General features: G+C 65.0%; 113 protein-coding genes and 2 tRNA genes (1 of these 115 only partly in view). 64 read left to right on the top strand and 51 right to left on the bottom strand.

What is annotated here, in order from left to right; genetic code table 11:
* Window positions 1-280, top strand: the 3' end of a protein-coding gene (locus HZB49_RS02595; protein ID WP_291608919.1) for a PAS domain S-box protein. It extends 2402 nt beyond the left edge of the window; the window shows 280 of its 2682 coding nt (coding positions 2403-2682); its start codon lies off the left edge, out of view; its stop codon occupies window positions 278-280.
* A 12-nt stretch (window positions 281-292) separates the two neighbouring features.
* Here the strand turns inward: HZB49_RS02595 and HZB49_RS02590 are convergent, their stop codons facing one another.
* Window positions 293-643: a GrlR family regulatory protein gene (locus HZB49_RS02590; RefSeq protein WP_291608918.1), complete on the bottom strand. Its 351-nt coding sequence runs from the start codon at window positions 641-643 to the stop codon at window positions 293-295.
* A gap of 379 nt (window positions 644-1022) precedes the next feature.
* On the opposite strand from HZB49_RS02590, the gene HZB49_RS02585 reads away from it, so the two are divergent.
* Entirely contained in the window at window positions 1023-1403 is a 381-nt protein-coding gene (locus HZB49_RS02585; RefSeq protein ID WP_291608916.1) for a hypothetical protein, read from the top strand.
* A gap of 172 nt (window positions 1404-1575) precedes the next feature.
* On the opposite strand, the gene HZB49_RS02580 is transcribed toward HZB49_RS02585, so the two are convergent.
* Window positions 1576-1959: a VOC family protein gene (locus tag HZB49_RS02580; protein ID WP_291608914.1), complete on the bottom strand. Its 384-nt coding sequence runs from the start codon at window positions 1957-1959 to the stop codon at window positions 1576-1578.
* A gap of 248 nt (window positions 1960-2207) precedes the next feature.
* Here HZB49_RS02580 and HZB49_RS02575 point away from each other — a divergent pair, with 248 nt between their 5' ends.
* Window positions 2208-2738 carry a hypothetical protein gene (locus tag HZB49_RS02575; RefSeq protein ID WP_291608912.1) on the top strand — a complete coding sequence of 177 codons (531 nt, stop codon included), beginning with the start codon at window positions 2208-2210 and terminating at the stop codon, window positions 2736-2738.
* A gap of 199 nt (window positions 2739-2937) precedes the next feature.
* Entirely contained in the window at window positions 2938-3330 is a 393-nt protein-coding gene (locus HZB49_RS02570) for a hypothetical protein (protein WP_291608911.1), read from the top strand.
* Window positions 3331-3376: 46 nt separating this feature from the next.
* On the opposite strand, the gene HZB49_RS02565 is transcribed toward HZB49_RS02570, so the two are convergent.
* The 8 genes from HZB49_RS02565 to HZB49_RS02530 form a co-directional block, all read right to left on the bottom strand.
* Window positions 3377-3700 carry a KTSC domain-containing protein gene (locus HZB49_RS02565; protein ID WP_291608909.1) on the bottom strand — a complete coding sequence of 108 codons (324 nt, stop codon included), beginning with the start codon at window positions 3698-3700 and terminating at the stop codon, window positions 3377-3379.
* 58 nt (window positions 3701-3758) lie between these two features.
* On the bottom strand, window positions 3759-4163 hold the full coding sequence (locus HZB49_RS02560; RefSeq protein WP_291609098.1) for a tetratricopeptide repeat protein: 405 nt from the start codon (window positions 4161-4163) through the stop codon (window positions 3759-3761).
* A 764-nt stretch (window positions 4164-4927) separates the two neighbouring features.
* Window positions 4928-5455 carry a winged helix-turn-helix domain-containing protein gene (locus tag HZB49_RS02555; RefSeq protein WP_291608907.1) on the bottom strand — a complete coding sequence of 176 codons (528 nt, stop codon included), beginning with the start codon at window positions 5453-5455 and terminating at the stop codon, window positions 4928-4930.
* Window positions 5456-5698: 243 nt separating this feature from the next.
* The gene (locus tag HZB49_RS02550; protein ID WP_291609097.1) at window positions 5699-5917 is read right to left on the bottom strand and encodes a hypothetical protein; all 219 of its coding nucleotides are present in this window, start codon (window positions 5915-5917) and stop codon (window positions 5699-5701) included.
* Window positions 5918-6172: 255 nt separating this feature from the next.
* Window positions 6173-6868: an ankyrin repeat domain-containing protein gene (locus HZB49_RS02545; protein WP_291608904.1), complete on the bottom strand. Its 696-nt coding sequence runs from the start codon at window positions 6866-6868 to the stop codon at window positions 6173-6175.
* A gap of 480 nt (window positions 6869-7348) precedes the next feature.
* Window positions 7349-7717: a hypothetical protein gene (locus tag HZB49_RS02540; protein ID WP_291608903.1), complete on the bottom strand. Its 369-nt coding sequence runs from the start codon at window positions 7715-7717 to the stop codon at window positions 7349-7351.
* 184 nt (window positions 7718-7901) lie between these two features.
* A tRNA-Arg gene (locus tag HZB49_RS02535) sits at window positions 7902-7978 on the bottom strand.
* 62 nt (window positions 7979-8040) lie between these two features.
* Complete coding sequence (locus tag HZB49_RS02530) at window positions 8041-8298, bottom strand: hypothetical protein (protein ID WP_291608901.1); 258 nt, start codon at window positions 8296-8298, stop codon at window positions 8041-8043.
* Between the two features lie 231 nt (window positions 8299-8529).
* Between HZB49_RS02530 and HZB49_RS02525 the strand changes: the two genes are divergently transcribed.
* The gene (locus HZB49_RS02525; protein WP_291608899.1) at window positions 8530-8976 is read left to right on the top strand and encodes a hypothetical protein; all 447 of its coding nucleotides are present in this window, start codon (window positions 8530-8532) and stop codon (window positions 8974-8976) included.
* 131 nt (window positions 8977-9107) lie between these two features.
* Here HZB49_RS02525 and HZB49_RS02520 read toward each other — a convergent pair whose 3' ends face one another.
* On the bottom strand, window positions 9108-10235 hold the full coding sequence (locus tag HZB49_RS02520) for an S-(hydroxymethyl)glutathione dehydrogenase/class III alcohol dehydrogenase (protein ID WP_291608897.1): 1128 nt from the start codon (window positions 10233-10235) through the stop codon (window positions 9108-9110).
* A 102-nt stretch (window positions 10236-10337) separates the two neighbouring features.
* Here HZB49_RS02520 and HZB49_RS02515 point away from each other — a divergent pair, with 102 nt between their 5' ends.
* Window positions 10338-11210: a DMT family transporter gene (locus HZB49_RS02515; RefSeq protein ID WP_291608896.1), complete on the top strand. Its 873-nt coding sequence runs from the start codon at window positions 10338-10340 to the stop codon at window positions 11208-11210.
* 4 nt (window positions 11211-11214) lie between these two features.
* Here HZB49_RS02515 and HZB49_RS02510 read toward each other — a convergent pair whose 3' ends face one another.
* Window positions 11215-12654, bottom strand: a complete 1440-nt coding sequence (locus HZB49_RS02510) for a deoxyribodipyrimidine photo-lyase (RefSeq protein WP_291608893.1) — start codon at window positions 12652-12654, stop codon at window positions 11215-11217.
* Window positions 12655-12752: 98 nt separating this feature from the next.
* Here HZB49_RS02510 and HZB49_RS02505 point away from each other — a divergent pair, with 98 nt between their 5' ends.
* Window positions 12753-14489, top strand: a complete 1737-nt coding sequence (locus tag HZB49_RS02505; RefSeq protein WP_291608892.1) for a Cache 3/Cache 2 fusion domain-containing protein — start codon at window positions 12753-12755, stop codon at window positions 14487-14489.
* Between the two features lie 101 nt (window positions 14490-14590).
* Window positions 14591-14992, top strand: coding sequence for a DUF2177 family protein (locus tag HZB49_RS02500; protein ID WP_291608891.1), 402 nt, complete (start codon window positions 14591-14593; stop codon window positions 14990-14992).
* Between the two features lie 164 nt (window positions 14993-15156).
* Here HZB49_RS02500 and HZB49_RS02495 read toward each other — a convergent pair whose 3' ends face one another.
* On the bottom strand, window positions 15157-15816 hold the full coding sequence (locus HZB49_RS02495) for a peroxiredoxin (protein WP_291608890.1): 660 nt from the start codon (window positions 15814-15816) through the stop codon (window positions 15157-15159).
* A gap of 18 nt (window positions 15817-15834) precedes the next feature.
* Window positions 15835-16080 (bottom strand): hypothetical protein, encoded by a 246-nt coding sequence (locus HZB49_RS02490; RefSeq protein ID WP_291608888.1) that lies wholly within the window; start codon window positions 16078-16080, stop codon window positions 15835-15837.
* 97 nt (window positions 16081-16177) lie between these two features.
* Here HZB49_RS02490 and HZB49_RS02485 point away from each other — a divergent pair, with 97 nt between their 5' ends.
* The 11 genes from HZB49_RS02485 to HZB49_RS02435 all read left to right on the top strand — a co-directional run bounded on the left by HZB49_RS02485 (window position 16178) and on the right by HZB49_RS02435 (window position 28752).
* Complete coding sequence (locus HZB49_RS02485; protein ID WP_291608886.1) at window positions 16178-16750, top strand: hypothetical protein; 573 nt, start codon at window positions 16178-16180, stop codon at window positions 16748-16750.
* Window positions 16751-16847: 97 nt separating this feature from the next.
* Entirely contained in the window at window positions 16848-17150 is a 303-nt protein-coding gene (locus tag HZB49_RS02480) for a type II toxin-antitoxin system HigB family toxin (protein ID WP_291608885.1), read from the top strand.
* An 8-nt stretch (window positions 17151-17158) separates the two neighbouring features.
* On the top strand, window positions 17159-17530 hold the full coding sequence (locus HZB49_RS02475; RefSeq protein ID WP_291608884.1) for a helix-turn-helix domain-containing protein: 372 nt from the start codon (window positions 17159-17161) through the stop codon (window positions 17528-17530).
* Window positions 17531-18180: 650 nt separating this feature from the next.
* The gene (locus HZB49_RS02470; RefSeq protein ID WP_291608883.1) at window positions 18181-18645 is read left to right on the top strand and encodes a hypothetical protein; all 465 of its coding nucleotides are present in this window, start codon (window positions 18181-18183) and stop codon (window positions 18643-18645) included.
* A gap of 105 nt (window positions 18646-18750) precedes the next feature.
* Window positions 18751-19155 (top strand): FixH family protein, encoded by a 405-nt coding sequence (locus tag HZB49_RS02465; protein WP_291608882.1) that lies wholly within the window; start codon window positions 18751-18753, stop codon window positions 19153-19155.
* A complete protein-coding gene (locus HZB49_RS02460) occupies window positions 19152-20552 on the top strand; it encodes an efflux RND transporter periplasmic adaptor subunit (protein ID WP_291608881.1) in 1401 nt (466 codons plus the stop codon). The genes HZB49_RS02465 and HZB49_RS02460 overlap by 4 nt, the downstream gene beginning before the upstream one ends.
* Window positions 20549-23767 carry a CusA/CzcA family heavy metal efflux RND transporter gene (locus tag HZB49_RS02455; RefSeq protein WP_291608880.1) on the top strand — a complete coding sequence of 1073 codons (3219 nt, stop codon included), beginning with the start codon at window positions 20549-20551 and terminating at the stop codon, window positions 23765-23767. Before HZB49_RS02460 ends, HZB49_RS02455 begins: the two co-directional genes overlap by 4 nt.
* Window positions 23764-24219: a cupredoxin family protein gene (locus tag HZB49_RS02450; protein WP_291608878.1), complete on the top strand. Its 456-nt coding sequence runs from the start codon at window positions 23764-23766 to the stop codon at window positions 24217-24219. Before HZB49_RS02455 ends, HZB49_RS02450 begins: the two co-directional genes overlap by 4 nt.
* A 53-nt stretch (window positions 24220-24272) precedes the next feature.
* Complete coding sequence (locus HZB49_RS02445; RefSeq protein WP_291608877.1) at window positions 24273-25133, top strand: shikimate dehydrogenase; 861 nt, start codon at window positions 24273-24275, stop codon at window positions 25131-25133.
* A 475-nt stretch (window positions 25134-25608) separates the two neighbouring features.
* Complete coding sequence (locus tag HZB49_RS02440; protein ID WP_365856392.1) at window positions 25609-25968, top strand: septal ring lytic transglycosylase RlpA family protein; 360 nt, start codon at window positions 25609-25611, stop codon at window positions 25966-25968.
* Window positions 25969-26043: 75 nt separating this feature from the next.
* On the top strand, window positions 26044-28752 hold the full coding sequence (locus HZB49_RS02435; RefSeq protein ID WP_291608875.1) for an EAL domain-containing protein: 2709 nt from the start codon (window positions 26044-26046) through the stop codon (window positions 28750-28752).
* 13 nt (window positions 28753-28765) lie between these two features.
* On the opposite strand, the gene HZB49_RS02430 is transcribed toward HZB49_RS02435, so the two are convergent.
* On the bottom strand, window positions 28766-29467 hold the full coding sequence (locus HZB49_RS02430) for a thermonuclease family protein (RefSeq protein WP_291608874.1): 702 nt from the start codon (window positions 29465-29467) through the stop codon (window positions 28766-28768).
* A gap of 112 nt (window positions 29468-29579) precedes the next feature.
* Window positions 29580-30278: an ABC transporter permease gene (locus HZB49_RS02425; protein WP_291608873.1), complete on the bottom strand. Its 699-nt coding sequence runs from the start codon at window positions 30276-30278 to the stop codon at window positions 29580-29582.
* Window positions 30279-30452: 174 nt separating this feature from the next.
* Between HZB49_RS02425 and HZB49_RS02420 the strand changes: the two genes are divergently transcribed.
* From HZB49_RS02420 to HZB49_RS02395, 6 genes are all read left to right on the top strand, one after another.
* Window positions 30453-30662 carry a hypothetical protein gene (locus HZB49_RS02420; RefSeq protein WP_291608872.1) on the top strand — a complete coding sequence of 70 codons (210 nt, stop codon included), beginning with the start codon at window positions 30453-30455 and terminating at the stop codon, window positions 30660-30662.
* Between the two features lie 141 nt (window positions 30663-30803).
* The gene (locus HZB49_RS02415) at window positions 30804-32819 is read left to right on the top strand and encodes an acetyl/propionyl/methylcrotonyl-CoA carboxylase subunit alpha (protein ID WP_291608871.1); all 2016 of its coding nucleotides are present in this window, start codon (window positions 30804-30806) and stop codon (window positions 32817-32819) included.
* Between the two features lie 101 nt (window positions 32820-32920).
* The gene (locus HZB49_RS02410) at window positions 32921-33787 is read left to right on the top strand and encodes an isocitrate lyase/PEP mutase family protein (RefSeq protein ID WP_291608868.1); all 867 of its coding nucleotides are present in this window, start codon (window positions 32921-32923) and stop codon (window positions 33785-33787) included.
* Window positions 33784-34083 carry an acylphosphatase gene (locus HZB49_RS02405; protein ID WP_291608866.1) on the top strand — a complete coding sequence of 100 codons (300 nt, stop codon included), beginning with the start codon at window positions 33784-33786 and terminating at the stop codon, window positions 34081-34083. The genes HZB49_RS02410 and HZB49_RS02405 overlap by 4 nt, the downstream gene beginning before the upstream one ends.
* Before the next feature lie 24 nt (window positions 34084-34107).
* A complete protein-coding gene (locus HZB49_RS02400; RefSeq protein WP_291608864.1) occupies window positions 34108-34248 on the top strand; it encodes a hypothetical protein in 141 nt (46 codons plus the stop codon).
* Between the two features lie 174 nt (window positions 34249-34422).
* A complete protein-coding gene (locus HZB49_RS02395) occupies window positions 34423-35898 on the top strand; it encodes an outer membrane beta-barrel protein (RefSeq protein ID WP_291608862.1) in 1476 nt (491 codons plus the stop codon).
* 16 nt (window positions 35899-35914) lie between these two features.
* Here HZB49_RS02395 and HZB49_RS02390 read toward each other — a convergent pair whose 3' ends face one another.
* From HZB49_RS02390 to HZB49_RS02380, 3 genes are all read right to left on the bottom strand, one after another.
* On the bottom strand, window positions 35915-36730 hold the full coding sequence (locus HZB49_RS02390) for a methyltransferase domain-containing protein (RefSeq protein ID WP_291608860.1): 816 nt from the start codon (window positions 36728-36730) through the stop codon (window positions 35915-35917).
* Window positions 36731-36761: 31 nt separating this feature from the next.
* On the bottom strand, window positions 36762-38285 hold the full coding sequence (locus HZB49_RS02385) for a PAS domain-containing sensor histidine kinase (RefSeq protein WP_291608858.1): 1524 nt from the start codon (window positions 38283-38285) through the stop codon (window positions 36762-36764).
* A 93-nt stretch (window positions 38286-38378) separates the two neighbouring features.
* Window positions 38379-39227 (bottom strand): LysR substrate-binding domain-containing protein, encoded by an 849-nt coding sequence (locus tag HZB49_RS02380; RefSeq protein WP_291608856.1) that lies wholly within the window; start codon window positions 39225-39227, stop codon window positions 38379-38381.
* A 118-nt stretch (window positions 39228-39345) separates the two neighbouring features.
* Here HZB49_RS02380 and HZB49_RS02375 point away from each other — a divergent pair, with 118 nt between their 5' ends.
* Window positions 39346-39774, top strand: coding sequence for a 4-oxalocrotonate tautomerase family protein (locus tag HZB49_RS02375; RefSeq protein WP_291608854.1), 429 nt, complete (start codon window positions 39346-39348; stop codon window positions 39772-39774).
* 5 nt (window positions 39775-39779) lie between these two features.
* Here HZB49_RS02375 and lipB read toward each other — a convergent pair whose 3' ends face one another.
* Entirely contained in the window at window positions 39780-40508 is a 729-nt protein-coding gene (lipB, locus tag HZB49_RS02370; RefSeq protein ID WP_291608851.1) for a lipoyl(octanoyl) transferase LipB, read from the bottom strand.
* 77 nt (window positions 40509-40585) lie between these two features.
* Here lipB and HZB49_RS02365 point away from each other — a divergent pair, with 77 nt between their 5' ends.
* Window positions 40586-40828 (top strand): FliM/FliN family flagellar motor switch protein, encoded by a 243-nt coding sequence (locus HZB49_RS02365; RefSeq protein ID WP_291608849.1) that lies wholly within the window; start codon window positions 40586-40588, stop codon window positions 40826-40828.
* A gap of 123 nt (window positions 40829-40951) precedes the next feature.
* Window positions 40952-41036 (top strand) — tRNA-Leu (locus HZB49_RS02360).
* 109 nt (window positions 41037-41145) lie between these two features.
* Here HZB49_RS02360 and HZB49_RS02355 read toward each other — a convergent pair.
* Together HZB49_RS02355 and HZB49_RS02350 are read right to left on the bottom strand one after the other, a co-directional pair.
* Complete coding sequence (locus HZB49_RS02355) at window positions 41146-42342, bottom strand: hypothetical protein (RefSeq protein ID WP_291608847.1); 1197 nt, start codon at window positions 42340-42342, stop codon at window positions 41146-41148.
* Window positions 42343-42456: 114 nt separating this feature from the next.
* Window positions 42457-43404 carry a PIG-L family deacetylase gene (locus HZB49_RS02350; protein WP_291608845.1) on the bottom strand — a complete coding sequence of 316 codons (948 nt, stop codon included), beginning with the start codon at window positions 43402-43404 and terminating at the stop codon, window positions 42457-42459.
* A 185-nt stretch (window positions 43405-43589) separates the two neighbouring features.
* Here HZB49_RS02350 and HZB49_RS02345 point away from each other — a divergent pair, with 185 nt between their 5' ends.
* Both HZB49_RS02345 and HZB49_RS02340 read left to right on the top strand, forming a co-directional pair.
* On the top strand, window positions 43590-43964 hold the full coding sequence (locus HZB49_RS02345; protein ID WP_291608843.1) for a hypothetical protein: 375 nt from the start codon (window positions 43590-43592) through the stop codon (window positions 43962-43964).
* A gap of 96 nt (window positions 43965-44060) precedes the next feature.
* The gene (locus tag HZB49_RS02340) at window positions 44061-46025 is read left to right on the top strand and encodes a caspase family protein (protein ID WP_291608841.1); all 1965 of its coding nucleotides are present in this window, start codon (window positions 44061-44063) and stop codon (window positions 46023-46025) included.
* Between the two features lie 36 nt (window positions 46026-46061).
* Here the strand turns inward: HZB49_RS02340 and HZB49_RS02335 are convergent, their stop codons facing one another.
* Window positions 46062-47390, bottom strand: a complete 1329-nt coding sequence (locus tag HZB49_RS02335; RefSeq protein ID WP_291609096.1) for a polysaccharide deacetylase family protein — start codon at window positions 47388-47390, stop codon at window positions 46062-46064.
* A gap of 126 nt (window positions 47391-47516) precedes the next feature.
* Window positions 47517-48335 carry a polysaccharide deacetylase family protein gene (locus tag HZB49_RS02330; RefSeq protein WP_291608839.1) on the bottom strand — a complete coding sequence of 273 codons (819 nt, stop codon included), beginning with the start codon at window positions 48333-48335 and terminating at the stop codon, window positions 47517-47519.
* A gap of 82 nt (window positions 48336-48417) precedes the next feature.
* Here HZB49_RS02330 and mgtE point away from each other — a divergent pair, with 82 nt between their 5' ends.
* The 4 genes from mgtE to HZB49_RS02310 all read left to right on the top strand — a co-directional run bounded on the left by mgtE (window position 48418) and on the right by HZB49_RS02310 (window position 51983).
* The gene (mgtE, locus tag HZB49_RS02325) at window positions 48418-49839 is read left to right on the top strand and encodes a magnesium transporter (protein ID WP_291608837.1); all 1422 of its coding nucleotides are present in this window, start codon (window positions 48418-48420) and stop codon (window positions 49837-49839) included.
* A gap of 121 nt (window positions 49840-49960) precedes the next feature.
* The gene (locus tag HZB49_RS02320; protein WP_291608835.1) at window positions 49961-50266 is read left to right on the top strand and encodes a helix-turn-helix domain-containing protein; all 306 of its coding nucleotides are present in this window, start codon (window positions 49961-49963) and stop codon (window positions 50264-50266) included.
* A 52-nt stretch (window positions 50267-50318) separates the two neighbouring features.
* Entirely contained in the window at window positions 50319-51137 is an 819-nt protein-coding gene (locus tag HZB49_RS02315; protein ID WP_291608833.1) for an aldo/keto reductase, read from the top strand.
* 78 nt (window positions 51138-51215) lie between these two features.
* Window positions 51216-51983, top strand: a complete 768-nt coding sequence (locus tag HZB49_RS02310; protein ID WP_291608832.1) for a hypothetical protein — start codon at window positions 51216-51218, stop codon at window positions 51981-51983.
* Between the two features lie 105 nt (window positions 51984-52088).
* Here the strand turns inward: HZB49_RS02310 and HZB49_RS02305 are convergent, their stop codons facing one another.
* Window positions 52089-52772 carry a DUF599 domain-containing protein gene (locus tag HZB49_RS02305; RefSeq protein ID WP_291608831.1) on the bottom strand — a complete coding sequence of 228 codons (684 nt, stop codon included), beginning with the start codon at window positions 52770-52772 and terminating at the stop codon, window positions 52089-52091.
* A gap of 93 nt (window positions 52773-52865) precedes the next feature.
* Between HZB49_RS02305 and HZB49_RS02300 the strand changes: the two genes are divergently transcribed.
* From HZB49_RS02300 to HZB49_RS02285, 4 genes are all read left to right on the top strand, one after another.
* Window positions 52866-53519: a glutathione S-transferase family protein gene (locus HZB49_RS02300; RefSeq protein WP_291608830.1), complete on the top strand. Its 654-nt coding sequence runs from the start codon at window positions 52866-52868 to the stop codon at window positions 53517-53519.
* Window positions 53520-53829: 310 nt separating this feature from the next.
* Complete coding sequence (locus tag HZB49_RS02295) at window positions 53830-54033, top strand: hypothetical protein (protein ID WP_291608829.1); 204 nt, start codon at window positions 53830-53832, stop codon at window positions 54031-54033.
* A 150-nt stretch (window positions 54034-54183) separates the two neighbouring features.
* Window positions 54184-55191, top strand: a complete 1008-nt coding sequence (locus tag HZB49_RS02290) for a hypothetical protein (protein ID WP_291608828.1) — start codon at window positions 54184-54186, stop codon at window positions 55189-55191.
* 31 nt (window positions 55192-55222) lie between these two features.
* Window positions 55223-55663, top strand: a complete 441-nt coding sequence (locus tag HZB49_RS02285) for a DUF1489 domain-containing protein (protein ID WP_291608827.1) — start codon at window positions 55223-55225, stop codon at window positions 55661-55663.
* Window positions 55664-55669: 6 nt separating this feature from the next.
* Here the strand turns inward: HZB49_RS02285 and panC are convergent, their stop codons facing one another.
* The gene (gene panC, locus HZB49_RS02280; RefSeq protein WP_291608826.1) at window positions 55670-56521 is read right to left on the bottom strand and encodes a pantoate--beta-alanine ligase; all 852 of its coding nucleotides are present in this window, start codon (window positions 56519-56521) and stop codon (window positions 55670-55672) included.
* Window positions 56522-56791: 270 nt separating this feature from the next.
* Here panC and HZB49_RS02275 point away from each other — a divergent pair, with 270 nt between their 5' ends.
* The gene (locus HZB49_RS02275; RefSeq protein ID WP_291608825.1) at window positions 56792-57715 is read left to right on the top strand and encodes a division plane positioning ATPase MipZ; all 924 of its coding nucleotides are present in this window, start codon (window positions 56792-56794) and stop codon (window positions 57713-57715) included.
* Between the two features lie 43 nt (window positions 57716-57758).
* On the opposite strand, the gene HZB49_RS02270 is transcribed toward HZB49_RS02275, so the two are convergent.
* The gene (locus tag HZB49_RS02270; protein WP_291608824.1) at window positions 57759-58841 is read right to left on the bottom strand and encodes a zinc-binding alcohol dehydrogenase family protein; all 1083 of its coding nucleotides are present in this window, start codon (window positions 58839-58841) and stop codon (window positions 57759-57761) included.
* 112 nt (window positions 58842-58953) lie between these two features.
* Here HZB49_RS02270 and HZB49_RS02265 point away from each other — a divergent pair, with 112 nt between their 5' ends.
* The 4 genes from HZB49_RS02265 (at window position 58954) to HZB49_RS02250 (ending at window position 62517) form a co-directional block, all read left to right on the top strand.
* Window positions 58954-59733 (top strand): helix-turn-helix transcriptional regulator, encoded by a 780-nt coding sequence (locus HZB49_RS02265; protein ID WP_291608823.1) that lies wholly within the window; start codon window positions 58954-58956, stop codon window positions 59731-59733.
* Window positions 59734-60001: 268 nt separating this feature from the next.
* Window positions 60002-60886, top strand: coding sequence for an alpha/beta fold hydrolase (locus tag HZB49_RS02260; protein ID WP_291608822.1), 885 nt, complete (start codon window positions 60002-60004; stop codon window positions 60884-60886).
* Between the two features lie 103 nt (window positions 60887-60989).
* Window positions 60990-61733 carry a VWA domain-containing protein gene (locus HZB49_RS02255; protein ID WP_291608821.1) on the top strand — a complete coding sequence of 248 codons (744 nt, stop codon included), beginning with the start codon at window positions 60990-60992 and terminating at the stop codon, window positions 61731-61733.
* Between the two features lie 58 nt (window positions 61734-61791).
* Entirely contained in the window at window positions 61792-62517 is a 726-nt protein-coding gene (locus tag HZB49_RS02250; RefSeq protein ID WP_291608820.1) for a DnaJ domain-containing protein, read from the top strand.
* 225 nt (window positions 62518-62742) lie between these two features.
* Here the strand turns inward: HZB49_RS02250 and HZB49_RS02245 are convergent, their stop codons facing one another.
* Window positions 62743-64647, bottom strand: coding sequence for a serine hydrolase (locus tag HZB49_RS02245; RefSeq protein WP_291608819.1), 1905 nt, complete (start codon window positions 64645-64647; stop codon window positions 62743-62745).
* Between the two features lie 402 nt (window positions 64648-65049).
* On the opposite strand from HZB49_RS02245, the gene HZB49_RS02240 reads away from it, so the two are divergent.
* A complete protein-coding gene (locus HZB49_RS02240) occupies window positions 65050-65388 on the top strand; it encodes a phasin family protein (RefSeq protein ID WP_291609094.1) in 339 nt (112 codons plus the stop codon).
* 70 nt (window positions 65389-65458) lie between these two features.
* Here the strand turns inward: HZB49_RS02240 and HZB49_RS02235 are convergent, their stop codons facing one another.
* A complete protein-coding gene (locus HZB49_RS02235; protein WP_291608818.1) occupies window positions 65459-66805 on the bottom strand; it encodes a pilus assembly protein TadG-related protein in 1347 nt (448 codons plus the stop codon).
* A gap of 491 nt (window positions 66806-67296) precedes the next feature.
* Between HZB49_RS02235 and clpS the strand changes: the two genes are divergently transcribed.
* The 3 genes from clpS (at window position 67297) to HZB49_RS02220 (ending at window position 71517) form a co-directional block, all read left to right on the top strand.
* Window positions 67297-67626: an ATP-dependent Clp protease adapter ClpS gene (clpS, locus tag HZB49_RS02230; RefSeq protein WP_291608817.1), complete on the top strand. Its 330-nt coding sequence runs from the start codon at window positions 67297-67299 to the stop codon at window positions 67624-67626.
* A gap of 256 nt (window positions 67627-67882) precedes the next feature.
* A complete protein-coding gene (gene clpA / locus HZB49_RS02225) occupies window positions 67883-70306 on the top strand; it encodes an ATP-dependent Clp protease ATP-binding subunit ClpA (protein WP_291608816.1) in 2424 nt (807 codons plus the stop codon).
* Between the two features lie 242 nt (window positions 70307-70548).
* Complete coding sequence (locus HZB49_RS02220; protein ID WP_291608815.1) at window positions 70549-71517, top strand: ABC transporter substrate-binding protein; 969 nt, start codon at window positions 70549-70551, stop codon at window positions 71515-71517.
* A gap of 8 nt (window positions 71518-71525) precedes the next feature.
* Here HZB49_RS02220 and HZB49_RS02215 read toward each other — a convergent pair whose 3' ends face one another.
* Window positions 71526-71879 carry a PilZ domain-containing protein gene (locus HZB49_RS02215; RefSeq protein ID WP_291608814.1) on the bottom strand — a complete coding sequence of 118 codons (354 nt, stop codon included), beginning with the start codon at window positions 71877-71879 and terminating at the stop codon, window positions 71526-71528.
* Window positions 71880-72256: 377 nt separating this feature from the next.
* Between HZB49_RS02215 and HZB49_RS02210 the strand changes: the two genes are divergently transcribed.
* The 5 genes from HZB49_RS02210 to tsaA all read left to right on the top strand — a co-directional run bounded on the left by HZB49_RS02210 (window position 72257) and on the right by tsaA (window position 75820).
* Window positions 72257-73030, top strand: a complete 774-nt coding sequence (locus HZB49_RS02210; RefSeq protein WP_291609093.1) for a transglycosylase SLT domain-containing protein — start codon at window positions 72257-72259, stop codon at window positions 73028-73030.
* A 153-nt stretch (window positions 73031-73183) separates the two neighbouring features.
* A complete protein-coding gene (locus HZB49_RS02205) occupies window positions 73184-73921 on the top strand; it encodes an AzlC family ABC transporter permease (RefSeq protein ID WP_291608813.1) in 738 nt (245 codons plus the stop codon).
* Window positions 73918-74262, top strand: a complete 345-nt coding sequence (locus HZB49_RS02200) for an AzlD domain-containing protein (RefSeq protein WP_291608812.1) — start codon at window positions 73918-73920, stop codon at window positions 74260-74262. The genes HZB49_RS02205 and HZB49_RS02200 overlap by 4 nt, the downstream gene beginning before the upstream one ends.
* Window positions 74263-74352: 90 nt before the next feature.
* Window positions 74353-75324, top strand: a complete 972-nt coding sequence (locus HZB49_RS02195; protein ID WP_291608811.1) for a tripartite tricarboxylate transporter substrate binding protein — start codon at window positions 74353-74355, stop codon at window positions 75322-75324.
* Between the two features lie 4 nt (window positions 75325-75328).
* On the top strand, window positions 75329-75820 hold the full coding sequence (tsaA, locus tag HZB49_RS02190; RefSeq protein ID WP_291608810.1) for a tRNA (N6-threonylcarbamoyladenosine(37)-N6)-methyltransferase TrmO: 492 nt from the start codon (window positions 75329-75331) through the stop codon (window positions 75818-75820).
* 131 nt (window positions 75821-75951) lie between these two features.
* On the opposite strand, the gene HZB49_RS02185 is transcribed toward tsaA, so the two are convergent.
* Genes HZB49_RS02185 through HZB49_RS02170 form a run of 4 tightly spaced genes read right to left on the bottom strand, consistent with a single transcriptional unit; the run spans window position 75952 to window position 78899 of the window.
* A complete protein-coding gene (locus HZB49_RS02185; RefSeq protein WP_291608809.1) occupies window positions 75952-76374 on the bottom strand; it encodes an HIT family protein in 423 nt (140 codons plus the stop codon).
* Between the two features lie 49 nt (window positions 76375-76423).
* Window positions 76424-77620 (bottom strand): GNAT family N-acetyltransferase, encoded by a 1197-nt coding sequence (locus HZB49_RS02180; RefSeq protein ID WP_291608808.1) that lies wholly within the window; start codon window positions 77618-77620, stop codon window positions 76424-76426.
* Between the two features lie 54 nt (window positions 77621-77674).
* Window positions 77675-78427, bottom strand: coding sequence for a glycerophosphodiester phosphodiesterase (locus HZB49_RS02175; RefSeq protein WP_291608807.1), 753 nt, complete (start codon window positions 78425-78427; stop codon window positions 77675-77677).
* A gap of 4 nt (window positions 78428-78431) precedes the next feature.
* A complete protein-coding gene (locus HZB49_RS02170) occupies window positions 78432-78899 on the bottom strand; it encodes a RidA family protein (protein ID WP_291608805.1) in 468 nt (155 codons plus the stop codon).
* Window positions 78900-79146: 247 nt separating this feature from the next.
* Here HZB49_RS02170 and HZB49_RS02165 point away from each other — a divergent pair, with 247 nt between their 5' ends.
* Complete coding sequence (locus HZB49_RS02165; RefSeq protein ID WP_291608804.1) at window positions 79147-79974, top strand: cell envelope integrity EipB family protein; 828 nt, start codon at window positions 79147-79149, stop codon at window positions 79972-79974.
* A 114-nt stretch (window positions 79975-80088) separates the two neighbouring features.
* Here HZB49_RS02165 and HZB49_RS02160 read toward each other — a convergent pair whose 3' ends face one another.
* Both HZB49_RS02160 and HZB49_RS02155 read right to left on the bottom strand, forming a co-directional pair.
* Complete coding sequence (locus HZB49_RS02160) at window positions 80089-81387, bottom strand: DNA polymerase IV (RefSeq protein ID WP_291608803.1); 1299 nt, start codon at window positions 81385-81387, stop codon at window positions 80089-80091.
* Window positions 81384-81683 (bottom strand): DUF3572 domain-containing protein, encoded by a 300-nt coding sequence (locus HZB49_RS02155; protein ID WP_291608802.1) that lies wholly within the window; start codon window positions 81681-81683, stop codon window positions 81384-81386. Before HZB49_RS02155 ends, HZB49_RS02160 begins: the two co-directional genes overlap by 4 nt.
* Window positions 81684-81906: 223 nt before the next feature.
* Between HZB49_RS02155 and HZB49_RS02150 the strand changes: the two genes are divergently transcribed.
* The 3 genes from HZB49_RS02150 (at window position 81907) to HZB49_RS02140 (ending at window position 85196) form a co-directional block, all read left to right on the top strand.
* Window positions 81907-82272 (top strand): response regulator, encoded by a 366-nt coding sequence (locus HZB49_RS02150; protein ID WP_291608801.1) that lies wholly within the window; start codon window positions 81907-81909, stop codon window positions 82270-82272.
* Between the two features lie 12 nt (window positions 82273-82284).
* Entirely contained in the window at window positions 82285-83658 is a 1374-nt protein-coding gene (locus HZB49_RS02145) for a PleD family two-component system response regulator (protein ID WP_291608800.1), read from the top strand.
* Window positions 83659-83999: 341 nt separating this feature from the next.
* Window positions 84000-85196 carry an adenylate/guanylate cyclase domain-containing protein gene (locus HZB49_RS02140; RefSeq protein WP_291608799.1) on the top strand — a complete coding sequence of 399 codons (1197 nt, stop codon included), beginning with the start codon at window positions 84000-84002 and terminating at the stop codon, window positions 85194-85196.
* Between the two features lie 265 nt (window positions 85197-85461).
* On the opposite strand, the gene HZB49_RS02135 is transcribed toward HZB49_RS02140, so the two are convergent.
* Window positions 85462-86001 carry a TetR/AcrR family transcriptional regulator gene (locus HZB49_RS02135; RefSeq protein WP_291608798.1) on the bottom strand — a complete coding sequence of 180 codons (540 nt, stop codon included), beginning with the start codon at window positions 85999-86001 and terminating at the stop codon, window positions 85462-85464.
* Window positions 86002-86155: 154 nt separating this feature from the next.
* On the opposite strand from HZB49_RS02135, the gene HZB49_RS02130 reads away from it, so the two are divergent.
* Entirely contained in the window at window positions 86156-87388 is a 1233-nt protein-coding gene (locus HZB49_RS02130; protein WP_291608797.1) for an MFS transporter, read from the top strand.
* Window positions 87389-87443: 55 nt separating this feature from the next.
* Here HZB49_RS02130 and rpmG read toward each other — a convergent pair whose 3' ends face one another.
* Both rpmG and HZB49_RS02120 read right to left on the bottom strand, forming a co-directional pair.
* The gene (gene rpmG / locus HZB49_RS02125; protein WP_007603295.1) at window positions 87444-87611 is read right to left on the bottom strand and encodes a 50S ribosomal protein L33; all 168 of its coding nucleotides are present in this window, start codon (window positions 87609-87611) and stop codon (window positions 87444-87446) included.
* Window positions 87612-87798: 187 nt separating this feature from the next.
* A complete protein-coding gene (locus tag HZB49_RS02120; RefSeq protein ID WP_291608791.1) occupies window positions 87799-89124 on the bottom strand; it encodes an LLM class flavin-dependent oxidoreductase in 1326 nt (441 codons plus the stop codon).
* Between the two features lie 200 nt (window positions 89125-89324).
* On the opposite strand from HZB49_RS02120, the gene HZB49_RS02115 reads away from it, so the two are divergent.
* Window positions 89325-90062, top strand: a complete 738-nt coding sequence (locus HZB49_RS02115) for an SDR family oxidoreductase (RefSeq protein WP_291608790.1) — start codon at window positions 89325-89327, stop codon at window positions 90060-90062.
* A 3-nt stretch (window positions 90063-90065) separates the two neighbouring features.
* Here the strand turns inward: HZB49_RS02115 and HZB49_RS02110 are convergent, their stop codons facing one another.
* The 4 genes from HZB49_RS02110 to topA are packed head-to-tail and all read right to left on the bottom strand — an operon-like array spanning window position 90066 to window position 96381.
* Window positions 90066-90815, bottom strand: a complete 750-nt coding sequence (locus HZB49_RS02110; RefSeq protein WP_291608788.1) for an NUDIX hydrolase — start codon at window positions 90813-90815, stop codon at window positions 90066-90068.
* 36 nt (window positions 90816-90851) lie between these two features.
* Complete coding sequence (locus HZB49_RS02105; protein ID WP_291608787.1) at window positions 90852-91292, bottom strand: DUF983 domain-containing protein; 441 nt, start codon at window positions 91290-91292, stop codon at window positions 90852-90854.
* Window positions 91280-93628 (bottom strand): ribonuclease R, encoded by a 2349-nt coding sequence (gene rnr, locus HZB49_RS02100; RefSeq protein WP_291608786.1) that lies wholly within the window; start codon window positions 93626-93628, stop codon window positions 91280-91282. The genes HZB49_RS02105 and rnr overlap by 13 nt, the downstream gene beginning before the upstream one ends.
* Window positions 93625-96381, bottom strand: coding sequence for a type I DNA topoisomerase (topA, locus tag HZB49_RS02095; protein WP_291608785.1), 2757 nt, complete (start codon window positions 96379-96381; stop codon window positions 93625-93627). The genes rnr and topA overlap by 4 nt, the downstream gene beginning before the upstream one ends.
* Window positions 96382-96596: 215 nt before the next feature.
* Between topA and HZB49_RS02090 the strand changes: the two genes are divergently transcribed.
* The gene (locus HZB49_RS02090; protein WP_291608784.1) at window positions 96597-96827 is read left to right on the top strand and encodes a hypothetical protein; all 231 of its coding nucleotides are present in this window, start codon (window positions 96597-96599) and stop codon (window positions 96825-96827) included.
* Window positions 96828-97152: 325 nt separating this feature from the next.
* On the opposite strand, the gene dprA is transcribed toward HZB49_RS02090, so the two are convergent.
* Window positions 97153-98262 carry a DNA-processing protein DprA gene (dprA, locus tag HZB49_RS02085; protein ID WP_291608783.1) on the bottom strand — a complete coding sequence of 370 codons (1110 nt, stop codon included), beginning with the start codon at window positions 98260-98262 and terminating at the stop codon, window positions 97153-97155.
* 99 nt (window positions 98263-98361) lie between these two features.
* Here dprA and HZB49_RS02080 point away from each other — a divergent pair, with 99 nt between their 5' ends.
* Window positions 98362-99600: an amidase gene (locus tag HZB49_RS02080; protein ID WP_291608782.1), complete on the top strand. Its 1239-nt coding sequence runs from the start codon at window positions 98362-98364 to the stop codon at window positions 99598-99600.
* On the opposite strand, the gene plsY is transcribed toward HZB49_RS02080, so the two are convergent.
* From plsY to HZB49_RS02065, 3 genes are read right to left on the bottom strand one after another with little or no spacing between them, the layout of a single operon-like run.
* Window positions 99601-100194: a glycerol-3-phosphate 1-O-acyltransferase PlsY gene (gene plsY / locus HZB49_RS02075; protein WP_291608781.1), complete on the bottom strand. Its 594-nt coding sequence runs from the start codon at window positions 100192-100194 to the stop codon at window positions 99601-99603.
* 24 nt (window positions 100195-100218) lie between these two features.
* A complete protein-coding gene (locus HZB49_RS02070; protein ID WP_291608780.1) occupies window positions 100219-101520 on the bottom strand; it encodes a dihydroorotase in 1302 nt (433 codons plus the stop codon).
* Between the two features lie 4 nt (window positions 101521-101524).
* A complete protein-coding gene (locus HZB49_RS02065; protein ID WP_291608779.1) occupies window positions 101525-102478 on the bottom strand; it encodes an aspartate carbamoyltransferase catalytic subunit in 954 nt (317 codons plus the stop codon).
* A 160-nt stretch (window positions 102479-102638) separates the two neighbouring features.
* Here HZB49_RS02065 and HZB49_RS02060 point away from each other — a divergent pair, with 160 nt between their 5' ends.
* The 3 genes from HZB49_RS02060 (at window position 102639) to HZB49_RS02050 (ending at window position 105971) form a co-directional block, all read left to right on the top strand.
* Entirely contained in the window at window positions 102639-103394 is a 756-nt protein-coding gene (locus HZB49_RS02060) for a M15 family metallopeptidase (protein ID WP_291609092.1), read from the top strand.
* An 11-nt stretch (window positions 103395-103405) separates the two neighbouring features.
* On the top strand, window positions 103406-105049 hold the full coding sequence (locus HZB49_RS02055) for an acyl-CoA dehydrogenase family protein (protein WP_291608778.1): 1644 nt from the start codon (window positions 103406-103408) through the stop codon (window positions 105047-105049).
* 151 nt (window positions 105050-105200) lie between these two features.
* On the top strand, window positions 105201-105971 hold the full coding sequence (locus HZB49_RS02050; RefSeq protein ID WP_291608777.1) for a CPBP family intramembrane glutamic endopeptidase: 771 nt from the start codon (window positions 105201-105203) through the stop codon (window positions 105969-105971).
* Window positions 105972-105974: 3 nt separating this feature from the next.
* On the opposite strand, the gene HZB49_RS02045 is transcribed toward HZB49_RS02050, so the two are convergent.
* The 4 genes from HZB49_RS02045 to HZB49_RS02030 all read right to left on the bottom strand — a co-directional run bounded on the left by HZB49_RS02045 (window position 105975) and on the right by HZB49_RS02030 (window position 109481).
* Window positions 105975-106898: an AEC family transporter gene (locus tag HZB49_RS02045; protein WP_291608776.1), complete on the bottom strand. Its 924-nt coding sequence runs from the start codon at window positions 106896-106898 to the stop codon at window positions 105975-105977.
* A complete protein-coding gene (gene ruvX / locus HZB49_RS02040; RefSeq protein ID WP_291608775.1) occupies window positions 106898-107380 on the bottom strand; it encodes a Holliday junction resolvase RuvX in 483 nt (160 codons plus the stop codon). Before ruvX ends, HZB49_RS02045 begins: the two co-directional genes overlap by 1 nt.
* Before the next feature lie 90 nt (window positions 107381-107470).
* Window positions 107471-108406, bottom strand: coding sequence for a cyclase family protein (locus tag HZB49_RS02035; protein WP_291608774.1), 936 nt, complete (start codon window positions 108404-108406; stop codon window positions 107471-107473).
* 193 nt (window positions 108407-108599) lie between these two features.
* Window positions 108600-109481, bottom strand: a complete 882-nt coding sequence (locus HZB49_RS02030; protein WP_291608773.1) for a LysR family transcriptional regulator — start codon at window positions 109479-109481, stop codon at window positions 108600-108602.
* 102 nt (window positions 109482-109583) lie between these two features.
* Between HZB49_RS02030 and HZB49_RS02025 the strand changes: the two genes are divergently transcribed.
* Window positions 109584-110618 (top strand): nitronate monooxygenase, encoded by a 1035-nt coding sequence (locus tag HZB49_RS02025; protein ID WP_291608772.1) that lies wholly within the window; start codon window positions 109584-109586, stop codon window positions 110616-110618.
* Window positions 110619-110820: the final 202 nt, after the last annotated feature.

The raw sequence follows: 110820 nt of genomic DNA, 5'->3' as shown, positions 1-110820 counted from the left end.
GGTGGAGATCCAGGTGCGCGAATCCGGCAAGGACAATGTCGAGGTGCTGTTCTCCGACAACGGCATCGGCATGAGCATGGACGTGCGCCGCCGCGCCTTCGATCCCTTCTTCACGACGCGGCGCGATCAGGGCGGCACGGGGCTCGGCCTCCACATCGTCTACAGCATCGTGACGACGCGCCTCGGCGGCCGGCTCGATCTCGACTCCGAGCCCGGCGGCGGCACGCGCATCCAGATGATCCTGCCGCGCGTCGCACCGGTGGAGCTCGCGGCGGAATGAGGCGGCGAAGAGCTAATTGACGTCCGCGAGCTTGTGCAGCGTCGCGCCGAAAATCTGGCTGGCCTTGCCGACCAGAGCCGTTCCGTTCATCACGCCGCGCGTGTCGGTGAAGGTGCCGGAGACGCCGATGCCGACCGCGGCGGGGCCGCCGAACAACGGATTGTCGTTTTCGCGCGGGGTGGTGTGCCGCTGCACCAGGACTTCGCCCTTGAAGGTGTTGTCCCTCACCGTGTAGCTGCCGGTGTAAAACAAATAGGCATCGCCGCCGAGGATCTGTCCGTCGCGAAACAGAATCACTCCGCTGCCCTTGCCGACGCGCCCGTCAAGCAGGGTGACGTGGATCGAATACAGCCCGTTCTTCATAACGTCCCAAATCCCGGCCTCCATCGCCCAACGGCGGCCGGTTTCAATATTCGTATTTATGCCAAAGCACGGCAGGCGGCGCAACGCGGCAGATTTGCCTGCCGGCGACCGCATCTCCCGTAGTCTACCGGGCGGCGAATCGAGTTGGCCCGCGTTATGCATTGTCATTCTTGCACTGGGGTGAGCGCTCGTCCTGCCAAGTGGGTAGCGGTTCACGGTGGGGAAGTGCTCCAAAACGAAAGCCTTGTGCGCATTCGTATCGCAAAACCTGTGCCCACTTTGCGGAATGTGCGCGCGGCGGTGGAGCAAGAGAAAGGTGACAAACTGGATCGTTTCCGGCGGCGCTAGCGCGCGCCGATGCACTGACCATGAAACGGGGATGTCCGGCCGGCAGCTTGTCCGGCGTTGCAAGGTTCCGCTACGGGTGGCCGGCCTTGCACTGCTGCTCGGACTGGTCTCCCAATTCAGCCACGCGCGTGACGATGGCCGCTACGCCAACTCACCGCTGAAGCCGTGGTTCGACAGCCTCAAGTCCGGCAAGGGCCCATGTTGCTCCGATGCCGACGGCTACGCGGTTGCGGATCCCGACTGGGAAAGCAAGAGCGGACACTACCGCGTCAGGATCGAAGGCGAGTGGCACGACGTGCCTGAGGATGCGGTCATCACCGAGCCCAACCGCGCCGGCCGGACCATGGTTTGGCCGATCAAGGGGTGGGGCGGCCTGACGATACGGTGCTTCATGCCGGGGAGCATGACGTAGACAGGTTGAGTTCGACTCTAACCCCTCATCCAGAGGAGCGCGCATCAGCGCGCGTCTCGAAGGATGAAGGCCCGCCTGTGGCCTCATGGTTCTCCCGGCGATGCGGAGCATCGTCCGGAGACGGCGCCAAGGCGCCTCCTCACCATGAGGGTCAGCGATGCGGGACGCCGCATCACGCGTATTTCGTGTCGCGCTCGAGCAACTCGATCGAGATGCCCTGCGGGCCGCGCAGGAAGCAGATGCGCACGCCGGGGCGGATGGTGGTCGGCTCCTTCGTGAATTCGACGCCCTTGGCCTTGATCTCGGCCGCGACCGCGTCGATGTCCTTCACGGTGAGGCCGAAATGATCGAGCCCCTGATAGGGCGTCACCGGCGGGGCGTTGACGCCGTCGCCGTTCGTGACCGGCGCGATGAAGACATTGGCGCCGCCGAGCTTGACGTCGATGCGGCCGGGGCCGCGCACGATCTCACCACCGAGGATATCGCGCAGCCAGGCTGCGGTCGCCTCGGGGTCAGGGCTGCGCAAGTGAACGTGGTCCCAGGTCACAACAGGCATCGTGGTCTCCCTCGCAGTCCCGCGGATTGTTGGTCGTTGCAGTGCAAATCTAGCGGCCGGGTAGGGCCAGTGCCATCCTCCGCCGTCAGTGAGCGTCGCAATATTGCCGTGGCGGTATGCAACCAGACGGGCGTGGAAGCGTTGAGCAGGAGTGGCGGACCCGTAGCGGCTGTCCTTGAGAGCCGTGCGAAGAGAAACGCTACGGCTTTTTTGATGCGCCGGCTTCGGCCCGGCGGAAGGGGATGGCCATGACGAGGCGCGCTCGGTCGATTGCCGGTTTCGGGGCCGGCTTTGCGGCGGTCGTCATTGCCGGCAGCCTCGCCTGGGTGATGTGGCCCACGCTCAGCGACGCCGAGGACAAGCCAGCTTCCGAGCCGTCGGCCGCCGCCCGACCCGCCGAGGAGACCGCCAGGGTTACGCAGGCGGCAGCGCCGGCTCTCCCGGATCCAGCCCAGGCCGCCACGACCGCGGCGGTGCCGGAAGCATCGCCGCTCGACGGCCTGAAGATCTCTTCGCAATCTTGGCGGCGGGGCGGCCTTGGCTCGAAGGCGCTGATCACCTTCACGCTACGCAATGGCAACGACTACGCGGTCAAGGATATCGAGATCGCCTGTGCCTTTGCCCGGCGCGACGGCAGCCATCTGACCGACCGCAGGCGCGTGATCGGCCAGCCCGTGGAGATGAAGAGCCGCAAGACCTTCACCCGGCTTCACGTCGGCTTTGTCAACGTTAATGCCGATAAAGCTAAATGTGCGCTAGTCGCGGCAAGCCGCGTTTAACCCCGATTCCGCATTGCAGCGGGCAAGACCGGCCGTCACTCCCGAAAAAGTTACTACGCCCGATGAACCATGCAGGGGTGCCGGGAACTAATTGTCATACCGGCCGTTTTGGCGGGTGGGTCCGCGCAGTCCGCGGTTTTGAGCGGTGACGGAAATGATGCCCTTGGCACGATATTTTTTGTTTGTTGGCGGAGCTCTGATGGCCCTGCTGTTTGCATTCGATTTTTTCTCGCCCAAGGCAGCGGCCGATAGCGGCATGCAGAGCGCCGGCACGGTTGACAAGTCCACCCTGCGCATCAAGTCCGATCAGAAGTGGCCCGAGCGCGTCGTGTTCGACACGACGCAACCGACCGTCGCTCCGAGGGTCGCCCAGACCCAGACCGCGCCGGTCGTGCAGGCCGCGCTTCCCGGTCCGGAGGCGGCGCCCGAGATTACCCCGAAGGCCCGCGTGCGCGAGACCTTTGCCCAGTTTGCTCCCGTCGAGCCGAAGAAGGCCGACACCGCCGTGGTGAAGAAGCGCAAGATCGCCAAGGCCACCGGCCAGCCGATGCGTATCGCGCGTTACGGTGTGTTCGGCACCAGCACTTGGTAAGCCAAATTTCCGATTTTCGACCGAAGGCCGCACACGTGCGGCCTTTTCAGTTCTTGGGATCGCAGGCGAATGGTGTCGCCGGCGACGCGATGCGCTGCCGGAAGAACTGGCCCATCGATGGCGCGACGACGAAGGCTTGATAGGTCTCGGCGGGCAGGTGGCAATATTCCGAGTAGGCGCCGCCGGCGTTCACCAGCAGACGGCGCCGAGCCTCGTCGTAGCAGACGCGCTGCACCACCGTGCTGCGCGGCGTGTCGGTGCAGGCGAAGGGCGCAAGGTCGATCTCGCCGTGGCCGCGCAGATTGATCGTCTCGGTCGTGACCGGAGACGTGCAGAGCAGGGCAAGCAGGGCGGCGACGGCGCGGATCATGGTGCGGCTATTGTAGCCGCGCCCATCACAATCGCGCAGCGATTTCTGCGGGTTGCGCTCAGCGTTCCGGCAATCCGGCGGCGATGTTTGCCTGCAAGATCCGTTCGATACCGTTGACGAAGATCGGACTGGCGTTCTTGAACGGCGGCGGGGTGTTCTCGGCGGTAGAGCCGGGGCGCAATTCGAGCGCCTTCTTCATCGTCGCTTTCGCCTCTTCCGGCCGCGCTGACAATTGATAGGCCGCGGATACCAGCAGATAAGGCCGGCCCGATGCCGGTGTGATGGCGATCGAGCGCTGCAGCCAGGGCAGCGCATCCTCGAAACGCCCGAGCATCAGATTGGCCCATCCGGCGCCGAGCAGCCAGGTCCAGCGCGAAACCTCCGGCGTGTCGAAGCGGTGGGCCTGCTGGAACGTCGCCAGCGCATCCTCGAAACGCCCGAGGTTGAGCTGCGAGAGCCCCATGGCATACAGCACCGATCCGTTCCACGGATCGAATTTGAGCGCCCTCGCGCAGGTCACCAGCGCCTCGGCGAACTGGTTGATGGCGGTCTGGAAACGGCAGGCGGTCTGCAACACCGGAACGTATTCGGGTTTCGCCCGCAGCGCGCGATCGAGGCTCGCCGTAGCGCCGGCTTCGGCCGCCGCTGCGTCCTGCGGGCTGTACCAGACCATCTGGATGCCGCGCAGCTGCATCCCGGCGAGTGCAACGGCGAGATCGACGTTGTCCGGCTCGGCTGCGAGCGCCTTCTCGAGCATCGTCTGCGCCACCGCAAAGCGCTCGCGCGAGGTCTGTGTGATGGAGGCGGTAGCCTGTTCGATGGCCGCCTGTGTGCCGGCAGAGGTCGTTGCCGGCCGGTCATGGAGCAGGGCGTTGATGCGCAGCGCGAGTGCATGGCCCACGCCGGCAGCGAGGCGCGTTTGCTGAAGCTGCGGATCGGGTTCCCTGATATCGACCGCGATCGAGGCGATCGGCCGGACCTCTTGGTCGGCGGTTCTGACCAGGCGTGCCCGCAGGATCCAGGACTGTTCGCTCTTCTCCAGTTCGCTGCTGATCGTGAAGTCGGCTGTCACGGGCCGGGCGGATGCAGTCAGCGCCGCGGCATGGGACTCCGGTGGCGTCACGACGCGGATGTTGTTGATGCCGGCGAGGCCATCGGTGAGCTGGCTGGCCACGCCTCGCGCCATGGCGGCGGCCTGGCCGTCGCCGTCTGCGACGGCAATCGACATCACCGCGATCGTCGTCGTCGCGGGCCTGAACAGGCCGGGTGCGACGATCGGCGCTGCCGCCGCAAGGCCGACGATCGCGACGACGCCGGCGGCGCCGGCGAGCGCGGCAGGTCCGCTGAGACCGAAGAAGCGCCGCGGCGGTGTTTGGGCGGCGACGGCAGCGTCAGGCGGCGCCAAGCCGGCTGCACCCGAATTTTCGGCGCGCCCGGGTTCCCCGGTCGACATCGCCGTGACCTCGACATCGAACAGATAGCCCCGCCCGAGACCAGCTTCACCAAACGGCGCCGGTCGTCCCGCAGCGCCTGCCTGAGCTCGCGGATGCACTGGAAGAGGTTGTCCTCGCCGACATGGACGTTCGGCCAGACGGCTCGCATCAGCTCCTGCTTGCTCAGCACCCTGCCGGGATTGGCGACAAACAGCGCCAGCATGTCGAAGGTTTTCGCCCGCAGCTTGATGGGCTGGCCGTCGGGTCCGCGCAGCTCGGCCCGGATCTGGTCGAACTCAAAATCGGCGAAACGAACGATCATTCACGTGCAATTCCGAACGGCAGGCCACTGCAACCTGTGGCAGGTAGCGGACGCTCGGATATCAGAAAAATCCCGGAAAGTCCCCTTCCCGGCCTGGCCGGGCGGGGCATCCCTTGTGGGCGGTCGCGGCGTGGTCAGGACGCCGCTGGCAAGGACAATCCCCGGGCTGCTAGCGGCGGGCGCCCGCAAAGGGATGGGGAAAGCGTTGCGCCGGTCTTTCCGAGACGGGCGGAGCCGTGCGGACTAGTGCTTGGCAGCCAGGGCATCCAGGCACTGATTGAGATAGGCGGTGCGATCGCGCGGCAGGATTTTCGCCGTATCCGCCTTTTGCGCACACTCGCGCTGTCTCAATTGTTCGGCCCGCCGCTTCTCCGCGGCCTCCCGGTATTCGGGCGCAACCTTGGTCGGGTCCACCAGCGACTGCGCCCGGGCTGCGGGCGCGGCGAACAGCGAAATCACCATCAGGATAAGGATCGTTTTCAAATGAGCCTCCTGAAAAGGTCGATCCTAGACCCGCCCGAGATACCTTCAAACAACCGGGAGATGATTCTTAGCGCATTTGCCGGTTTCCGTTAGCGCCTTGAAGCCGGCCTTTACTGGCGCGCGATAGAGTGATGTCCATCCGCGCAATTTGAGCAACGCGGTGATACCTCTGGCCCCGCCGGACCCTCCAGGTCGGCGGGGCCTTTTTTTCGGCGGCTGACGCGGCAGCCGGCGCTAAAGCACGCCGCCCTTTGCGCGGATCAACTCGGCGAAATCCTGCCGGCCGAAATACTCCGCCCAGCCCAATGCCGTCGCCTCGAACTTGTCGTCGCGAATGTTCGGATCGGCGCCGCGCTCGATCAGCAGCCGGGCCGCGCCGTGCCGGTTGCGCAGCGCCGCAAGCGCCAAAGGCGTGGCTTTTTCGAACCCGCGTCCACCGAGCGCGCCGGTCAACTCCGGATCTTCATCGAGCCGCTCGGCAAGTTCTGCGACATCGCCGGACTGGGCGGCGCTCATGATGGCTTGCACCTTGTCCTGCCCGGCGTCCGGATAGAGGCGGCCGCCCTGGATACCCTGCGTCAGTAGCTCGATGGCGGCATGTCGCAGCTCCTTGGCAATCTGGTAGACCGTCCGCCCGTCGCGGTCCTGCGTCGCCGGGTCGAAGCCGGAGGCAAAGGCGCGGCGCACCGCCTCGACGTCGCCGTCGCGTGCGGCTTTGAAGACGCGCTCCCGCCCGTCGGTTGCGCCATTGGTTCCATCGACATGCGCTTTCAGCGCGCGCCAGCTCTTGAAGCCGCAATCGTTGGCAACGGCGAGCTGCGCGAGATGCAGCTTGGCGTCGGGCGCGCGAACGCGCAGTTCGGCGAGCCGTTTCTTCGCGGCTTTCTTCAACCAGTCAAGATCGGGATTCGCGGGCAATGCCTGCGGCATGGGACACCTTCTTTCCAGGCGCCCGGCGACCGCATCACGGGCAGAAAGAAGGGACGTCAGCATCGGTAGCTGAAAAGGCGGGTTGAACCCTTTACGCGGCCCGTAGGTCGCCTAGCCGACCTGGAATGAAGCTAGGGCCGGGGAAAGTGGGGTGTCAAGCTGCCAGCGGAGAGCTAACCCGTGCGCATTGCGTCCAGGGTATGGGCCGCAAACACGCCAATGCTCACCAGGGCCAGGAACGCTGCTACGATATCCATGACGCCACCTGCATTATTGGTTGTTGCCACCATAGGCGCCGTCTTGTTTCCGGAGTTTTTCGTCAGGTCCGGATAATTGTTTCGTGGGAACCCTCGACGCCGGGAACCTGGGCCCTGATGGACCTTCCGAAGGCACAAGCAACGACCCCGGCGAACCGGGGCCGACAAGGATTCGGGGGATGTGCCGTTTGGGAGGCCCGGGATCAGGTGAAAGGGCCGGCAATCACTCGGCCAGGAAGGACGTTTTCTTGGTCCCGTGGTCATAGCGCAACCTCAGCGCCGTGAACTTGCAGAGGTTGACGTTCCGCCAGAGGACAGCTTCGTCGTAGTTTGCCCAGATCACCTTGATATTCCAGACGCAGCCGTCGTCGTCATCGTCGAATTCGACGTATGCGCTCTGCTGGTTCTTCAAGGTGCCGTCGAGCTCGTTATCCCATTCTTCCAGTCCGTCGTCGGGGCCATTGAACCCCAGGAATTTAATTGCGTAGCCGGTTTCGTTGATGACGTTGATGTTGCGCGCGTCCGCGGCGAAGGAGGCCGTGGCGGCAAGACAAAGTCCCACGAAAATCAATGATGCAAGTATCCGCTTCATCTGCAATTCCCTTTCAAATCGTCCGGCGGGTGGAGCATCTGCCGTAACAGGGGGACTAACAAGTGAACTGGCTTACATCTCGCTGAAATAGTACCAGCCGGCACAACCCGTTCGGCACGGGGTTGTCACCCATGTTTTAGGTAGGGTCTGTTACCTATGTGTCCGGGTTGGACAAGATTGGAAATGGCGCGCTCGGAAGGATTCGAACCTCCGACCCTCGGAATCGAAATCCGATGCTCTATCCAGCTGAGCTACGAGCGCGTGTCCGGTCGATTAGCAGAACCGGCAAGCCTCTGCCAGAACAAGGCCCTGCCAGAACCGGCTCAGTAGCAGGGATACCGCCTGCCGTCCTGGCCGATATAGGCGGCGGCGCTCTGGCGGCATTTCACCGTGGCCGGGCCGTCGTAATAGGCGAAGGTGCCGGGCGCGGGGCCGGGGCCGTAATTGTGCAGGTAGCTGATCGGGTAGGGCAGCGGGTTGGCGCGGAAATAGCGGTGATGCTGGCGGGCCTCGGCGAGGCTCGGGGCGACGGCGACTGCCGCGAGCAGGCCGGCGGCGGCGAAAAGCTTCAATTTCCTCATCACGATACTCCGCTATCCCCAGGCAATCCGGGGGCTTTTGGGCCGGTCCGGACCCCCATCTTACGCAAATTGGGCCCGAAAGTGCGGAAAAATGGCCATAGGGACGATTTTTCCTCCGGTTTGGGATACTTAACGAATTCCCAACACAGTCCCGCCAGAGTCTTCGGGCTTGGTCCAGTTCTGGACTGGCAATTTCACGTCTCTCGAAGGCAGTTCCGGTACCTCGACCCTATGCGCATCACGCTTCTTGCCCTGATTGCCCTGTTCGGACTTGCCGCAGGCCCGGCGCGCGCCGACCTCCACATCACGCGCGACCACGGCGGCTATGTCGAGGAATACAAGTCCAAGTACAAGCGCATCCGCGACAAGGGCGAGCGCGTCATCATCGACGGCATCTGCAATTCCGCCTGCACGCTGGTGTTCGGCATCGTGCCGATGAACAAGATCTGCGTGACCCCGAAGGCGAGCCTCGGCTTCCACCTCGCCTATTACGACAAGGCCTTCACGTTCGGCATCAAGGTCACCAGCTCCGAGGGCACCTCGGACCTGATGTCCTATTACCCCGATACGGTGAAGGACTGGATCCGCCGCAATGGCGGGCTCACCACCGACATGAAGAAGATCAAGAACGGCGCCGATCTCTGGAAGATCGTCGATCCCTGTCCGGAAGAGTGGTGAGGCTGCGACCGTCATCGCCCGCGAAGGCGGGCGATCCAGTATTCCAGAGCAGTCAGTCATCTCAACGATAGGTCCCGGAGTACTGGATACCCCGCATGCGCGGGGTATGACGACCGATAGCGACGAAGCGACTAGAACGTCACCACGCCGCGAATCGACTCGCCGCGCTTCATCAGCTCGAACGCGTCGTTGATCTTCGCGAGCGGCATCACATGCGTGATCATCGGGTCGATCTGGATCTTGCCCTGCATGTACCAGTCGACGATCTTCGGCACGTCGGTGCGGCCGCGCGCGCCACCGAACGCGGTGCCCTTCCAGACGCGCCCGGTGACGAGCTGGAACGGCCGCGTTGAAATCTCCGCGCCCGCGGGCGCCACGCCGATGATGATCGACTGGCCCCAGCCGCGGTGGCAGGCTTCCAGCGCCTGCCGCATCACGGTGACGTTGCCGGTGCAGTCGAAGGTGTAGTCGGCGCCGCCGATCTGGTCGGCGCCCGCCTTGGTCATGTTGACGAGGTGAGGGACGAGGTCCTTGCCGACGTCTTTGGGGTTGACGAAGTGGGTCATGCCGAACCGCTCGCCCCATGCCTTGCGGTCGGGATTGATGTCTACGCCGATGATCATGTCGGCGCCGGCGAGCCGCAGGCCCTGGATCACGTTGAGCCCGATGCCGCCGAGCCCGAACACGATCGCTTTCGCGCCTTGTTCCACCTTGGCGGTGTTGATGACCGCGCCGATGCCCGTCGTGACGCCGCAGCCGATGTAGCAGACCTTGTCGAACGGCGCGTCCTCGCGGATTTTCGCGACTGCGATTTCCGGCAGCACCGTGAAATTCGCGAAGGTCGAGGTGCCCATGTAGTGATGAATCGGCTTGCCGCCGATCGAGAAGCGCGAGGTGCCGTCCGGCATCATGCCCTGGCCTTGTGTCGCGCGGATCGCGGTGCAGAGGTTGGTCTTGCGCGACAGGCACGACGGACACTGCCGGCATTCCGGCGTGTACAGCGGAATGACGTGATCGCCTTTCTTCACTGACGTCACGCCCTTGCCGACGTCGACGACGATGCCCGCGCCCTCATGGCCGAGGATCGCGGGAAACAGGCCTTCGGGATCGGCGCCGGAGAGGGTGAATTCGTCGGTGTGGCAGACGCCGGTCGCCTTGATCTCGACCATCACTTCGCCGTCGCGCGGTCCCTCGAGCTGGACGGTCGTGATCTCCAGCGGCTTGCCTGCGGCGGTGGCGACGGCGGCGCGTACGTCCATGACGATTCCTCTTGTCTCGTGTCGTTATGTGAAAGCGGGCGGGCGGCCCTTCGGCGATGGGTGTTGCCGGATAGCACAGGATTGGGCAGTAGTGCGCGCCAAATGACTTACGGCTTCGACAAATTCGCCGCTCGCGCGGCGCCGGCGATTTTCGTCGTGCTCTGGAGCACCGGCTTTGTCGGCACCAAATACGTCATCCACAATGCCGATCCGCTGACTTATCTCGCAATCCGCATGGCGGTCGTGGTGGTGCTGATGGCCATCATCTGCGCCATAGCCCGGCCGGCCTGGCCGAAGGGCCGCGAGATCGGCCACAGCATCATGGCCGGCATTCTCGTGCACGGCTTCTATCTGGGTGGAACGGCAGTGGCGATCTCGCTGTCGATCCCCGCGGGCCTTTCCGCGCTGATTCCCGGCCTGCAGCCGATCCTGACCTCGACCATCGCCAATCGCTGGCTGGGCGAGCGCGTCACGCCGCTGCAATGGGGCGGCTTGCTGCTCGGGCTCGCCGGTGTCGCGCTCATTCTGCACGACCGGCCGATGAGCGGGCAGGCGGGCTGGGGTTGGGTCGCGTCGGCGGTGTCGCTGGTCAGTATCACGCTCGGCACCCTCTACCAGCGCCGCTACTGCAACCGCATCGACTGGCGCAGCGGCAATCTCGTGCAGTACGTGGCGGTTGCCGTGTTCTTCACCATCGCGGCGTTCCTGTTCGAGAACCGCACCGTGCACTGGACCGCGGAGTTCGTCCTCGCGCTGGGCTGGCTTGCCGTGGTGCTCTCGATCGGATCGATCGGGTTGCTGTACTGGCTGATCCGGCATCAGGCTGCGACCTCGGTGGCGAGCCTGTTCTATCTGGTGCCGGCGGTGACCGCGCTGATGGCTTTCGTCCTGTTCGACGAACGGCTCGATGCGGTCGCGATAGCAGGCATGGTGGCCTGCGCCGCCGCCGTGTTCCTGGTCAATCGCCGCGCGTAAGCGATCAATCATTGCGGATGCTCGCATAGGCCTTCAGCGCGCGCTCGCGTCCCGCCTTGTGATCGATGATCGGATGCGGATAGCTCTTGCCGAGCTCCACACCGGCAGCCGCGAGCTCGAGCGGCGTCGCCTCCCACGGCTGATGGATCATCTTGTCCGGCAAGCGCGCCAGCTCCGGCACCCAGCGCCGCACATAGTTGCCGTCGGGATCGAATTTCTCGCCTTGCAGGATCGGATTGAAGACACGGAAGTACGGCGCGGCATCTGCACCGGAACCCGCAACCCACTGCCAGTTGGCAGGATTGCTGCCGGCATCGGCATCGACCAGCGTGTCCCAGAACCATTTTTCGCCGTCGCGCCAGTCGATCAGGAGATGTTTGACCAGGAACGAGGCGACCACCATGCGCACGCGGTTGTGCATCACGCCGGTGTGCCAGAGCTCGCGCATGCCGGCATCGACGATGGGGTAGCCGGTCTGGCCACGCTGCCAGGCGCGCAACGCCTTGTTGTCCCGCTTCCACGGAAACGCGTCGAAGGAGGATTGCAGATTGCGCCCGGCAAGATCGGGCACGTCGTAGAGCAGGTGCCGGCAGAATTCGCGCCAGCCGAGCTCGCTCAGGAACTTGTCGATGTCGGCGGCGCGGCGCGGGTGCTCGGCAGCGGCAAAACGCGCGGCGTGCCAGACCTGCCGCGGGCTGATCTCGCCGAAGCGCAGATGCGGCGAGAGCCGCGACGTGCCCTCGCGGTCGGGCCGGTCGCGCTCACTGGCATAGCCGGCGACGTCGTCGAGAAAGGCTCTCAGCCGCTGTTGCGCGGCCGCTTCGCCCGGCGTCCAGCTCTCGCGCAGGCCGCCGGCCCAGTCCGGGCGCGTCGGCTCGAGCTGCCAGCTTTCGAGCGCGTCGCTGGAGAGCCTGGGTCCAGCCACAAGTTTCTTCGGCGCCGGCAGCGGCGCGGGCGGATCGCCGAGCGCTTGCACCCGCCGCCAGAACGGCGTGAACACCCGCAAGCCGCGGTTCTCCTTGTTGCGGATGTTTTCCGGCGAGAGGAGGAGGTCGCCGGCGAAGCTCTGCGCGGCAACGCCGATTTCGCCAAGCGCGGCCTTGACCCGATCGACCGCTGCGCGATGCGGCGCCTGCGCGATGTCGTTCCAGTACACCGCAGCCGCATCGCTCTCTCTCGCGACCGCCGCGATCGCCTGGGCCGCCTCGCCCTTGCGGAGCACGAGCTGTGCGCCGGCCGATTGCAGGCTTTCCTGCAATGCGCGCAGCGATTGTGCCAGCCACCATCGCGCCGCGCCGCCAAGCGGGCGCGCCGCGCTCGCCTCGTCGAAAACGTACACGCAGACAACCGGTCCGCCAGCCTTCGCCGCGGCATGAAGGGCCGGATGATCGGAGAGACGCAGGTCGTCGCGAAGCCACACAACGATGGTTCGAGGGCTCGTCATGCGCGCAATGAATTCCTCAGTAGTTCCTGTGGGTTGTGTTCGTTAATGCAATTGTAAAGAAAAACCGTCAAATGTGACACGATTTCAGGCACTTCTGCATGGCTGACATGCGTTTGGGGAAAATCATGCCGTCGCTCAAGCTCAAGCTGGGTACCAAGGCCGTCATTTCCGCCATCCTCTTGATTGCAATGAATACCGGCCTCGTCATCGGCGCCGCCTGGTGGTCGCTGTCGTCGGAGTTCAACCAACGGGCATTCCGCGACATCGAGGTCAATCTGCGCACCCTGGCGCTGGCCTTTGCCGAGACCTTCCCCGAGGCCAAGATCGCCGTCAGCAACGGCGCCGTCACCAAGGCCGAGATGGCCAAGATGCCGGAGTTCAAGGACCACGCGATCGTCGACCGCGCGGTGTCCTACACCGGTGGCGTTGCCACGCTGTTCGTCTATGACGACGCCAGCAACCAGTTCATGCGCCGCTCGACCAATCTGAAGAAGGAGAACGGTGATCGCGCCGTCGGCACCCAGCTCGCGCCCGATCACCCCGGTCAGAGCGTTGTGCGCAAGGGCCAGGCCTACAAGGGCCCGGCAGTGCTGTTCGGAAAGTCGTTCATGACGGCCTATCATCCCATCATGAATGCGTCCGGAAAGGTGATCGGTCTGCTCTTCATCGGCATCCCCATGGCCGAGTTCGAGAGCATGCTGGCGCAGACGATGCAGACCATGGCGATCGCGGCCGGCATCGCGGCGCTGATCGTGATGCTGCTCACGATGCTGATCGTCCGCCGCATCACCAGGCCGCTGACCTCGGTGACCGCTTCGCTGACCGCGATCGCGGAAGGCAAGAGCGACGTCGCCATCGACTGCGAGAATCGCCACGACGAGATCGGCGAGATCGCCCGCACGGTGGCCGTGTTCAAGAGCAACGCCCAGGAGCGCCAGCGGATGCGCAACGAGCAGGCTGCTGCGGCTGCGGCCGCCGCCGAGCAGCGCAAGGCGGAACTGCGGCACTTCGTCGATGATTTCCAGACCGGTGTTGGCGGCATCCTCGACAAGGTGATGAATTCCTCCGGCGAGTTCGAGCGCATTGCCCGCCAGCTCACGGAAACCGCGCGCACCACCGCCGAACTCTCCGGCGAGTCGGCCAGCGCCTCGGAAACCGCTTCCGAGCACGTCCGCACCGCGGCCGCCGCCTCCGACGAGCTGTCGAGCTCGATCGCGGAGATCACCCGCCGCGTCCAGGAATCCAACGGCATCGCCGCTGAAGCCGTTCGCCAGGCCGAGGCCACCGACCAGCGCATCACCGAGCTGTCGCAGGCGGGCACGCGCATCGGCGACGTGGTGAAGCTGATCACCTCGATCGCCGAGCAGACCAACCTTCTCGCGCTCAACGCCACCATCGAGGCGGCGCGCGCGGGCGATGCCGGCCGCGGCTTTGCGGTCGTCGCCCAGGAGGTGAAGAGCCTTGCGGGGCAGACCGCCAAGGCGACCGAGGAGATCTCCAGCCAGATCGGCAACATGCAGATCGCGACCGAGGAGTCGGTCGCCGCCATCAAGGCGATCGGCCAGACCATCGAGCGCATCAGCGAAATCGCCAACTCGATCTCGGCGGCGGTGGAACAGCAGAGTGCGGCGACGGCGAACATCGCCCACAGCGTCCGCGCCGCCGCCACCGGCACCGCGTCGGTTGCGCTCAATGTCGGCAACGTCGCGCGCGGCGCCGGCGAGACCGGCGAGACCTCGGGCCGCATGTTCGAGGCGGCACAGGCGTTGTCCGGCGAGAGCCTGCATCTGAAGGCCGAGGTGGACAAGTTCCTCAGCGGCGTGCGGGCGGCGTAACGCAGGCCCGCCGTCCCCCGGCGGCTGAAACCGGGGACGATCTGCAGCGTAACTCCGGATGGACCTGAGGGCGCGCCCTTGCGGGCGCGCGGGAGGCTGCCGTGAACCGATATGCCGTGCTCTATCTGGCGACGCTGTTCGTCCTTGTTCCGCTCGACTTCCTGTTCCTCGGCATCGTCGCCAGGGATTTCTTCACCTCGCAGGTCGGCAACATGCTGGGCGAGCTGAAGCTGGTGCCGGCGGTGCTGTTCTATCTGCTCTACGTCGTCGGCGTCGTGATCTTCGTGTCCGGTTCGGCATCGGCGACCTGGCAGGACACGCTGCTGTTCGGCGCGCTGTTCGGTTTCTTCTGTTACGCGACCTTCGATCTCACCTCGCTGGCGCTGCTCAGGAACTGGAGCTGGGCGGTGGCCGTCGTAGACGTCAGCTGGGGGGCGGTGGTGACGGCGGTCTCATCGACCGCCGGGTTGTTGATTGCGAATTGGCTGGTGCCGAGGGGCTGACCGCCATTGCGAGCGAAGCGAAGCAATCTATAGTGCTGCGTCGGGAGAAATGGATTGCTTCCGCCTTCGCTCTCCGAGCTTCGGCGGACTCCCAGCCCGGCGTAGCTTGCGCAGCAAGCGTAGACGGGTCGTCGCTGTTCTCCTCGCAATGACGGCTGAGACCTTTATTTGGGCTGCGGCACGATGCGCAGGTAGGGCTTCGGCGCCTTCCAGCCCTGCGGATAGATCGTCTTGGCCTCGTCGTCGGACACCGAGCCGGCGATGATGACGTCCTCGCCCTGCTTCCAGTCGGCCGGCGTCGCAACGCGATGCTTGGCGGTCATCTGCAGCGAGTCGATGACGCGCAGGATTTCCTGGAAATTGCGGCCGGTCGTCATCGGGTAGACCAGCACCAGCTTGATCTTCTTGTCCGGCCCGATGATGAAGACGTTGCGCACGGTCTGGTTATCGGCCGGCGTGCGGGTGAGGGGATCGCCGGAAGTCGAGGCCGGCAGCATCTCGTACAGCTTCGAGACGTTGAAATCGGTGTCGCCGATCATCGGATAGTTCGGCGCCGCGCCTTGCGTCTCCTTGATGTCTTCGGACCATTTGGCGTGGCGATCGACCGCATCGACCGACAGGCCCATCAGCTTGACGCCGCGCTTGTCGAATTCCGGCTTCAGCTTGGCGAGCGTGCCGAGTTCGGTCGTGCAGACCGGCGTGAAATCCTTCGGATGCGAGAACAGCAAGGCCCAGCTGTTGCCAATCCAGTCATGGAACCTGATTTTTCCTTCGGTGGTCTGGGCTTCGAAGTCAGGGGCGGTGGCGCCAATCGGGAGGGGCATGATACGTCCTCATCTCATTCAAGTTACAGGGAAATTTTGTCCCGACGGAGTATAGGCTTGGCGGGGGTTTAAGTGAATGCCTTCAGGTAGAAGATGAAATCCTTCTCCGTCCGCGCTGGGTTCTAGCACCTTCTTTTCGCGCGCGCCCCTGCCGCGAAAAATCGTCGGACGAATTTGTGGCTCTGCCCCGTTTTCGCCTTTTATGACCTTCATCACGCCCGGCCCCAACCACGGCGTGGCAGAAAGCGACAAATCGGCAACCATCTAAAAATGTCGAAGCGCCGGTTTTGATTCGTTAACCGCCCGTTCACGTCCGGCATGGAAATGCTGGATCAGAACAAAGGAATTGAGAAGTCCCATTATGTCTGCCCCGAGTACCAAGGCCGCCGCGAATGGCGCACTTGAGCCGTCCTGCCGCAACACCGCCGCCCATGCCCTGACCGTCGTCCGCGACGGCGTGATCACCGGCGAAGGTCCCACCACCAAAGGCCGCATCCATTTCTCCCGCGCGCTCGATGCCGATGACGCCGCCTGGTGCGTGCGCATCCTCACCGCCGCCGCCGTCGAGCACGAGCCGGTGTGCCGCGCCGAAGTCGAGGCGTTGTTCGAAATTCACGACGCCGCGGCCGAACGCAGCGACGGCGGCCGTTTCGACGATCTCCTGACCAAGGCGGTCGCCCATCATGCCGCCGCCGAGGCGGGCTTGAAGGTGCCGCCGCGTACGGTGGCGCTCGCCGCGGATACCGCGATCGAGAGCTGGGCGCCGGCGCAGGCCATCAAGGCAAACACCGAAGCGCTGCAGTGGCTCGCCGGGCAAATGCGCGGCAAGCGCCGCAGCAACCGCACCCTGATGGCGATGGTGGCGAGCGTCATCGGCGCCGCCGCGGTGCCGCTGGCGCAACTGCCCAAGATGTTCGACATCGGGATGATGTGAGATCATCCGACCTTCAATCGTGTTTCGGACGGCGGGGCTATTTCCCCGCCGTTTGTTTTTATCTTGCATTGTTCCCGTATTGGGAACATATTGGGCTATGAGGATTATTTCTTGGCGCATGCTGGCTTCCTTTGCCGAGAAGCATCCCGAGACCAAGGTGCCGCTCGGTCGCTGGCGAACGTTGGTAAGGGCCGCCAAGTGGAAGTCGATGGAGGACGTTCGGCTTGCTGCGCCCAAGGCGAAGATTCTCAACGGCGAGCGCGCGAGATTTGAAGTTGCGGGCGGCAATTTCCGAATGATCGTCGCTTTCGACTTCTTGAGAGAGACGGCGTTCATCAAGTTCATCGGTACCCATGCCGAGTACGACAGGATTGACGCGTTGAAAGTTTCGCAGTTCTAGGTGACGCAATGGAAATTAGACCGATCAGGAACGATGAGGATCACGTCGCAGCCCTCCGCGAGATTGAAAGACTGTGGGGTGCTGCGCCTGAAACCGAGGACGGCGACAAGCTCGACATTCTCGTGACACTCGTCGAAAAGTACGAGGACCGCCGTTGGTCCGATGCCGACGATTCCGATCCGATCGATCTGCTCCATTACGCGATCGAAGAACTCGGACACTCGCAGGCTGAGCTCGCCGAATTGCTCGGCTCGCGATCGCGTGCATCCGAATTGCTGAATCGGCGGCGTCCTCTGACGGTCGAGATGATCTACAAGATAAGCGAGGCGTGGAAAATTCCGGCCGATCTGCTTGTAAGACCGAGTCGTGTGGCTGCGTAGTCACAAGAATCCGGCCTGATCTGTGGCAGGATTAGTGAACATTGACAATTGCGAGGAGCGAGCGACGACCCGTCCACGCTTGCTGCGCAAGCTACGCGAGGCCGCCCCGCGCAATGGCTTTGCGGCTTATGTCGCGCTCTCCCCGGGGAACGGCCTGTTTTGCCCCCGTTGCCCTGCCAGCACAGGCCGGCGGGGATAGACGCCAGGGTCGCGGCGCCAGGACCACACGATTTCGCCGTACGCTGCGAACGTTTCGTCGGGCGGCTTTATTTGGGCATGATCCTTATCGGAAAGCCGGATTCCACTTTTCCGGGATCATGCTGCCACCTGACGCCGCAGCGTCCATCGCAACCCGCGCCACGTTCCGTGACGATCGCGCGAAGCGTCCCCTCATGGTGGCGCGGGCTGGGGCGACCAATATCGTAAATCAGAATTCCGGTAAAGCGAAATATTTTCGATTGGGGGCTTGACGAGATTCCGTAAAACAGAACTAGTTTGAATTTACCGCATCGTTTCCCCGGCGAGGCCGCCCGGGAAAACCGCCGGAGCGCTGCTGGACGGCACGGCGGCGGGACGGGCTTTGCCCGGATTGACGTGGGTCAAACCGAAAAGTGGCCGTATGGTTTAAAAAGCCACGATAAATCGCCGTGATGCCAGCCGAATCCGCCATATTTGGCGCAATCGTGTTCCGGCTGCTGTTTGCGGTTTGCCGGCAGGCGTGGGAATATCGCTCCATGAATTCGAGGCGGCTTTTCAACTGGCTGATCGTGCTGACCGTGGCGGCGGGACTGTTGTCCGTGCCGTTTGCGGCGCCGGCGGTTGCCAAGTCGCATCACACCGCCGTCGGTGGCGAGATGCACGCGATGGACGGCGAGACGCACGCGATGCCTGACGGCATGCCGTGCTGCCCGGATGAGGGGAAGCCAGCGAAGGACTGCGACTCCTGTCCGCTGATGGCCCTGTGCTCCATGACGATCCCGGTGCCTGCGCCTTCGGGCGTTGCCATGTTCGCACCGGGCATGACCGCGCAGGCCGCCTTTGCCTTGCCCGACGATCTCCTGATCGACGGTCTTTCCGCCCGACCGCCCGACCATCCTCCTCGAACGATGATCTGACCGGCGTCCCGCCGCGCCGGATCGCCGACGCGCGCCGCTGATTGCGGCTGCGCCGTTTCGCATGCCGCGTTCCGCGGCAGGTCAGATCGTTCGAGGACAAGAAAAATGAAGACTTCCACATTCGTGCGCGCCGCCGCGGCGGCGCTGTTCGGCTTGGCCATTGCCGGGCCAAACATGGCTCTCGCCGACATCAAGGACTATGAGTTCAAGCTCGTGGAGCCGACCGTAAAAGTCGGCTACGACCGCGTGTTCACCGTTCGATTGCTGAACAAGAAGACCGGCAAGGTCGTACCTGGTGCCGTGATCTTCGCGACCCGTCTCGACATGGCACCTGACGCCATGGAGGAAATGGTGACCAAGGTCACGCCGGTGCCGGGCGGCGAGCCGGGCGATTACAGCTTCAAGGCTCGCTTCAGCATGGAGGGACGCTGGCAGCTTTCGCTCGGCGCCAAGGTGCAGGGCGAGACCGGCACGGTCGACAACAAGCTCATCATCACGGCACAGAAATGAGCCGCGCTGCGCTCATGGCCGCCGCCGCCGTCATCGTGGCGGCGGCTGCCGGCTCCGGCTGGTTCCTGATGCATCGGGGCCAGCCGCAGCTTGCGATGACGACGCCTGCGGCCGCCGCCGACACGGCGCCGGCGCCGCTCTATTACCGCGATCCCGACGGCAAGCCGCTCTATTCGTTGACGCCGAAGCAGACGCCTGACGGGCGCGACTATACCGCCGTGCCCGCCGGCGGCGACATCAGCTTCGATCTCGATTCAACGCCGGAGCCTGCGGCGTCGGCGCAGGGGCCGCGCAAGATCAGGTACTACCGCAATCCGATGGGATTGCCGGACACCTCGCCGGTGCCGAAGAAGGACTCCATGGGGATGGATTACATCCCCGTCTATGAGGGCGAGGATTCCGACGACGGCTCGGTCAAGCTTTCGCCGGGCAAGATCCAGCGCACCGGCGTGAAGTCGGAAGCTGCCTCGGCCCGCGTCATCCGCACAGTCATTCGTGCGCCCGGCACCATCCAGCTCGACGAGCGCCGCATCTCGGTGATCTCGATGCGCACCGAAAGCTTCATCCAGAGGGTCGCCAACGTCACCACCGGCTCGGCGGTGAAGAAGGGCCAGCCGTTGATGGAGACCTACAGCCCCGCGATCTCCTCGGCCGCCGCCGAATACATTGCCACTATCGGTTCGCCCGCGACGGCGCGGGTCGAGCAATATGGACGCGGCTCGCGCCAGCGGCTGAAGAACTTCGACGTGCCGGACACCGTCATCGCGGCCATGGAGAAGACCCAAACGGTGCCGCTGACTATCGAATGGACGGCGCCGCGCGACGGCATCGTGCTGGAGCGCAACGCGATCGATGGCATGCGGGCGCAGCCGGGCGACGTGCTGTTCCGCGTCGCCGACACTTCGGTGGTGTGGGCGGTGGCCGATGTCGCCGAGCGCGATCTCGGCCAGCTTTCGATCGGCCAGCCGGTCGCGGTGAAGGCGCGCGGCTTTCCCGGCCGCGAATTTGCCGGCTCGATCGCCGTGATCTATCCGCAGATCAACCGCGACACCCGCACGGCGCGCGTCCGCGTCGAGCTCGCCAATGCCGATCTGGTGCTGCTGCCCGACATGTATGTCGACGCCGAGATCAACGTGGGCAAGCCCGAGCCCGTGCTGGCGGTGCCGGAAAGCGCCGTGCTCGATACCGGCACGCGGCAGACGGTGCTGGTCGACAAGGGCAGCGGGCGTTTTGAGCCTCGGGAAGTGAAAGTCGGGCAGCGCGGCGACGGCTATGTCGAGGTGCGCGACGGCCTGGCCGACGGCGAACCGGTGGTGGTTGCCGCCAATTTCCTGATCGATGCCGAGAGCAATCTCAAGGCGGCGCTGAAGGGGCTTGCGACCGGAGGCCAGCCATGATCGCCCGTCTGATCGGCTGGTCGGCGCGCAACTTGCTGCTGGTGCTGTTCGGCACCGGCTTTGCGGCGGCCGCGGGCCTGTGGGCGCTGCTGCACCTTCCGCTCGATGCCATCCCCGATCTCAGCGATACGCAAGTCATCGTCTACACCGAATATTCCGGACAGGCGCCGCAGGTGATCGAGGACCAGGTCACCTATCCCCTGGCGACCGCGATGCTGACAGTGCCGAAATCGAAGGTGGTGCGCGGCTTCTCCTTTTTCGGCGCCTCCTTTGTCTACGTCATCTTCGAGGACGGCACCGACATCTACTGGGCGCGCTCGCGCGTGCTGGAATTCCTCAACGGCGCGGCCTCGCGGCTGCCGGCCGGCGTGACGCCGACGATCGGGCCGGACGCCACCGGCGTCGGCTGGGTCTATCAATACGCGGTCATCTCGAAGGAGCTGAATCTCGCAGACACCCGCACGATCCAGGACTGGAACCTGCGCTTTGCGCTGGCCAAGGCGGAAGGGGTGGCCGAAGTCGCCAGCGTCGGCGGCTTCGTCAAGCAGTACAACGTGATCCTCGATCCGCAGCGCATGCGCAGCCTCGGCATCACCATGCCGCGGATGCGCGAGGCGATCCGCGCCAGCAATGCCGATGTCGGCGGGCGCACGGTGGAGCTGTCGGAATTCGAATACGTGATCCGCGGCAAGGGCTACATCAGGGATATCAACGACCTCGGCAACGTCGTGCTGAAGGCCGAAAAGGGCACGCCGGTGCTGCTGCGCGACGTCGCGCGCGTCGAACTCGGTCCCGACGAGCGGCGCGGCATCACCGAGCTCGACGGAGAAGGCGAGGTGGCCAGCGGCATCGTGCTGCAGCGCTTCGGCGTCAACGCGCTCGACGTGATCGAGAACGTCAAGAAGCGCTTCAGGGAGATCGCCACCAGCCTGCCGAAATCGGTCGAGATCGTGCCGGTGTACGACCGTTCCGGCCTGATCTACGCCGCCATCGACACGCTCAAGCGCACGCTGCTGGAGGAAAGCCTCGTGGTGGCGCTGGTCTGCATCGTGTTCCTGCTGCATGTCAGGAGCGCGCTGGTCGCGATCCTGATGCTGCCGGTCGGCGTGCTGATGGCATTCGCGGCGATGAAGTTCTTCGGCATCGGCTCCAACATCATGAGCCTCGGCGGCATCGCGATCGCGATCGGCGCCATGGTCGATGCCGCGATCGTCATGATCGAGAACGCGCACAAGCATCTGGAGCGCGCCGAGTCCGGCAAACCGCGGCTCGACATCCTGATCGAGGCGGCGTCCGAAGTGGGGCCCGCGCTGTTCTTCAGCCTCTTGATCATCACCGTCTCCTTCATGCCGATCTTCACGCTGGAGGCGCAGGAGGGTCGGCTGTTCAGCCCGCTTGCCTTCACGAAAACCTTTGCGATGGCGGCCGCGGCGATGCTCTCGGTGACGCTGGTGCCGGCGCTGATGGTGATCTTCGTGCGCGGCAGAATCGTTCCCGAGCACAGGAATCCGATCAACCGCTTCCTGATCTGGATTTATCGCCCGGTGATCCATGGCGTGCTGCGTGCCAAGACGCTGGTGCTGTTGCTCGCGGTCGCCGTGCTCGCCGTGACGATCTGGCCGGCAAGCCGGCTCGGCACCGAGTTCATGCCCAACCTCAACGAGGGCACGCTGCTCTACATGCCGACCACGCTGCCCGGCATTTCCGTGACCAAGGCGGCCGAGCTGATGCAGATGCAAAACCGGATCATCCGCTCGTTTCCGGAAGTGGCCTCGGTCTACGGCAAGGCGGGGCGCGCCTCGACCGCGACCGATCCGGCGCCGACCGAAATGTTCGAGACGGTGATCAATCTCAAGCCGAAAGAGCAATGGCGAAAGGACCTGACTATCGACGGCCTGATCACGGAGATGGACAAGGCCTTGCAGTTCCCGGGCGTGTCCAACGCCTGGACCATGCCGATCAAGGCCCGCATCGACATGCTCTCGACCGGCATCCGCACGCCCGTGGGCGTCAAGGTGATCGGCACCGACCTGGTCGAGATCGACCGGCTGGCGAAGCAGATCGAGCAGGTGCTCAAGGCCGTGTCGGGCACGTCGTCGGCCTATGCCGAGCGCGGCATCGGCGGCTACTACCTGGAGATCACCCCCGACCGGCCCGCACTGGCACGCTACGGCATGATGATCCAGGACGTGCAGGACGCGATTGCCACCGCGCTCGGCGGCCAGACCGTGACGACCACGGTCGAAGGACGGCAGCGCTTCTCCGTCAACATGCGCTATCCCCGCGATCTCCGCGACAATCCGAAGGCGATCGCCGACGATATCCTGGTGCCGATGCCGGCCGGAGGCGCCGTCCCGCTCGGCGAGGTCGCAACCATCAAGCTGGCGCGCGGGCCGACCTCGATCCGCACCGAGAACGGGCAGCTTGCGACCTACATCTATGTCGACATCCGCGACCGCGACCTCGGCGGCTATGTCAGGGATGCGCAGCACGCGGTGCAGGCGAGCATCGAGTTTCCGGCCGGCTATTACGTGATCTGGAGCGGCCAGTACGAATATCTCGAGCGCGCCGCCGCGCGGCTCAAGATCGTCGTGCCGGTGACGCTGCTCATCATCTTCCTCTTGCTCTATCTCAATTTCCGCTCGGTCACGGAGACCATGATCGTGATGCTGTCGCTGCCGTTCGCGCTGGTCGGCGGCCTCTGGCTGATGTGGTGGCTGGGCTTCAACCTGTCGGTGGCGGTCGCCGTCGGCTTCATCGCGCTGGCCGGCGTTGCGGCCGAGACCGGCGTGGTGATGCTGATCTATCTCAACCACGCCTGGGAGGCGGTGGCGCGGCGCCGCGCCGCCGAGGGGCGGATGCCGACGAGGGAGGATCTCTACGACGCCATCATGGAGGGCGCGGTCGAGCGCGTGCGGCCGAAGATGATGACGGTGGTCGCGATCATGGCGGGCCTGCTGCCGATCATGTGGAGCTCGGGCACGGGGTCGGAGATCATGCAGCGCATTGCGGTGCCCATGATCGGCGGCATGGTGTCGTCGACGGCGCTGACGCTGATCGTCATTCCCGCGCTGTTCGGACTGGTGAGGGGGAGGGGACTGTCTCCCGCCGCGCCGTCGGTGCACGCGGGCGGCGGAGGCGCCGGCGAAGCCATCGCGCAGCCGGGCAGCAGCCGGATCGAAAATGAGATGAAATCAGAGGAGATGTCGCATTGAGAGTTTTTTCGACAGTCTTGGCGATCGCCGCGCTGGCGGCCGGCGCGTCCGCCAGCGCCCACGATCATGCCCGCCGCCAATCCTTCTCGGCGGGCGAACCCGGCGACCCCAGGAAGCCGGCGCGTACCATCGAGATCGTCATGAGCGAGATGGCCTACGAGCCCTGGTCGATCGAGGTGAAGCGCGGCGAGCAGATCCGCTTCATCATCCGCAATGCGGGCACGGAGGACCATGAATTCCTGCTGGCTACCACCAGGGAGAACCTGGCGCATGCGCAGATGATGAAGAAGCATCGCCACATGAGGCACGACGAGCCGAACGCCGTCACGCTGTCGCCGAAGAAATCGGCGGAGCTGCTCTGGAAGTTCACCAAGGCGGGGACGTTCGAATATTCCTGCTTGATTCCGGATCATCGCGAATACGGCATGACGGGCCGGGTGACGGTGAAGTAAGGCCCGCCATTCCGGGGATTGCGCCGGACCGCCCGGGCCGCTGTAATCCGGCGATGATTTCGAAGCCATCCATCCTCGTCGGCCTGATCGGGGCGGGCATCCAGTCCTCGCTGTCGCCGGCCATGCATGAGCGGGAGGGGGCGGCGCAGGGGCTTTCCTATGCCTACCGGCTGATCGATCTCGACGTGCTCGGCCTGACGTCGGCCGCGCTGCCCGATCTCCTAGCGTCTGCCGAGCGGCAGGGATTTGCCGGGCTGAACATCACCTTTCCCTGCAAGCAGGCGGTGATCGAATGGCTGGATGAGCTCAGTCCCGATGCGCGCGCAATCGGGGCCGTCAACACCGTGCTGTTCGCGAATGGCCGCCGCATCGGCCACAACACCGACTGGTCCGGCTTTGCGGAGAGCTTTCGGCGAGCATTGCCTGATGTCCGGCGCGAGCGGGTCGTGCTGCTCGGCGCCGGCGGTGCCGGTGCCGCGGTGGCGCATGCGCTGCTCTCGCTGCAGGCCCGGGAGCTTGCCATCGTCGATACCGATGCCGGGCGAGCCCGCGCGCTTGCGGATGCGCTATGCAGCCGCTTCGGCAGCGGGCGCGCGATTGCGATCGACGATGCGGCTGCGGCCATGCGGGGCGCCGACGGCGTGGTCAATGCGACGCCGGTCGGAATGGCGAAATTCCCGGGACTGCCGCTGCCGGCCGAACTGCTGTCGCCGGAACTCTTTGTGTCCGATATCGTCTACTTTCCCCTGGAAACGGAACTGCTCAGGGAAGCCAGGGCGCGCGGCTGCCGGACCATGCCGGGCGCAGGCATGGCGGTGTTTCAGGCGGTCGAGGCGTTCGGCCTGTTCAGCGGTCGGCCGGCCGACGCGGAACGCATGCGCGCGCATTTTGCGGAGCTGACGGGACGTTCTTGATCAGTGTGCAAACAGTTCCTGCTGCGGAACACCGTGATCTTACGGCCCCGGGAATTAACCCGTTGCGCGCTGCTATTTCCTAGGTTCGCAAAGATCACCTGAAGTTCGAAGGAAGCTGCCATGAGTCCGGCGCCGCGATGCATTGAATGCGGAACCGAAAGAGTATCGGTTGAGATCGAGTGGGCGACGCCGCACTACCAGATCAACACTTATGAATGTCCGGCCTGCAAGTCCATGCTGCGGCTGGTCGAGCCGCGTCCTGCGGATCCGACCTATCACTGAAGCGCAATGAGATGAATCATCATCGCGCTTTGGGTTCGTTCCGCGGAACTGTGGCGATCCGGGGGCCGGTGTTTCCCGGCGAATTCGTTCCGCACGGTGGCGTGCGGAATGCGAGCCATGCGCGTCCATCATTGCCGAAACCTGCACTGTTCCAGCCGCGTTTGCTGTCGGGGCCGATCGATGCAGGCGAGCAATGCGAACAGCGATCTATTGCGCGGCCCTGCTGCTCTTCAGCGGCGCAACCGCCATGGCCGAAACAGGCCTTGCGTCCTTCTATCCCGGCATCGGCAAGCGTGACGAGATGACCTGCGCCCACCGCAGCCATCCCTTCGGCAAACGGTTAAGGGTTTCTCACGGCAAGGTGTCGATCGAGTGCCGGGTCAACGACCGCGGCCCGTTCGTGCGCGGGCGGATCATCGACGTCTCCACCCCGGCGGCGCGGGCGCTGGGCATGATCGAGGCCGGGGTGGTCCCGGTACTGGTCGAACCGATCGAATCCGCGCCATCGGCCGCCAGGATCGAAATTACCGCCATGCCGACGGGTGCGCTTTAACGCCCCGATAACTGATTTTCCTAACGCCCTTTTTGGCTGTGTTCCCGTAAGAGGAACCCCAGTGGGGGCAAGGGAATGTCGAGTAGCTCACCGAACGGCGCCAACCCAGTGCGCCGGGTGCTTTCGAAAACGGGTTCGCTGATCCGAGGACGGCTGGGGGCCATCCAGTGGCTGATCCTGTGCGGCGCCGCGCTGGTGCTGGCGATCGGATTTGGCACCGCCAATCTGGCTCAGCAGTACCGCGAGCGCGCGATCAAGGTCGCCGAGCGCGACCTGACCAATACCGCGCTGCTGCTGTCGCGCCATTTCGACCAGCAGCTCTCCGATCTCCAGCACGTGCACCAGGACATCCTGACCTTTGTCCGCGCCGGCGGGCTCGATACGGCAGAGGCGTTCGAAAAGCAGATGTCGCTGCTCTCCACCCATGAGATGCTGCGTACCCGACTCGCCGCGCTCCCGCATGTCGGCGCGCTGAATGTGTTCAACAGGGAAGGCTGGCTGATCAATTCCTCGGAAAGGTGGCCGGTGCCGGATGTCCATATCAGGGACCGCCGCACCTACCGCGAATTCACCTCGGGGCGGGCGACGCCCGAGGTGATTGTCGAGCCCGTCATCAGCAGGGTGACGGGCGTGTGGACCACCGTGTTCCTGCGCAAGATCGTCGACAGCAAGGGAGACATCATCGGCTTCGCCAGCCGCGGCGTCGAACCCAGCCATTTCGAGAGCTTCGTCGCCTCGCTTGCGCTCGACACCGACACCATCATCTCGATGATCCATCGCGATGGCACCGTGATCGCGCGCTATCCGCAGAATCCCCAGGTGATCGGCCGCAACGTATCGAGCTTTCCGGCGTTCAAACGCGCGCTGGAGCTGGACGGCAACGTCTCCGGACGCTTCGTCAGCCAGATCGCGGCCGAGGACAAGGTCGGCGCGGTCCGTTCGCTCCACCATTTCCCGATCCTGATCGTCGCCACCACCAGGACCGAAACCGCGCTCGCCGACTGGCGGTCGCAGACCCGGCTGCAGTTCGCCGCCGCGGGGCTGGCGATCGTCGTCGTCATCGTCACCATCTTCCTGATCGTGCGGCAATTGCGGCGCCAGCACCGCGCGGCGCAGAAGCTGCTTTCGGAAAAGAGCCAGCACCTCGACACCGCCATCAACACCATGACGCAGGGCCTGCTGCTGTTCGATGCCCAGGCCCGGCTCGTGATCTGCAACCAGCGCTACATCGACATGTTCGCGCTGTCGCCCGATATCGTGAAGCCCGGCTGTCAGCTGCACGACCTGATCCGGCACCGCCAGCAGACCGGCTCGTTCGTCGGCGACGTCGACGCCTACTGCGCCAAGTTCCTCGATCCCAAGGGCGACGAGGCGCGGGACACCGTGATCAGCGTGCCGGACGGCCGCATCATTCATCTGATCTACAAGCGCGCGCCCGACGGCGGCTGGGCGACCACGCTGGAAGACATCACCGAACGCCGCCGCGTCGAGGCGCGGATCGAGCATCTGGCCCATTACGACGCGCTGACCAACCTGCCGAACCGCACGCTGTTCCAGCGCCACGCGGAAGGCCTGCTGATGGAGAGTGCGAGCGTCAACTTCGCGATCCTCTACATCGACATCGACGAGTTCAAGCGCATCAACGACTCGCTCGGCCATCTGATCGGCGACGAATTCCTGCGCGGCGTCTCCGCGCGCCTGCTCGACTCCATCAGCGCCGAGGATTTCGTGGCGCGGCTCGGTGGCGACGAGTTCGCCATCGTGCAGCACAATGTGAGTTCGGAAGAAGACGTCAACGCGCTGGTGCAGCGGATCTACACCGCCTTGCGCACGCCGTTCGATTGCCGCGGCCACAGCCTGGCGGCCGATGCATCGATCGGCATCGCGCTGGCGCCGCAGCACGGCGGCGACCTGCACGGCCTGTTGAAGAGCGCGGACCTCGCGATGTATGCCGCCAAGGCGGCCGGCCGCCGCACCCATCGCTTCTTCGAGCCGTCGATGGAGACGGAGGCCAACCAGCGCCGCGCGATGGAAATCGATCTTCGCGCCGCGATCGCCGAAGGCGGCTTCGAAATCCACTATCAGCCGCTGGTCGACCTCAAGACCAATGCGGTGACCGGCTGCGAAGCGCTGTTGCGCTGGCATCACCCGCGCCGCGGCATGGTTTCGCCGGCCGAATTCGTGCCGATCGCGGAAGAAACCGGCCTGATCGAGGAGATCGGCGACTGGGTGCTGCGCACCGCCTGCGCAGAAGCCGCCAACTGGCCGGACCACGTGCGCATTGCGGTCAACGTCTCGCCGATCCAGTTCCGCTCGCAGACGCTGTCGCTCAAGGTCGCTTCGGCGCTGGCAGAGACCGGGCTCGACCCGCGCCGGCTGGAGCTCGAGATCACCGAAGCGGTGCTGATCGCCGACGACGACGCGGCGCTGGTGGCGCTCGGTCAGTTGCGCGAGCTCGGCGTACGCATCGCGCTCGACGATTTCGGCACCGGCTATTCCTCGCTGAGCTATCTGCAGCGTTTCCCGTTCGACAAGATCAAGATCGACCGCAGCTTCGTCAAGGAGCTCGCCCGCGGCACCTCGATCATCAAGGCGGTGGTCTCAATCGCGGCCGACCGCAACATGGTGACGACGGCTGAAGGCGTCGAGACCGAGGAGCAGCGCGCCACCGTGCATGCGCTCGGCTGCACGCAGATGCAGGGCTATCTGTTCAGCCCGCCGCGCCCGGCCCACGAAGTCCGCGCCTTGATGATCTCGCACGCGGCGGTCGAAGACGCCGCGTGAGTTGATTGGAATTCTATTTGGCCTTGCCGCCGCAATTATAGGCCTTGCGGAAGCCGGCGGCCTGGGCGTCGTCTTCCGAACAGAACCATCGCTCGGAATTGGTCAAGCCCGGATAGGAGCGGCAGGCCTGCAGGTGATAGATGCCGACATTGCCGGTGACGCGGGCGCGCACGGCGTATTTGCCCTTGATGGCGCAGCCGGCCGGCATCACGGGATCGGCCGAGAACAGTACGGCACGGATCTGCTGGTCGCGGTCGGCGCGGCATGCGCCGCCGACAAGGGCGGCATCCTTCTTCCAGAGGCTGAAATCGGCGGGCGCGGCAAAGCAGCCTCTCCAGAGACCGCGACGGTCGTTCTTTGCCGCCAGCTCGTCGGCCTTGAATTTTCCCCTGGCGTCGGCCAGCGCCAATCCCTTCTGGACCATCAGTTGACCGAGGCCGACGGTCTCGCCCTCGACGATGCAAAGGCCGATGCGGTGTTTCTTGGTGGAGGGATCGGGTCCGAGATCGCCGCAGCGGACTTGCTTGCCGGCGACCAGCTTCGCCAGCTGGTCGCGCGCCTCGACGCCGCAGGCCCAGCTGTCGGCGTGCTCGTCGATGCACATCTGGTCGACCGCAGGGGCGTCGATGCCGTCGAGCCGGAACGTGTTGTTGGCGAGCTGCAGCGTGGCGCCGTCCTTCACCGTTGCCGTTGCGGCGAGGGAAGGCGATGTCATTGCACAGATCAAAGAGAGGGCGGAGGCGAGGAAGGACGTCCGAAATCGCATGAAAACACCATTCCCATTCACGCAAGAATTTCTAGCACAGGCACCTGCACGGCAAAGACGGCTATTTTCCAGCGACCCGGCCGACGAAGACCAGTGCGACGGTGGAAACCAGAATGCTCAGCGTCAGCAGGATCAGGCCGAGCCCCAGCGCCAGCGCCAGGTCGCCCTTGCTGGTTTCCAGCGCGATCGCCGTCGTCATGGTGCGGGTGAAGCCTGCAATATTGCCGCCGACGATGATGATGGCGCCGACTTCGGCGATGGCGCGGCCGAAGGCGGCGAGGAAGGCGGTCAGGATCGAGCCGTGTCCGAGCGAGAACATCAGCCCGATGCTGCGCAGGGTGGAGAGGCCGTCGATGCGCGCGAGGTCGGAATACTCCGCCCACAGCAGCGAGGCCGGCCGGTGCACCAGCGCCACCACGATCGGCATCGCCAGCACCGACTGCGCGATGATCATCGCGGTCGGCGTGAACAGGAGGCCGGCAGAGCCCAGCGGACCCGAGCGCGACAGCAGCAGGAAGACGCCGAGCCCGGCCACCACCGGCGGCAGGCCGAGGAAGGCGTTGGTCACCACGATCACCGCCTGTCGCCCGCGAAACCGCCGGACGGCGAGAAAGGCGCCGAACGGCGCGCCGATCACCAGCGCGATCAGGCTCGCCGTCAGGCTGACCCGCAGCGACAGCGCCACGATACCGGACAGTTCCGGATCGAGCCGCGCGATCAACGCGAAGGCCGAAACGACGGCTTGGGTGAAATCGCTCATGCCGGCCTTGTTGGTACCATCAGGAGGTATTCGGGAACTTTGTTCTGGTCAGGAGAACTACGGAGGCTGCCCTTTAGCATCTTGGGTGAGACGGGAAAAATCGCTGGGGACGATTGACGAAACCAGAACAAAAGAAGAACATTGTAATCCTCGCTTCGATCCCGGAACCGCCTGATGCCTTTCCATCCCCAGTCCGAGAACACCGACGAGGCGGGGTTGGAGGCGGCGGTGGACCAGGCAATCCAGGCCTGTGACGGCGACGTGCGCGCGACCATCCGCGCGCTGATCCTGGCCAACAACTATCTGGAAAACGAGGTCGCCGAATTGATGAAGGCGGTTTCGCATGCCTATGCGCGGGGGAGATTCCAGACCTATTCGGGCTGAGCCGCATCGGGCAGCGGATTGTGGGCGATTAGCGCTGGGCATTTCAAAGCGATAAGTACCACTAATACCGTTGCCTCTGCTTGGTTTTGCTGTACCACAGGCGGCGAGGAAACCCGCCAAAAAGCCAAGCCCGCAAAGAACATGTTCAAGAAAATTCTGATCGCAAACCGCGGCGAGATCGCCTGCCGGGTCATCAAGACCGCCCGCCGCATGGGGATCGCAACGGTCGCCGTCTATTCCGAGGCCGACCGCGATTCGCTGCATGTGGAGATGGCGGACGAGGCGGTGTTCATCGGCCCGCCGGCGGCCGCCGAGAGCTATCTCGTCATCGACAAGATCGTCGAGGCCTGCCGCAAGACCGGCGCACAGGCGGTGCACCCCGGTTATGGTTTCCTCAGCGAGCGCGAAGCCTTTCCGCGCGCACTGGAGAAGGCCGGCATCGTCTTCATCGGCCCCAATCCCGGCGCGATCGCCGCGATGGGCGACAAGATCGAATCCAAGAAGGCGGCGGCCAAGGCCAAGGTCTCGACCGTGCCGGGCCATCTCGGCGTCATCGAGGATGACAAGCAGGCGGTGAAGATCGCCGACGAGATCGGCTATCCCGTGATGATCAAGGCTTCCGCCGGCGGCGGCGGCAAGGGCATGCGCATCGCCCATTCCAGGGGCGAGGTCGCCGAAGGCTTCAATCTTGCGAAAGCCGAGGCGAAGTCCTCCTTCGGCGACGACCGCGTCTTCATCGAAAAATTCATCGTCGATCCCCGCCACATCGAAATCCAGGTGCTGGGCGACAAGCATGGCAACGTGATCTATCTCGGCGAGCGCGAATGCTCGATCCAGCGCCGCAACCAGAAGGTCATCGAGGAGGCGCCGTCGCCGCTGCTCGACGAGACCACGCGGCGCAAGATGGGCGAGCAGGCGGTCGCACTCGCCAAGGCCGTGAACTACGACTCCGCCGGCACCGTGGAATTCGTCGCCGGCCAGGACAAGAGTTTTTACTTCCTGGAGATGAACACGCGCCTTCAGGTCGAGCATCCCGTCACCGAGCTCGTCACCGGCATCGACCTCGTCGAGCAGATGATCCGCGCCGCCGCCGGCGAGAAGCTCAAGCTGTCGCAAAAGGACATCGCATTGACCGGCTGGGCGGTGGAATCCCGCGTCTATGCCGAGGATCCCTTCCGCAACTTCCTGCCGTCGATCGGACGGCTGGTGAAATATCGCCCGCCGGCGGAAGCCAGCCACGAAGGCATTACCGTCCGCAACGATACCGGCGTGCAGGAGGGCGGCGAGATTTCGATCCATTACGATCCGATGATCGCCAAGCTCGTCACCCATGCGCCGTCGCGCGCGGCCGCCATCGAGGCGCAGTCGAACGCACTCGATGCGTTCTATGTCGACGGCATCCGCCACAACATCCCGTTCCTGTCGGCGCTGATGCATCATCCGCGCTGGCGCGAGGGCCGGCTTTCGACCGGCTTCATTGCCGAAGAGTTTCCCAAGGGGTTTTCGGCGCATGCTCCGGAAGGTGAGGTCGCGCGCCGGCTCGCAGCGGTGGCGGCCGCCATCGATCATGTGCTCGGCGAGCGCAAGCGGCAGATTTCCGGCCAGATGAACGGCCGCATCGTGCAGCGCGAGCGCCGCCGCGCGGTCTGGCTCGACCGCGAGGAGATCGCCCTCGATGTCGCGCGCGAGGGCGAAGGCATCATGGTGCACTTCGTCGGAGCCGATGGCGGGCTCGTGAATCCCTATCTGCTGGAATCTCTCTGGAAGCCCGGCGATGCGGTTTGGCAGGGCAACATCAACGGACTGCCGGCGGCCGTGCAGGCACGCTTCGTTCCGAACGGGTTCCGCCTGGCGCATCGCGGCTTCGAGGTCTCGGCCTACGTCTTCACCGCGAGCGAGGCGACCGCGGCGCGGCTGATGCCGGTGGTGACCGCCGCCGACACCGGCAAGAAGCTGCTGTGTCCGATGCCGGGCCTCGTCGTGTCGATCGCCGTCAACGAGGGGCAGGAGGTCAAGGCCGGCGAGACGCTGGCCGTGGTCGAGGCCATGAAGATGCAGAACGTGCTGCGCGCCGAGCGCGATGGCACCGTGAAGAAGATCCATGCCGCGCCCGGCGCCACGCTCGCCGTCGACGCGCTGATTCTGGAGTTTGCTTAGACCGTCATTGCGAGGAGCGCAGCGACGAAGCAATCCACGCTTCCTTCGCCGCACGATGGATTGCTTCGCTTCGCTCGCAATGACGTGGATTGAGGAGAGCCATGGCCTTCCGTAAACGACGCGAAGCATTGCGCGCGATCCTGAAGGGAAGCGTGTGCGTGCGCCCCGGCTCGGTCTATGACGCGACCTCGATCCGCATCGCGCAGGATCTCGGTTTTCCGCTCGGCATGTTCGGCGGCTCGGTAGCCTCGCTCGCCGTCCTCGGCGATCCCGACATCACGCTCATCACGCTGACCGAGCTTTGCGAGCAGATGCGGCGGATGTCGCGCGCGGCGGAATTGCCGGTGCTGGTCGATGCCGACCACGGCTATGGCAATGCGCTCAATGTGCGCCGCACGGTGCAGGAGCTGGAGACGGCGGGCGCGGCCGGCCTCACCATTGAAGACACGCTGCTGCCGCAGGCGTTCGGGCAGGCGAAGACGGAGCTGATCTCGCTGGAGGAGGGCGTCGGCAAGATGAAGGCCGCGCTCGACGGCCGCAGCGATCCCTCGCTGGTCATCATGGGCCGCACCGGCGCAACCTCGGTCACCTCGCTCGACGATGCGGTTGCGCGGGCGAGGGCCTATGAGGCGGTCGACGTGGATGCGCTGTTCTTCACCGGCATCAAGTCGCGCGGTGAACTGGAAGCGATTTCTGCGGCAACGAGATTGCCGATCGTGCTCGGCGGCGCGCCGGAGGAGATGAGCGATCCGGCCTGGCTCGCCGGCCGGCGCGTGAGGATCGCGCTGCAGGGCCATGCGCCCTTTGCCGCCGCCACGCAGGCCGTCTACGAGACGCTCAAAGCGCTGCGTGAAGGCACTGCGCCCAGGAATCTGAAGGGGCTGGCGTCTTCCGACCTGACTGCGCAGGTCACGCGCGATGCCGCGATGAAGGCGCGCACCGCCGAATTCCTCGGGCCGAAGAAATGAGCCATGCGATCCTGCAGGTGACGATCCGCGGCCGGGTGCAGGGCATCGGCTACCGCGCCTGGCTCGATCATCAGGCGCGCCAGTGCAAGCTCGAAGGCTGGGTGCGCAACCGCGGGGACGGCAGCGTCGAAGCGCTGTTTGCCGGACCGCCGACGGTCGTCGCCGAAATGGTCGCTCTGTGCCGCCACGGCCCGCCGTCGGCGCGGGTCGACAGCGTGACCAGCGAGACGGCCGACGACGAGCAGCTCAAGCTGCGCTATGCGGGCGAGAGATTTTCGGTGTTGCCCACGATCTAGTTCAGGAAGGCAAGGATCATTCGCATGGAGCCATCGACTTCTAAACGAGACCGCCGTCCCATCCATCACTCGCCGATTTTCTGGATCGGCCTCGTGATGTGCCTTGCCGCGATTGCGATCTACCTGTGGTCCGACGACCTCTCCTGGCGGCCGGGACAGCGCTAGGCGATGGCTTCGCGCCGCCATCCGTTAACGAGTCGTAAATTGCCCGAGCGGCGCGCTTCAACCTGAAGCGGCGTTTGTGCAACACGCGACGGGAATGCGACGCTTATCCCAAAACTATTTGTGGCGAACGCTTGGCTGCCTCCTACGATTCAGCAGCTGATTCGTGGGGCAGGAATGATTCGACATACCGCTGCATCTCTCGCAGGCGCTGTGCTGTTGGCAGCGACGATGGCCGCGCCGGCCAAGGCGCAATCCTGGAACGGGGCCTATGGCGGCGTGAGCGCCGGCTACGGCACCGGCCATTCCGACCAGCGCGACAACGGGGTGGTGCTTCAGAATGTCGAGATCGTTGGTGACGGCCACTATGCCGTCAATGGCGGCTTCGCCGGCCTGACGCTGGGCTATAATTGGCAATCGGGTCCCCTCGTGTTCGGCATCGAGGGCGACTACTCCTTTGCCAACATTTACGGCAGTTCCTCGGTTTGCGGGGTGCCGGCGCTGTTTGCGCATCCCTGCAGCACGCAGCTGGATGCGTTCGGCACGCTGCGCGGCAGGGTTGGCTATGCCATGGGGGCCAATGGCTGGGTGCTGCCTTATCTGACCGGCGGCGCCGCGGTCGGCCATCTCAGGGGATATGACGGGCTGATCGGCGCCGAGGGCAGTGCCTTCCGCCCGGGCTGGACCGCAGGCGTCGGCATCGAGGCGAAGTTCGCGCCGCAATGGTCGGCGAAGCTCGAATATCTTCATGTCGATCTCGGTTCTGCGGCGATATTCGAGATCATCCCGGGTACGCCGGAAAGGGTCAGCTTCCGAGCCGACATGGTCCGCGCCGGCATCAACTACGCCTTTGCCGCGCCCGCGCCGCCGCCCGCCAGGATTTACACCAAGGCTCCCGCGGTCGCGGCGGTCGTGAGCTGGACCGGCTTCTATGTCGGCGCCGATCTCGGCGGCGTCGTGCAGGGCGGCAACGGGCAGTCGAATTTCTTCCAGGTCGATCCAAATCCGCTGTTCGCCAATCTCAGGCAAAACCAGCTCGCCAACGGCACGTCGTTCCTCGCCGCCGTCCACGCCGGCTACAACTGGCAATTCGCCAGGAACTTCGTCGCCGGCGTCGAAGCCGACGGGCAGTGGATGAAGCCGCGCTACGCGTTCTGCCGCCAGACCGACATGTTCAGCGTTCCCTGCTTCGACAATTCGTTCGGCTACAGCTATGTGAACAGCGAGACGCGATCGATGGCGACGGTGCGCGGTCGCCTCGGCGTCGCTTTCGACCGCTGGATGCTCTATGGCACCGGCGGCGCCGCCTTCACCACCGTGGACACGACCCTTGCCACCGACTGCCGGGTGGCCGGCTGCGCCAACAGCACCGGCGCCAACTTCACTGTCGCCAAGTTCTCCAACGCCGTGACCGGTTGGGTTGCGGGCGCCGGCGTGGAATGGATGCTGGCCAGCAACTGGCTGGTGCGTGGTGAATATCTGCATGCCGATTTCGGCACCGTGACCAACACGCTGCTGCTCAATCCCGCCACGCAATGCTTGCCCGCGGGCGCCTGCGGCCTGTCCTGGTCGCGCCAGGTGAAAGAGGACATCGTCCGCTTCGGCGTCAGCTACAAGTTCGGCGCGCCGTCGGTCGTGGCCGCGAAGTACTGACTCGCACCAAGGCGTCTTATTGCGGGGCGGTTGCCGAGACGACCAGCGCGCGGATGCGACCCTCGATGGCGCCCCCGCCGAAACGCTGCGCCAGCGCCTGTTCGGCCATGTCGGTGGCTGCCTCCAGCCCCGGCGCGCCGCGTGCCTCGATTTCGCTGCGCATCGGCGTTCCCTGGCAAAAGGCCACCGCCGGCTCGCGCGGCGACGGCGCGCGGCTGACGTGATCGACGGCTTCGACGGCGATGTCGGTGAAGCCGGCGCGTTGCAGGTCGCTGCGGATCAAGTCCCGGTCGTGATAGCCGTGTGGCGTGCGCGCCATGAAGCGCGGCGGGTCATGCGGGAAAACCTGCGCCAGCGCCTGCGAGACGGTGTCGGGGAATTCGTTCTCCTCGATACGGTCCCACACGTTGAAGAGCAGCCGGCCGCCCGGTGCGAGCACGCGGCGTGCTTCGGCATAACCCTTGACGCGATCGGGAAAGAACATCGCGCCGAACTGGCAGGCGACGACGTCGAAGCTTGCGTCGTCGAACGGCAGCGCCAGCGCGTCGGCCTGCCGCCATTCGATGCGCGGATCGGGCAGGGCGGCTTTCGCCACCGCCAGCATCGGTTCGTTGAGGTCGGTTGCGGTGATGGCGACGTCCGCGGGCAGTTGCGCGGCGCACGCCCGGGTGACGACCCCGGTGCCCGCCGCCGTCTCCAGCAGCCGCCGCGGGCCGACTTGCGCAATCCGCGCGGCGAGATCGCGCGCATAGGGCGCAAAGATCAGCGGCACCAGCAAGCGCTCATAGACTTGCGGGACCGAGCCGGTGAACGCCTTGTCGGTTGCGACCATGCTTCCTCCGTGCATCCTCTTCTGCGAAAGGCTACCGCGGCAGTTTTGCAATTGCCTGGCTGAGCTCGTGGATCTCGTAGGGCTTGCGCAGGATCGGGAACTCGCCGCGCACGTTGACGGCTGCGTCGCTGTAGCCGGTCGCGAGCAGGATCGGCAGTGCCGGACGGATTTGCCGCAAGCGATGCGCCAGTTCGAGGCCGTCCATCTTGCCCGGCATCACGATGTCGGAGAAGACGAGGTCGATGCCGTCGAGCTCGATCGCGCGCAACGCAGCCTCGGCATCCGCCACCCGCCGCACGGCATAGCCGAGTTGTTCGAGAAGGCTCGAACTGACGCTCGCGACATCGGGATTGTCCTCGACCAGCAGGACGGTGCCGCTGCCGCCGCTCTCGGCGGCCCGGGCGGCGGCGACCTGCGGTGCCTTGCTTTCGCGCGGCAGCAGGATGGTGATCGCGGTCCCCTTGCCGATCTCGCTCGCCACTTTCACCGTGCCGCCTGCCTGATGGGCAAAGCCGTGCACCTGCGACAGCCCGAGGCCGGTGCCCTTGCCAACGGGTTTGGTGGTGAAGAAGGGATCGAAGATCTTGTCGAGCACGTCGGGTGCGATGCCGACGCCGCTATCCTTCACGGTGACCGCGACATAGTCCTTTCCGTCCGTCTCCCCGTTGCCGGGGTGGGCATGCGCCGACACCGTGATGGTGCCGCCGCCCGGCATGGCATCGCGGGCGTTGATCACGAGGTTGACCAGCGCGGTCTCGAACTCGGCGACGTCGACGGTGACCGGCAGGACTGTCCCGGGAATCTCGAATTGCAGCGCCACCGAACGGCCGACGCCGGTATCGAGCACCTCGCGTATCGCGTTGATGCGCTCGCCGAGGTCGATGGTCTGCGGATTGACGCTCTGGCGGCGCGCGAAGGTCAGGAGCTGGCTGGTCAGAGCCGCGCCGCGCCGGGTCGCCGTTTCGATCGCCGCTACCGCACGCAGCTTCCTGGCGTCGTCGCCCGTGCCCTTCTTCAGGGTGTGAAGGCTGCCGCTGATGATCATCAGGAGGTTGTTGAAGTCGTGCGCGACGCCGCCGGTCAGTTGACCGAGCGCATCGAGCTTTTGCGACTCGGCGAGCTGCTTCTGCATCTGCTCGAGCTTGAGCTGGGCGTCGTGGCGTTCGGTGATGTCGCGGGTGATCTTGGCGAAGCCGACAAGCTGGCCGTCCTCGTAGATGGGGTCGATGACGACGCTGGCCCAGAAGAAGGTGCCGTCCTTGCGCACCCGCCAGCCGTCTTCCTCGTAACGGCCCTGTTCGCGCGCGATCTGCAGCGCGCGCTTCGGCTTGCCGCTGGCGCGGTCGGCCTCGGTATAGAAGCGGGAGAAATGCTGGCCGAGGATTTCCCGGGGCGTGTATCCCTTGATGCGCTGGCCGCCGATATTCCAGCTGGTGATCACGCCGGCGGGGTCGAGCATATAGAGGGCGTAGTCGGTCACCGCCTCGACCAGGAGGCGGAAATTGCGTTCGCTTTCAAAGAGATCGCGGTGTCTTTGCCTGTCTTTTCCGAACATCCAATTGCCCCGCCGTAACCGCCCTAAACGCGCGGGCCGGGTATTTTGTTCCGGCGTATCGGGACAATCCTGGCCCGTGGGGTCGACCAGCGGCTAGCCGGCTGCGCTGCGGAAGGTGGCTGAAACCGTGCGCAAGGCGGTGCGCCTGGCAGGATCGCTCACCCGCGAATACAGCATCACCCTCGAGGTCCCGAGCCGCGGCAGGCCGAGCGCGGGTCCCATGTCGATCAGGCCGGGCGGCGCGACCCGCCGCGCCAGCGGCGCCAGCGCAAGCCCGGCCAGCGCCGCGGCCGCGACCGCCGTGACGCCGCCGCCGACAAAGGCCTCGCTCCAGGCGATACCGGCCTTGTCGAGCGCGCGCAGCGCGATCGCGCGAACGCCGCAGGGCGGGGCGAGGGTCGCCAGCTTCAGCGGCTCGCCGCGGCGCCAGCCGAAGCGTGGCGCGGCGAACCAGCCGAATTCGTCCTCGGTGAGTTTTTCGCCGCCGCGCCGGCTGCCTTCCTGGCGCACGATGACGGCGTCGAGCTTCCCGGAGTCGTAGGCATCGAGGATTTCGCGCGAGAAACCGATCGTGACCGACAGCGCGAGCTGCGGCGCCACCGCGTTGAGCCGCTCCATCAGCGGGACGAGTTCGGGCCCCGAAGCATGATCGCTGATGCCGAGCGACAATTGCTGCGTGGCCGGCCGCTCCGGCGAAAGCGCGCGGTCATGCGCCTCGATCAGCGCGCGGGCCGGGGCAAGAAATGCAGTGCCGTCGGCGGTGAGCCGAACCGCGCGCGGCGAGCGCTCGACCAGACGCTTGCGCAAGGCGGCCTCCAGCCGCTGCAGCTTCATGCTGACGGCGGCCTGCGTGGTGCCGAGCACCTCGGCGGCGCGGGTGAAGCTCTCGAGTTCGGCCACCAGCAGGAAGGCCTGCACGGTCGGGATATCCAGCGCGGTCATCGTATCATCACTTATGCTTATCACTGATATGATCTAAGATAAGGTATCAAAATGATGGGTGGAGGTCTAGTTTCCCGGTTGCGCGGATAACCGCGCAGCCGTCTCAGGGAGACCCGTCATGCCGCTCATCACCGTCACCTATTCCACGCCGCGCGAGCGGCCGTCGCTGAAGTCAGAGATCGCCGCCGCCGTCTCCGACCTCACCGCAAGCATCCTGCACAAGGATCCGAAGGTTACCGCCGTCATCGTCAAGGCGGCCGACGCCGCGGACTGGTTCGCCGGCGGCAAGTCGCTCGCCGAGCAGAGGCTCGCGAGCTACTGGATCGACACCCATGTCAGCGAGGGCACCAACACCAAGGACGAGAAGGCGGCCTATCTCGCCGCGATGTTTTCGCGCATGGGCGAACTGCTCGGGCCGCTGCACGAGGAGACCTACCTGCACGTCGACGAAGTCAAGGGCGACGCCTACGGCTTCGGCGGCCTGACCCAGGAGCGCCGCTACATTGCCGGCAAGCTCGAGGTAGCGCCGCAGCGCGCCGCGGCGTGAGGTCGTTAGCCGGCGGCTTCCGGCAGCCGTGTCTCCACCGGCCCGAACACCTCGGCAAACGCCTGGCGGAGTGCGACGTCGACATCGGCCATGGTGACGGGATGGCCGAGATCGACCAGCGAGGTGACGCCGTAGCGCGGGTCCACCACGCCGCAGGGCACGATGGCGGAGAAGTGCGACAGGTCCGGCTCGACATTGATCGCGATGCCGTGGAAGGAAACCCAACGGCGCAGGCGGACGCCGATCGCGGCGATCTTGTCTTCATGGCCTTCGCCCTTGTCCGGGCGCTTGACCCAGACACCGACGCGGTCCTCGCGCCGTTCGCCGCGAACGTTGAAGTGGGCGAGGGTACGGATGATCCATTCTTCCAGCCCGGCCACATAGGCGCGCACGTCCGGACGGCGTCGCTTGAGGTCGAGCATCACATAGGCCACGCGCTGGCCCGGGCCGTGATAGGTGAGCTGGCCGCCGCGGCCGGTCGTGAACAGGGGAAAGCGGGGGTCGAGCAGATCCTCGTTCCGGCCGCTGGTGCCGGAGGTATAGAGCGGCGGGTGCTCCAGCAGCCAGACCAGCTCGCCGGCCTTGCCGGCGGCAATGTCCGCGGCGCGCGATTCCATCTCCGCCACCGCTTCCGGATAGGGCACGCGAGAATCGGATATCCGCCATTCGACCGCCGGTCCCCCGGGGGGGCCGGCAGACGTGGTCAAATCCAGGCTCTGGCGGTCATTAACCATTGGCTAACCATAACGTGGTCAGGTTCCCTTAGGGGCGGAATTCCGCGCAATTTAGTCAGGGTTCGGCGGGCTCAGAAGTGTCAACTCTCGATAAAGTCACCGTCGATCTCATGGTGGTGCTGGGCACCAGCACGATGCCCATCCACCAGGTCATGCGGCTGTCCCGCGGCGCCATCATCGAGCTCGACGCCACCGAGGCCGACGAGGTGAAAATCCTCGCCAACAACATGCCTGTGGCCAGCGGCGTGGTGCTGGTCGACCGCAACCGGATCGCCGTGGAAGTCAAGCGGATGCTGCCACGCTCGCCGGACAGCAGATAAGCCCGATCCAGCCCAAATCTCCACTGAATCAAGGCTCTCGCGGGCCTTGTACCCCCAATCCTGATTTGTTACATCCGCGCCGTTGATTTGGCCGGGCCGCGAGGCGGAAGGCCGGTCTCCCAAGCGCTCGTGGCGGAATTGGTAGACGCGCTGCCTTGAGGTGGCAGTGAGTAAAATCGTGGGGGTTCGAGTCCCTCCGAGCGCACCACATTGAAAACACTTGTGGGCTTGTCCTTCGGGCAACGCCGAGCATTTGCCCGGACCCCGGAATCGCACGGTCTCGTCTGTCAAATCGGAAGCCGCGGACGGGCCCCGGCTCAGACGCGCAGGAAAATCTTGCGGCCGTAGAGGAAGCGGGCCAGCAATATCGCGAATATCAGGCCCAGCATACGCACGACGAAAGTTCCCGTGCCCGGCGTCATCAGGCGATCGAGCAGGGCGGCAAAGTCTCCCCCGATGAAACGCGTCGCAAACAGCTCGAACGTCGACACGGTGTCGCCGGAAAAGCGCAACGCGAACTGGTCGGCCGTGACGTTGTTGATGAAGTAGAGCGTGATGGCGTTCGCGCCGAGCCAGATGAAGACCGCCGCCCAGCGCTGGTAACCCCAGACATCGATGATCTGATGCCAGACACCGAGCAGGATCAGGCTGTATCCGCCGGCGACGAGCACGAAGGACGAGGTCCAGATCACCTTGACGATGGGGAATTGCAGCCCCCAGAGATATCCGGCTGATGTCAGCGGAATGCCGCAAGCAATCAGCAGCAGGGATTTCTGCGTTCCCTGCAGCCGCGGGTCTGCCAGCAGCAGGCCGGCCAGGACGCCGAGCAGGCAGCTGGCGATCGCAGGCAACGTGCTCAGCAGCCCTTCCGGATCGCGGGTCAGGTCCCACTTCCATCCCGGCAGGTAATTCGCGTCGATCCAGTTGGCCAGATTGGCGTCCGACGCGAACGAGCCGGCGCCGACCCCCGGTACGGGCACGAATGTCATCATGGCCCAGTAGCCGGCCAGCAGCACCACCAATGCCACGACGATCCCGCGCGCACGGAAGTTCAGGAACAGAAGCGATGCGCAGAGATAGCAGAGCGCGATCCGCTGCAGCACACCGACCAGGCGGACATCGCCCCAGTGACGGCTGATGCCGCCGTAGAAGATCAGTCCCAGGCCGTACAGGATCAATGCGCGGCGGAACACCCGGGCATAGGCCTGCGCCTTTCCCTCCCGCTCGACCAGACGCGGCAGCGACAGCACGATCGCCACGCCCGCGACGAAGATGAACAGCGGGAAGATGAAATCGTAGAAGCGGAAGCCTTCCCAGGCGACGTGGGTCATCTGCGTGTTGAGGAAGCTGCCGGCAGCGCTCAGCACCGGCCCCTTGTCGTGAACCATCTCGTTGAACGACCAGATGGTGGCATCCGCGCCGAGGATCCAGAAAATGTTGAAGCCGCGCAGAGCGTCAACCGAGACGACACGCTGTGTTTGCGCCGCAACCGCCTGCGCTTCGAGCTGGCGCATTGAATTTCCCCGCGACCCCGCAGGAAATTATCTGACGGGAAATGCGGAGCGCGTGTTGACCTGCGTCAATCGGGGTGAGCCGCCTAAGCCCGCCAACAGGAGGTTGCCGGGCTGCTAGCGGGTCCTGCGGCGTGCTGCGATCTCGGTGGCGGGGAGGGAGCAGTTGCCGGGCTCCGCCTGCACGCGAAAATAATTGCGGCCGACATAGGACCTGTCGTAATGCCGCCAGGATGTCGGCTGACCCAGCGCCTGCACGCCGGCGAGCGTGACCGCAAAGACGGAACTCTCCATGTCGCGCTCGTGCAGGTCGAGATTTTCCGGCAGCTTGGAACTGGCATAGTTGACGTAGGAGACGAGGCGGACGCAGGGCAAGTCACGCGCCGCCGCGATCGCAGCCTTCGCCGTCATCAGATGATCGGAATGGTCGCCGGGATTGATCTGCGGATCGAGCTCGGCGACGTTGAGCTGCACCAATCGTGCCTGTCCGCGCTCGTAGTCGATGATCGCCCGCAGCGTTGCGGTCAAATCGTTCCAGCCGTGATAGGCGGTGCTGCCGTCGACCGCTGCCAGCGTGTCGTTGTCCCCGTCGGCAAGGCGCTTGAGCGACTGGAAACCCGTATGAGCATAGCCCGTGCCGAGCGGGCTGCCGTCGGGCACACGCAGGAAATAGCTGACGGTGTTGCGGTAGCCGACGCGGTAGATCGGGTGTCCGTTGAGCGACACGGTCGATGCCGTGCCTTTGTCCGGCACCGCTTCGGTATCCGCCATGAAACGCACCGCCTGCTCGGCGCCGTTGTCCCGCGCCAGATACAGTGGATGCTTGCGGTCACCCGTGCTGGTTCCGAGCCCGGCGTCCCCGGCGGTGATGTGGACGAACACGGTCCTGGCGGCGGCGCCGATGACGTCCTGGAAGGCCGACGGGTTCATGAACAGCTGCCAGTCATCCTGGTGGGCCGCGAAATAGAACGAGACCTTGTCGGGGCGTGCGGTCTCCGCAGCTGACGCAGGCGCGGCGCCGAGGAGCGCGGTGGCAAGGAGGGCACTTGCAGCTGTTCGAAACATCAGCATCCCCGTCGAGTGGCGTATCAAGAAGTGGTTATCAACGTTGGCGAATTCAACAAGCTCATCACGGGCAGGCTCACCTTCTTTGCGCGGTAGTCGGGTGCAGCTGTTGCAATTATGACACATACGTCACGTAAACACTTTACCCGCATAGGATACCGCCTCGCGTCCTCCGGAGCCCCTTCATGAAGTTCCTTGGCTACCTCTATCGTTTCCTTTCGAACTTCGTGTTTCTGGCGCTCGTCTATTACAGCCTGAACCTGATCGAGAAGTACCCGCAGCGCGTGATGCTCGCGGTGATGATCCTGATCTATGCCGGCATGCATTCGGCCTCGGCCCTGCGCTCGTTCTATTTCTTCCAGCGGATCGAGCGGCTCGAGGGCGAGGCGAGGCGGCTGGCTGCCATCGCCGCCGAAGGGCCCAATGCAACTGCCTCTCGCAAGCAGATCGTGGGCGACGTCGCCGATCTGCGCCACGCCGGCGAGATGAAGGCTTATATCGACTTGCTGTTCCTGGCGCTGGTGATCCTGCTCTGCATCGCCAAGATCGTCACGAACTGAGGTCTGCGCGCTCAATGTGACAAGCGTCACAGATTCAGCTTTCCGCGCGCGTCATTTTGCGATTAGCTTGCGAGATTGATCTTTGGGAGTCGCCGCATGCGGCGACGCGATTTGTATTGGAATATTTTGATGCGGGCGACGGGGGCCATCGTCCTGGCGATCTGTCTGAACTGGCTGTCGTGCCAGGCCGCGCTGGCCGAGAAGCGAGTCGCGCTGGTTATCGGCAACTCGGCGTATCAGGGCGTCAGCAAGCTCGCCAATCCCGCAAACGATGCCGCGGCAATCGCCACCATGATCAGGAACGCCGGGTTTGACCTTGTCGAATTCAAGCAGAATCTCAAGATCAACGAGATGCGACGGCAACTGCGCGATTTCTCGGATCGTGTCCGTGATGCCGATATCGTCATTGCGTATTTCGCCGGCCACGGCATCGAGATTGACGGCGTCAACTACCTGATCCCCGTCGACGCGGTATTGGAGCGCGACATCGATGCTCATGATGAGGCGGTCTCGCTCGATCGCATCCTCACCGTGATTGAACCGGCGCGGAAGCTGCGGCTCGTTATCCTCGATGCTTGCCGCGACAATCCCTTCAGCCGAGTTATGCGGCGGACGAACGCGTCGCGCGCGATCGATCGGGGGCTGGCCAAGGTCGAACCGACCAGTCCGAACACGTTGGTTGCGTTTGCGGCAAGGGCGGGGTCCACCGCGCTCGACGGCGACAGCGGCAACAGCCCGTTCACTGAGGCGCTGGTTCGTTACCTGCCAAAGCCCGGCCTGGACGTTCGTAAAGCGTTTGGCTTCGTTCGCGACGAGGTTCTGCGCGTCACCAATAACAAGCAAGAACCGTTCATATATGGTTCGCTCGGTGGTGAGGACGTGTCACTGGTGCCGTTGCCGCGTACGCCTGCGCCTGATGCGGATGCCAGGGTCCGGCGCGACTACGAACTCGCCGAGCGCGTGGGTACCCGCGAAGCCTGGGACTTATTCCTTTCGACCTATCCGGACGGCTTCTACGCCAAGCTCGCCATCGCCCAGCGCAACAAGCTCGCCGCGGAAGAAGCGCGGCTCCAGGCAGCGGAGAAAGCAGGACGCGCTGCCGAGGAACAACAGCGGCTCACGCACGAAGGCGCGCGTGCCGTCGAACAGAAGAAGGCGGCTGAACTAGCCAGAGCGGCGGAAGACGCCCGCGTTGCGGCCGAGAAGAGAAAGGCGATCGAAGACGCCAGGCTAGTCGAGGCCGAGCGGGTTCGGGCAGCTGCGCAAGCCCGAGCGGAGGCCGTAGCCAAAGCCGCTGCCGAGAGCGCGAAAAAACTCGAGGAGGCGCGGCAGGCCGCCAAGGCGGAGCAGGAGCGAACCGCTAGCGAGAAGGAAGCAAAGGCAGCCGATGCGGCGCGGGCAAAGGCCGCCGCAGAAGCCAAGCCTGTAGAAACCAAGGCCGCTGAAGCTGCGAAGGCGGACAAGCCGGTCGGTCAGCTCGCGTCGCTCAGCCCGCCTGACGCGCCGCGCGATGCAAAGTCCGACAAGCCTTCGCAAGCCGAATTGCCGCGGCTGCTGCAGGCCGAATTGAAGCGGGTCGGCTGCGTCACGGGCGCGGCTGGCGATGAATGGAACAGCGCGGCGCAGAAGGCGCTTGGATTGTTCAACAAGAACGCCAAGAAGAAGTTCGACGTTAAGGTTGCAAGCCTCGACGCGCTCGACAGCGCAAGAAGCAGAAGTGGCCGGGTGTGTCCGCTCGTCTGTGATCGCGGCTACCGGGCCGATGGTGACAAATGTACCAAAATCATCTGCCGCGCCGGTTACGAACTTGGCCGCGACGATGCCTGCGAGCGAATCGGGCAAAGGAAATCAACGAAGCCTGCCGTCTATCAAGGCGAACCGCCGGCGGAGACTAGGAATGTTCAACGAACTGAAAGACCATCCGCAACAAACAGAGAAGCGCTCTACGCGCAATGTCGGGCTAAACTCGATGCGGAAGTTCCACTCGTGTTCAGACAAAGATACACCATCCGACCTGACTTCAAGAAATTAGAGCATTGCGTCGCCAGCGCTGGAAGATAATGCCGTCTTGCGTCAGGAGGACGGACTTCGAATTCGTCAGAGATGTGGAGGCAGGAGGCTGGCCTGCTGATTGTGGCGGATGACGCGGCGGACATTCTTCCTGTCGGGCGCCACACGTTTGGACGCGGCGCGGCCGCTCTGAGTCACTGCCTGCGCCGGTTTCGCCGGCGGGGCCGCTGCCACCCGCCTGCCTCGCGGGCCAACCAGCTTCGCGGTACGCTTGCCGCCGCGCGCTGCGACCGGTGCAGGTTTCTCCTCCGTCACAGTCGCCACCCGCCGCTCCGCCGGGCGCGCTGAATTGATAGCCAGCATCGCGACGCGCACGCCTTCCTCGACCTCGAACACCGAAGACGCCGGCACGGGCAGGGCGCTGGTTGCGTCGCTTGAGGCAAGCTGCACCTGCCGCGGCCACGGCGCCTGCCGCGGCAGCGGAATGCCACGGCCGCGGGGCTGCGGCCGGTCGAGCAGCTTGGTGTCGTTCCAGTATGAATCGGTCAGCAGCGGCACGGGAAGCAACTCGTGTTGCGCGAACGCGAAGCCCGTGACCTTCGGCCAGCGCGATGTCGCGACCAGTTCGGAGGTCGGATGCAGCCGCCATGCTTGCGGATCGGTCGGCGCGGCCGGATTGTCCGGCGTCGCCGGCACCACATGGACGACGCGGTAGCCGCCGGCCTTCAGGTCATGCAGGATTTTCGGCAATGCCGCCACGGTGCGCGGCTGGATGTCGTGCAGCAGCAGGATGCCTTTGCCCTTGGCGGCGAGGCGCTGCATGGCGAGATCGTGGACGCGTTTCGATGAAACAGGCCGCCAGTCGTCGGCGGGGAAGTCCGCGCTCCAGATCTGCAGGCCCTTCGAGCGCGTGTATTCCTCGATTCCGTCATTGCGAGCGAGGCCGGGAATGCGGAAGAACGGCGACATCGCCGCGCCCTCTTCGCCGAGCGCCGCGGTGATTGACGCGATGCCGTCGTCGATCTCCGCCCTCGCGCGCTCGAGCGGCAGGCGGTGCATGTTCATGGGATGGCTTTGGCTGTGCGCGGCCACCGTATGTCCGGCGGCGAGCACCTTGCGCACGCCCTCCGGGTTGGCCTGGGCCTGACGCCCGACCAGGAAGAAGGTCGCCTTCACGCACTGCGCGGCCAGGATTTCGAGGATCTGGTAGGTGTATTTCGGCAGCGGGCCGTCGTCGAAGGTCAGCACCACTTCGCCGTCGTTGAGGGGCAGCGTCTCGCGATACTGCATGGAGCCGATCAGCGGATGCTCCTTGGCATCGACCACGAGCGTGCGGGAGGTTCCCAGCGTATCCGGACGGGGGCAATCGGCCGCGGCGGCCGGCAGCGCGGCTAGGCCGCTCGCCAATCCCAACATCACCACTGCGAAATGCGCTGTGAGGACGCCAACCCTTACATCACCGGCCATTGCACACCGCCCGCATTCCAATTCCCGTCAAAACACTTACAGGCGGCTTGATAAATGCCGCATTAATTATTGGAGTTATTCACGTTTTTCACTTTGCCGGCCCTCGGCCGCAGCCGCAGCCAGCGCCGCGGATACCACATGCACCACCCGGTAGCGATTGTCACGCAGATAGCGCAGGAAGTCGGGCAGCACGGCGGCCGTCTGCGCCTCCGGGTCGTGCAGCAGGATGATGCCTTTGCCCGCGGCCTTGAGGCGGTCGGTCAGCAATTTCAACTGTGCTTCCTGCGTCATGGGGATCCAGTCGTTGGCAATTACATCGGCGCCGAACACGACGATGCGGCGCTTCTCGAGAGCGTCGAGCGTTTGCTGGTTCATCTGAAAGCCGGGAAAGCGAAAAAACGGCGTCGAAGGGATCTTGGTCGAAACGCCGTGAAGGGCGTTCTCGACGGCCGCGATGCCCTTGTCGATTTCATCCGTGGCGTCTTCCAGCTTCAGTTGCCTGAGATTGTGGTGCGACCATGTGTGATGCCCGATGCTGTGCCCGGCGGCCGCTATCCGGCGCACCAGGTCCGGATGCTCGGACGCTGGCCTGCCGATCAGGAAGAAGGTGGCGCGCACGCATTGCTCGGCGAGCGCCGCCAAAATCCTGTCGTCCGTCGCTGGCGAGGGACCATCGTCGAATGTCAGGACGACTTCACGGTCCTGCAGAAAGTTCCTCGAGCCGACACGGGGCGTGGCGGCCGCATCGACGGCAATGATGCGCGACGTGCCGAGCGCGTCCTCGCGCGGGCATTCAGCGGCATGCGCGTGCAGACCCGGCGCAACCGACATCGCCAGCGCGAAGCCGGCCCAGGCGGTCAGTTCAAGCCATCGATACCGGTCCATATTTTTCATTGCGCTAGGTGTTGCCCATTGGGTAATGCCTGCAGCGACTCTGACGAGTTCAGCATTCCTGTCAAACCGGCGAGGGCGCGGCATGGCCGACGATACCGATGTTGCGCACCCCGGTGAGGCCTCGCTGCTCGACCGCCATCCGATGCGGGACGATGAGGGGCAGATCAGGCCGGAATTCGTCGAGGAGATGGCCCGCGCCATCCAGGCCGATGATGCCGCCTTCCTGCGCAGCATCGTCGGGGAACTGCACAAGGCTGACCTCGGCGATCTCGTCGCCGCGCTCGAGCCCGACGACCGCGTCAAGCTGGTCGAACTCACCGGCTCGGATTTCGACTTCTCTGCATTGAACGAGGTCGATGAGGGGGTCCGCGAGGACATCCTCGAAGAGCTCGAGCCGGAGGAGGTGGCCGAGGGCGTCCGCGAGCTCGAATCCGACGAGGCCGTCGAAATCCTGGAATCGCTCGACGAGGACGACCGCGAGGAGGTCCTCGAAAAGCTGCCGCCGTCCGAACGCGACGTCATCGAGCGCTCCCTCGAATATCCGGAAAACTCCGCCGGCCGGCGGATGCAGACCGAATTCATCGCCGTCCCGCCGGATTGGACCGTGGGGCAGGCGATCGACTACATGCGTGAGACGTCCGATCTGCCGGACCGGTTCTACGAAATCTACGCCGTGGATGCCGACAAGCGCTGGCAGGGCGCCGTCCCGCTCGACGTGCTCCTGCGCTCGCGCCGGATGGTGCCGCTCGTGGAACTCGTGGACGAAGACCGCCGCCGCGTCTCCGTGCTCGACGACCAGGAGGAAGTCGCGCGGATGTTCGGCAAGTACAACCTGGTCGCAGCTCCCGTGCTGGATACCGAGAACCGTCTGGTCGGCGTCGTCACCATCGATGACGTCGTCGACGTCATCGAGGAAGAGGCCGACGAGGACCTCAAGGCGCTGGGCGGCGTCACCAGCGACGAAGAATTGTCCGACAGCGTCTGGACCATCGCGCGCGGCCGCTTCAACTGGCTGCTGGTCAACCTCGCCACCGCCTTCCTTGCATCCTCCGTGCTCGGCCTGTTCGAGGGGCAGCTGGAGAAGATGGTGGCGCTCGCCGTGCTGGCGCCGATCGTGGCGAGCCAGGGCGGCAATGCCGCCACGCAAACCATGACGGTGGCGGTACGGGCGCTGGCGACCCGCGAGCTCGGCGCCTCCAACGCCTGGCGCGTCGTCATGCGCGAGGCGATGGTCGGTCTCGTCAACGGACTCGCCTTCGCCGTCATCACCGGCGTTGCGGCGGTGGCCTGGTTCAAGATCCCCGGCCTCGGCGTGGTGATCGGGCTTGCCATCATCTGCAACCTCGTCGCCGGTGCGCTGGGCGGCATCCTGATCCCGATGCTGCTGGAGCGGGTGAAGGCGGACCCGGCGGTCGCCTCCGGCACGTTCGTCACGACCGTCACCGACGTGGTCGGCTTTTTCTCGTTCCTCGGCATCGCCACGCTGTGGTTCGGATTGAAATAGCCGTTCGAGCCGGCCGGGTATCGTTAATTGAGTCTTAACGGGCTTGGCCGATCATCCTTTGCTGGATTGCGCATGATCTTGCCGCGCTCACTTTGGCGGATCATGCGCGCGGGGACGGGCCATGAAACGATTTCGGCTGAAAGCGGACGGGCGGATCGTCGAACTGCGCGACGGCAAGGAATTTCCGCTCGCGCCGGAAATGGGACCGGGCGCCGCAGCGCCGCCGGGTGTGCGCGACCTGCGCCGCCGCGCGCAACTGACCCAGATCGAGTTCGCGAGCCGCCTCGGCGTGCCCGTCGAGACGATCCGCAATTGGGAGCAGGGCAAGCGTGCACCGCGCGGACCGGCGCGTGCGCTGCTCGCGGTGATCGCACATTCGCCGGAGACGGTGTTCGCTGCACTTTCGACGGAACCCGAGCCGGCCTAGCAAGCCCCCGTTGCGCACGGCATAATGCGGCTCGAACCTCACGAGCCCCGCGATGCAATTCGTCGAAGCCAAGGGCGCAAGGATCCCCGCGATCGGGCTCGGCACCTGGGAGCTGCGTGGACGAACCTGTGCGCGGCTGGTCGAGCAGGCACTGCGCCTCGGCTACCGCCACATCGACACCGCGCAGGTCTACGAGAACGAGCGCGAGGTGGGAGAGGCGTTGCGCGCCTCCGGCGTTCCCCGCAACGAGGTGTTCGTCACCACGAAGGTCTGGAGCAGCCATTTCGCGCCGCATGACCTCGAGCGTTCCACCAAGGAGAGCCTCAACAAGCTGCGCCTCTCCGAGGTCGATCTGCTGCTGCTGCATTGGCCGAACCCGCGCGTGCCGCTGTCGGAGACGCTGGATGCGCTCGCTCACATGCGCAAGCTCGGCATGACCAGACATATCGGCGTGTCGAATTTCACGGTGGGGCTGATGGAGGAGGCGACCGCCAGGTGTCCGGCGCCGCTCGTATGCAATCAGGTCGAATATCATCCCTATCTGGACCAGACCAGGGTGCGCGAGGCCTGCGCGCGGCTCGAGATGGCGCTGGTTGCCTATAGTCCGATCGCCAAGGGGCGCGTGCGCAAGGACGAGGTGCTGGCGGGAATCGGCCGTGCCCATGGCAAGAGCGCCACCCAGGTCTGCCTGCGCTGGCTCGTGCAGCAGAGCGTCTCGGCGATCCCCAGGACTTCGCGGCTGGAACGGCTGTCGGAGAATATCGGGATCTTCGACTTCGAACTGTCGGAAGCCGAGATGGCGGCCATCGCGGCGATGGGCGGACGTGACGGCCGGTTGACCGATTTCGGCTTCTCGCCGAAATGGGATTGAGACTGTTTCGCCACCGGCTATGCTGGAGGCGGGGCGGCGTGCCAACGCTGCGAGAGCAGGGTGGAACAGGATCAGGCCATGCGCGCGGGCGCAACGGCGTCGGTGGTAGCGCATCTGTCGCTTCTGGCGTTGCTGGTGCTCTTGTCTGAAGTCAGTCCGCTCAACTCGGCCTCGGAGCCGATCGCGGTCAATATCGTCACGTCAGGTGAAATCGGGCCGGAGAATATCAAGCCGGCCGAGCCGTCGCCCCCCGCATTGCCCGATTCATCGCCGCCCGCTCTGCCGGCATCAGAGGCTCCGGCACCGGCCGCAGCGGTCCAGCAGCAACCGCCCGTGCCGCAGGCAGTGCGGCCGGACCGCCGTGCCGCGGCCGCAACCGCGAAAGCACAACCGGGAGCGTCGGCCGGCTACCGGCAGCCCGAGCCGGACCTCTCCGTGAAGTACAACGTCATGCTCGGGCTTCCCCCGGAACTGCCGCCGCCGACGGCCGGAGCGGGCAAGCCGGATGAGGGCTTTGATGCGACCGCCACCGCCGCCGCCGACATCTCGTCAAGCGTGATCGCAGACTTCAGGCGGCATCTGAAGACCTGCTCGAAACTGCCCGCATCGGTGCAATCTTCCGACCACGTCATGATCAAGCTGCGGGTGTTCATGACACAGGACGGCAGGCTCGCCGCCGAGCCCGCGATCGGCGGCGGCAGCGCCAGCGTCAAGGCGATCGAGTTATTGCAGAACGCTATCGCGGCGCTGAAGCAATGCCAGCCCTACAAGATGCTGCCGGCGGATCGCTACGGCGAATGGAAGGTGCTCGACCTCGATTTCACGTCGAAGGATTTTCGGGGTTAGGGCAGCGGCGCGGCGGAGCCTGGACAAAAAAGCGAAAACAACCCCATGCAAAGTAGGCTATGCGCCGGCTTCCCTGGGGAGATCGAAGGTGCATTGCGCCAGCGATCAGGGCTGAACGTCCATCGCCTTCCAGGCGTTCGACGCGAACTGTCGCCGCCATGTCACGATCACGACCGCGGCCGTTGTGACGAACAGCACCCAGGGGCTGACGAACCAGCCGAGATAGCCGAGCGCAAAGAAGAAGGCGCGCTGGCCGCGGTTGAAATGCGCGCCCGCCGATTCGAACAGCCTGGTGGTTCGCATCACGTGGGCCCGCGCTTCCGCCGTGTCGCGCTGGCTTGCCGGCGGCATGGCGCCGAACAGGATCGCCACGTAGTTGAACAGCCGGTACGACCAGGCGAACTTGAAGAAGGCGTAGATGAAGATCAGGATCAACCCGACGCATTTGATTTCCCACAGCGCGGGCGTGGGCGTGATGTCGATCGGCAGCGCGCCGAGCACGGCGAGTGCATCGTTGGTGGCGCGCAGCAGCGCCAGCGCGCCGCCGATCGCGAACAGGCTGGTGGAGGCAAAGAACGCGGTGCCGTTCTGCAGCGAGGCCATGATCTGCATGTCCACCATGCGCGCCTCGCGATCGAGCATCTGACGCACCCAGGCCTCGCGGAACCGGTTCATGCGCGCCGACAGGCCGTTCTTGCCGTAGGCGGTGTGCTCGAGGGTGATGGAATAGACCAGCCATTCGATGGCGAAGAAGCCGACCGCGATGATGTCGACCAGATAGGCGCGCATGCTGCATTCCCCGTTCCCGAGCGCTGCAGCCGGCAGGTTGAACGCGTCTTGCCGCCTGTGGCAAGATGACGGCCTGAAAAAGGATTCCTCCTCATGGCTGGACTGAAGCTCGTCATCGGCAACAAGAACTATTCGTCATGGTCGATGCGGCCGTGGCTGGCGTTGCGCGCCAACGACATTCCGTTCGAGGAGAGCTTCATCCCGCTCTACACGGGTGCCGCCGACAAGCAGCGCATCCTCGAAGTCTCGCCGGCCGGCAAGGTGCCGATCCTGGTCGACGGCGACGTCACGGTGTGGGACTCGCTCGCCATCATCGAATATCTGGCGGAGAAGTTTCCGGAGAAAAAGCTCTGGCCCGACGACCGTGCGGCCCGCGCCCGCGCGCGCGCCATTTCGGCCGAGATGCATTCCGGTTTTGCGGCCTTGCGCAACGAATGCGGCATGAACCTGCACCGTCCTGTCGGCCCGGTCCCGCTGTCGGAGGAGGCGCGCGGCAACATTGCCCGCGTTCAGGAGATCTGGACCGAGTGCATGACGCGCCATGGCGGGCCGTTCCTGTTCGGCGCCTTTGGCGGGGCGGACGCGATGTACGGCCCCGTGGTGCATCGCTTCCGCACCTACGCCATCGATGTGACGCCCGTGGTGCGGCGCTACATGGAGGCGATGCAGGCGCTGCCGGCGTTCCAGCAATGGACCCGCGATGGCCTTGCGGAGACGATCATCATCGAGAAGTTCGAGACGGCGTGAGGCCGAGGGGCGATCAAGGTTGCTCCGGCATGCGAAATCCAGCAACTTTTAGTTGAATTTCATTATTGACGCCGACCTGAGGCAGCCGGCAAGAGGTGAACCGAAACCCCGCGCTTAGCGGGGGTTAGCGGAAAGCCTTCGGAAACGCCTTCAATCGTGGGGGTAGGGTACTGAAAAAGCTGCGAAATCCGCGCATTTGCCATGTCTGGATGATACTGGCCAATTGCGGCGCCTCTGTGCTAGGTTGCCGCAGGGTTCTGAACCGGCCATCGCTTCGGGGACCGCGAGCGTTAGGCCGGAAAGCGCGCGTATGGAGAGGGCGTTGAAGCACAAGTTCACTGTTGGATCGACCGTCTATTTCACTGCAAGCAATGTGTCGCGCCCGGCCGCCACCGGCACTTACGAGGTGATCCGTCTGCTGCCGACCGAAGGGGACGATTGCCAGTATCGGATCAAGAGTTCGAGCGAAGCCTTCGAGCGGGTTGCCAAGGAAAGCCAGCTCGCCCTTACCTGAAGCGATTGCGTTCAAGGCCTGCACACCGGGTTCCAGCCTGGCGCCGTCAAATGGCCGGGTTCGCAGTCACATTCTGCGCAAATCGTTAGCGCGCGAGGTCCGCTCGTTGCGTTAGGATGCGCATCACGCTGCGCTTGAGGGACGTCGCGCATGAACTGGGCATGGGCCTCATCGCTGGATCAGCTCTGGCGATCGCCGTCGTTTCCGATGTGGGTGATGTTGGCAGCGGCCGGATTCTTCGCGATCCTGCTGCTCATCACGCTGCTGCGCGCGGAAAAATCAGTTGCCAACGGCGCGCTCACGGTGATCACGCTGCTCGCGGTCGGCGTTGCGGTGGCGCCGGCCATTCGCGGCTTCGGCTGGCCCGGCTCGCCGGCGTCCGCCCCCGGCCAGCCGCCTGCGGCGGCGAGGGCCGCCTTGCCGGCCCTGTCCTGCATCGACGATCTCGCCGGCGAGACGGTGCTGACCGCCTGCGAGAAGACGCTGTTCGGCTCGGCCGAATCCACCGCGGCAGCCATCTCCTATGCAGCCTCGCAGATCACGCGCCTGACATCGCTCGGCGACGTCGCTGCCGCCAACCGCAACCTCACTCCCGAGGTGGAGTCGCTGCGCCGCGCGATCGAGCGCGACCGCTACGGGCTGATGGCCTATGTCCTCGTCGCGCGGGACCACTGCACGCCGCAGGCCTGTCCGGCCTTCCGCTCGCTCGCCAACAGCCGGCAGGTCATGACCAACATGGACGACCGCGTCTATGAAGGGCTGGTGTTGCGCTATTCGGCCTCCTGGGGCGCACCGCCGGCGATGCCCGCGATGTCGGGCTTGCCCTCAGGCGCGCTAGCGGCGCTGCCGCCGCCGGTCGGCCCGCTGCCCGGCAAGCCGACCACGATGATCGATTTCCCCTCGGCCTCCTCGACCCCGCCGGTCAACATCATGACGCCGGAACCGGGTGCGCCGGGATCCGCCGCGCCGCCGCCGCGCACGGGTGCACCGGGTGCGGGCGTACCTGCGCCGTCCGCGCGTCCGGCCAACGCGCCAGCGGCGCCGCAGGCCGAGAAGAAGAAGCAGGCGCCGCCGAAATCGGCGCGCGCGCCCACGCAGCTCGCACCGCCGCCGGGTTCTCCACCGCCGGCACCGGCTTCGGCGGCGGACAACGATTGATGCCGCCGCCATTGCCCGCTAACTAGCGGGCATGCCGCTTCATCTCATCAAGCTTGCCGTCGGTTGCGATTCAGTCCGGGAACTCAAGGAGTGGGTTGCCGAACGGATGGCGACGGCGAAGAAGAAGGGCCTGCCGCAGCGCCACGTCCACATCACTCGGATGACGCCGAAGCGCGACGGGGAGATCCTCGCCGGCGGCTCGCTCTATTGGGTGATCCGCGGTGAGGTCGCAGCGCGCGAAAAGATCATCGCGATCGAGCCGTTCCGCGACAAGGACGGCATCGGCCGCTGCCGCATCGTCATGCAGCCCAAGGTGATCGCAGTATCGCCGCGCCCGATGCGGCCGTTCCAGGGCTGGCGCTATCTCAAGCCCGGCGACGCACCGCCGGATCTCGGCAAGATCGCCGAGAAGAGCGTTGCCGCCATGCCGGAGCCGATGCGCCGCGAATTGCGCGACCTCGGTCTGCTGTAGGGCCGATTACACCCCGATGTTGTCGATCAGGCGGGTGGTGCCGAGCTTTGCGGCCACCAGCATCCGGATCGGACCTTCCCCCAGCGAGGCGATGGGCGCCAGCGTCTCGGCGTGGCGGGCTTCCAGATAGTCGAGCGCAAAGCCGGCGCTGCGGATCATCTCCTCGCCTGCGGCCAAGGCGGCCGCGATCTCCTCGCCGGCGCGGATCCGCGCCGCGCTTGCCTTCATCGCCTTGTGCAGGGTGGGGGCGACCCGCCGCTGTTCGGCCGAGAGGTAGACGTTGCGCGAGGACATCGCCAGGCCGTCGCGCTCGCGCACGGTCTTCGAGCCGATCACCCTGACGCCGAGGTCGAGGTCGCGCGCCATCTGGGTCACGACCCGAAGCTGCTGAAAGTCCTTCTCGCCGAAAACCGCGATATCGGGGCGGACCTGGGTAAAGAGCTTGCCCACCACGGTGGCGACGCCGCCGAAGAAGTGCGGACGGAAGCGGTCCTCGAGGCCGGCGACGGCCGGGCCTTCCGGTGAAATTCGAGTCGCAAATCCCTCCGGGTACATGGTTTTGACATCGGGATGCCAGATTAGCTCGACACGCTCGGCGGCAAGCTTTTCGAGGTCGGCCTTCCAGGTGCGGGGATAGGAGCCGAAGTCTTCGGTGGGGGCGAACTGGGTGGGGTTGACGAAGATGGAAACAACGACTTTTCCCGCCCGTTTCCTGGCCTGCCGGACCAAAGACACATGTCCGTCATGGAGCGCACCCATGGTCGGGACCAGCGCGACGCTGGCCTTGCGGGCGCGCAGGCCCTCGAGCGCGCGGCGCAGGGCGGGGACGGTACGGGCGACCATGGGATTGCGTGGCATCGGGGCTCGGGGCGGTTGGTGGCGGGCAGGCCGTCGGCCTTGCCGGCTTGTGGTGGGGAGGGCGGACCTTACCAAGGCGAGTCGGGCAGCGCCAAGCTGCCGGCGGACACGGCTGAGATGCGCCGGCAACGAAAAAAATGAACCAAAGGCGTGACCTGACGCACACATGATTCAGGATTATGCGCGTAGTTATAGTAATTCGAGGGGTTTACCGTGCATTTCGCTTGACCGCGGTAAAGCCTGTCTCGAAGATGTGTCAGGGGTTGAGTCATGCTCGTGCAGGCCAGTCAGGGGCAGTCCGGTTCGGCACACGTCGTGGTGCTGGGCAACGAAAAGGGCGGTTCGGGAAAGTCCACCACCGCCCTGCATATTGCTGTCGCCCTGATGAAAGCCGGCCAGCGGGTCGCCACTATCGACCTCGACTGCCGCCAGCAGAGCTTTACCCGGTACATCAACAACCGCCAGGCCTGGGCCCGCCGGACCGGTCTCGAACTCGAGCTGCCGGTGCACCGCTGCGTCAAGGCGGGCCTGACCATGCACGTCGCCGACAACGAGAATTCCGAGCTGCAGCAGTTCACCGATGCCGTCAGTGCGGTTGAGCGCACCTTCGACTTCATCGTGATCGATACGCCCGGTACGGACAGCTATTTGATGCGCCTGGCGCATTCGATGGCGGACACGCTGGTGACGCCGATCAATGACAGCTTCCTCGATTTCGACGTGCTCGGCACGGTCGATCCGCAGACCTACGCGGTGACCGGCGAAAGCCACTATGCCGAGATGGTGCGCGACACCCGCCGCAAGCGCCGCCAGCTCGACGGTGCGAGTTCCGACTGGATCGTGGTGCGCAACCGCCTTTCGATGATCGGTTCGCGCAACAAGCAGCTGGTCGCCGAGGGCCTCAACGAATTGTCATTCCGCCTCGGTTTCCGCTCGGTCGACGGCTTTGCCGAGCGCGTGGTCTATCGCGAGTTCTTCCCGAGGGGACTGACCGCGCTCGACGACATCGATGAAGCAACCCTCGGCACAAGGCCCAATCTCGGTCACGTCACCGCCCGCGAGGAGGTGACGAGCCTGCTGCGGCAGCTGAAGCTGCCGCTGGACGAGCGCGGCCGCCGCCGCGCCGCCAATCGCACCGAGTGGTTCAACTCCGTGGACAAGCCGCTGGAAGTCCACGACATCCTCGGCGCGTAAGCGCTCGAGCTTGGGCGCCTGAGCTTCCTGGTATTTCAGAGGCTTATCCAGCTTTCAGCACCGTCATTCTGAACGGTCCGCCATTGGCTGCGGCATGGGCTACGGCCTCATTGGCGCGCGCCAGCGGGAATTCTGTCACCGCGAACTGACCGAGATCGAGCAGGCCCGAGCGGACCAGCCCGATCATGCGCGGGATCGCCTCGCGGGGGTACATCCAGACACCATGGATGGTGATGCAGTTTCGCATGATCCAGGGATAGGGCAGGTCCAGCCCGGCGCCGCCGTGCATGCCGACGCCGCCCATCAGCACCACGCGACCGTTCTGCCGCACCGTCATCAGCGCCGCCCGAACGGTGGCCGTGGCGACCTGCGGCGGCATTATGTCCATGACGCAGTCGATCGGGCCGGGCGCAGCCGCCAGCATCCGCTGCCGGTCGTCGGCTTCGCTGCCGGTGAGCCTGACGGGGAGGACGCGGCTGCCGAAGCGGCGCACCAGATCGGCCAGCATGGTCTCATTGCGGCCGGGCGCGACCACCCGGGAGGCCCCCATCGCCAGTGCCACGGCCACTGCGGCGCTGCCGAAATTGCCGGTGGCTCCGCTCACCAGCACGCTCTCGCCGGGCCGAAGATTGGCCGCGACCCACCCACCGTAGGGGACGAGACAGGTACCCATGGCGCACCATGAGGCTGCTGCGCCGGCATCGATCGGACCGATTTCGATCGCGTTCTCGGTCGGCACGCGCATGCGCTCGGCCCAGGCACCGTCGCGAAAATACTTCTGCAACTGCATGCCGCCGTCGCCGCGCACGCTCAGGCCCTGCAGGGTGATGTCGGGTGCCAGCACATTGTCGCGCGAGCGCACGGTGGGATCGCAATAGACCCAGTCGCCCGGCTTGAGACGGGTGGCGTCGGGCCCGGTCGCGCGGACGCGCCCGATCGCGCCGGGACCGGGCACCGCGGGCAGGTCCAGCAGGTATTGACGCTCGCCGCTGAACACCTCGTTGGAATAGGGCAGCACGCGGGAGGCGGCGACATCGACGATGATCTCGCCGGTGCCGAGTGCCGGCTCGGCGACGTCTTCGATGGCGAGGTTCGATCCGAAGGTCTTCAGGATGGCAGCTTTCATCGGCACTCTCGTTCGGTCGGGGTGGGCGCACCATCCTGACCGGTTCGGTTGCGGTTATTCAGACCTGGTATTATCCTAGGATAATAACACCCTTCCGACGGGGAACAGGCACATGGCGGCTGGCGGCGCGCGACAAAGCGAACTCGGCGACTTCCTGCGCTCGCGGCGCCAGAAGCTGAGCCCGAAGGCGGTCGGGCTCCCGCAGGGGCGCCGGCGGCGCACGCCGGGCCTGCGGCGCGAGGAAGTGGCCGAACTCGCCGGCATCGGCGTCGATTGGTACATCCGGCTCGAGCAGGGCCGCAGCGTCAGCCCGTCCGTTGCAACCGTCGATGCGCTGGCGCGGGCGCTCAAGCTCGGCAAGGCCGAGCACGCGCATCTGCGCGCGCTGACTGAGGGCGGCGATCGCCGTCCCTTCGTGCCGGAAGCGGTGCCGGATGCGGTCCGGCGCACGATCGAGAATCTCAACCTGCCGGCCTACGTGACCGGACGCCGGTGGGACGTGCTCGCCTGGAATGAAGCCGCCGACGAACTGTTCGCGTTCAGCCGCCTGCCGGTGGCCGACCGCAATACGCTGATATCGGTGCTTACCAATCCGGCGACGCGTCGACTATTCGGGGCGGGTTGGGCCGATGAGGCCAGGCGCATGGTGGCGCAGTTTCGCGCCACCCATGATCTCTGGGCCGGAGACCCCGCCTTCCGCGATCTGCTGGCGCGGCTGCGCGCGGGTTGCCCGGAATTCGAGGGCTGGTGGGGGGCGCACGATGTGAGCGGCATGGCGGCGGGTCGAAAATCCCTCAACCATCCAAAGAAGGGCCGGCTCCGTTTCGAATATGCAAGTTTTCAGGCCAATGACGATCCGGCCCTCAAGCTGGTCATCTACGGACCTGCATGACCGACGACTGTATCGCCATACCTGAGGGCTGGGGAACCGGGATGCCGGGGCCCCGTTTTCTTACGGAGGCATTCGAACCGAATTTTGACTGGTTCCGTCGTAATGAAGGAGACAAGCACCCAAGGCGTAGGTGCGGCGCACAAGAGCCGGGCGCCCTATTCACAAGAATTGGACTTCACGTCACGTCAGCGTGACATATATTATGGACAAGGGCCCGCAGAGTCCCGAAAATGGAATATGCCCAAACAGGGGTTGCGCCGAGGATAAGATGAAACGTGGAATTGCCGTTCTGCTTTCGTTGACCGCGCTTCTGGTCGTTGCCTATTTCACCGCCAGCAAGTGGGCGATCAGGCACGAGACCGTCGCACTTCACGATGTGTCGCGCGACAATCGCCTTGTTGCCGTTGAGATCGCCGTGCGGCGCGACAGGCAAATGCAGGCAGAGGCCGGGTTGATCAAGCTGCCGGTCGCGATCATTAATCACGGCAACACCGTCAAGCACACCGAGTATTCCTTCCTCGCCAACGCGTTTGCGGCGCGCGGCTATCTGGTGGTCGCCCCGCAGCACGATTTGCCGACCGATCCGCCGATGGTGACCAGGGCCGGCGAACTCTATGTCGGCCGCCTGCCGCAGATTCAGCGCGGCGTCGCCAACATCAAGTTTGCCGTCGAGGAGATGAGGAAGATCCAGCCCAATGCCGACTACGACAGGCTGACCATGGTCGGTCATTCGATGGGCGGCGATATCTCGATGTATTTCGCCAAGCAGTATCCGGACGACATCAAGAAGGTGGTGACGCTGGACAATCTTCGCGTGCCGTTCCTGACCGAAGGCAAGTTCAAGATCCTGTCGTTCCGCTCCAAGGACAACCAGTTCAAGCCCGATCCCGGCGTCGTTCCTGATGCGGAGGAGTGCGAGAAGGCCGGCATCACCGTGGTCGACACCGGCTTCCAGCACAACGACATGCGCGACACCGGCCCGGACGCGGCGAAGTCCTCGATCCAGTCCATGCTCGACAGGTTCCTGGACTCCACCGACAGCGCGATTGCGCCGGTCGATACGTCGAAGACGGTGCCGAAGGTCCTGACCGAGCCCGGCCCGGTCTCGCTCTACGCCCCGCCGCAGGGCAAGACGGCAAAAGTCGCCAACTGACGGCGTCCTGGTTCTCCGCGAGACGAATGGCGTTTGGGCGCGCGCATTGACCGCGTCAAATTCCCGTCCCACATAGAGCGTGCAGCCAGACCCGCGAGCGCGCATGGCCACTGAGCCGACCAAACCGAAATCCGGCAGCGAAGTGCCTTCGCGCAAGGACAGTCCGCTGCCCGAAGGGCGCGCGTCGAGTGCCGATGACATTGCCGCCTTTGTCGCAAGGGCGCGCGCCATGTCGCCGCATGCCGCGGGCGCGCGCGGCCGGCTGGTGTTCGCGCTCGATGCCACCATGAGCCGGCAGCCGACCTGGGACATGGCCTGTGCGCTGCAGGCGGACATGTTTCGCGAAGCGGCCGCCCTCGGCAGCCTCGACATTCGCCTCGTCTATTATCGCGGGCTCGGCGAGTGCCGCGCCACGGGGTGGATTTCCGACTCCGCGCAGCTGGCCCGGCTGATGGGCAAGATCAATTGCCAGGGCGGCAACACCCAGATCGGCAAGGTGCTTTCCGAAACACGGCGCGAGGCGGTCGCCTCCGGTGTGCGCGCGCTGGTATTCGTCGGCGATGCAATGGAGGAGAGCGTCGACGATCTCTGCGCCAGGGCAGGCGAGCTCGGCCTGCTGAAAGTGCCGGCCTTCATGTTCCAGGAGGGGCACGATCCCGCCGCCGAACAGGCTTTCCGCGAGATCGCGCGCCTGACCGGCGGGGCGTGGTGCCGTTTCGACCCGGGCGCGGCGGCGCAGCTGCGCGAGCTGCTGCGGGCGGCGGCGGCCTATGCCGCCGGCGGGCGCGAGGCGCTGAGGCTGTCGCGGAGCAGCGGTGCGGCTGCGCTGCTCAGCCAGATGAAGTGATGGGCCGGGCGCGCCCGACGGCCATGCTTTTCGCTGCCGACATCACTATACTTGAATCATGCCCACGCTAGTTGCCGGCGTCGTCGCCGTTGTCGTTCTCTATCTGCTGCTGCAGATGTTCCGCGCCGCCAGTCCGGCGATGCTGGCGCGTGCGATCAAGATCGTCGGCGGCGTGGTGTCGCTGGCGGTCGCTGCCTATACCGGGCTGCGGGGTGAGCTGGCAGTCGCCATTCCGCTCGGCATTTTCGGCGCCGGCCTTCTCGGCTGGGCACCGTTCGGCCCGTCCGGCTTTTCCAGTCTCGGCGGCCTGTTCGGCGGCGGCCAGCGCTCGGCGGGACAGAGCTCGCGGGTGCGCTCGGCCTTCCTCGACATGAGCCTCGACCATGACAGCGGCGAACTGTCGGGAACCATCGTGGCCGGCGAACATGCCGGCCGCTCGCTCGGCGAATTTGATCTCGCCCAGCTGCTGGCGATGGCGCCGGCCTTCGATGCCGAAAGCGTAGCCTTACTTGAAAGCTATCTTGACCGCCGGTTTCCCGCCTGGCGTGAGAACGCGCAGGGCGACGGGACAGGGGGGCAGCGCCGCGCGGCGGCGAGCGGCAAAATGACGACGGAGGAGGCCTATCAGATCCTTGGCCTGCAACCGGGGGCGAGCCGCGACGACATCGCCCGCGCGCACCGCGCCCTCATGAAGAAATTGCATCCCGACCAGGGGGGGTCGACGTATCTCGCCGCCCGTGTAAACGAGGCCAAGGATACTCTGCTTCGCACGCATCACAGCTAACTCCGGCACGCTACCAACGCCACAAAGCTGCTGTCCTCTGATCGACGCCCCGTGGCCGGCCGCCCGCCGTTGCCCGGCGTGGCGGAAGCCATTTTCCGAAATTTAACCGTAAATTCTTGACGAGAAGTTTGCGCCGGGAGGGCCGGACGCGATCCGAAGTGTGACGGCCAAAGAAAAAGGCCGGGATTTGCCCCGGCCTTCCTCGTCAGTCCCGTGAAGGGAAGGTCAGTTGCGGACCGTGATGCAGGAAATGTCGGCGCGCTTCAGCGCACGGCACACCGCCTCGGCCTGATCGCGCTCGAGCCCGGCAAAGCGGGCGCGGAACAGCTTGCGGTTATCCTTGGCGACCACCGGCTCGGTGAAGGGGTCGGCCTTGTTGAGCATGCCGCGCGCCTGGCTCCTGGCGGCTTCGATGCGCTGCATGGCCTCGCTCTCGCTTTCCAGCGCGCCGACCTGCACGATCCAGCCCGTGCGCGCCGAGGCGGGCACCACAGGCTTGATGGCGCCGTTCTGCTGCACGGCCTGCGGCGGTGCGGCCTGAACCGGCGGCTGCGATCTGGCGGGCTCCGCGTAGGCCATGGCCTGTGTGGGGGCCGCGGCAGGCGCGGCGCCGGAGGACGGCAGAACGCCAAGCACGCCATTGCCGGTGCCATGGCCCGGCGGCTGCGGCGGCAGGGCGATCCCGGCGCGGTCCGGGCGGACGATCGCCGGCCGCTCGAATTCTGTCCTGGCAGTCTCGGTCTTGGCAGGTTCTGTCTTGGCGGGTTCGGCCTTTTCGACCTTTGCCACCACGGCGTTGGAGGTCTCGGCGACCTCGGCCCGCGGCGGGATCGCATGGGTCGCAACAGGCGGGGTGGGCTGGGCGGGGCCGGCGGAGGCAAGTTTCATCGGGCCGGCCTTGACCTGGACCGTCCTGACCCGAACCGGCTTCATCGGCTCGGCGGAGCCGGGAATTGCGGCGAGTTGCTGGGTCTGGATCACGCCGCTGGTGAGCGGGGCGGGCTCCGGCTTGGCCTGGACTTCGGCCTTGGGCTGAGGCGGCAAGGCGGCGGCCGCGGCTGCCATCAGCGACGGCTTGGCAGGCGCTACGGAGCGGGTGACCGCCATCGCATCGAGACCCGGCTCGGCGGAAGCGGCGACCTGTACAGCGCCCTGGACCTGCACCGTCGCCTTGGAAGCGTCGGCGTCGGCGGCTTCGGTTTTCGTTTCGCCCGGATTGCGCTCGGTGATGGCGGCCACGGTGCGTTTGGTGGCGCCCTTTTCGAGGTTCTCGGCGAGCAGGCTGCGCATGGTGGCGTCGCGCGAGCTGCCGCTGCGGCCGCCCAGCACCACGCCGACGAGATGGCGGTTGCCGCGGCGCATCGAGCTGACGAGATTGAACCCGGAAGCGCGGGTGTAGCCGGTCTTGATGCCGTCAACGCCTTCGACGTTGCCGAGCAGGCGGTTGTGGTTGCGGATCGAGTTGCCCCTGTAGACGAAGGTCGAGGTCGCAAAGTAGCGGTAGTAGCGCGGGAAGCGGTCCTGGATCGCCCGGCCGAGGGTGGCCTGGTCGCGCGCTGTGGTGATCTGTTCGTCGTTGGGCAGGCCCGAGGCGTTGCGATAAACCGTCTTGCTCATGCCGAGCGCGCGGGCCTTGCGCGTCATCATCCTGGCGAACTCGCTCTCGTCGCCGCCGATCGCTTCGGCGACGACTACGGCCGCGTCATTGGCCGAACGGGTGACCAGTCCCTTGATGGCGTCTTCGACCTTCAGCGTCTGGCCGGGCTTGAGCCCGAGTTTGGTCGGGGCCTGTTCCGAAGCATGCTCCGACACGGGCAACTGCGTGTCGAGCGTCATCTTGCCGGCCTCGAGACGCTCGAACAGGAGGTAAAGCGTCATGATCTTCGTGAGCGAAGCGGGGCGGCGGCTGGCGTCCGGATTGGTCGATTGCAGCACCGCGCCGGAATTGCCGTCGACGATGATGGAGGCGAAGGCGGGGCTGTAGCTCGACCGCGCCTGTACATGGTGCCGCCCGCGGTAACGGCGCGCGTCGGCACTCTCTGTGGTGAAGATGATGGCAGTGGAGACTGTAATCAGTCCGAGAACAAACGCTCGCAACGCGCGCGAGGAAGCCAAGGTGGTGCGAAGCATAAACTTCCCCGTCCCATTTTCTGTCTTGATCACCGGTTCGTGAGGCAAAATTGTGCCCAACGGACGGCGACGGTTACCCTGCGCGAGCGGCCGATCCGGATTTTGGCTTAAGCCGGGCTGGCCAATCGCACCGCTATTCTAGCTAAGGCGCTGTGTACAAACGCTTTTTTCGGCGTCTGCCGGAAGGCGAACAAGTCCACAGGAGAGGTTAGGCGGCGCGAGTTTCCAAAAGATTAAGGAACCGTTGCGCAATCCGGCGGGACTTCTGCCAAATTTGCGGCCGGTCTTGTGCGATGCACAAATTCCTGTTGATTTTTTGTGCAGCGCGGCATATATGAGTCGGTGTCACGGAGCCGGGATCTCCGGACAGGAAATACATTCAGTCTGGGAAAGGACTCCATGATGGTGAAATTCGACGACATCCAGAGCTACGGCAAGGAACAGTTCGAGCAGGCGACTGCCAACGCGACGGCGTTCCAGAGCGGCATCAGCGCGATCGCTAACGCCTATGGCGAGTACGCCAAGAAGCAGTTCGAAGAGACCAAATCGCTCGCCGAGAAGCTTTCGGGCGTGAAGTCGCTCGACAAGGTGCTGGAAGCGCAGAGCGACTACGCGCGCTCGGCCTACGAGACGTTCGTCACCGACGCGCAGAAGATCGCCGGCCTCTACAGCGATCTCGCCAAGCAGACCTTCAAGCCGCTCGAAGGCCTGGTGGCCAAGTTCACGCCGGCTTCGAACTGATCGCTTCGCTTCTGTTGAAATGAAAAAGCCCGGCGCGAGCCGGGCTTTTTTGTTGGGCGTCGAGCTGCGCTTATTTCGAGACGCGCAGCTTGGAGAGCTGGGTGCCGATCTGGTTGAACACCGAGGCCGTCTGCGAGGCCGAGGTGACCAGGTAGAAGCTGCTGGTGTTGCTCGCGCAATATTGCAGCACCGCCGAGGTGGGATCGCCGCCCGTGTTCACCTGGATGGAGTAGATCGTGATGCCGGCGGCCTTGGCGTTGTCGCACAGGATCCTCTGCCGCGCGTCGATCTGGTTGGCGTTGTTGTACCAGCGGTTCTGCGTGTTCAAGCCGTCCGACAGCAGCACGATGGCGTCCTTGTAGACGTAGTTCGCATCCTTTGCCGGGGCGTTGAAGGGATCGCTCTGGGTCAGCGTCATCCATCCCCAGGCAAGGCCGATACCCTGGTTGGTATTGCCGGTCGGCACCAGGGAGTCGATCCTGGCCTTCAGTGCGGCCCAGTCATAGCTGAGCGGCATGATCGGTTTGATCTGGGCGCCGTTGGTGTCGCAGTAGGAATACTGCGAGGCCGGGAACAGCGTCGCGGTGTTGGCCGTGGTCGGCGCCGTGTTCTTGGTGTCGTAGTCCTGGGTGCGATCGGTGAAGCAACCGGTCCAGGTGTTATGACTGGCAGGGGTCCACGTCCATTTGTTGCAGCTGCCCCAGCTGTTCCAGCCGGTGCAGGTGTTGGTGCCGTTGCTGTTGTCCCAGTCGGTCCAGTCGATCCAGGTCGCGTTCTTGTAGCTCGAGCCCATCATGACGTCTTTGGCGAAGGGCACGATGGAGATGTAGATGTCGCCCGCCGTCGCCGCCATCCCGCTCAGCTGGTCGACCAGTGCCTTGGCGGCCGGCTTCATGGCGTCCATCTTGCCGTCCTGGGCCATCGAACCCGTGACGTCGAGCACCATCGCGACGCGCATGCGGACGTTGCCCCAGGTCGTGGTCGACGAGGTGTTGAAGTTCATGTTCGGAAAGCCCGCGACGCGCATGAAGTCGGTCACGATCTTGCCGGAACCGTCGAGCTTGATGGTCGCCGCCGTGGACCCGCTCGGCGGGGTGTAGGTCGCGGTAACCGAGACATCCAGCGCGTCCTTGTTGTTATAGAGCGCGTTGAAATAGGCGGTCGCCTTGGCGGTGATCTGCGACGAGTTGATCGTGCCCGAGGTGAGGTCCTTCGACAGCATCAGCGCGGTGGAGTCGAGGGCGGCCTGCATCGAGGAGCGCGCGGCGTTGGCGCGGGTATAGTCGATCGCTGCGCCCACGAAGCTGATGATCGGGATCGCCGAAAGGGCGAAAATCACCGCGATATTGCCTTCACGTGCGCCGATGAACCGGCCGGCGGCCGCGCGAAACCTGCGGAAGACGTATGCACCAGACATGACTGTCACCGAATTTGGGTTCTAAACCCCGCTAGTTCGGCGCGGCCCGCTGAATGGCTGGTAAACCGGATCGCAGAAATGCCGATTCAACTGCCGGGAAGGGGCGAATCGGCCGGGAAAGCCTCCGGCACCGTCAATGCCCCGCTAAATTCACACTCCATTTTTTTGTCAAACCGGGCAGGATTGATTAACCTTGGGATCGGTCGCCGGACCCGAGAATCGGCCGGTCGGCAGGCGCAAACGGCGCGCTTGCGGCGGGCAGGCAGCGGACCCATATTCATGTCACCGGTTGGGCATGACGGGGTCGTGCCCGAGGGAACGGCGATCCAGGGAAGTGTGTCCGGGAACCCGCGAGAAAGCTCCGCAAGGGGCGTCCTTTCGGGCGTCATGGCAGCGCTGTCCGGTTTACCGTGGGGAATTCGAACGCCTGCGCCATGTTGCAATCAGCTTCAATCATCTTTCCGTCTCTCATTGCCGCGTCCAACCCCCGAATGGGCAATGACGAGAAGCCGGGAGGGCCGAGCGGCCCCTCGACGTCGGTCATCACCAAGGTCAAGCCGAAGACCAAGCGCCCGAATCTCTATCGGGTGCTGATCCTCAACGACGACTACACGCCGATGGAGTTCGTCGTTCACGTGCTGGAGAAATTCTTCAACAAGGACGTCGAGGCCGCGACCAAGATCATGCTCCACGTCCACCATCACGGAATCGGGGAGTGCGGTGTGTTCACCTACGAGATCGCCGAGACCAAGGTGACGCAGGTGATGGATTTCGCGCGCAAGCATCAGCACCCTCTGCAGTGCGTGATGGAAAAGAAGTAGTTCGTATTTCCGCCGGTCCGGCAAAATCGGAACGGGTCTTGCATCGAAATCGCCAGACGAAACGGACGGCACCCCGGTGTATTGCGGGGTGTCGGGTCAGCGTGACGGCGTTGCGAATGATTCCAGAAGAAAACAGCTGTTTTCGGACCGGGCTTTCGCCATGATCGGGCATAACTATATGACCCAGGACGAGAAAGGTTGTTGTTGCCTGACCGGGTAATGGCGATCATGATGGTGGGGGCTACAGAGGACGCGAATGCCAACTTTTTCCCAGAGCCTTGAACAATCCCTGCATCGCGCGCTGGCGATCGCCAACGAGCGCCACCACCAATATGCGACGCTCGAACACCTTCTTTTGTCGCTGATCGACGATTCCGATGCGGCTGCCGTGATGCGTGCCTGCAGCGTCGACCTCGACAAGCTGCGCACCAGCCTCGTCAATTATCTCGAGACCGAATTCGAGAACCTCGTCACCGATTCGGGCGATGACGCCAAGCCCACCGCGGGCTTCCAGCGCGTGATCCAGCGCGCGGTGATCCATGTGCAATCGTCAGGTCGCGAAGAAGTGACCGGCGCCAACGTGCTGATCGCGATCTTCGCCGAGCGCGAGAGCCATGCCGCGTACTTCCTGCAGGAGCAGGACATGACGCGCTACGACGCCGTCAACTACATCAGCCACGGCATCGCCAAGCGGCCCGGCGTCTCCGAGGCGCGCCCCGTGCGCGGCGTCGACGAGGAGACCGAAGCCAAGGGCAACGATGACTCCAAGAAGAAGGGCGAGGCGCTCGACACCTATTGCGTCAATCTCAACAAGAAGGCGCGCGACGGCAAGATCGATCCGGTGATCGGCCGCAATGCCGAGATCAACCGCGCCATCCAGGTGCTGTGCCGGCGCCAGAAGAACAACCCGCTGTTCGTCGGCGATGCCGGCGTCGGCAAGACCGCGATCGCCGAAGGCCTCGCCAAGCGCATCGTCGACTCGGAAGTGCCGGAAGTGCTGGCGGCTGCCACCGTGTTCTCGCTCGACATGGGCACGCTGCTCGCGGGCACGCGCTACCGCGGCGATTTCGAGGAGCGTCTGAAACAGGTCCTGAAGGAACTGGAGGCGCACCCGAACGCCATCCTGTTCATCGACGAGATCCACACCGTGATCGGGGCAGGGGCGACCTCCGGCGGCGCGATGGACGCCTCCAACCTGCTGAAGCCGGCGCTCGCCTCCGGCACCATCCGCTGCATGGGCTCGACGACCTACAAGGAATACCGGCAGCACTTCGAGAAGGACCGCGCGCTGGTGCGGCGGTTCCAGAAGATCGATATCAACGAGCCGACGGTCGAGGACGCGATTGCGATCCTCAAGGGCCTCAAGCCGTATTTCGAGGACTATCATCGCCTCAAATACACCAATGAGGCGATCGAGGCCGCGGTGCAGCTGTCTTCGCGCTACATCCACGACCGCAAGCTGCCCGACAAGGCGATCGACGTGATCGACGAGTCCGGTGCGGCGCAGATGCTGGTCGCCGAGAACAAGCGCAAGAAGACCATCGGCATCAAGGAAATCGAGACGACGATCGCGACCATGGCGCGGATTCCGCCCAAGAGCGTGTCGAAGGACGATGCCGAAGTGCTCAAGCATCTCGAGCAGACCCTGAAGCGCGTCGTGTTCGGCCAGGACAAGGCGATCGAATCGCTCTCCGCCTCGATCAAGCTGGCGCGCGCCGGCCTGCGCGAGCCGGAAAAGCCAATCGGCTGCTACCTGTTCTCCGGCCCCACCGGAGTCGGCAAGACCGAAGTGGCAAAGCAACTCGCCGCCTCGCTCGGCGTGGAGCTCTTGCGCTTCGACATGTCCGAATACATGGAGCGGCATACGGTGTCGCGCCTGATCGGCGCGCCTCCCGGCTATGTCGGCTTCGACCAGGGCGGCCTGTTGACCGACGGCGTCGACCAGCATCCGCACTGCGTCGTGCTGCTCGACGAAATCGAGAAGGCGCATCCCGATCTCTACAACGTGCTGCTGCAGATCATGGATCACGGCCGGCTCACCGATCACAACGGCAAGCAGGTCAATTTCCGCAACGTGATCCTGATCATGACCACGAATGCGGGCGCGGCCGACCTGGCGCGTCAGGCGTTCGGCTTCACCCGCAGCAAGCGTGAAGGCGACGACCACGAGGCGATCAACCGGCAGTTCGCGCCGGAGTTCCGCAACCGGCTCGACGCCATCGTCTCCTTCGCCCATCTCAATGCCGACGTGATCGGCATGGTGGTGGAGAAGTTCGTCCTCCAGCTCGAGGCGCAGCTCGCCGACCGCGACGTCACCATCGAGCTGTCGGAACCGGCCAAGGCTTGGCTGATCGCGCACGGCTATGACGAGCAGATGGGCGCGCGGCCGATGGCCCGCGTGATCCAGGAGCACATCAAGAAGCCGCTTGCCGACGAGGTGCTGTTCGGCCAACTCAAGGGCGGCGGCCACGTTCGCGTCGTGCTGGTCAAGGACGAGACGACGGGGAAGGACAAGATCGGCTTCGAATTCGTCGAGGGCCCGGTCACGCCGAAGCCCGAAAAGCTGCCGGGCGCGCGGAAACGGAGCGGTCCGCCGCGCAAGCCAAGACCGCCGGGCGGTTCCAATGGCGGCGGCGGGTCCAAGGTCCCGCCCTCGCGCGGACCGCTGGTCAAGGTCTGAAGCCATCCACGAAGTGAAGGAAGCCGGTGCGATGCACCGGCTTTCTTTTTGCCGCACCAGCCGGTCCTGTTCATCGCCGGGAACGCCGCCTAGAGCATTTTTCGGTTCTGATTGAATCAGAACCGAAGCTCTAGATTCTTGATTTGATGCGTTTTCTTCACGCGAACCGGTATCCACTTCGCTTGAAAACGCTCTAGGATGGCCGTCCAGGAAGCGGAGATTCACTGGCGGGGACGGGACGCGTGAAGCGGCGTGATTTCATGAACCTGGCCGCCGGCGCGGCGGTCTGGCCGATTGCGGCCCGGGCACTGCCGGCCCGCATGACGGAGATCGGCTTCGTTACCTGGGGATCGCCTGCCATCCAGATGCGGGCCGAGGATTTGCGGCAGGGCCTTCGCGACTACGGCTACGTCGAGGGCAGGAACATCCGGCTCGAGACGCATTTCACCGACGGCAACAAGCAGCGCACGCGCGAGATCATCGAGGCGCTTGTCGCCAAGCCGGTCGATATCCTCGTCGTGTGGCAGACGCCGGCGGCGCACATCGCCAAGGAAGCGACGAAGACCATTCCCATCGTGATCATGGTGGCGGACGCGCTCGCAACCGGGATCGTGCCGAGCCTGTCCAATCCGGGCGGCAACATCACCGGCGTTTCCAACACCGGCCCCGAACTCGCGGGCAAGCGGCTGGAACTGCTGCGCGAGATCCGGCCGCAGCTGCGGACCGTGGCGTTCCTCGGATCGTCAAGCGATCAAAACGGTCCAACCTTCGCGCGCGAGACTGCGCTGGCAGCGGAAAAGATCGGCATGAAATCGCTGACCCGGCTTGTGGACGGCCCTGCCGCCGTCGATGCGGCATTGATCGAGCAGATGAAGCGCGACGGCGCCGAGGCAATCGTCGCGCAGCCCGTCTTCACCAGCTATCGCGAGCGGATCGTGGCGATGGCGCTCGACGCCGGATTGCCGGTGACGTCGGATTTCGCGCTGTTCGCCGAAGCGGGCGCGCTGTTCACCCTCGGCGTCGATGATGGCATCCAGCTGCGCCGCACCGCCTATTATGTCGATCGTATCCTCAAGGGCGCCAGGCCGGCCGATCTGCCGATCGAGCAGCCGACCAAATTCGCGCTGGTGATCAATACCGTGACGGCGAAGAAACTCGGCTGGACCGTGCCGCCGCTGGTCCTGGCGCGTGCGGAGCGGGTGATCGAATAGGACGGCGCTCAACCTTCGCCGAGCAATTCCTTGATGCGGCGCTTGAGCTGGCGCTGCTTGATCTGGCTGCGGCGCAGCCGCTCGTCGAGATCGTTGGACTGCGGGTCCGTCACCATGGTGCGGAAGGCGAGGCCGACGCGGTTGGCGTGACGCCAGATCATCCGGGCGAGGAAGGAGCGGCCCTTGCGCGGGATGTTGAGGCTGAGGTTCTCGGGTAGCTTCGCGGTTTCGTCGATCTCGACGCAGGCGCCGCGGTCGTTGATGTTGCGCACCACGCAATCCATCGTCGAGCCGCGCTCGTTGATTTCGGCGACGCCGCCGAAAAGCACCTTGTCGCGTCCGCTCTGGCGTCGGTCCTGCATGGTCGTCTCCCGTAATCGAAGTGCAACTTTACGACGGTTCGGCTGGCGGGAGAGGGGCGCGGCGGGCGATTTGTCGCGTTAACGTAAACCGGACGGCTCCGGAACCGGTGGCAACGCGGGCCGGTCACGTGGCGTGTTGCGCCCATGAACGGTGCCGGGACATGATGCGTCGTAGCCACCTGGAGCGCCTTGGCGGGATAGCGATGCGAACAGGCCTGCTTCTCTGCGGCTTTCTGTGCCTGTTGGCGATGCTGCCGGCTACACGCGCATTGGCGGAGCAGCCACAGCGCCTGGCGCAGCTGGGTTTCGAGGAGCCGGCGGATCCGTCGCCGCCGCCGGCCGGGCGCGAATCCGATACCCGCGAGTCGATCTGCCTGATGATCGAATCCGCGGCGCGGGAGGCAAGCCTGCCGCTGGAATTCTTCGCGCGCGTGATCTGGCAGGAGAGCCGCTTCCGCCCCGACGCGGTGGGACCTGTGACGCGGAGCGGCCAGCGCGCGCAGGGCATTGCGCAGTTCATGCCGGGTACCGCGGGCGAGCGCGGACTGCTCGATCCCTTCAATCCCGTGCAGGCGTTGCCGAAATCGGCGGAGTTCCTGGCCGAGCTGCGCGGGCAGTTCGGCAATCTCGGTCTCGCAGCTGCCGCCTACAATGCCGGCCCGCGCCGCGTGCAGGAATGGCTCGCGGGCACCGGGGGGATGCCGGCGGAGACGCGGAACTATGTGTACGCGATAACCGGCTCGTCGGTGGAGGATTGGGCGAAGGCGGGCAAGGGCGGCAAGCAGCCGGAGCGCATGCCAACCTCGAGCTGCCGCGAATTGATGGCGCTCTTGAAGCAGGCGCCCAATCCCTTCATCGCCGGGCTCGAGCAGCGCGTGACGCTCGCCGCCGCCAAGGTGTGGGGCGTGCAGCTCGCCGCGGGCTTCTCCCGCGACAAGGCTTTGGCGATGTACGGGCGCGCCGTCACGCGGCTTTCGAGCGTGATCGGCAATCGCGACCCGAGTATCCTCACCTCGCGCCTGCGCAGCCGCGGCCCGGCGCTGTTCTACCAGGTGCGCTTCGGCGCCGACACGCGACCAGAGGCGGACGATCTCTGCAATCGCATCCGCAAGGCGGGCGGGGCGTGCTTCGTGCTCAAGAACAGGGCGTGAGTATCTTGGTTCGTCATTCCGGGATGGTCCGAAGGACCAGACCCGGAATCTCGAGATTCCGGGTTCGCGCTTCGCGCGTCCCGGAATGACTGCATGACTGGTCCGACGCACCTTCGCTTGACGCCGCTTCGCCCATCGGCGTTAAGCATTCCCATGCGGCTGCCGCCACTCGACTCGCCCCAATGGAAGAGTCCCGTCCGCGCCTTTGCGTGGGGGATGAGCGCGGTCACCTCGACCGTGCTGACGCTGGTGCTGTTTGCGACCTATCTCGGCATCGGTGCGCTGGCGCATGACACGCATTTCAGCCTGCTCTGGGCGCTGCTGAGCACGCTGTTGGTGTGGGCGGGGCCGGCGCAGATCATCCTGATTTCGACGCTGGGCTCCGGCGCCACCGCGGTGCAGGCGGCGATTGCCGTAACGCTGAGTGCGATCCGGCTGTTTCCGATGGTGGTGTCGGTGCTGCCGATGCTGCGCATGCCGCAGACCAGGCGGCGCCACCTGGTGCTGGCGGCCCATTTCATCGCGGTCACGCTGTGGGTCGAGTGCTATCGCCTGCTGCCGCTTGTGCCGCGCGAGCGGCGCATCGCCTTCGTGCACGGGCTGGGTTGCGGCCTCGTCATCGTGTGCCTGATCGCGACCACGCTGGGCTATGAGCTCGCGGCCAAGCTGCCGACGCTGTTTGCCGCCGGGATCCTGATGCTGACGCCGCTCGCCTTCCTGCTGTCGACCGCGCGTAATTGCACGGCGATCGCCGACATCCTGGCGCTGACGCTCGGACTCGCACTGTATCCGCTGGTCGCCATGTTTCACACCGGCGTCGACATCCTCATCTCCGGCGTGGCGGCGGGCACGATCGCCTATGGCGCACATTGGTGGCGGGGGCGGGCATGAGCGGCTTTGTCGGCGACTGGCACGCGCTCTTGCTCCTCGTCGTGGCGGGCTTCCTGCCCAACGAGGTCTGGCGCATGGTTGGCCTCTGGTTCGTCAGCGGCATCGACGAGGGTTCGGAAGTGCTGGTGTGGGTGAGGGCGGTGGCGACCGCCATCCTCGCCGGCGTCATTGCGCAGATCCTGGTGCAGCCGCCGGGCGCGCTCGCCAGTGTACCCGACCTGCTGCGCTACGGCGCCGTGGTCGCGGGGTTCGCGGTGTTCCTCGCCACCAAGCGCTCGATCTTCGCCGGCGTCGCCTGCGGCGAAATCGTCATGGTCGCGGGCAAGTGGTGGCTCGGCTGATTGCAGGTATGCAATCGCGATTGTGCAACCGGATTGCAGAGACCGCGCAATCCGTTAGTGTCCGGGCACAGAACAATTGGGGAAACGGCAATGAGATGGCGTGCAGTATTGTTCGGACTTGCAGCGGCGCTGATGGCTGCACCGCAGGCCGGGGCGGCCGACTATCCGACGCGCCCGATCAAGCTGGTGGTGCCCTATGCCGCGGGCGGGCCGACGGATGTGCTCGGTCGACTGGTCGGCGAATATCTCGGCCGCGACCTCAAGCAGGCCGTTGTGGTCGAGAACAAGGCGGGCGCGCAGGGCGCGATCGGCGCGGAGGCGGTGGCGCGCTCGGAGCCCGACGGCTACACGCTGTTCGTCACGGCGGCCTCGATCTTCGTGCTCAATCCCATGCTCTACAAGAAGCTGCCCTACGATCCCGTGAAGGATTTTCGGATGCTGGCGCTGATCACGGATTTGCCCGTGGTGATGGAGGTGCATCCGTCGGTGCCTGCAAAGACGGTCGCGGAGTTCGTCGCCTACGCCAAGCAAAATCCGGGCAAGCTGAATTTCGGCTCGGCCGGCATCGGCGGCACCATCCATCTGGCGGGCGAGATGTTCAAGCAGGTGGCCGGCGTCGACATCGTGCACGTGCCCTACAAGGGCGCGGGGCCCGCGCTGACCGATCTGCTGTCGGGCAACATCCAGCTGATGTTCGACACCCTGAGCACGGCACTGCCGCCGGTCAAGGCCGGTTTGCTGCGGCCGCTGGGCGTGAGCTCGGAAAAGCGAAGCCCGGATCTGCCTGACGTGCCGACCATCGCCGAGAGCGGTTATCCCGACTACCGCGTCAGCGTCTGGTTCGGCGTCGCCGCACCGGCGAAGCTGCCGGACGATATCGCGCAGAAGGTCGGCGCCAGCCTCGACCGCGCCCTGAGCGACGAGGCCTTCCGCGCCTCGCTGGTGAAAATCGGCTTTCCGCCGCTGCGCCCGCGCAGCCAGGCCGAGATCAACAAGTTCATCGACGACGATCGCGCGCGCTGGGCCGGCGTGATCAAGTCGCTCAACATTTCCCTGGATTGAGAGAATGGTCAGAGAGACTGAAATCCGCGAGGGCGAAGTCGCCATCGATTTGCCGGCTGCAAAGGATGCCGGGCTCGTCTTCATCGGCCGCATCCGCACGCCCTGGACCTCGCGGCTGGAGACGCCGCGGCAGGGCCGGCAGGACGGCCCGATCTGCCGGCTGGAAATCTTCGAGCCCTTCGCGCCCGCCATCAAGGGCGTCGACTTCTACGAGAACCTCGAGGTGATCTACTGGCTGCACCAGTCGCGCCGCGACCTCGTGCTGCAGAGCCCGAAGAACAACCAGAAGACCCGCGGCACCTTTTCGCTGCGCTCGCCTGTGCGGCCCAATCCGATTGGCACCTCGGTCGTCAAGCTGGTCGGCGTCGAGGGCAACACCATCCTGGTGCGCGGCCTCGATTGCCTCGACGGCACGCCGCTGCTCGACGTCAAGCCCGACCGCTGCGAGTTCACTCCGCTGGCGCCGCCGCACGCAGGTGATTTCGAGACGGAGTGATTTTACTCCACCTCTCCCTGCAAGGGAGAGGTCGATTTGCATCGATAGATGCAAATCGGGTGAGGGTCGGGTCTTGCTCCGTGCTCGCGGCAGACCCCCACCCGACCTCCCCCTTTCAGGGGGAGGAGATTTCAGGCCAGCGCCGCAATCAATTTCGTCGCATTGTCCTCCAGCACCTTGACGTCTTCCCTGCGGCTCGCGGGCGGTAGCAGCGCCACGCCGTTGTGGCGCGGCATCACGTGCATGTGCAGATGGAAGACGACCTGTCCGCCGGCGGGTTCGTTGAATTGCTGGATGGTGATGCCGTCGGCCTGAAACGCCTTCATCGCGGCGGATGCGATCCTGTGGGCGGCGCGGGCGACATGGGCATAGTCGTCAGGCGTGATATCGAGGATGTTGCGGGCAGGGGCCTTCGGAATCACCAGCGTGTGGCCGGGCGCGCGCGGCATGATGTCGAGGAAGGCCAGCACGTGGTCGTTCTCGAAAACCTTGTAGCAGGGGAATTCGCCGCGCAGGATCTTTGCGAAGGGATTTTGCGGGTCGTAGGCGGGCATGGCGGCGGCTCCAGATCGGTCATTCGACAGAGGTTCTTACCCGAAAGCCTCAAGGCGCGTCATCAGCGCTTTTGCGGAACGGGGCGGCGGCAGCGAGCTCGCGGCCGGCCTCGACGACATAGGCGCGCTCGCGCTTGAGGTAATCGGCAATCGCCCGGCGCAGATCGGGATCGGCGATGAAATGCGCCGACCAGGTCGTCTGCGGCAGGTATCCGCGCGCCAGCTTGTGCTCGCCCTGGGCGCCGGCCTCGACGGTAGCGAGTCCGCGCTGGATCGCGAAATCGATGGCCTGGTAGTAGCAGACCTCGAAATGCAGGAAGTTGTGATGCTCGATGGCGCCCCAGTTGCGGCCGAACAGTGTGTCGGAGCCGATGAAATTGATGGCGCCCGCGATCCAGCGGCCGTTGCGCCTGGCCATGACAAGCAGCACGTCCTTGCTCATGGTCTCGCCGATCAGCGAGAAGAAGGTTCGCGTGAGGTAAGGACGGCCCCATTTGCGCGAGCCGGTCTCCATGTAGAAGGTGAAGAAGGCGTCCCACGCGTCTTCGTCGATGTCGTCGCCGGTCAGCCAGTGGATGGTAATCCCTGAGGAGAGAGCCTCGCGCCGCTCGCGCTTGATCGCCTTGCGGTGGCGCGAATTCAGCGTGGCAAGGAAATCGTCGAAGGTCTTGTAGCCCTGGTTGTGCCAGTGGAATTGCTGGTCGTTGCGGATCAGGAAGCCGTGCTGCGCAAGGCATTTCGCCTCCGCCTCGCGCGCGAAGGTGACGTGCACCGATGACGCGTCGGTGGCGTTGCACAGCGCCATCAGTCCGGCGGCGAGCGCATCGGCAATGCGCTCGCGGTCGACGCCGTCGCGGATCAGGAGGCGAGGGCCGGTCGCCGGCGTGAAGGGGACGGAGCACTGCAGCTTCGGGTAATAGCGGCCGCCGGCGCGCTCATAGGCATCGGCCCAGCCGCGGTCGAAGACATATTCTCCCTGCGAGTGCGATTTCAGATAGCAGGGCACCACGCCGACGATCCGGTCATCGAGCTTGGCGATCAGGTGCCGCGCGCCCCAGCCGGTGCGCGGCGTGGCCGAGCCGGAGGCTTCGGCCGCGGCAAAAAAAGCGTGGGATACGAAGGGGTTATAATAGGGCCTTGAAGCGGCGTCGGAATCCGCGCCCGGGTTGGCGCAGGCGTCCCATTCCGCGGCCGGGATCGCGCCGATCGAGGAGACTGCTTCGAGGGTGATTTCAGATGAGGCCATCGATGTCAGAACATCGTGCATCCGGCGTGCCACTTCAAGGTTGCTTGTTGCGGGTCAGGTCTCCGGAACAAATCCCTCAAAAATCATCTGATCCGCGTAACGCGCGGCGCGTTCGCGCTGCTCGGGCGTGCGCACGGTCCAGGTCAAAAGCGGGCAGCCGAAGATATTGCGGGCGATCCATGGCGCCGGCGCCGGCAACTGGTTGACCCAGTAGGCGACGAAGTGCGGCTCGGTGCGAAAGGCGTGACGCAGATGGAGCATGCCATCGCGCTGCTCCCTGGTCAGCTTCTTCCAGTAGTCGTCGTCATAGTTGCGCTGGGCGACGATACCGCGCGGCAGATTGGGCGCGATCTGGCGCAGCGCCAGCACCTGGTCGGGATCGAAGGACATGCCGACCGCGGGACCGGAATAGGAGGAGAGCACCTCGGCCAGCCGCGTCACCAGCTTGCGGTCGCCGTCAAAATGGCTCTTCACCTCGATCACCAGCGGCACACGGCCGGCGACGAGGGTGCAGAGATCGGCGAGCGTCATCATGTGCTCGCCGGTGTCCCTGAATTTTGTCGCCTTCAGCTCCGCCGCGGTCTTCTGCAGCAATGCGCCAAGACCTTCGGTGAGGCGGCCGAGCGCATCGTCGTGATGCACCATCGCTTCGCCGTCGGCACTGAGCTGGATGTCCACCTCGATGGAGAAATTGCCGGCAATGGCAGCCTGCACCGCGCCCGGCATGTTTTCCACGATACCGCGCGAGATGTCATGCAGGCCGCGATGGGCGACCGGCCGCGCCGTCAGCCAGGCGGGAGCGCGCATGCGATCAGGCGACCTCGAACACGGCTTCGACTTCCACCGCCGCGTCTGCGGGCAGGGAGGAAACGCCGACCGTGGTGCGGGCGTGGCGGCCCTTGTCGCCGAAAGCCGCGACCATCAGGTCGGAGGCGCCATTCAACACCTTCGGCCCGTCGAGGAAATCAGGCGCGGAATTGACGAAGCCGCCGAGCCGTACCACGCGGGTGACCTTGTCGAGGTCGCCGAGTGCCGCCTTCACCTGCGCCAGCAGGTTCACCGCGCAACCCCTGGCCGCGGCATAGCCCTGTTCGACGGACACGCCGGCGCCGAGCTTGCCCTTGGCGATCAGCTTGCCGTCGGAATTCATGCAGACCTGGCCGGAGACGAACAGCAGGTTGCCGCTGCGCACGAAGGGCACGTAATTGGCGATGGGGCTGCGGGGTTCGGCCAGCGTGATGCCTTCCGCCGCCAGTTTCTGTTCGACCGTACCCGCCATGTTCCGTCCCCAAAATGAATGCGCCGTTATCCGACCGTTCAGGATCGGAAAGGCACCTTGTTTCGCGCATGACGCGCGGACATGCAAGCGAGAGCGCTTGCCGGAAGTTTCGGCGCCCTTGACTGCAAAACCTACATTTTCGTGATGCCGCCCTAGTTGCGGCGCAACAGGACGGCCGGTATTGTTGCGAATCTTCCACAATCAAGGGAATGCCATGGTCTGCCCAAAACCGCCGCGCGCCGTGCTCATGACAATTGCAACGATTGCGCTGGGATCGGGTTTTGCGGGCGAACCGGCGCAGGCCGCGGGGCCGGGCTTCCTTTCCCATCAGGCGCTCTATGAGCTGAGCCTCGTCAAGTCGCGCGGTTCCAACGCCGTCAACGGCGCGCGCGGCCGCATCCTCTACAATTTCTCGGGCAGCGCCTGCGAGGGCTATACCTCCGAATTCCGCCAGGTATCGGAACTGAACAGCGGCGAGGGCAAGCTGACGCTCAGCGACCTGCGCTCGACCTCCTGGGAGGACGCCGAGGGCAAGAGCTACCGCTTCAAGATCGACACGCGGATGAACGATTCCGAGGCGCCGCCGGTCGACGGCATCGCCGAGCGGGTCGGCGACCGCATCACCGTCAAGCTGAAGCAGCCGGTGGCAAAGACCTTCAACCTCGAAGGCAGCGTCGTGTTCCCGACCGAGCAGATCCACAAGATCATCGACGCGGCGCGGGCCGGCAAGTCGATCCTGGAGCTGACCGTCTATGACGGTTCCGACAATGGCGAGAAGGTCTACAACACGATGTCGGTGATCGGGCAGCCGATTCCCGGCGACCGCAGCATTGCCTCGCCCGACCCCTCCACCGCCAACGACAAGATGAGGTCGCTGACCCGCTGGCCGGTGACGGTCAGCTATTACGACCGCGACGCGCGGGCAAAGGACGGCGAGCAGACGCCGGTCTATGCGATGTCGTTCGAGCTGTTCGAGAACGGCGTCTCGCGGGCGCTGGTGCTGGACTACAATGATTTCGTGATTTCGGGCGCGCTCGGCAAGTTCGACGCGAAGGATTCCAAGCCCTGTAAATAGGTCAAGCGCCGCACTCTCCACTCGTCATGCCCGGGCTTGTCCCGGGCATCCACGTTTTTGGAGCCGCGCAAAAGGAAGACGTGGATGGCCGGGACAAGCCCGGCCATGACGGAATTACTCCTCCGCCGGCTTCTCCGGCCCGTCATAGGCAATCCCCCGGATCACCGCGGCACTGCCGAACTTCTTCCGCAAATCATCGATCGCGCGCTCGGCGTGGGCCGAACGGCGATCCAGCATGTCGGAATCATCCGCCGCAGAGCCCGGCTTCAACGCGCTGACGCCGGTGCCCATCAGGCGGAACGCGGTGCCGTCGATCTCCTTCGCCAGCATGTCGCGCGAGAGGGCGAAGATCTTGGCGGCGAGCTGCGTCGGCGACTGGATCGATTGCGAGCGGGTGCGCTGGCGGAAATCCGCGGTCTTCAGCTTCAGCGTTATCGTGCTGCCGGCGAGATTGCTGCTCTTCAGCCGCGCCGAGACCTTTTCCGACAGCTTCCAGAGCAGTTTCTCCAGCGTCGCGAAATCGCGGATGTCGTTCTCGAAGGTCGTCTCGGCTGAAATGGTCTTGGCGCCGCGATCGGGCACTACGCGGCGGTCGTCCATGCCGCGCGCCAGCCGCCACAGCCGCTGGCCTTCACCGCCGAACTGCTTCATCAGCTCGTGCTCGTCGGCGCGCTGCAGGTCGGCGATGAGGCGATAGCCGCGCTGGATCAGTTTCTCCTGCGAGGCGGGGCCCACGCCATAGATGAAGCCGACCGGCCGCTCCGCCAGCATCTCGCGCGCTTCGTCCTGATCGAGCGCGGCAAAGCCGCGGGGCTTGTCGAGGTCGGAGGCGATTTTTGCGAGGAACTTGTTGCAGGACAGGCCTACCGACACGGTGATGCCGATGTCGCGCTCGACGTCGCGGGCAAAGCGCGCCAGCACCTTGGCCGGGATCATGCCGTGGACGCGCTGCGTGCCGGAGAGATCGAGAAAGGCCTCGTCGATCGACAATGGCTCGACCAGCGGCGTCAGCGCCTGCATGGCTTGCCGCACCTCGCGCCCGACGCGGACATATTTGGCCATGTCGGGCCGGATCACCACGGCCTGCGGGCACAGCGCCAGCGCCTTGAACATCGGCATCGCCGAGCGCACGCCGAAGGTGCGGGAGATGTAGCAGGCCGCGGACACCACGCCGCGCTTGCCGCCGCCGATGATGACGGGCTTGTCCGCCAGCTCCGGATTGTCGCGCTTCTCGACGGTGGCGTAGAACGCGTCGCAATCGATATGGGCGAGCGAAAGCGTCGCCAGCGCGCGGTGGCGGACGAGGCGAGGGGAGCCGCATTGGCCGCAGCGCTTCGCAGAAAATTCGAGATCGGCGAGGCAGTCGCGGCAGAAGGCGCGCGGGCCATCCACCGCTTGCACCGGCGCGCTCACGGCACGTCGCGCTCCCAGGCGGGATCGCACAGCGCCTGATGGGCGGCCGCGACATTGGTCGGATGCAGCTCCGAGGCCTGTGCGAACGCCTTCACGGTTGCGTCATCGCGCATCACGAAATCGAGCACGCTGGCGAGAAATTTAGGGTCGGAAGCGGACTTTCGCAGGGTGTCCGGACCGATGCCGGTTTCGGCCAAAAATCGGCCCAGCCGCGCAGGATCGCCGGCAATGAAGGACAGCGCCTGAATCGCAACGATTTCAGCCACTTCTCGCGGGTTTTGAACAGGCTTTTTCAACCGGGCCGTTTGCCTTTCCGTTAACTTCTGGGGTCTAATCATGCCCGAGTCTGCGGAAGATGTTCAAGCAAGTGCAAACGGGATCGCAGAAACACGACCCCCGGACTTAACGGGTTAGAGCGAATCTGACGCTAGTTTGAATTCACTTTTCGACACATCCGGTGGCGGCGGCCGATGCGCCGTATCCGCTAGGCGCGTCGCCTTTGGGAACGGGGAGGACGGGATGGCCAAGACCGTCCTGATCGTGGAGGACAACGAGCTCAACATGAAGCTCTTTCGCGACCTGTTGGAAGCGCATGGCTATCAGACCTCCGGCACCAGCAATGGTTACGAGGCGCTCGATCTCGTCCGCAAGATGCGCCCCGACCTGATCCTGATGGACATCCAGCTACCGCAGGTGTCCGGCCTCGAGGTCACCAAGTGGATCAAGGACGACCCGGAACTGCGCGCCATTCCCGTGGTGGCCGTCACGGCCTTTGCCATGAAGGGCGACGAGGAGCGGATTCGCGAAGGCGGCTGCGAAGCCTATTTGTCCAAGCCGATCTCGGTCGGCAAGTTTATTGAGACGGTCCGGCGTTTTATCGGGTGAAAGTGAGTTTCCATGACCGCGCGTATTCTGGTCGTCGACGATGTACCCGCCAACGTAAAGCTGTTGGAAGCAAGGCTGTCGGCCGAATATTTCGACGTCACCACGGCATCGAACGGCGCTGAAGCGCTGGCGGTCTGCGCGCGCGCCGAATGCGACATCGTCCTGCTCGACGTCATGATGCCCGACATGGACGGATTCGAAGTGTGCCGGCGGCTGAAGTCCAATCCGGCCACGCACTACATCCCGGTCGTGATGATCACTGCGCTCGACAGCCCCGCCGACCGCGTCCGCGGACTGGAGGCCGGCGCCGACGACTTCCTGACCAAGCCCGTCTCCGACGTGGTGCTGCTGGCTCGCGTGCGTTCGCTGACGCGGCTGAAGATGATGACCGATGAGCTGCGCATGCGCGCCATCACCTCGCTCGAGATCGGCATGGAGGCGCCGGAGCGCAGCGCCGTTGCCGACACCGGCAAGGGCGGACGCATCCTGCTGGTCGACGACCGCCCGGCCTCCTATGAGCGGCTGGCGCCGATGCTGGCGGCCGAGCACAGCGTCGACGTCGAGCCCGATCCGTCGCAGGCGCTGTTCCACGCCGCCGAGGGCGACTACGATCTGCTGATCGTCTCGCTCAGCCTCGATAATTTCGACGGACTTCGGCTGTGCAGCCAGGCGCGCTCGCTGGAGCGCACCCGCCAGGTGCCGATCCTCGCCATTTCGGACGCCGACAACAATGCGCGGCTGCTGCGCGGCCTCGAGATCGGCGTCAACGATTATCTCCTGCGTCCGGTCGACAGGAACGAACTGCTGGCGCGGGCGCGTACCCAGATCAGGAAGCGCCGCTACACCGATCACCTGCGCGACAACGTGCAGAACTCGATCGAGATGGCGATCACCGACGCGCTGACCGGCCTGCACAACCGCCGCTACATGGAAAGCCATCTGGCGACGCTGGCCGAGCAGGCTTCCGCCCGCGGCAAGCCGCTGGCGCTGATGATCCTCGACATCGACTTCTTCAAGGCGATCAACGACACCTATGGTCACGACGCCGGCGACGACGTGCTGCGCGAATTCGCCGTGCGCATCCGCAAGTCGATCCGCGGCATCGATCTGGCCTGCCGCTATGGCGGCGAGGAGTTCGTGATCGTGATGCCGGAGACCGATCCGCATGTCGCCGGCATGGTGGCGGAGCGCTTGCGCCGCTCCATCGCGGGCGAGAAGTTCGCGGTCGACAAGGGCGACAAGCGGATCGACGTCACGATCTCGATCGGGCTCTCCACCCTGGAGCGCAAGGGCGAGCCGGTCGCCGACGTGCTCAAGCGCGCCGACAAGGCGCTCTATCGCGCCAAGCACGACGGCCGCAACCGCGTGGTGTCCGACGCGGCCTGATTGTTGGGCCCGTCTTACGATCGCGCCGAGTGCGTCATAGGCCAGTCGCTTGAACTCGAGTACGAGCAGGGTGCGGATCAGCGCTACCATGTTGGGCAGTGTCGATACCAGGCCACCACCGCCGTTGAGCCGCTCGGTGCTCAGTAGTATCTCCACTTGGTGTAGGTAAGTTCGTAGCGCATCATTCGAGCCCGTATTTTGGCCAACGCCCTTGAATCCCGGCCCGGCCGCCAACTTCAACAAGGCACTGCGCCAACAGGTCGAAAGAATTTCGCAATTTTCCTTGGTTGACCGGGAGGTAGCCGAGTACGAAAATCAGGCTACTTAGGAGATTTCCTTAGATGCCCGATTTCGAATTACCCGAGACGCATTACGCATTGAGTGGAGACGTGAACATTGCCTATAGCGTAATGGGCGACGCACCAATTGATCTCGTCCTCGTGCACGGCATTGTCTCGCATATCGAGGCGATGCACGAATTGCTCCCCGGCTATACCGACTTCATGCGTCGCTTGGCGAAATTTGCACGCGTCATAACGTTCGACAAGCGTGGGCAGGGACTGTCTGACCGAATTTCCGATGTGGCGCCACTCGAACAACGCATGGACGACGTTCGCGCCGTTATGGACGCGGTCGGGTCGCAGCGAGCCGCTCTGTTGGGGTGGTCGGAGGGCGCTTCGATGAGTGCGATGTTCGCGGCGACCTATCCTGAGCGAATTTCGCGGTTAATACTCTATGGCAGCCTGCTCCACTCATACAACAGGAATTTGTCCACTGAAGAATACGAAGCAAAACTCGAGAAGTACATGAAGGCATGGGGTAACGGCGATGCATTCAAGCCGGTTGCCCCTAGCCAAATGACGGGGCCCGAAGCAATCACCAAATACGCAAGACTTGAGCGCTTGTGCAGTAGCCCAGGCCCGTTGAAGAACTATTTTAGATCAAATCGTCTCATCGATGTGACGGCAGTGCTTCCCACCGTACGAGTGCCAACGCTTGTGATGCACCGACTAACCGATGCTGCCGTTCCGGTCGCAATGGGACGCGCATTTGCCGAAAGTATTCCCGGTGCCAAGTATATTGAATATCCAACCGGCGATCATGGTTTCTGGGCCGGAGACTTTGAAGGATTGATCGGCGATATAGAGGAATTTGTCACTGGTCATCGCGAGGGTACTTCGTTCGAACTTGACCGAGTTCTAGCTACAGTACTGTTCACCGATATTGCTGACTCTACGCGAAGCGCAACAGCAATGGGCGACCAGCGCTGGCGACAGATGCTGGACCGTCACGATTCGCTCGCCAGCCAAGTCATCGAGAAACATCGCGGCAAGCTGATCAAAACTACCGGCGACGGCGTTCTGGCGACTTTTGACGGCCCAGGACGTGCAGTTCGCTGCGCCCTTGCCTTCAGCGCCGCGGCCCAACAAATCGATCTGCCATTGCGGGCGGGCCTACACACAGGCGAAATCGAAATCCGAGGCAAGGATATCGCCGGTGTTGCTGTCCATGCTGATGGCACAGTGCAAACCCGGTGAAGTTCTGGCGTCACGGGTCGTCACGGATCTCGTCGCGGGCGCTGGATTGACGTTTTCCGAGCGCGGATCGTTTGAACTTAAGGGCCTTCCAGGGCGATGGGATTTGTTCGCCGCAAGCGCGTGACACATGTCCGCTTCTGGCCCTTCTCCGACCTCCGGCGCTGTCCGCTTTCAGGCTGCTATTGGGTAAGAGCAGACCACCGGTAGCGCTGCTCCATTTATGGGTACACGCGCCAGCAGTTTTGGCCGGCCGCAGGGAAGAGCGTCAGTCGCTCACTTTCACGCCGGCATTTTTCAGCAGCACCCGCGCCGCCTCTCTCGCCGCGCGCGCCATCGACGGGTCGTTGCGCACCAGGTCCTGCGCGATGCAGCCGTCGACCAGCACGGCAAGCTGCGTTGCAAGTCCCTCGGCATCGGCAACGCCGAGCTGGTTCAGCAGGTTGCGGAACCACAGCCGGCGGCTCTCCTTGAAGGCGACGGCGATCTTGCGCACCGACTTGTCCTCGGCACCGAGCTCGGCGACCGCGTTGACGAAGGGGCAGCCGCGAAAATCCTTTGCCGAGAAGCGCCGTTCCAGCGAATCGAAGGTCGCGAGAATCTGCGCAGCCGGCGGCTTGTCGGACGGGCGCGGCTGCACGAAGCGCCGCTCCAGATAGGCCGCAATCAGCGCGTCCTTGGACGGGAAGTGGTTGTACAGCGTGCGCTTGGAGATGCCGATCCGGGCGGCGATCGTGTCGACGCCGATGGCGCGAATTCCCTGCAGATAGAACAGCTTGTCGGCGGTCTCGAGGATCCGCTCCTTCATATCAGGCTTTTTCTGCAGGGATGCCATGCGTTGACCCGGACCGGGCTTTCCTTGACGGGTGACCATAGCGCAATTACACAGGTCTGTGTAACTAAAATAATCGGGAATCGCAGGTCGAATTTGTCGATGTGCGGCTCTGGGGAGAACAACAACAATGTCCCTGCTGCAAGCCCTGCGGCCCACGCTCCCCATCCTGATCGGTGCGTCGCTGATGCTCACCCTGAGCATGGGCCTGCGGCAGAGTTTCGGCATCTTCATGCAGCCGCTGACGCAGGACATCGGCATTTCCGTATCGCAGTTCACGCTGGCGCTCGCCGTGCAGAACCTCGCCTGGGGCTTCCTGCAGCCGGTTGCCGGCGCCTGGTCCGTGCGCTGGGGCTTCAAGCCGATCATGATCGTGGGCTCGCTGATGTACATCGCGGGCCTTGCGCTGATGGCGACTGCACAGGGGATGATCCCGATCCTGATCGGCGCCGGCGTGCTGATCGGCGCCTCGCTCGCCTGCACCGCCAATGCGATTGCGATGTCGGTTTCCGCACGCGCGGTGCCTGCGACCGTGCGCAGCACGGTCATGGGCATGGTGTCGGCGGCAGGCTCCCTCGGCGCGCTGATGGCGGCCCCGATCGGGCAGTTGCTCAACGAAGGTCATGGCTGGCGCATCGGCGTCGCCGGTTTCGTCATCCTGTCGCTGTTCATGCTGCCGGCCGCCTGGTACGCGGGCAGGGTGGACAAGATTCCGCTGCCGCCCAAGGGCGTCGAAGAAATCGGCGACGCCTCGGCTGCGACCGCCGCGAGGATCGCGTTCGGCAATGCGCCCTTCGTGGTGATGACGCTGGCCTATTTCGTCTGCGGCATGCAGCTGGTGTTCCTCACCACGCACCTGCCGTCGTATCTCTTGATCTGCGGCCTCGATCCGATGCTGAGCGCGCAGACGCTCGGCATGATCGGCGGCTTCAACGTGCTCGGCAGCCTGTTCTTCGGCTGGGCTGGCCAGCGCTGGAACAAGCTGGCGCTGCTCGGGATGATCTACATCCTGCGCTCGCTGGCGCTGGCCTGGTATTTCATGCTGCCGGCGACACCGGGCAGCACGCTGCTGTTCGGCGCGATCATGGGCTTCCTCTGGATGGGCGTCGGCCCGCTGGTGGCGGGCGCCGTCGCTGAAATGTTCGGCCTGAAGTGGCAGGCGATGATCCAGGGCCTCGCCTTCATGAGCCACCAGCTAGGCTCGTTCCTCGGCGCCTATGGCGGCGGGCTGATCTACGATTCGCTCGGCTCCTACACCATGGCCTGGCGCATCGGCGTCGCACTGGGTCTCGCCGGCGGCATCGTCCAGGTAGCCTTTGCGCTGATCAGGCCGAGCCAGCCGCCGCTGCCCAAGGCGGCGTAGGGCAAATAAAAACGGGGCCGCGAGGGCCCCGTTCAGTCAAAAACATTCCGCGATCTTACTTGATCTTGGCTTCACGGAATTCGACGTGCTTGCGCGCGACCGGGTCGTACTTCTTCTTGACGAGCTTGTCGGTCATGGTGCGCGAATTCTTCTTGGCGACGTAGTAGAAGCCGGTGTCCGCCGAGGAAACGAGCTTGACCTTGATGGTGACCGCTTTGGCCATGGTGGGAGCCTTTAACTTTGCAAAGTAGGGGAAATCTGGCGCCGGCCAACCGGCCCGCATTTGGCCGGCAACCTAGCCGCAAACCGGCATAAGTCAAGGTTTTCCGGGCCGGATTCGGCCCGGATTCAGGGAATTTACCCTTCAAATCAAGGTTTTCTCGAACCGGCAGGGCAGTATTGCCGCCCGTTCAATTCTCAAAGAATCGGTTCTTTGGCCGCGGCAGGCCGAGATTCTCGCGCAAGGTGCTGCCTTCATATTCGGTGCGGAAGATGCCGCGCCGCTGCAGTTCCGGAACCACCTTGTCGACGAAGTCAAAGAGACCGGCCGGCAGATACGGGAACATGATGTTGAAGCCGTCGCAGCCATGGCTGGTCAGCCATTCCTCCATCTGGTCGGCGATTGTCTGGGGCGTGCCGACGAAGGAAAGCCCGCCATAGCCGCCGACGCGCTGCGCGAGCTGCCGCACGGTGAGCTTGTCGCGCGCCGCAGCGTCGACGAGACGCTGGCGGCCGCTCTTGCTGGCATTCGTTTCCGGGATCGGCGGCAGCTGTCCGTCGGGATCGAAGCCGGAAGCGTCGGTGCCGAGCTGCACGGACAGCGAAGCAATCGCGCTGTCGTAGTGGACGCGGCTGTCGAGCAGGGCGCGCTTCTCCCTGGCTTCCTCGACGCTGTCGCCGACCACCACGAAGGCGCCGGGCAGGATCTTGAGGTGCTCGGGGTTGCGGCCCACCTTGTCCATCCGGCCCTTGATGTCGGCATAGAGCTTTTGCCCGTCGGCGAGGCTGCCGCCGCCGGTGAACACGGCTTCCGCCGTTTCGGCCGCCAGCTGCTTGCCGTCCTCCGACGCGCCGGCCTGCACGATCACCGGCCAGCCCTGCACGGGGCGGGCGATGTTGAGGGGACCGCGCACCCTGAGATATTTGCCCTTGTGATCGAGCACATGCATCTTTTCGGGATCGAAATAGAGGCCTGCCTCGACGTCGCGCACGAAGGCATCGTCCGCAAAGGAATCCCACAGGCCCGTGACGACGTCATAGAACTCGCGCGCCCGCTTGTAGCGCTCGGCGTGCTCCATGTGATCGTCGAGGCCGAAATTCAGCGCGGCGTCCGGGTTCGAGGTGGTGACGATGTTCCACCCCGCACGTCCGCCGCTGATGTGGTCGAGCGAGGCGAAGCGGCGGGCGACATGATAGGGCTCGTCGAACGTGGTCGAGCCGGTGGCGATCAGGCCGATCCGTTCGGTGGCGCCGGCGAGCGCCGACAGCAGGGTGAACGGCTCGAAGGAGGTCACGGTGTGGCTGCGCTTGAGCGCATTGACCGGCATGTTCAGCACGGCGAGGTGATCGGCCATGAAGAAGGCGTCGAACTTGCCGGCTTCCAGCTTCCGGATCAGTTGCCGCAAATGCGGGAAGTTGAAATTGGCGTCAGGCCAGGCCCCGGGATAGCGCCAGGCGCCGGTGTGAATGCTGACCGGCCGCATGAAGGCGCCGAGCTTGAGTTGACGCTTTGCCATTACCCCATTCCGTCATGGTTGTTGTCCGGGAAGAGATAGGAAGGGAAGGGCACGGCGGAACCGGCCGGCCCGGGAATAATCTTGCATAGTTTTGTCGCTACGTAGTCGATTTTCGGTGAGGCGGTTACCGCGCTGAAACCGCAGCGTTCAGCCGCAGTATCTATGACAGTCGCGATACGCGTTCGGCGGCGGGAGGCATCATGGCTGGCAAGCTTGCAGGCAGGATCGCGGTCGTTACCGGTGGCAGCGCGGGAATTGGCCTCGCTGCGGCAAAGCGCTTCGCCGCGGAGGGGGCGCATGTCTTCATCACCGGACGCCGCCAGCGCGAACTCGACCAGGCTGCAAAGGCCATCGGCCCGGCAGCAACCGCGATCAGGGCCGATGCGGCCGTCGTGTCTGATGTCACGCGTGTCGTTGAAGCCGTCAAGGCAGACAAGGGACGCATCGACGTGCTGTTCGCGAATGCCGGCATCTACGAATTCACGCCGTTCGGAACCATCACGGAAGCGACCTATGGCAAGATCTTCGACATCAACGTCAAGGGCGTGCTGTTCACCGTGCAGCAGGCCGTGCCGATCATGCCGGACGGCGGATCGATCATTCTGACGGGATCGATCGCTGGTTCGAAAGGGTTCGAGGCGGGCACCGTCTATGCGGCAAGCAAGGCTGCGATACGCTCGTTCGCGCGCAGCTGGACCATGGACCTCAAGGCACGCCGCATCCGCGTCAATGTGCTGAGCCCGGGGCCGATCCAGACGCCGGGCTTCGACGTGTTCGCCGACAAGGATGTGAAGAGCTTCATGCAGTCGCTGGTGCCGCTCGACCGCCTCGGCACCGTCGAGGACGTCGCGAATGCGGCGCTCTATCTTGCATCCGATGATTCCAGCTACGTGGCCGGCATCGAGCTGTTCGTCGATGGTGGCGCGGCGCAGGTCTGAGCGCTACGCCCCCAGCACGTCCTTCTGCATCCTGCCGCCGTAGAAATGGAAGAACGGCACCGGCGCGTCGTGGCGCAGCGGTCCGGTGGCCAGGCGCTTGTCGAGCTCGACGAGCACGTTCTTGGTCATGGCATGCGCGTCCGCAAGCGGCTTGGAGCCGATCTCCACCCAGACCAGTTCCACCAGCTCGGCATCGGCATGCACCACGCCCTCGACCCGGTGCGCGATGGCGGAAGCATCCGCGGTGAAGAAGCGGGTGTCGAAGCGGCGGACCCGGCCGGGCGGGGTGATCGCGCGCGCGATCAGGAACAGGCCGGAGGGATCGGGCAAGAGGCCTGCTTCCGCAAACGGCTTCCAGGCGCCTTCGAGCTTGCCGGGCTTCTCGACCTTGCGGCCGAGACAAAGTCCGGTCTCCTCGCAGGCTTCGCGGATCGCGGCATTCGCCAATGCACGAGCCCGGCCGGGCGTGATCTTCGGGCTGCCCTTGAGCAGGTTTGCTTCCAGCTCGCTGGTGATCGGCGCGGCAACGGGTACGCGGTTGTCCGATTTGTCGACGCGGCCGCCCGGAAAGACATACTTGCCCGGCATGAACACCACATTGTCGTGGCGCCGGCCGACCAGCACGCGCGGCCTCGCGGCGGAGCGGTCGATCAGGATCAGCGTCGCTGCGTCCTTCGGCCGGAAATAGGGATGGTGATCGGCTTCCTTCTCTTCCTTCGGTTCTTCCCTGGCGGCGGTCGCTGCTTGCGTCATTTCCATCCCCGTGAGCGTCTTCTGTTGTTGTTGTTCTTATACCGGCGGAATGCCATCGGGGGCATTGTCGTCAAATCCGTGCATGCGCAGCGCCCACTGCAACCCGACCACTGCACCTTTCACCGGCTGCAGCAGCAGCAGAGACAGGATGAGGGTGAGCGGCAGGTAGGTCGCAAGCTGAAGCCAAACCGGCGGCGAGAAGTTGGTCTCGATCGACAGCGCCAGCGGCACCATGATGTGGCCGACGATGACGATGACGAGATAAGCGGGCAGGTCGTCGGCGCGGTGCGGGGTGAAGTCAAGCCCGCAGGCCGAGCAGTCGTTGGCGGTCTTCAGGAACGCGCGAAACAGCTTGCCTTCGCCGCAACGCGGGCAGCGGCCGCGAAAGCCGCGCTTCATCGCGCTCCAGAGGTCCCGCTTCTCGCCGATGGCGGTCTCGCGGGTCCACACGGTCGACGCTGTTCCTACCGTCTCCATGACTTGCCTTTCCCGGATTTTCCGGATTTTTGCTTGCCGCGCTTGCGCACCGTCTTGCGCGCAGCGGGGTGCGTTCGCTCTTTTTCCGCGCGCTGGGATTTCAGGACGTCACGCTTTCCTTGATGCTTTCCTTGGCGCTTTCCGCCGCGCGGTACGATCTGACCTTCAGATAGTAACTCGAAGCGCAGCGCGCCAGCCACGGGAGCAGCTTCTACCAGACGGACGTCGACCACGTCCCCCAGCCGGTGCATGGCACCGCTGCGCGAACCGACCAGCGCGTGGCGGGTCTCGTCATAGTTGAAATATTCGGTGCCGAGCGTGCGGATCGGGATGATGCCGTCGGCGCCGGTCTGGTCCAGTTTCACGAACAGGCCGGCGCGGGTGACACCGGAAACGCGGCCCTGGAACGTCGCGCCGATACGGTCGGCAAGGAAATGCGCGATCAGCCGGTCGGCGGTCTCGCGCTCGGCCTTCATGGCGCGGCGCTCGGTTGCGGAAATCTGGGCTGCGACTTCGCCGAGATGTTCCAGCGTCTCGTCGGATGGAAGCGCGCCTTCGCCGAGGCCGAGCGCGCGGATCAGCGCGCGGTGCACGATCAAATCGGCATATCGCCGGATCGGCGAGGTGAAATGCGCGTAGCGGCGCAGGTTGAGGCCGAAATGGCCGTAGTTCTCCGCGGAATATTCCGCCTGCGCCTGCGAGCGCAGCACGACTTCGTTGACCAGCGCCTCGACGTCCTCGCCCTTGACCTGCGTCAGCACGCGGTTGAACAGCGAAGGCCGCAAGGCGCCGCCCTTGGCAAAGGAAAGGTCGAGCGTCTTCAGGAATTCCAGGAGGTTGTGCACCTTCTCCTGCGTCGGCTGGTCGTGCACCCGGTAGATCAGCGGCAATCCCTTCTTTTCCAACGTCTCGGCGGCAGCGACGTTGGCGAGGATCATGAACTCCTCGATCAGCCGGTGCGCTTCGAGCCGCTCCGGCACGATGACGCGATCGACGGTGCCGTCGGGCTTGAGCAGGATCTTTCGCTCGGGCAGGTCGAGATCGAGCGGATCGCGTGCATCGCGCGCCAGCCTGACCAGATCGTGCGCGGCATAGAGCGGCCTGATGATCGGGTCGAGCAGCGGACCGGTGACGTCGTCCGTCCGGCCGTGCATCGCGGCCTGCGCCTGCGCGTAGGCAAGCTTCGCCGCCGAACGCATCAGCACGCGATGAAAGGAGTGCGAGCGCTTGTGGCCATCCGCACCGATCACCAGGCGCACCGCGAGCGCGCCGCGCGGTTCGCCCGGCACCAGCGAACAGAGGTCGTTGGAGATGCGCTCCGGCAGCATCGGCACGACGCGGTCGGGGAAATAGACGGAGTTGCCGCGGGTCAGCGCGTCGCGATCCAGCGCCGAGCCCGGCCGTACATAATAGGCGACGTCGGCAATGGCGACGTGGACGATATAGCCGCCCTTATTATTTGGATCGGGATCCGGTTCGGCGTGAACTGCGTCGTCATGATCCTTGGCGTCGGGTGGATCGATGGTGACGAGGGGGATGTCGCGCCAGTCCTCGCGCCCTTCCAGCGTGGGAGGCTTTGCGGTTTCTGCCTCGCGCAGCGCCGAGGGTGTAAAGGCCTGCGGGATCTCGTGGGCATGGATCGCAATCAGGCTGATCGCCTTTTCGCTGGCGAGCGAGCCGAGCCGTTCCTTGACCCGCCCGGAGGCAAGGCCGTAGGCGCGGGTGCGGATCAGGTCGACGCTGACGAGATCACCATCCTCGGCATCCCCGCTGTCGGCCTTCGCGATATTCAACTCGCGGCCGGCCTGCTTCTTGTCGACGGGAACGAGACGGCCGCTGCCGTCGGGGTTCTTGCGGAAGATGCCGAGCGCACGCGCCTTTGCATGGGCGATGACGCGGATGACGCGGCCGCGATAGGGCGTGCCCTCGGCCTCGTCCGTCTTCTCGACCCGCAGGAGCGCGCGGTCACCGACGCCGGCGGTGGTGCCGGGTTGAGGCCGCCGCGGAAAAACGACACGGATTTTGGGAATGGTGCCGCTCTCATCCGCGTCCCACTCCGTGGGCGTGGCGAGCAATTCGCCGTCGCTGTCGCGCCCGGTGATGTCGGCAAGCACGGTGGGCGGCAGCTCGGCCGGCTCATGCATCTTGCGGCGGCGCTTTGCCACCGCGCCTTCGTCGGCGAATTCACGCAACATGCGCTTGAGCTCGGCGCGATCGGCGTTCTTCAGTCCGAACTCGCGCGCGATCTCGCGGGTGCCGACCTTGCCGGGATGGGCGCGGATGAAGGCGAGGACGGCGTCGCGGCCCGGAAAGCCTTGCTCGCGCCGCTTGCTCACCCGCGTCCCTTGCCCGCGCTTTTCTTGGCGGGCGCCTTTGCGGCCGGTGCCGGTTTCGACGCCGACGTCTTGGCGGCGGGCGCGACCGGCGCGCGCGCCTTGCTCACGGCGTCCGACTTCGGCTTGGCCGCGGCCTTCTTGGCGACGGCCTTCTTCGCCGGCTTTGCGGCGGCATCCTCGGCTTCAGGTTTCGCCTTTGCCTTCGCCGCAGCCTTCTTGGGCGCGCGCCTGGCCTTGCCGCCGCCCTTGGCGGCGCGCTCGTCGATCAGCGCGATCGCCTGCGCCAGCGTGATCGTCTCGGGCGGCGCGATGTCGCTCGGGATCGTGGCATTGACGCCGCCGGCGGTGACATAGGCGCCGTAGCGGCCGTTCTTCAGCGCAACGCCGCCGAGGCTCGGATGATCGCCCAGCGGCTTGCCGGGGTCGGCGCCGAAGCGGCGGCCGCTCGGACCTTTGGCGATCTTCTCGGCAATCAGCGTCACCGCGCGGTTGAGGCCGATGCCGAAGACGTCGTCGCCGGCTTCCAAGCTCGCATAGGTCTTTTCATGCTTCACGAACGGCCCGAAGCGGCCGAGTCCCGCCGTGATCGGCTCGCCGGTCTCCGGATGTTTTCCGATCTCGCGCGGCAACGACAGCAATTTCAGCGCCGTCTCGAGATCGACATCGCCGGGAGACGTATTCTTCGGGATGCCTGCGCGCCTGGGTTTCTCGCCTTCGGCATAATCCTTCTGCTCGCCGAGCTGGATATAGGGCCCGAAGCGGCCGGCCTTCACCACGACGTCGAGATCGGTCTCGGGATCCTTGCCGAGGACACGATCCGCGCTCGCCTCGGAATCGGCGGCAAGCGGACGCGTGTAACGGCACTCCGGATAGTTCGAGCAGCCGACAAAGGCGCCGAACTTGCCGGCTTTCAGATTGAGCTTTCCGGTACCGCAGGTCGGGCATTGCCGGACGTCGCCGCCGTCCGCGCGCGGCGGATAAATGTGCGGGCCCAGCATCTCGTCGAGCGCATCGAGCACCTCGGCGACGCGGAGATCCTTGATGTCGTTCACCGCGCCGATGAAGTCGCCCCAGAAATCCCTGAGCACCTGCTGCCAGGAAATCTCGTTGTTGGAGATGCGGTCGAGCTGCTCTTCCAGCCCGGCGGTGAAGTCATACTCCACATAGCGCGCGAAGAAGTTTTCCAGGAACGCGACGACGACGCGGCCCTTGTCCTCGCCATGCAGCCGCTTCTTCTCGAGCTTGACATAGCCGCGGTCCTTCAGGACCTGAAGTATCGAGGCATAGGTCGAGGGCCGGCCGATGCCGAGCTCTTCCATGCGCTTGACCAGCGAGGCTTCCGAGAAGCGCGGCGGCGGCTCGGTGAAGTGCTGGGTGACGGCAAGATCCTGGCGCTTCAGCGCTTCGCCCTGGCTCATGGCGGGGAGGCGGCGCGAATCCTCGTCTTCCTCGTCGTCGCGGCCCTCCTGGTAGAGCGCGAGGAAGCCGTCGAACTTGATGACCTGGCCGGAGGCGCGCAGCTCCAGCACGCGCGAACCTGCCTTCGCCTCGATATCGACGGTGGTGCGCTCGAGCTCGGCGGATTCCATCTGGCTCGCGATGGTGCGGGTCCAGATCAGTTCGTAGAGCCGCGCCTGGTCGCTATCGAGCTTGCGGCGCATGTCGGCGGGCCTGCGCGAAAGATCGGTCGGGCGGATCGCTTCATGCGCTTCCTGCGCGTTCTTGGCCTTGGTCTGGTACTGGCGCGGCGCTTCCGGCACATAGGCGTTGCCGTAGTCCTCGCCGATCACCTTGCGCGCTTGCGTGATCGCGGACGGGTCGATCTGCACGCCGTCGGTACGCATATAGGTAATGAGACCGGTGGTCTCGCCGCCGATGTCGATGCCCTCATAGAGCCGCTGCGCGATGCGCATGGTGTGGGCCGGCGCGAAGCCGAGCTTGCGGCTCGCTTCCTGCTGCAGCGTGGAAGTGGTGAAGGGCGCCTGCGGATTGCGGCGGGCGGGGCGTGCCTCGACGGTCGAGACCTTGAAGAGGGCCGCCTCGATCGCCTTCTTCAACTCCTCGGCTTCCGCGCCCGAGCCGATGTCGAGGCGCTGGATTTTCTTGCCGTCGGCTCCCACGAGGCGCGCTTCGAAAGCCTCGCCGCGCGGCGTGGTCAGGGTCGCCACCAGCGACCAGTATTCCCGGGGAACGAACTTCTCGATTTCCAGCTCGCGGTCACAGACCAGCCGCAGCGCGACCGACTGCACCCGGCCGGCCGAGCGCGCACCCGGCAGCTTGCGCCAGAGCACGGGGGACAGGGTGAAGCCGACCAGATAGTCCAGCGCGCGGCGCGCCATATAGGCGTCGACCAGCGCGCCGTCGATCTGGCGCGGCGACTTCATGGCATCCGTCACCGCCTGCTTGGTGATGGCGTTGAACACCACGCGCTCGATCTTCTGGTCCTTGAGCGCACGCTTCTCCTTCATCACCTCCAGCACGTGCCAGGAGATGGCCTCGCCCTCGCGATCGGGGTCGGTGGCCAGGATCAGGCGGTCGGCGCCCTTCAGGGCCTTGGCGATGTCGTTGAGCCGGCTGTTGGCCTTGGGATCGATCTCCCAGATCATCTGGAAATTGGCATCGGGATCGACCGATCCGTTCTTGGCGGGGAGGTCGCGGACATGGCCAAACGACGCCAGGACCTCGTAGGAGGACCCCAGATATTTGTTGATCGTCTTGGCCTTGGCCGGCGATTCCACAATGACGATATTCATGTCATTCCAATGGCTTACGCGAAAAACTACAGGCCGGTTCCGCGAGACTCGCGGCCGGCCGATTCGATCCGAACATGGGTGGTGGGGCCGCCCCTGTCAAATCGCCAGATATTGAAGAGGCTCAAAACCCGTAAGAATACGTGTCCCGAAAGTTGTAATTTACCGCCTTGGAGTTGCGGGATAATCCGGTCTGAGGGCAGGATTCGGGACGGATTTTGGGCAAAATCGCGGGCGGCCGGCGGAGCAGGAGTTCGGGGGATGATCCTGCGGGCTCGGATCTCTATGGCAGCGGCGGTCCAGACGAGGCCGTGGCCTTCATCGCCGAGACTTCGAGGGAGCTGTCGAAGATCGCCGAGCGCCACGGCCTTGAGACGCTCCGGCATCTGCTCGATATGACGCAGCTCGAGGCCGCGCAATGGCTTCGCAACAAGCGCAGGCTCTCCTGAGCCCGGCTCACGCGGGCCGAATCCCCTCGTTCCAATGCAGCAACACGCCGGCGCGGATCGCGGTGGTTCGGCCGGCTCTGATCCAGCGGGGCGCGATAAACGCCGCGCGGTGTGGTGTCGCAGCCTCTTGTAAGGTCTTTCATGGCAGAGTGCTGCGACCAGTGACTGGGGAGCCGGCATGCCCACGGACATTCGTTTCTCACGCGCGCCGCGTTTCGATCTCCGCGAGTTGATTCCGATAGCGCTGTTCTCCGGGAGCGGAATTCTGGCCTCGCTCTTGGCCATCCTGAGCGTAGAGAGCTTCTGAGAGGCAGGCCAACTCGTCTCAGAGCAGCGATACCATTCCGCCGCCGTGGCGCTCGAGCCGGCCTGCGAGCTCGAGTTCCAGCAACACCGTCCGCACGATCGCGGGCGAAACGCCCGCCATGCGGATCAGATCGTCGAGGCCGAGCGGGCTCGGCCCGAGCAGGGCGACGATGCGCGCGCGTTCGCCCGCATCGGGGTCGGCTTCGGAATAGTCATCCTCGGGCTCTTCCAGCGCGACCGGCCGCGCCATGATCGGCTGCACGGCGTTGATGATGTCGGCGGCTTCGGTCGCCAGCGTTGCGCCCTGCTTGATCAGGTCGTTGGTTCCGGCGGCGCGCGGATCGAGCGGCGAGCCCGGCACGGCGAAGACCTCGCGGCCCTGTTCGGCGGCCATGCGCGCCGTGATCAGCGAGCCCGAACGCTGTGCTGCTTCCACCACGACGACGCCGAGCGAGGCGCCCGAGATCAGGCGGTTGCGCCGCGGGAAATCATGGGCGCGCGCGACGTGACCGAGCGGCGTTTCGGAGATCGCGGCGCCGGCTTGCAGCAGCGCGAACAGCAGGTCTTCGTGCTCCGGCGGATAGATGCGGTCCTGCCCGCCGGCGAGCACCGCAACCGTGCCGCCCGAAATGCTGGCGCGATGCGCGGCCTGATCGATGCCGCGGGCCAGCCCCGAGATGACGACGAAGCCGGCGTCGGAGAGATCGCGTGCCAGCGACTGCGCGAATTTCAGCCCGGCGCCGGACGCATTGCGCGAGCCCACGATCGCTATCATCGGCCGCATCAGCGTTTCCGGCGTGCCGCGGACGGCGAGCAGGGGAGGCGCATCGTCGATCATGGCCAGACGCGGCGGATAGGCGGCTTCGCCCGGTGCGACCAGGCTGACGCCGAGCTTCTTGCAGGCAGCGAGTTCGCCGCGCGCCTCGTCCTCGCTGCAGATTCGCGCCGGCCGCGCCGCGCCACCGCGCCGCGAAAGTTCCGGCAGCCGCTCCAGCGCAGTCGCCGCATCGCCGCAATGGCGGAGCAGGGCGTGAAACGTCCGCGGCCCGATATTGTCCGAACGGATCAGCCGCAGCCGGTTGAGCCGTTCGGTGTCGGAGAGACTTGCGCTGGGAGTCCGGTCATGCATGCGCCGGCAGCTTCGCGCAACCGGAAGGTGCGATCAAGGGCTGCCCTTCGCTTGCTCCCTACGCCCTGCCTTCGTAAAACCGACGCCGGGAGAGCAGGCATGGTCTCACTCGCCGATTTGCAGCGCCGTATCGCCAGGGGTGAGCTCGCCGCCGAGGCCGCGGTTGCGCGGTCGGTGCAGGCGATCGCAGCGCAGGACAAGGCGATCGGCGCCTTCGTCTGCCACGATCCGGAAGCGCGCGCCGCCGGGCAGGGGCCGCTGCGCGGCATTGCCGTCGGGATCAAGGACATCATCGACACCGCGGATTTTCCGACCGAGATGGGGTCGCCGATCTATCGCGGCCATCGCCCGCGCGCGGATGCGCCTGTGGTGGCGATGCTCAGGCGGGCGGGCGCGACCATCATCGGCAAGACCACGACCACGGCCTTTGCCGCCACCGATCCGACCGCGACGCTCAATCCGCACAACCGCGCGCATACGCCGGGCGGATCGTCGTCGGGCTCGGCCGCTTCCGTCGGCGCCGGCATGATCCCGCTGGCGCTCGGCACCCAAACCGGCGGCTCGGTGATCCGGCCGGCGTCTTATTGCGGCGCCGCCGCGATCAAGCCGAGCTATCGCCTTCTGCCGACGGTGGGCGTGAAGTGCTTTTCGTGGACGCTCGACACGGTCGGGCTGTTCGCGGCCGGTATCGAGGATCTCGCGTGCGGACTTTCCGCCATCACCGGGCGGCCGGAACTGCTGCTGCCGGCGTTACCGGCGGCGCCGCGCATCGGCGTGGTGACGCAGGATTTTGCCGGCGAGGTCGAGGCGGCGAGCATCGAGGCATTGCAACTGGCAGCCCGCAAGGCCGAGCTTGCCGGCGCCGGCGTGCGCGCGCTCCCTCTGCCGCAGGTTTTTGCCGACGCCTGGCGTATCCACACGACGGTGCAGCAGTTCGAAGCGCACCAGGCGCTCGCCTGGGAGTATCGCGAGCGTTACGACGAGATGCCTCCGATCTTGCGCGGCCGGCTCGACGAGACCCGCGACATCGCGCCGGCCGAATATGATGAAGCGCTGGCGATCGCTGCGCAGGCGCGTGCAGCGCTCGGCGCGGTATTCGAGCAGGTCGATGTGCTCCTGACCTATTCGGCCCCCGGTGCGCCGCCGAAGGGGCTGGATTCCACCGGCGATCCACGCCTCAACCGGCTCTGGACCCTGTTGGGCACGCCCTGCGTCAATATCCCGACGCTTGTGGCGGATGGCAATCTGCCCGTCGGCGTGCAGTTGATCGCGCCGTACGGCAGTGATGGGAAAGCACTCGCCGCGGCGCGCTTTGTCGAGCAGGCGCTAAAACGCTAGCTACTTCTGCCCGATCTTGCCTTCGGTGCCTGCCTGCAACCGCTTGATGTTTTCGCGGTGGGTCCAGAACGAGAGCAGCGTCAGCACGGCGAACAACGAAGCAAGCGCCGGATGGCCGAACAGCCACAGGAAGATCGGCGTGGCAAAGCATGCCACCAACGCCGACAGCGACGAGTAGCGAGTGGTGAAGGCGGTCACGAGCCAGATCGCGCCAAACATCGCCGCCGCCGGCCAGAACAGGCCGAGCAGAACGCCGATATAGGTCGCAATGCCCTTGCCGCCCTTGAATTTGAGCCAGACCGGATAGAGGTGGCCGAGAAAGGCGCCGAGGCCTGCCATCATGGCGGCGTTCGGTCCCCAGAGAGTGCCGGCAATGATGACGGCCGCCGTGCCCTTCAGCATGTCGCCGAGCAGCGTCGCCGCCGCGAGGCCCTTCTTGCCGGTCCGCAGCACGTTGGTGGCGCCGATATTGCCGGAACCGATCGAGCGCAGATCCTCCGTGCCGGCAAGCCTTGTCAGGATCATCCCGAACGGAATCGAGCCCAGCAGATAGCCGACGACAAAGGCGACAGGCAGGAAGGTTTCGGCTCCCATCGGCGACGCTCCCTCGGCGGTCTATCAGACGTGCTCGTAGACGGTACGGCCGCCGACAATAGTACGCACGACGCGACCGGAGAAGCGGGCTTCGTCGAACGGCGTATTCTTGCACTGCGATTTGAGGTCGGCCGGGTCGAGCACCCAGGGCGTATCCGGGTCGATCACGATGACATCGGCAGGCGAGCCTGCGCGCAGGGAACCGCCGGGCAGCCCCAGCAGTTCGGCCGGACGGGTCGACATCGCGCGTATCAGCGTCTTGAAATCGAGATCGCCGTTATGGATCAGGCGCAAAGCCGCCGGCAGCATGGTCTGCAGGCCGACTGCGCCGTAAGCGGCCTCGGCAAACGGCAGCCGCTTCACCTCGACGTCCTGCGGGTTGTGATCGGACATGATGACGTCGATGAGGCCCGAGGAGAGGGCGGCGACCAGCGCGTGGCGATCCTGTTCGGTGCGCAGCGGCGGCGACAGTTTCAGGAACGTGCGGTACGGCCCGATGTCGTTCTCGTTCAGCGTGACGTGATTGATCGACACGGAAGCGCTGACGCCGGTGCCGGCATCGCGGGCGCGCTTGAGGATTTCGAGCGACTCGATCGAGGTCAGCGACGCCGCGTGATAGCGGCCGCCGGTGAGCGCGGCCAGGCGCATGTCGCGCTCCAGCATGACCGACTCGGCCGCATAGGGGATGCCGACCAGGCCGAGCCGCGTGGCGAACTCGCCCTCATGCATCACGCCCTCGCCGACGAGGTCGGGATCCTCGGTGTGGTGCACAATCAGCGCGTCGAAGTCGCGAGCATAGGTCAGCGCCCGGCGCATCACCTGCGCATTGGTGACGCTCTTGTCACAGTCGGTGAACGCCACGGCGCCCGCGGCCTTCAACAGGCCGATCTCGGTCATCTCCTCGCCGCGCATGCCCTTGGTCAGCGCCGCCATCGGATGGATGTTGACGATGGCGGTGTCGCGGGCGCGGCGCAGTACGAAGTCGACGGTCGCGGAATTGTCGATGACCGGTGACGTGTCGGGCTGGCAGATGATGGTGGTGATGCCGCCGGCGGCTGCCGCCTGGCTGGCGGAAGCAAAGGTCTCGCGATGGCTCGCGCCGGGCTCGCCGACGAAGGCGCGCATGTCGACCAGGCCGGGGGCCACGACCTTGCCGGAGCAATTGATGATGTCGGTGCCTTCAGGGACGCCGGCAGCGCCGATGCCGCGACGGGAGTCGCGGATCACGCCATCGGCAATGAGCACGTCGCCGGGGCCGTCGAAATCGCGCGAGGGATCGACGACGCGGGCATTCGCAAGCAGGATCGGGCGGCGATCGGTCAGCATGTTTTCACGCGTTCGGCAGGTTGCGGGCGAGCGCTTCCAGCACCGCCATCCGCACCGCCACTCCCATTTCCACTTGTTCCCGGATCAGCGACTGTGCGCCGTCGGCCACCGCGGAGTCGATTTCGACGCCACGGTTCATCGGCCCGGGATGCATCACCAGCGCGTCCGGCTTGGCATAGGCCAGCTTCTTCTGGTCCAGCCCGAAATAGTGAAAGTACTCGCCGGTGGAGGGCACGAACGAGCCGTTCATGCGCTCGCGCTGCAGCCGCAGCATCATCACGATGTCGGCGCCGTCGAGGCCCTCGCGCATGTCGCGCGCCACTTCAACGCCCATCCGCTCGATGCCCTGCGGCAGCAGCGTGGAAGGCGCGACCACGCGAACCCGGGCGCCCATGGTGTTGAGCAGCAGGATGTTGGAGCGGGCGACGCGCGAGTGCATGACGTCGCCGCAGATCGCGACGACGAGCCCCTCGATCCTTCCCTTGTTGCGGCGGATGGTCAGCGCATCCAGCAGCGCCTGTGTCGGATGCTCGTGGGAGCCGTCGCCGGCATTGATCACGGAACCGTCGACCTTGCGCGCCAGCAGTTCCACCGCGCCGGAGGCATGGTGACGGACCACCAGGATGTCCGGATGCATGGCGTTGAGTGTGGCCGCGGTGTCGATCAGCGTCTCACCCTTGCGCATGGAGGACGACGACACCGACATGTTCATGACGTCGGCGCCCAGCCGTTTTCCGGCGATCTCGAACGAGGATTGGGTGCGGGTCGAGGCTTCGAAGAACAGGTTGATCTGGGTTCGTCCGCGAAGCGAGGTGCGCTTCTTGTCCACCTGGCGGTTGAGCTCGACATATTCCTCGGAAAGGTCGAGCAGGCCGGTGATATCGGCAGCGGAAAGCCCCTCGATTCCCAGCAGATGCCGGTGACCGAGGACGAAAGTCGATTTCGATAGGGAGGTCATTAAAGCGAGAGCTATAGGCGCGGACGGGGGGCGGGGCAAGCGGGAATCCGGCATGGCCGAGTTATCCCCCGGTCTGTCGCGGACGGGGTAAACAGACAGGGTAAAAGGGGTGCCGTATCGGTGCCGCAATTGGCGCGCGGGGAGTGGCTGGATGCAGACGATGAAGCAGTTCTTGGCGGTCGTGCTTGTGGGAACGGCACTGGGCGTCGCGGCGGCCAACGCGCAAAGCCTGCCCGGCGGCTTTGTCTATCTGCGGGACGTCGATCCCACCATCATGCAGGACATCCGCTACGCCACATCCAACAACTTCGTCGGCCAACCGCTTGCCGGCTACCAGGCCGGCGAATGCGTGGTAAAGCGCGAGGTGGGGCTGCGGCTGAAGAGTGTTCAGCAGGAGCTGGCGAAGCAAAAACTGTCGCTGAAAATGTTCGACTGTTATCGCCCGGCGCGGGCCAGCGCCGACATGGTGAGGTGGTCTCGCAACGGCAAGGAGACGCCGGCCGAGCGGCGCTACAACCCCAAGCTCCGCAAGGCCGACCTGTTCCGCCTCGGCTATATCGCGGCCTATTCCGGCCATTCGACCGGAAGTGCGCTCGACCTGACGCTGGTCGATTTGACCGCGGACAATTCCGCCAAGTTCGATCCTGCTAAGGTTTATGCGGACTGCACCGCTCCGGTGGAATCCCGCGCGCCTGAAGGCAGCATCGACATGGGCACGGGCTATGACTGCTCCGACGTGAAGGCGAACACGGCGTCGTCCCTGATAACGCCGGAGCAGCGCAAATGGCGCACGGCGCTGGTGGCCGCGATGCGCAAGCAGGGCTTCGTGAACTATTTCCGGGAGTGGTGGCACTTTTCGCTGCCGGGCGCGGGCGGCGAAGCCTATGATTTTCCCATCCTACCGCGTCGCCCCTGACAGGACCGGCCATGACCAAGCCATCGTTCCAGACCCACGAGGTCTTCAACCAGTCGCCGCCATACTGGGACGTCGATCTCTTCGGCGTCGATCGTCCGCTGGTTGACGCTGTGGCGGCCAATGGCGGCGCCGTGGCCGTGAAGGAATTGTCGGACTTCGGCAAGCGTTGGGGTTCGGCCGCAATGGCCGAGCGCGGGCGTGTGGCGAACGAGAACACGCCGAAGCTGCGCACCTTCGATTCCCGCGGCAACCGCCGCGACGAGGTCGAGTTTCACCCGGCCTATCACGAGCTGATGGCGGCTAGCGCGCACGCCGGCGTGCACAATTCCACCTGGACCGCGAAAGGTGCGCCCGCCGGCGGCGCATCGGAAGTGGTGCGCGCGGCAAAATTCTATATCGCCTCGCAAGTCGAGACCGGGCATCTCTGCCCGATCACCATGACGCGCGCCTCCGTCGCTGCGCTGGCTGTGCAGCCCGATTTGCTTGCGAAGGTGATGCCGGTGCTGTCGACGCGCTCCTACGACCCGGCCTTCGCGCCGTGGTGGACCAAGCGCGGCATGACGCTCGGCATGGGCATGACGGAGAAGCAGGGCGGCACCGACGTGCGTTCCAACATGACGCGTGCCGAACGCGCCGCCGACGGCTATCGCATCACCGGCCACAAATGGTTCATGTCGGCGCCGATGTGCGACGCCTTCCTGGTGCTGGCGCAGGCCGAGGAAGGGCTGAGCTGTTTCCTGATGCCGCGCTTTGCGCCGGACGGCTCGATCAACGCCATTCATTTCCAGCGCCTGAAGGACAAGCTCGGCAACCGCTCCAATGCGTCGAGCGAGGTGGAATTCCACGGCGCCTATGCCGAGCGCGTCGGCGACGAAGGCAGGGGCATCCGTACCATCATCCAGATGGTGCAGCTGACGCGCCAGGATTGCGCGATTGCCTCGGCCGGGCTGATGCGCTCGGGGCTGGCGCACGCGCTGAACCACGCCAGACACCGCAGCGTGTTCCAGAAACATCTCGCCGACCAGCCGCTGATGCAGGCGGTGCTGTCGGACATGGCGCTGCATGTGGAGGCGTCGGTCGCGCTTGTCATGCGGCTCTGCCGCGCCTTCGACCGCGCGCCTGACGACGCCGGCGAGGCTGCCTACATGCGCCTGCTGACGCCTGCGATCAAATACTGGGTCTGCAAGAGCGCGCCGGGCTTTCTGTACGAGGCGATGGAGTGCCTCGGCGGTAATGGCTATGTCGAGGAAGGCATCTTGGCGCGGCATTACCGGGAGAGCCCGGTCAACGCGATCTGGGAAGGTTCGGGCAACGTCATGTGCCTCGATGTGCTCCGCGCCCTGTCGCGCGAGACGGACGCGGCGGTCGCAGTGCTGCAGCAACTTGCCGGAGAGAGCAGGGGATTGCCCGGCGCGGCGGAAGCCGCCGGCTTCATCGCCAAGGCGTTTCGTCGTCCGGATGGCGAGCGCGTCGCGCGGGTTGCGGTGGAGAAGCTTGCGCTGCTGGCGGCAGCCGCCGCGCTCAATGCCGTCGCGCCGCGCAGTGCGGAATTGTTCGCCGACACCCGCCTTGCCGGAAATCACGGCGGCATGTACGGGGCCACCGAGCTTCCCAACGACGACGTCCGGCGGCTGCTGGAACGGGTGCTGCCGTAACGATACTGCCGCCATGGCCGGGCAAGAGCGCCGTAGCGCGTCTTGACGCAATTGTTCCGGCTATCCACGACTTTCTAACCATATGCCATCAAAGACGTGGATGCCCGGGACAAGCCCGGGCATGACGAGTGGCGAAACCGGAAATCGCTTGATGGATTCTCTCAGCTCCCAAATTCCTCCGCCATTGGTGGCGGGCACTGCGCGCCCGCCAAGAATCTGGAAATTCTGGGGCACCACGCTGTGGGGGCTGTTCATCTTCGGCGCGATGTTTGCCGGCCAGCTCGCGGTCATCGCCTGGTTCGTGCTTCGGCAGGAAGGGGAGGCGGATATCGTCTCCACCATCCGCGCGGTCGGGGGCGGGTTGACGATATCGCTGTCGGTCATCATGGGCCTGCCAGCCGTCGCCGCCGCCTGCTGGATCGCCATCAGGCCGTCGCGTACGCCGTTTGCCGATTATCTCGCGCTGCGCTGGACGACCTGGAAGAATGCCGCGCTCGGCGTCGTGTCCCTCGTGGTGCTGGTCGGATGCTGGGACCTGCTGTCGCGCGCGCTTGGGCGCGAGATCACGCCCGGATTCATGGGCGACGTGCTGAAATCCGCGCAGGCCGACGGCGCGCTGTGGCTGCTGGTGATCGCCTTCTGCATCGCCGCGCCGATATCGGAAGAGCTGTTCGCGCGCGGTTTTCTCTATCGCGGCTGGTCGGAGTCCTTCCTCAAGCCTGCCGGCGCCGTCCTGCTGTCGTCGATCGCATGGACTTCGCTGCACATGCAATATGACTGGTTCTTCTTTGGCGAGGTGTTTTCCATTGGCCTGCTGTTCGGCTACATCCGCTACCGCACCGGCTCGACCCTGCTGACCATCGTGCTGCACGGCCTGAACAATCTCGCGGCGACGCTGCAGACGATCTTTCTGACCAGTTGATGTTCACGTCACCAGCGCGATCACGATCGGCATCGTGATCGCAGCCAAAATCGTCTGCAGCGTGATGACCTGCGCCAGCAGAGGCGCGTCGCCGCCCATCTGACGCGCCAGCACATAGGCGGAGGACGATGTGGGCACCGCCGAGCAGACGGCAACGATCACGAGACCCGGGCCTGATATGCCGAACCAGAGCGCCAGCGCGATGGCGAGCACCGGCATCAGGATCAGCTTGAGGAATACCGCGATGGAAGCGGCGAGGCGCGGCCGGAACAGGCCTTCGAGATGCAGGCCCGCGCCGGTGACGAGCAGACCGATGCCGAGCGAGGAGCGACCGAGCGCTTCGGCAACGTCGTGCCAGACCTTCGGCAGGGGCAGTTGCGCAACGTTGACGGCAAGCCCGATTGCGCAGGCCCAGATCAGCGGATTCTTCACAACGGTCATCACGATGGCGCGGACCGACTGTTTCTCGGGCGAGGCGTAATGTGCCAGCACGGAGACGCTGAACACGTTGACCAGCGGGATGATGGCGACCATGGCGACGGACGCCAGCGCCAGTCCGGTCTCGCCATGGAGATTGCCGGCGACTGCCAGCGCCACAAAGGTCTGCCAGCGCGTCGCGCCCTGGAAGATCGAGGTGAAGGCCGGACCATCGATGGCCAGCCGCGAGAACATCGGCCGCAGCGCCAGGCACAGCAGCGACATCAGAAGCGCCGACAGCAGCAGCGCGCCGCCGACGCCGGCGACCGGCACGCTGGAGAGATCGGCCTTCACCAGGGTCTGGATCAACAGCATCGGAAACAACACGTAATAGGTCAACCGCTCCAGCCCGTGCCATTGCGTGTCCAGCCGCATCAGGCTACGCCTAAGGATGAAGCCGAGCACGATCAGCAGGAACACCGGCAATAGCGCCGAGATCACGACCGCCATCAGCGGTCCCCGCGCAGCGTCTTCAGCCGGTCGAGCGCGCCCTGCAGGATGAAGATCGCGGCGTGCTCGTCGATTACCCCGGCGCGTTTGGCCCGGCTGACATCCATGCCGATCAGTTCGCGCTCCACCGCCGCGGTCGAGAGCCGCTCGTCCCAGAGGCCGATCGGCAGTTCGGTAAGGCCGGCGAGGTTGCGGGCAAAGGCGCGCGTCGATTGCGCGCGCGGGCCCTCGCTGCCGTCCATGTTGATCGGAAGTCCCAGCACGAAGCCGGTGACGCTGCGCTCGGCGGCGAGCGCCAGCAGCCGCGCCGCATCCGCCTTGAATGCCTTGCGCTGGATGGTCTCGACGCCCGTGGCAAGTCGCCGGTCCGGATCGGACACGGCAACGCCGATGGTCTTGGTGCCGAGATCGAGGCCGATCAGCGCGCCGCGCTCCGGCCAGCGGCCGGCGGCTTCGATCAGCGGAAGGATGGGGGCGGGCATGAAGAGCGCATAACACGGGCGCTGCAGGGCAGAAAGATGGAGTGCGGCATGGCATCCCCTCGGACGCCATGCCGCTTTTCGAGACGGTCCTTACCGGATCGCGACCGGGTTGATCATGCTCTGCACGCCGCCCTTGAAGCGCGGCTGGCCGAGCACGAACAGGAACTCATAGGCCTTGTCCTTGGCGAGATCGGCCGTATTCAGCACTTCCATGATGTAGGTGCCGTTCATCGGCAACAGGATCTGGTGCACCTCGAAGACGTTCTTGCTCTCGAACGGAATGACCTCGACACCCCAGGTGTCGGCGCCGACGGCAACAACGCCCTTGCCAGTCAGGTATTTCGCGCCTTCGACGCCGAGGCCTGGTTCGCCCGAGTTGAAGCGCTTGTCGTCCTTGCCGATCAAGCTGGCCCAACCGGTATGGAACAGCACGACGTCGCCCTGGCGGATTTCGACGCCCTGCTTCTTGGCGACTTCCTCGATTTCCTTGACGTTGAAGGCGGTGCCTTCCTTGACGATGTCGGTGCCGAAATGGGCGGCCATGTCGAGCAGCACGCCGCGCGTAACCATCGGCGGAATTTTCTCGACGCCGAGCTTCTTCAGCCCGGTGGGATCGGCGAAGTCGGCGAGCTTGTTGCCGTTGTAATAGACATGCTCGACGCCGATATGGCCGAGGCCGTCGAGCTGGCTGCCGACGCCGACCCAGCCCTCGATGATGTCGTCATTGTAGGTGGTCTTGCTCGGTCCGAGGCCCGGGATGCCGGCCTGGCCCGGCTGCACCACGGTGATCTTGAAGGCGCGGGGCGGATAGGCGGGCATCTTTGAGTCTACGGGAAACCCGAGCGCGTAAGTCTTGCCGGTCTTCACGAGCTGCGCGGCTTTGACGACGAGCTCCGGCTTCATGTAGTTGGCGGCGCCGATCTCGTCGTCCGGGCCCCATTTCGATTTCGTCCAGTCTTGCGCGCTGGCCGCGCCGACCGATCCCAACAAGGCAACAGAGCAGCACAATACGAGTGCCTGACGCATCGCAGTCCTCCCAAGAGTTGACGTTTTGGTTGTTGGCAGAAAGTGCCACATACTAACGTGGTAGCGGCGAACGGCCAGAAGATTCCGACGGAGCGGCGCAACGCCGCGCATTTGCGTGTGCGAAGCCGCATCGCCGCATTGTTACGAAAGTGTGGCGAACGAATTTCGCTATGCGGAAGGCGACGGCCGCGCGTCAGGCCGCGATGTCGGCATCCTGCTTGTTCAGGCAGGAAACGAAGCCGCGTAGCGCGCTGTAATCATGCGCGGCGCGCCGTGTAATGAACAGTGTCTCCACCCGCGATTGTGCTGCCCCGAGCGCGTGGATCCTGACGCTGTCGTTTCGACCCACCACGGCGCGCGGCAGCAGCGTGACGCCCATGCCGGCAGCGACACAGCCGATCATGCCGTCGAGCGTGCCGAGCTCGAAGCGCGTGGCCGACGGCCAGCCGAGCTCGGTCATGGTTTGCTCCAGGCGCTGGCGGTAGGTGCAGCCGGTGCGGAACACCAGCGCGGTCGGACCGGACTCCGGCGTCGCCGCGCGCAGTGCCGCGAGATCCTTCACGTGCCCGGCCGTGACCAGCACCAGCTCTTCGCGGAAGGCGACAATCGAGGTGAGGTCCGCGTGCTCGATCGGACCGGCGACGAAGGCGCCATCGAGACTGCCGTCGAGCACGGCGGCGACGAGGTCGGCGGTGGTGGCCGTGCGCAGGCTGAGCTGCACGGCGGGGAAGCGGCGATGGAAATCGGCGAGCAAGGCGGGCAGGCGCACGGCTGCGGTCGTCTCCATCGATCCGATGGCGAGCGGACCCTTCGGCTCGCCATCGTCGCGTGCAGCCAGCACCGCTTCGCGCGACAATGCGGTCATCCGCTGCGCGTAGGGGAGCAGGCGCCTTCCGGCGCCGGTCAGCGTCATCCCGCGGCTGTGCCGCTCGAAAAGCGCGGTGCCGATTTCGGCTTCCAGCGCCTTTACCCGTTGAGTCACGTTGGACTGCACGGTGTTGAGCTCCTCGGCGGCACGGGTGATACCGCCGGTGCGGGCGACGGCCGAGAAGGTCAGGAGGTCGGTCAGTTCCACCGTATATCTCCGTTTTGATTTAGAGATGGCAGCATTCTCAAGTATTCATTTTTTGAGAATGGTAGTCCGGCCTAAGCTCGCTGTCCAGATGAGGAGAGGTTTATGCCGATCACAACGCCGCTGACCGCGCTGCTGGGGATCAAGCATCCGATCCTGCTGGCGCCGATGGCCGCGCTCGCAGGATCGCGGCTTGTGGGAGCGGTGACCGAAGCCGGTGGTTTCGGCATTCTCGGTGGCGGCTATGGCGACCGGGAGTGGCTGGAAGCGGAGACCGCAAAGCTGAAGGATTTCGCAAAGCCCTTCGGCATCGGCTTCATCACCTGGAGCATGGCGAAGCAGCCCGTGCTTCTCGACATCGCGCTGGCGGCAAAGCCGCGCGCGATCATGCTCTCGTTCGGCGATCCCACGGCCTTTGCGCCACGCATCAGAGACGCCGGTGTGCTGCTGATCTGCCAGGTGCAGAGCGAGGACATGGCGAAGCAGGCGCTGGATGCCGGCGCCGACATCCTGATCGCGCAAGGCACGGAGGCGGGAGGTCACGGCGCTTCGCGCACCACGCTCGACATCGTGCCTGCGATCATCGACCTTTGCGCCGGCCGCGTGCCGGTGGTTGCCGCCGGCGGCATTGCCGACGGGCGCGGGCTGGCGGCCATGATGATGCTCGGCGCCTCCGGCGTGCTGATGGGAACGCGCTTCTATGCCAGCATCGAGGCTGATGGGGCCGATGAAGCCAAGCGGCGCATCTGTTCAGCGAATGCCGGCGAGACCGTGCGCGGTGTCGTGCCCGACTGGTCACGCAACATCTTCTGGCCGGCGCCGTTCACCGGCCGCACTTTGATCAACGAGCATGTGCGGCGCTGGACCGGCCACGAGGTGGAACTGATGCAGAAGGTCGGGAAGGTGTCCGCGGAATATTTCGCGGCCAGAGCCGCCGGCAATTTCGACATCGCCGTGGTCTTTGCCGGCGAGTCGGTCGGGCTGATCCATGATATCCCACCGGCCGCCGAGATCGTCGAACGGATCGTTACGGAAGCCGAACAACTGCTGCTCGGACGCCGCAACTCAGCGACGGTCGTTTCTTTCCCTTCTCCCCTTGTGGGAGAAGGTGGCGCGCATCGACAGATGCGCGACGGATGAGGGGTCTGTCTCCGCGGAGACAAACCCCTCACCCCGCGCCTTCGGCGCGACCCTCTCCCACTAGGGGCCTGTTGCGTAATTCGGCGATTGTGATTCTCTGAGACGTGGCCTTGGGAGATCGCGATGGCAGTGAAGCAGACCGGACAACCGAGCTTTATGGAAGTGCTATTGCCGAAGGGGGCGGGGGCCAATGCTGCACTGG

The sequence above is a fragment of the Bradyrhizobium sp. genome, from assembly GCF_016219575.1.
GTDB lineage: Bacteria > Pseudomonadota > Alphaproteobacteria > Rhizobiales > Xanthobacteraceae > Bradyrhizobium.
This window is presented reverse-complemented; position numbering and strand designations above follow the sequence as displayed.

Coding starts and splice junctions, on each gene's coding strand:
- HZB49_RS02080 (WP_291608782.1), top strand. CDS start 98,362: ATGGTCTCACTCGCCGATTTGCAGCGCCGTATCGCCAGGGGTGAGCTC.
- clpA (WP_291608816.1), top strand. CDS start 67,883: ATGCCAACTTTTTCCCAGAGCCTTGAACAATCCCTGCATCGCGCGCTG.
- HZB49_RS02180 (WP_291608808.1), bottom strand. CDS start 77,620: ATGGCCTCATCTGAAATCACCCTCGAAGCAGTCTCCTCGATCGGCGCG.
- HZB49_RS02345 (WP_291608843.1), top strand. CDS start 43,590: ATGAAGTTCCTTGGCTACCTCTATCGTTTCCTTTCGAACTTCGTGTTT.
- HZB49_RS02050 (WP_291608777.1), top strand. CDS start 105,201: ATGGATTCTCTCAGCTCCCAAATTCCTCCGCCATTGGTGGCGGGCACT.
- plsY (WP_291608781.1), bottom strand. CDS start 100,194: ATGGGAGCCGAAACCTTCCTGCCTGTCGCCTTTGTCGTCGGCTATCTG.
- HZB49_RS02490 (WP_291608888.1), bottom strand. CDS start 16,080: ATGGTTGCCGATTTGTCGCTTTCTGCCACGCCGTGGTTGGGGCCGGGC.
- HZB49_RS02320 (WP_291608835.1), top strand. CDS start 49,961: ATGAAACGATTTCGGCTGAAAGCGGACGGGCGGATCGTCGAACTGCGC.
- HZB49_RS02385 (WP_291608858.1), bottom strand. CDS start 38,285: ATGTTCGGAAAAGACAGGCAAAGACACCGCGATCTCTTTGAAAGCGAA.
- HZB49_RS02465 (WP_291608882.1), top strand. CDS start 18,751: ATGAAGACTTCCACATTCGTGCGCGCCGCCGCGGCGGCGCTGTTCGGC.
- clpS (WP_291608817.1), top strand. CDS start 67,297: ATGGGCAATGACGAGAAGCCGGGAGGGCCGAGCGGCCCCTCGACGTCG.
- HZB49_RS02355 (WP_291608847.1), bottom strand. CDS start 42,342: ATGCGCCAGCTCGAAGCGCAGGCGGTTGCGGCGCAAACACAGCGTGTC.
- HZB49_RS02455 (WP_291608880.1), top strand. CDS start 20,549: ATGATCGCCCGTCTGATCGGCTGGTCGGCGCGCAACTTGCTGCTGGTG.
- HZB49_RS02240 (WP_291609094.1), top strand. CDS start 65,050: ATGGTGAAATTCGACGACATCCAGAGCTACGGCAAGGAACAGTTCGAG.
- HZB49_RS02470 (WP_291608883.1), top strand. CDS start 18,181: ATGCCAGCCGAATCCGCCATATTTGGCGCAATCGTGTTCCGGCTGCTG.
- HZB49_RS02375 (WP_291608854.1), top strand. CDS start 39,346: ATGCCGCTCATCACCGTCACCTATTCCACGCCGCGCGAGCGGCCGTCG.
- HZB49_RS02505 (WP_291608892.1), top strand. CDS start 12,753: ATGGCTGACATGCGTTTGGGGAAAATCATGCCGTCGCTCAAGCTCAAG.
- HZB49_RS02430 (WP_291608874.1), bottom strand. CDS start 29,467: ATGACATCGCCTTCCCTCGCCGCAACGGCAACGGTGAAGGACGGCGCC.
- HZB49_RS02485 (WP_291608886.1), top strand. CDS start 16,178: ATGTCTGCCCCGAGTACCAAGGCCGCCGCGAATGGCGCACTTGAGCCG.
- HZB49_RS02060 (WP_291609092.1), top strand. CDS start 102,639: ATGAAGCAGTTCTTGGCGGTCGTGCTTGTGGGAACGGCACTGGGCGTC.
- HZB49_RS02580 (WP_291608914.1), bottom strand. CDS start 1,959: ATGCCTGTTGTGACCTGGGACCACGTTCACTTGCGCAGCCCTGACCCC.
- mgtE (WP_291608837.1), top strand. CDS start 48,418: ATGGCCGACGATACCGATGTTGCGCACCCCGGTGAGGCCTCGCTGCTC.
- HZB49_RS02520 (WP_291608897.1), bottom strand. CDS start 10,235: ATGGACGTACGCGCCGCCGTCGCCACCGCCGCAGGCAAGCCGCTGGAG.
- HZB49_RS02195 (WP_291608811.1), top strand. CDS start 74,353: ATGAGATGGCGTGCAGTATTGTTCGGACTTGCAGCGGCGCTGATGGCT.
- HZB49_RS02105 (WP_291608787.1), bottom strand. CDS start 91,292: ATGGAGACGGTAGGAACAGCGTCGACCGTGTGGACCCGCGAGACCGCC.
- HZB49_RS02540 (WP_291608903.1), bottom strand. CDS start 7,717: ATGAAGCGGATACTTGCATCATTGATTTTCGTGGGACTTTGTCTTGCC.
- HZB49_RS02215 (WP_291608814.1), bottom strand. CDS start 71,879: ATGCAGGACCGACGCCAGAGCGGACGCGACAAGGTGCTTTTCGGCGGC.
- HZB49_RS02380 (WP_291608856.1), bottom strand. CDS start 39,227: ATGACCGCGCTGGATATCCCGACCGTGCAGGCCTTCCTGCTGGTGGCC.
- HZB49_RS02115 (WP_291608790.1), top strand. CDS start 89,325: ATGGCTGGCAAGCTTGCAGGCAGGATCGCGGTCGTTACCGGTGGCAGC.
- HZB49_RS02175 (WP_291608807.1), bottom strand. CDS start 78,427: ATGCGCGCTCCCGCCTGGCTGACGGCGCGGCCGGTCGCCCATCGCGGC.
- HZB49_RS02290 (WP_291608828.1), top strand. CDS start 54,184: ATGAACTGGGCATGGGCCTCATCGCTGGATCAGCTCTGGCGATCGCCG.
- HZB49_RS02110 (WP_291608788.1), bottom strand. CDS start 90,815: ATGACGCAAGCAGCGACCGCCGCCAGGGAAGAACCGAAGGAAGAGAAG.
- HZB49_RS02415 (WP_291608871.1), top strand. CDS start 30,804: ATGTTCAAGAAAATTCTGATCGCAAACCGCGGCGAGATCGCCTGCCGG.
- ruvX (WP_291608775.1), bottom strand. CDS start 107,380: ATGCCCGCCCCCATCCTTCCGCTGATCGAAGCCGCCGGCCGCTGGCCG.
- HZB49_RS02515 (WP_291608896.1), top strand. CDS start 10,338: ATGACTTACGGCTTCGACAAATTCGCCGCTCGCGCGGCGCCGGCGATT.
- HZB49_RS02550 (WP_291609097.1), bottom strand. CDS start 5,917: ATGGTGATTTCGCTGTTCGCCGCGCCCGCAGCCCGGGCGCAGTCGCTG.
- HZB49_RS02150 (WP_291608801.1), top strand. CDS start 81,907: ATGGCCAAGACCGTCCTGATCGTGGAGGACAACGAGCTCAACATGAAG.
- HZB49_RS02275 (WP_291608825.1), top strand. CDS start 56,792: ATGCTCGTGCAGGCCAGTCAGGGGCAGTCCGGTTCGGCACACGTCGTG.
- HZB49_RS02300 (WP_291608830.1), top strand. CDS start 52,866: ATGGCTGGACTGAAGCTCGTCATCGGCAACAAGAACTATTCGTCATGG.
- HZB49_RS02390 (WP_291608860.1), bottom strand. CDS start 36,730: ATGGTCGCAACCGACAAGGCGTTCACCGGCTCGGTCCCGCAAGTCTAT.
- HZB49_RS02065 (WP_291608779.1), bottom strand. CDS start 102,478: ATGACCTCCCTATCGAAATCGACTTTCGTCCTCGGTCACCGGCATCTG.
- HZB49_RS02235 (WP_291608818.1), bottom strand. CDS start 66,805: ATGTCTGGTGCATACGTCTTCCGCAGGTTTCGCGCGGCCGCCGGCCGG.
- HZB49_RS02130 (WP_291608797.1), top strand. CDS start 86,156: ATGTCCCTGCTGCAAGCCCTGCGGCCCACGCTCCCCATCCTGATCGGT.
- HZB49_RS02410 (WP_291608868.1), top strand. CDS start 32,921: ATGGCCTTCCGTAAACGACGCGAAGCATTGCGCGCGATCCTGAAGGGA.
- HZB49_RS02035 (WP_291608774.1), bottom strand. CDS start 108,406: ATGCGTCAGGCACTCGTATTGTGCTGCTCTGTTGCCTTGTTGGGATCG.
- HZB49_RS02435 (WP_291608875.1), top strand. CDS start 26,044: ATGTCGAGTAGCTCACCGAACGGCGCCAACCCAGTGCGCCGGGTGCTT.
- HZB49_RS02590 (WP_291608918.1), bottom strand. CDS start 643: ATGAAGAACGGGCTGTATTCGATCCACGTCACCCTGCTTGACGGGCGC.
- HZB49_RS02245 (WP_291608819.1), bottom strand. CDS start 64,647: ATGCTTCGCACCACCTTGGCTTCCTCGCGCGCGTTGCGAGCGTTTGTT.
- HZB49_RS02475 (WP_291608884.1), top strand. CDS start 17,159: ATGGAAATTAGACCGATCAGGAACGATGAGGATCACGTCGCAGCCCTC.
- HZB49_RS02205 (WP_291608813.1), top strand. CDS start 73,184: ATGCGGCTGCCGCCACTCGACTCGCCCCAATGGAAGAGTCCCGTCCGC.
- HZB49_RS02200 (WP_291608812.1), top strand. CDS start 73,918: ATGAGCGGCTTTGTCGGCGACTGGCACGCGCTCTTGCTCCTCGTCGTG.
- HZB49_RS02400 (WP_291608864.1), top strand. CDS start 34,108: ATGGAGCCATCGACTTCTAAACGAGACCGCCGTCCCATCCATCACTCG.
- lipB (WP_291608851.1), bottom strand. CDS start 40,508: ATGGTTAATGACCGCCAGAGCCTGGATTTGACCACGTCTGCCGGCCCC.
- HZB49_RS02330 (WP_291608839.1), bottom strand. CDS start 48,335: ATGAAAAATATGGACCGGTATCGATGGCTTGAACTGACCGCCTGGGCC.
- HZB49_RS02440 (WP_365856392.1), top strand. CDS start 25,609: ATGCGAACAGCGATCTATTGCGCGGCCCTGCTGCTCTTCAGCGGCGCA.
- HZB49_RS02025 (WP_291608772.1), top strand. CDS start 109,584: ATGCCGATCACAACGCCGCTGACCGCGCTGCTGGGGATCAAGCATCCG.
- HZB49_RS02285 (WP_291608827.1), top strand. CDS start 55,223: ATGCCGCTTCATCTCATCAAGCTTGCCGTCGGTTGCGATTCAGTCCGG.
- HZB49_RS02565 (WP_291608909.1), bottom strand. CDS start 3,700: ATGATCCGCGCCGTCGCCGCCCTGCTTGCCCTGCTCTGCACGTCTCCG.
- HZB49_RS02545 (WP_291608904.1), bottom strand. CDS start 6,868: ATGCCGCAGGCATTGCCCGCGAATCCCGATCTTGACTGGTTGAAGAAA.
- HZB49_RS02405 (WP_291608866.1), top strand. CDS start 33,784: ATGAGCCATGCGATCCTGCAGGTGACGATCCGCGGCCGGGTGCAGGGC.
- HZB49_RS02560 (WP_291609098.1), bottom strand. CDS start 4,163: ATGGGGCTCTCGCAGCTCAACCTCGGGCGTTTCGAGGATGCGCTGGCG.
- dprA (WP_291608783.1), bottom strand. CDS start 98,262: ATGCATGACCGGACTCCCAGCGCAAGTCTCTCCGACACCGAACGGCTC.
- HZB49_RS02145 (WP_291608800.1), top strand. CDS start 82,285: ATGACCGCGCGTATTCTGGTCGTCGACGATGTACCCGCCAACGTAAAG.
- HZB49_RS02495 (WP_291608890.1), bottom strand. CDS start 15,816: ATGCCCCTCCCGATTGGCGCCACCGCCCCTGACTTCGAAGCCCAGACC.
- HZB49_RS02510 (WP_291608893.1), bottom strand. CDS start 12,654: ATGACGAGCCCTCGAACCATCGTTGTGTGGCTTCGCGACGACCTGCGT.
- HZB49_RS02315 (WP_291608833.1), top strand. CDS start 50,319: ATGCAATTCGTCGAAGCCAAGGGCGCAAGGATCCCCGCGATCGGGCTC.
- HZB49_RS02425 (WP_291608873.1), bottom strand. CDS start 30,278: ATGAGCGATTTCACCCAAGCCGTCGTTTCGGCCTTCGCGTTGATCGCG.
- HZB49_RS02395 (WP_291608862.1), top strand. CDS start 34,423: ATGATTCGACATACCGCTGCATCTCTCGCAGGCGCTGTGCTGTTGGCA.
- panC (WP_291608826.1), bottom strand. CDS start 56,521: ATGCCACGCAATCCCATGGTCGCCCGTACCGTCCCCGCCCTGCGCCGC.
- HZB49_RS02575 (WP_291608912.1), top strand. CDS start 2,208: ATGACGAGGCGCGCTCGGTCGATTGCCGGTTTCGGGGCCGGCTTTGCG.
- HZB49_RS02260 (WP_291608822.1), top strand. CDS start 60,002: ATGAAACGTGGAATTGCCGTTCTGCTTTCGTTGACCGCGCTTCTGGTC.
- HZB49_RS02255 (WP_291608821.1), top strand. CDS start 60,990: ATGGCCACTGAGCCGACCAAACCGAAATCCGGCAGCGAAGTGCCTTCG.
- HZB49_RS02210 (WP_291609093.1), top strand. CDS start 72,257: ATGATCGAATCCGCGGCGCGGGAGGCAAGCCTGCCGCTGGAATTCTTC.
- HZB49_RS02055 (WP_291608778.1), top strand. CDS start 103,406: ATGACCAAGCCATCGTTCCAGACCCACGAGGTCTTCAACCAGTCGCCG.
- HZB49_RS02185 (WP_291608809.1), bottom strand. CDS start 76,374: ATGCCCGCCTACGACCCGCAAAATCCCTTCGCAAAGATCCTGCGCGGC.
- HZB49_RS02525 (WP_291608899.1), top strand. CDS start 8,530: ATGCGCATCACGCTTCTTGCCCTGATTGCCCTGTTCGGACTTGCCGCA.
- HZB49_RS02335 (WP_291609096.1), bottom strand. CDS start 47,390: ATGTTGGGATTGGCGAGCGGCCTAGCCGCGCTGCCGGCCGCCGCGGCC.
- HZB49_RS02585 (WP_291608916.1), top strand. CDS start 1,023: ATGTCCGGCCGGCAGCTTGTCCGGCGTTGCAAGGTTCCGCTACGGGTG.
- HZB49_RS02350 (WP_291608845.1), bottom strand. CDS start 43,404: ATGTTTCGAACAGCTGCAAGTGCCCTCCTTGCCACCGCGCTCCTCGGC.
- rpmG (WP_007603295.1), bottom strand. CDS start 87,611: ATGGCCAAAGCGGTCACCATCAAGGTCAAGCTCGTTTCCTCGGCGGAC.
- HZB49_RS02170 (WP_291608805.1), bottom strand. CDS start 78,899: ATGGCGGGTACGGTCGAACAGAAACTGGCGGCGGAAGGCATCACGCTG.
- HZB49_RS02070 (WP_291608780.1), bottom strand. CDS start 101,520: ATGCTGACCGATCGCCGCCCGATCCTGCTTGCGAATGCCCGCGTCGTC.
- HZB49_RS02265 (WP_291608823.1), top strand. CDS start 58,954: ATGGCGGCTGGCGGCGCGCGACAAAGCGAACTCGGCGACTTCCTGCGC.
- HZB49_RS02570 (WP_291608911.1), top strand. CDS start 2,938: ATGGCCCTGCTGTTTGCATTCGATTTTTTCTCGCCCAAGGCAGCGGCC.
- HZB49_RS02555 (WP_291608907.1), bottom strand. CDS start 5,455: ATGATCGTTCGTTTCGCCGATTTTGAGTTCGACCAGATCCGGGCCGAG.
- HZB49_RS02340 (WP_291608841.1), top strand. CDS start 44,061: ATGCGGCGACGCGATTTGTATTGGAATATTTTGATGCGGGCGACGGGG.
- HZB49_RS02530 (WP_291608901.1), bottom strand. CDS start 8,298: ATGAGGAAATTGAAGCTTTTCGCCGCCGCCGGCCTGCTCGCGGCAGTC.
- HZB49_RS02270 (WP_291608824.1), bottom strand. CDS start 58,841: ATGAAAGCTGCCATCCTGAAGACCTTCGGATCGAACCTCGCCATCGAA.
- topA (WP_291608785.1), bottom strand. CDS start 96,381: ATGAATATCGTCATTGTGGAATCGCCGGCCAAGGCCAAGACGATCAAC.
- HZB49_RS02310 (WP_291608832.1), top strand. CDS start 51,216: ATGCGCGCGGGCGCAACGGCGTCGGTGGTAGCGCATCTGTCGCTTCTG.
- HZB49_RS02445 (WP_291608877.1), top strand. CDS start 24,273: ATGATTTCGAAGCCATCCATCCTCGTCGGCCTGATCGGGGCGGGCATC.
- HZB49_RS02135 (WP_291608798.1), bottom strand. CDS start 86,001: ATGAAGGAGCGGATCCTCGAGACCGCCGACAAGCTGTTCTATCTGCAG.
- HZB49_RS02420 (WP_291608872.1), top strand. CDS start 30,453: ATGCCTTTCCATCCCCAGTCCGAGAACACCGACGAGGCGGGGTTGGAG.
- HZB49_RS02480 (WP_291608885.1), top strand. CDS start 16,848: ATGAGGATTATTTCTTGGCGCATGCTGGCTTCCTTTGCCGAGAAGCAT.
- HZB49_RS02295 (WP_291608829.1), top strand. CDS start 53,830: ATGGAGAGGGCGTTGAAGCACAAGTTCACTGTTGGATCGACCGTCTAT.
- tsaA (WP_291608810.1), top strand. CDS start 75,329: ATGGTCAGAGAGACTGAAATCCGCGAGGGCGAAGTCGCCATCGATTTG.
- HZB49_RS02140 (WP_291608799.1), top strand. CDS start 84,000: ATGCCCGATTTCGAATTACCCGAGACGCATTACGCATTGAGTGGAGAC.
- HZB49_RS02305 (WP_291608831.1), bottom strand. CDS start 52,772: ATGCGCGCCTATCTGGTCGACATCATCGCGGTCGGCTTCTTCGCCATC.
- HZB49_RS02045 (WP_291608776.1), bottom strand. CDS start 106,898: ATGGCGGTCGTGATCTCGGCGCTATTGCCGGTGTTCCTGCTGATCGTG.
- HZB49_RS02460 (WP_291608881.1), top strand. CDS start 19,152: ATGAGCCGCGCTGCGCTCATGGCCGCCGCCGCCGTCATCGTGGCGGCG.
- HZB49_RS02165 (WP_291608804.1), top strand. CDS start 79,147: ATGACAATTGCAACGATTGCGCTGGGATCGGGTTTTGCGGGCGAACCG.
- HZB49_RS02120 (WP_291608791.1), bottom strand. CDS start 89,124: ATGGCAAAGCGTCAACTCAAGCTCGGCGCCTTCATGCGGCCGGTCAGC.
- HZB49_RS02250 (WP_291608820.1), top strand. CDS start 61,792: ATGCCCACGCTAGTTGCCGGCGTCGTCGCCGTTGTCGTTCTCTATCTG.